The following is a 115,343-nucleotide window of genomic DNA, read 5'->3' on the forward strand; positions in this document are numbered from 1 at the left end:
TCACCTGTCTTGCGCTACTCATACCGGCATTCTCACTTCTATGCGTTCCAGCGCTCCTCACGGTACACCTTCTTCACACATAGAACGCTCTCCTACCATGACACTTTGTGTCATCCACAGCTTCGGTAATATGTTTTAGCCCCGGTACATTTTCGGCGCAGGGTCACTCGACTAGTGAGCTATTACGCACTCTTTGAATGAATAGCTGCTTCTAAGCTAACATCCTAGTTGTCTGTGCAACCCCACATCCTTTTCCACTTAACATATATTTGGGGACCTTAGCTGGTGGTCTGGGCTGTTTCCCTTTCGACTACGGATCTTAGCACTCGCAGTCTGACTGCCGATCATATCTCATTGGCATTCGGAGTTTATCTGAGATTGGTAATCCGGGATGGACCCCTCACCCAAACAGTGCTCTACCTCCAAGAGACTTAATATCGACGCTAGCCCTAAAGCTATTTCGGAGAGAACCAGCTATCTCCAAGTTCGTTTGGAATTTCTCCGCTACCCACAAGTCATCCAAGCACTTTTCAACGTGCCCTGGTTCGGTCCTCCAGTGAGTTTTACCTCACCTTCAACCTGCTCATGGGTAGGTCACATGGTTTCGGGTCTACACCATGATACTATTGCGCCCTATTAAGACTCGGTTTCCCTACGGCTCCGTCTCTTCAACTTAACCTCGCATCATAGCGTAACTCGCCGGTTCATTCTACAAAAGGCACGCTCTCACCCATTAACGGGCTCGAACTTGTTGTAGGCACACGGTTTCAGGTTCTATTTCACTCCCCTCCCGGGGTGCTTTTCACCTTTCCCTCACGGTACTGGTTCACTATCGGTCACTAGAGAGTATTTAGGGTTGGGAGATGGTCCTCCCAGATTCCGACGAGATTTCGCGTGTCTCGCCGTACTCAGGATACTGCTAGGGCTGTGCGTCATTTCAAGTACGAGGCTTTTACTCTCTTTGGCTGACCTTCCCAGGTCATTCCTCTATGACTTACAGTCCCACGTTGCAGTCCTACAACCCCGATGAGTAAACTCATCGGTTTGCCCTTCTGCCGTTTCGCTCGCCGCTACTAAGGCAATCGCGTTTGCTTTCTCTTCCTGCAGCTACTTAGATGTTTCAGTTCACTGCGTCTTCCTTCTCATAACCTTAACAGTTATGGATACTAGCCATCAGCTAGTGGGTTCCCCCATTCGGACATCTCTGGATCAGCGCTTACTTACAGCTCCCCAAAGCATTTCGTCGTTAGTCACGTCCTTCTTCGGCTTCTAGTGCCAAGGCATCCACCGTGCGCCCTTATTAACTTAACCTTATTTTTTTGATCTTCTCGATCTAAACTCATTTAATAATGACAGCGTTTCGGTTTATTTTCTTGTTACTTCTTCTACAATCTTTTCTAAAATTGTGGAATTTGATATAGATATTCAATTGTCAATGGACTATCTTGAATCTTACGATTCAATGGAGCCTAGCGGGATCGAACCGCTGACCTCCTGCGTGCAAAGCAGGCGCTCTCCCAGCTGAGCTAAGGCCCCACAAAGACCTCTCAAAACTAAATAAAGATCCCAAACGTGCTTCCATTTCCTTAGAAAGGAGGTGATCCAGCCGCACCTTCCGATACGGCTACCTTGTTACGACTTCACCCCAATCATCCATCCCACCTTAGGCGGCTGGCTCCTAATAGGTTACCTCACCGACTTCGGGTGTTACAAACTCTCGTGGTGTGACGGGCGGTGTGTACAAGGCCCGGGAACGTATTCACCGCGGCGTGCTGATCCGCGATTACTAGCGATTCCGACTTCATGTAGGCGAGTTGCAGCCTACAATCCGAACTGAGATCGGCTTTAAGAGATTAGCTGACTGTCACCAGTTCGCAACTCGTTGTACCGACCATTGTAGCACGTGTGTAGCCCAGGTCATAAGGGGCATGATGATTTGACGTCATCCCCACCTTCCTCCGGTTTATTACCGGCAGTCTCGCTAGAGTGCCCAACTTAATGATGGCAACTAACAATAGGGGTTGCGCTCGTTGCGGGACTTAACCCAACATCTCACGACACGAGCTGACGACAACCATGCACCACCTGTCTCCAGTGTTCCGAAGAAAAATCCTATCTCTAGGACGGTCACCGGGATGTCAAGACCTGGTAAGGTTCTTCGCGTTGCTTCGAATTAAACCACATGCTCCACCGCTTGTGCGGGCCCCCGTCAATTCCTTTGAGTTTCAACCTTGCGGTCGTACTCCCCAGGCGGAGTGCTTAATGCGTTAGCTGCGGCACTGAGTCCCGGAAAGGACCCAACACCTAGCACTCATCGTTTACGGCGTGGACTACCAGGGTATCTAATCCTGTTCGCTACCCACGCTTTCGAGCCTCAGTGTCAGTTACAGACCAGAGAGCCGCTTTCGCCACCGGTGTTCCTCCATATATCTACGCATTTCACCGCTACACATGGAATTCCACTCTCCCCTTCTGCACTCAAGTTTAACAGTTTCCAAAGCGTACAATGGTTGAGCCACTGCCTTTAACTTCAGACTTATTAAACCACCTGCGCTCGCTTTACGCCCAATAAATCCGGACAACGCTCGGGACCTACGTATTACCGCGGCTGCTGGCACGTAGTTAGCCGTCCCTTTCTGATAAGCTACCGTCACAGAGTAAACTTTCCACTCTTACTCCCGTTCTTCGCTTATAACAGAGCTTTACGATCCGAAAACCTTCTTCACTCACGCGGCGTTGCTCGGTCAGGGTTCCCCCCATTGCCGAAGATTCCCTACTGCTGCCTCCCGTAGGAGTCTGGGCCGTGTCTCAGTCCCAGTGTGGCCGATCACCCTCTCAGGTCGGCTATGTATCGAAGCCTTGGTAAGCCGTTACCTTACCAACTAGCTAATACAACGCAGGTCCATCTTTAAGTGGTGCACTTGCACCTTTTAAGTAGCTGACATGTGTCCGCCACTATTATGCGGTATTAGCTATCGTTTCCAATAGTTATCCCCCGCTTAAAGGTAGGTTACCTACGCGTTACTCACCCGTTCGCGACTCATTGATATCAAGTGTAGCAAGCTACGGTAGTTATCAATGCGTTCCACTTGCATGTATTAGGCACGCCGCCAGCGTTCGTCCTGAGCCAGGATCAAACTCTCATTAACTTGTTCGTTTGAACTGTACTCAGTCAGTTAACTTCTGACTTGTTCGTTTTTTATTGACAGGTTACTTACTGTAACCCGCACGTTTGGTTTCTTTATCCAGTTTTCAAAGGTCTTATCGTCTCCTAAGAGACAACTTCTTTATTCTATCAAACCACCTGAACTTTGTCAATAACTTTTTTTAACTTTTTTGAAAAAGCTTATGACGACTATGGGGCGATTGAGAACTTTTATATATTACTATATTTCAGCGAGGCTTGTCAAGCTATTTTTGTAACTTTTTCCAAATAATAATATTGTTGCTTTTAAGTGATTCTTGAACATCTATAATTCGCTGGTTTGATGAGCCTCTAAATTGTAACATGAGATTTCTTTTATTCCGATCATACCTGCCATCAACAAGAATGTCGATCAGTTTTAACATCTCCATCTTATCATCTGTCTCCAACATCATTTCTTCCCAAGTATAACCTGTCCAAGACCAAATATCTTTATTAGGCAATTCTGTCCTGATACGTTTTAAGAGAGGAATCAAAATACCTGTATTTAGGAAAGGTTCACCACCTAGTAGTGTTAAACCTTGTACATAGGGTTGGGATAGGTCTTCTATAATCCGTTCTTCCAACTCTTGTGTATATGGTATGCCGGCATTAAAAGACCAAGTAGCGACATTATAGCAGCCTTCACAATGAAACATACAGCCGGACACATATAAGGAATTTCTGACACCTTCACCATCAACAAAATTAAAAGCTTTATAATCTATTATTTTCCCTTGACTTAATTCTTCTGACTTCCATTCACCAGGTTTAGGATTGTTCATTGCTTGTTATCCAGTACCTTTCCATTTTATCAATACTATTTTCGAGAACGCCACCGTTAGCTAAAATGACTGCTCGACTAGCTGGATTATCTCGATGACAAGTCACTAAGATCTTTTGAATATTTTTAGTGTTTGCAATAGTGATTGCCTCTTTCAACATCTTTTTGGCAATACCTCGGCCTCTTTCACTTGGTCGAACTGAATAGCCAATATGTCCGCCTGTTGATAGTAACTTTTGATTCAAACGCAATCTAATGTTTAAAAAGCCAAGAGCTTGGTTTTTCTCATTAAAGGCTACAAACTGGATAGCTGGAATATTTTCTCCTAACAATCCAGCTTCTTGTAAGAGATTAGCTTCTAGCCAACCTTCAAAGTTATCCTGCTTGTCAGCAAAATTCCACAGGCCGCTAGTTGAACTGTCGGCTTTATGGTACTCCTCAATCATTTCCAGAATTGTTTTTCTATCAGCAATCGTTGGTCGGCGAATAATAAGATTATTCTGGTAAATCGACATTAAGCACTCCATTCGTTGCATTGGATTGGTTAATTTGGTGGCAAAGCCAATGAGTTAACAAACTGGATTGAGGGTTAACAGGATTTTGTTGGGTTTGAATAGCTTCAAGAAAGCTGTCAATAATGATCTCAAATCCTCTCTTGTATAGGGTCGTGTCCCAAGATCCAAATTGTTTTGTTAACCGATTTGTTTCTTTAAAAATAGTTAATTCATCTAAGTTTTCAAGATGATAGGTTTCTTCGGGTGTCTGAATCTCTATAATTTCTCTGCGACTACCTGATTGAAGATTCATCCCTACAATAGCAACTGATTGTTCTGTCTCGAGTATCACTGAAACCTGACTCAGGAGATTATTGTCTTTAATCACTTTAAAACGAGCTGAATTGATTTTATCATCAAGTAAGTATAAAGCTGTATCTAAAGGATGGATAAAAAAATCAAACAACTTAAATTGAAAATCTCCTACACGATTAATGTCATTTTTTTCAACAATAATACGTCGCTTGTTCTGTAGTTCTGTCATTTCAAAAACTCTCGGTGCAAAACGACGATTAAAACCTGCCATTAAAAAAGTGTTATTTTCTTGAGCTAATTGGTATAGCTTTTGGGAAGATTCATAGTCTTCTGTTAATGGTTTATCCATGTACACAGGAATTCCCAGTGCCAAAAATTGACTAGCGATATCAAAGTGTGCCTTAGTTGCCGCATGAATAAAAACGCCATCAAGCGGTGCTTTTAATAATGCTTCTAATGTTTCGTAAGTGTAAGATTGACCAAATAGAGTTGATGCTTGATGCCTAACATCACTATTTCGCGTAAAAAGATGCCACTCTATATCAGGTAATTGTCTCATATAAGGAAGATAAGCTTTTTTAGAAATCCCTCCAATACCAACAATTCCTATTTTTAACATGCCCTCTTCCTCCTGATCGTTATTTTTGCTTCACTTTAGCTTTTTTCAATAGCTCCTGTACACGCGCTTTTTTATCCGATTTCACTGTTGAATGTTTTTCATGAAAGCGTTGAACAAGTGCCTTTCCTTTATCATCTAACTGATATTTTCCCATGATTTTCCTTTTCTTTTACAATGATGAGCCATTCATATGCTTAACGCGGGCTGAAATTTCTTTATGTCTACCTTTGACCATCGGTCTAGCTTGTGGGTTACCAAGATAACCACATGTTCTTTTGACAACATCTGCTGTTTTAGGATCAGTATTACCGCAATTTGGACACTTAAATCCGCGTTCCGTTGGGTCAAAATCGCCTTCAAACTCGCAGAGATAGCACTTATCAATTGGGGTATTGGTTCCTAAATAGCCGACACGATCATAAGCATAGTCCCAGACAGCTTCAAGTGCTTTGGGATTTTGTTGTAGGACTGGATATTCACAATAATGAATAAATCCACCTGATGCTCCAGCTGCAGGGTAGTCTTTTTCAAAATCTAATTTTTCAAATGGCGTCGGATTTTTACGGATATCGTAATGGAAAGAATTAGTGTAATACTCCTTATCCGTAATATCTTTAACAACACCAAATTTTTCTGTATCTAGTCGGCAAAAACGGTCTGTTAAACTTTCTGACGGTGTTGAATAAACTGAAAAATGATAGTCATATTCATCAGACCAAGCTTCACAAGCTTCTTTCATTTGTCGAATGACATCCAACGTTAAATCTTTAGCAACTAGATTAGTTTCCCAGTTTGGACCATAGAAGACTGTTGCCACTTCATAAAGTCCGATATAGCCAAGTGAAACTGTTGCACGACGCTTATTAAACATTTGATTAACATCTTCAGTCTTGCCTAGTCGTTTTCCAAAAGCACCGTATTGATAGAGAATTGGAGCATTCGCTGGACTAGCTTCTCTAACACGATTAACACGATAAACAAGAGCGTCTTTAGCAATCTGCATTCTCTCCTTGAATAAATCCCAAAATTTATCGATATCTCCATCAGATTCCAAAGCAATACGAGGCAAGTTAAGCGTCACTACCCCAAGATTCATACGTCCCGAAGTCACATCTTGTCCATTTTCATCCTTCCATCCCTGTAAAAATGAGCGACATCCCATTGGTGCTTTGAATGAGCCTGTTAATTCGATGATTTTATCGTAAGAAACAATATCTGGATACATACGCTTGGTAGCACATTTAAGAGCCAGTTGTTTTATATCATAGTTAGGAGAATCAGGTTCCAGATTCAATCCTCGTTTAACGGTGAAAATCAATTTTGGAAAAATAGCCGTACGTTCTTCACTACCCAAACCCTTAATTCTAATGGCTAAAATAGCTTTTTGAATCTCGCGTTCAAACCAAGACGTCCCTAAACCAAAACCTAATGAGGTAAATGGGGTTTGACCATTTGAAGTAAAAAGTGTATTGATTTCATATTCCAAAGACTGCATCGCATCGTAAATATCTTTTTGCGTCTTTGCTTCTGCGTAAGCTTCTTGTTTTCCTTCAAGACCCCATTCCTTAGCTTCTTTTAAATGCTTTTCATAATTTAATTGAGCATAAGGTGCTAAAAATTCATCAATTCGATCTGCTGTACAGCCACCATACTGGCTAGAAGCAACATTGGCAATGATTTGTGCAATCTGAGCAGTCGCCGTTTGAATAGACTTAGGACTTTCAACATCAGCATTACCAATCTTGAAACCATTAGCTAGCATCCCTTTAAAATCAATCAAACAGCAGTTTGTCATTGGTGTATAAGGACTATAATCGAGATCATGAAAATGAATATCCCCTTTTTGATGAGCATTAGCCACGTGCATAGGTAACATTTTCAATCCAATGGCTTTACCAACAATCCCTGCCGTCAGGTCACGTTGGGTATTAAAAACATCACTATCTTTATTGGCATTTTCATTGACAATGGCTTTATCCCTACCAATTAATTTGTCAATAGCAGCATTGATATCCATTTCCTGATGTTTACGTTCCTGCTTTGATTTAGCAAACTCTTGATAAGCTCTCGCTAAATCTTCTTCTTGGTAATCTAATAATGTTTGAAGAGTTACTAATTGAATATCTTTTGTCTTTAGGGTTGGAGCATTATTTTTAGATAGTTTCTCTAAAATAACTTCCAAAATAGCGTGCCACTTTTCCTGACTTAACACAGAATTTGCCGTCATAGCTTTTTCAAGACTAGCAATTAATTTTTGGATATCAAAGGCAACTACTCTACCATCATACTTTTCAACTTGTTTTAAACTTGACATAGTTAAAGTTGTTTCCGCTATCATTTCTTCTTGCATTGTCATTGAAAAAACCTCCTGATAGATGTTATTATGACATAAGGAAACCAAAAAATCAATATATTGTGTCAAAAAAACTTTCAAGACACAATATATTGATTTTATTTTAATTTATAGATAATGAAAGAGTTTACTCCGTTTATCTTAATTCGTTTATAATGTCTCGAAATATTGTTCGCTATAGACTTGTTAATTGTCATCCCTTTTTTAACGATGAAAAACTCAGCATTATCTTGAAGCAAGCTATCTTCTAAACTTTGTTTATTTTTAGACGTTACCGTGTACAAATCTGGAATAGAAAATTTTGATGTGGATTGTCTTTCTGATTGCAAATAAACAGTAGCCTGATTATCCCAAATATAGATTTTTGAAGTCTTATCAGTATTTTTTGATATAAATGAAGTCAGTTCTTGTCGCTCATTGATGTTTTGAGACTCTAGGTAATAATGGTATCCTAGCTGACCTACAACGCCGACAAGCAAAATTAGAGGTAATAAATAAGCTTTTGTAAAATAACTATAGAAAAACTGTTTTGCTAAAGATCCTCGCCTGTTACGACGATGTGTTCTACTAGATAAACTTGATTGATAATCCTTGACTAGACGACGACTTGATAAAATAATACCTTGCACAATCACAAACAAGAGGTAATAACTATTAAAAGTTTGTGACAGAAGTGCGTAAATGCTATAAACCATAATAGAGCTAATTAAAATAATCTTTACTGGTGTAAAATCATTTCGATTATCTCTCATAAATCCAAGATAAAGTCCTGAAGAAAGGACAAGAATGAGTTGAAAAATAGCAGTGATTATAACATTCTCGTGACCAGATTGAAACACCGTTAAGTTAAACAAAATTGGCTGTGCAATATACTCTGCCAATAATTGTTCATTAAAAATAAAATAACCAACAATATATCCAATTAAGATTGATCCAAAAATAAAACATAAAGCTTGATAAAATCCGCGTGCAAAACGTTTTGACTTGAGGTTAAAAATGAGAATAGTAATATTCGAAATTAACCAAAAGACTAAAAGACGCGGTTCAATAAATAGCCCTACTGTACTTACAACACCAAAAATAATAAAGCACTCATCTTTAACTCGATTCTTAAAATAAGATATTAAGAACCAAATCATACTTAGAAGAAATGGAAAAGCCCATTGAATAGGGTGAAGCCCTCCAAATCCCAGAATGAGATTAAAAAGATAAAACAATAAATTCATGGCAACTGCCAATTCATTTGACTGAGTTACATCAATAATAATCTTGTACAGGTAGCGCCCAGAAATATAGTAGGCTAAAAAATGAATGGCTATCAACCATAAGTTAGCCCCTAAAAAGTATGACAATGCTATCACAGCGTAATATAGAAAACCACCTGTTGCATAAATGTCATTGTAAGGCAGAACACCTTTTGACATCATTAGGCCCGTATAAAGATTTTGCGTTTGTTCCACTGTTGAAAAATCTTTGATAACTGGCAATAAGATAGACACGGTACTAACCATAGCACTCAAGAGGATCACATAAAAATGAGCCAATCCACCAATTTTAGTACTTGTTTTTTTATCAAAAGAATCTATATCATCTAAGGGTATCGTGCTATTTTCCTGGTAACTTGTTGCCACTAGTGTTCTCCTTATTTTAACTTCTTAACAAAGTATAACAGAATTTACACGTTAGTCAATTTTTCCAAAAGTAGAGCATATCTTTGAATATCTCTAAAATAATGATAATTTTTTTCTTGATAGTGCTTCATAAATTGCTTTTCTTCTTCCGTTAAATCTAACGGTATCATACAAGTTATTTTCATCTCACTTATTCATTCGGAAAAATATGATGCTTTCGTAGTATTAACTCATAAAAGAAAAGACCCGATTAAAAATCGGATCAATAGCTTAATTTTCATCTATAAAACTATTAAATACTTCTTCAATCATATCCCATTCAACATCTGAGTCTTCTGGAATGGGTTGAAGATCACCTTCTGTACCATCTTCATTTTCAGTAAATGAGTAGGCCTGGATTTCAATTTCACCGTTATCATCTTCTTGTGCTCCAGCTGGAACCAATAGAACATAATTTTTACCAAACTCTTCTTTACCATCAATAGTAAGTAAAATTTCAAATAAACTTTCGTTACCTTGGTCATCAACTAAAGTAATAACTTCTGGTTCGTGTTCATGATTATGATTATCTGCCATCTTTTCTCCTTAAATTTAAAACATACGATCTAAATAGTTTTGCAAAATCAACTGTGCTGCTAATTTATCGATAACTTTTTTACGTTTGCCACGGCTAATATCTGCCTGCTCAACTAGCATTCTCTCAGCCTGTACGGTTGTTAGGCGTTCATCTTGATAGTCAACAGGAAGTTCAAAACGTTCCTTGATTAAGTCCCCATAAAGTTTACTTGCTTCTACACGTGGACCCTCAGAATTATTCATATTCTTCGGAAGACCTACGACAAACTTATCAACTTTGTATTCAGAAACCAATTCAGCTAGGCGCTTTAGACCATATTCTTTATTTTCTTCGTCAATTGCGATAATTTCGATACCCTGAGCTGTAAACCCTAAAGGATCACTTACAGCTACTCCTACCGTCTTCGAACCAACATCAAGTCCCATTATTCTCATTAAAGTTCTACACCATTATTAACAAGATAAGAACGTACCAATTCTTCTACAATCTCATCTCGTTCATATTTTCTAATCTGATTTCGAGCGTCATTGTAACGTGGAATGTAAGCTGGGTCCCCACTGAGAACGTAGCCCACGATTTGGTTGATTGGATTATAGCCTTTTTCAGCTAAGGAATGATAAACATTTGATAGGGTTTCGCTAATCTCTTTACGGTTAGCATCATCTAAATTAAAACGCACAGTTTCATCTGTAAATCCCATACCTACACCTTCTTTCTCACAAGCTTTTGATTGTTAATTATAGCATAATTAACATTTAAAGACAACTAAAACAATACCAACGGACACTTCGTATAAGTTATTGAAGAATATTAGAATTTTATCTGACTTCATGATAAGATAAGAACATGACTAAAAATGAACAACGAAAAAAAATGATTTTGAAAATGAAATGTTTTTCACAAGATGTTCTGCAAAAAAATAAAGCTGATGCCCTGCTTTTAGAAAAATTAATTTCTACTACTTCTTATCAAAATGCCAAGGTTGTTGCCACCTATCTTTCAACAGCCAATGAATTTAATACTAACCTTTTTATTTCACAAGCTATTAAGGATAAAAAGACGGTTGTTATTCCAAAAACTTATCCCAAAGGTAAAATGATTTTTGTAAAATATGATAAAAATCAATTACAAAAAACATCCTTTGGTCTCTTAGAACCAATATCAGATATAGAAGTTAAAAAGTCTGATATTGATTTTATCCATGTCCCTGGAGTTGTTTTTTCCCCTGATGGCTATAGAATTGGTTATGGTGCCGGGTATTTTGATCGCTATTTAGCAGACTATACTGGCGAGACTATCAGTACTATCTATCCATTCCAACTCCAACACTTTCCAAAAGATTCATTCGATATTCCGGTTAAAAAACTACTACAATAATGTCTACATTAAAAAAATCACCTATCACCATTTTATTTACCATCTGCATTTCCCTCGTCTTCTTATGTATGCAACTGTTACATCCTGGAAATGCTGAAAGCGCCTATGTCATCTATCGTTTTGGTGGATTAATTGGGAGCGTGCTAAAAGAAAACATGTCCCATTTTTGGCGTCTTTTGACACCCATTTTCGTTCATATCGGTTGGGAACATTTCCTATTTAATACTGTCACCCTTTTCTTCCTTGGACAATTGTCTGAAAGACTGTACGGGCATGCAAAATTCTTTATTCTATTTCTTCTATCTGGCCTGATGGGAAACGTATTTGTGCTATTATTTACCCCTGATGTCATTGTGGCAGGCGCATCTACTTCAATTTTTGGTCTTTTCGCTGCCATTGTTGTCACGGGTTACTTCAGTAAAAATAACAATCTAAGAAATCTCAGTAATTCTTACAGAACTCTTATTATTGTCAATCTTATTTTCAATCTAATCACTCCCAATGTCAGTGTTGTTGGACATCTAGGAGGTCTAATTGGAGGTCTTTTGTTAGGCATAACATTCAGCCCTAAAAAAGAAACTAACCTATCTTTATTTTCTAAAATCATATCCCTTATTGTCTATTTTTTCATTCTAATTAGTCTAACTATATTTGCCATAACCCATTAATATAAGGAAAAAGCACTTATGCTACGTTTTTTAATACCAACTGCTAAAGAAATGGTCGAGAAAAAACCAGAAAAAATTAAAAAAATATATTCAAATAACACTAGGAAAATTATAGACGAAATGTCACAAAAAGATTTGAACGAATTACTCTCTATTTATCATTTCAAAAAAGAAGAGACTGCTCTAAAAGAACAAAGACGTTGGCGTGATATCACTTCAGACACAAGTTTCTCCTACAAGGCACTTGACCTTTACAATGGTTTAATGTACCGAACACTAAAAACAGACCTATCAAATGATGCCAAAAAATACCTTAATCAGACAACATTTATCACAACAGCATTATATGGCATAATTCCAATCTCTGAATCTATTAAGCCCCATCGGCTGGATTTTAATACATCTCTATCGATCAATAACCAATCTTTAAAAAAACTTTGGAAAAAAGACTACGATAATTTTATAGAATCACACGAACAAGAAACAATCATTTCACTATTATCATCGGAATTTGAGACTGTTTTTTCGACAATAAATCGGCAAAAGTTAATAAAAGTTAGATTCTACGAGCAAGACCATTCAGGAAAATGGAAACAACACTCCACTATCTCCAAAAAAGGACGTGGTTACTTTCTAAAAGCAGCCGCAATGGAGGAGTGTCAAACAATAAAGGATTTAAAAGCGCTCTCCTTTGAAGGCTATCATTTCAAAGAATCTAATAATCAAAACGAATTAATCTATATTCGAAAGGTTTAAATCATCTACTACAGCACACTATCACAACCAAAACTACCAGCTTGAGCAAGATCTCAAACTGGTCTTTTTTCTATCCTTCTGAAAGTTCTCTCAATTGTCTTAAGAGTTCACTACGTCCCTTGAAACGTTCCCCACTTAACAATAACTCAACAAGATGCTTCTTTTGAACCGGTAATTGTTCGCGTAATCTGAGTAACTGATCTTTCAAAATAATCTTCTCATCTATCCCCAAACCTCCTTGAGAGATAGAGTGGCTCAAAGTTGACACTTCTTCATAAGGTAAACGATTAAGTCTTCTTTTATCACTTTCTTGAGATCTTAGAACATCCTTTAAGTAACTTGAAAATTTTGTTTTAAAACACGCAAAGAACAAAGAACGGCAATTCAAGCAAGACGGTTTATCCTGAATCAAACGAAATAAGCAAATCATTCCTTCCTGCTCCCAATCATTAACTTCCCAAAGATGGATATGATACTGTCGCATAAACTTAAAAACAATTGGTCGAATTAACTGGCACAATTCATCGAATGGTAGTTCTCTTAACGATAACTCATCATTAAACATATTATAACCTCATTTCTATTAATAAGGTCATTATACAGGGCTAACAAGAATGACAACATGACATAAATGTCATATTTTGAAAAGACAGCACTGTTCTTTTCAATTTTTATAAAATGCTTTACTAGGATCTGAATGGAAAATCTTGACCTTGGGCAAAGCATGAGCCAAGCACTTACCAATACGGACATAGATTAAGTCCGCATTACAATCGCTTCAAGTGGCTTTTCTTGGTTAAACTGCCTATTCATATTTGGAATAAATGTGGCATTTTTCCCTTTGGAATGAGGTTTGAAGTCAGCATTCTGATAGACCGAAACTAACTTTAGCCACTCCATGATACAACGATACGATAACCGAACTACTGCGGCTATTGATTCTACAGTTTGGCAATAATAGTTAGAACGAGAAATATTCAGCCAATGACACATGGCTGAAATGCTGTATTTGTCCTCACTGCAGTGGGTATAGAAACACATATGATTTTTCAAAGACGTCAACCATTCCACGCCTCGACATCCAAGGCATGCCAACAGTACTGAGACTCAAAAAACGACACTTTTAATACAAATGCTGCCAAAAAGTCATTATTACTCAAACACGTTTGGTCAAAAAGAACCACCAGATCTCACAATGTGTCTGACAGAAAACCACTCAACTTCATACTGAAAAACGAACTAACACAGACATCGCTAACCCCCTCCTTATTGCCCTCTCTGCTGTCCAACGGCAGTTATTAGTACATTCACTATCAAGGAGGATTAGAATTGATCATATGACAGGCACTCCTAGGATAAATGCTCACGAAACAATGGAAAATGTTATCGCTCAGGAGTTTAAAACCAGAAAGATTATCACTATGCTGGAAAATAACCGACAAATAACAATCAAAAACCATTTTTTAAGTCCCTCGAAAGATTCGTGAACAAGTCAAGGTGATGACTGTAAACATATCTGGTAGCTATATCCTTATAATCAAAAAATGATTTCCAAAAGCTCAGGCTCAGATGATCTGAATCGCTTTCACATCGTACAGCACACCTAGGACGGCTTATGTGAGCTACTAGGTTTGCCAGTATGAAATCGTTCAATGATACTCTCTATCCTATATCAAAACGTCTAACCACTTTGAAGCCACAAAACACACTAATATTAGTAGTGAGGAAATCTCCGACGGGAGAGAGTACTCACTACTTTTTCGTTATGTTAAAGTAGAGGTGTCTTGTTAAGTCGCGGGGTGTTTTGACGCTAGACGTCGTAATAAAAACTGGCAAGACACCTGTTTTAGGGAGAATGTTATCAAAGTATGTGGGACGCTAGACGTCGAGTATTGAAAATGACATCACTAAAACAAGGAATCAAACAAGATAAAGAGGTAGTATCATGCGTACAGTATTTGGGATTGATGTGAGTAAAACAAGTTCAGAAGTGGCCATTCTAGTCAACGGTGAGAAGGTTCACGGTTACACCATGCCTAATGATTCTATCGGCTTTAATCAGCTTCTAGGAGACTTGAAAACTGTCCCTAATCCTGAGAGATTGTCTTTGAAGCGACAGGCGTCTATTCTCGTCGTCTTCAGGCTTTTCTTGAGGAAAATGGCTACGCCTATACTCGACTCAATCCGCTGGAAGCTAAGAAGCAACTGGATAGCCTACGTGTCCGTAAAACCGATAAAATGGACGCTGAAAAGTTAGCACAGTCTCAGTTTGTACTGAATCGAAAACCAACCTATGTACAACAAGAAATCTATCAACATCTACGTGATTTAAGTCGCTTTTACCAAAATCTGACAGAAGATATTGTCCGTACAAAAAACCGTCTACACAAGGTCTTGCAGGTCACTTTCCCTGAGTTAGAAAACCTCTTATCGACACCAACTGGTGAACAGTACTGGCATTTGGTCATGGCTTTTCCGTGCAAAGTGTTTGTATTGAGCTTAACTCAAAGTCAGTTAATCGATAGCATTCGTCAATCTACGACCAAACGCATTTCCGAAAAGCGTGTCGAGTATCTGGCTGATAAACTGACAGAACTCGCTAAACAGTCCTACTGTGCTGTCAAGAAAACTTCTCCAATGCTTGAAGAGGTCCGTTACTATGCGCAAGAACTGATTAGATTGTCTGAACGCAGACAGGCTGTTCTGGATGAAATGGTAATTCTAGCCAAACCTTTGCCTGAATATGACATCTTACTATCTATTCCTGGTATCGCTGAAACAACAGCGACAAGCATTATAGGCGAACTCGGTGACATTCGCCGTTTTCAGTCTGCCAATCAAATCAACGCCTTTATTGGGATTGATCTAAGACACTATGAATCTGGGAACTTCTTAGCCAAAGAACACATCACCAAACGCGGGAACCCTTACGCAAGAAAGATTCTATTCAAGTGCATCCACAACATTGCTGCAGCTAGTCACACTAATCCTTGCCATATCGCAGATTTCTATGAGAAACGAAAAAGACAATCGCAGATGACTTCAACTAAGCCACATACGATTGCCTCTATACATCGCCTCATCAGGACAATGTATTACCTCATAACGCATAACAAACGTTACGATTATACTGCGACCCAAAATCGGTAAAGTAGTCTATGCCCTAGTATTGTAACACCTTATCAAAAAATTGCCAACATAAGGTGTTGTTTTGGCATGTTCTTTTTTAACTAAATGAGTGACGGAAATGAGTCAGTAATCTCTATACAGTCACTGTATGATCATATTTTTAAGTTAAACCCTTGATAAACTTGACAAATGGTAGAAAGAGAGAACCAATCTGATTCTCTCTCGGTGTTAACTGTAAGCGCCCAATAACGAGGTATATTGAAAAACATTCCAAAGTCAAGTTGACTCTGGAAACTTTTCTATTTGCAATTGTTCTGAATTCGTTCAGTCCACGGTAAAATAAGCCTTTAGAACGTCCTTATTTGCGAGGTTTTCCTCGTTAGGAAGATGTTCTAGAAGATAAGTCATGTATTTCACAGTGTTGAGGTCAACTGGCTATCGCTTTCTAAGACTCTATAGCTGATTTCATCCGCATGGAGAATGGGCTGTTCCAACAACTTCTCACGAAGAAGGTCATAAAGTGGCTCGAAATAATAATGACTAGATTTGATGTGCCAATTAGCGATTTCTTTGCGTGTGATAGGCAAGCCAAGTTTATTCCAATCCTCTTCTTGGCGGTAGTTCGGTACCTTGAGATTGAATTTCTGATGAATCGTTTGAGCAATGATGGAAGCAGAGCCTAGGCTGTGAGCCAACGGTGCTTTCGGAACAGGAGCTTTGATAAGCTTATCGCTCAGATTCTTCTGACTACACGTCTGACATTTGTAAGCATGTTGGACATGATCAATCCGCTTCAATTGCGCAGGAATAAAGACCAACTCTTGTCTTTGAACGGTTGAACCAATCTCCTTTAACCGACCATGACACTCTGGACAAGTGCAGTCTTCCCCCTGTAATTCGTGATGAACAATCTCTGGAGTGAACTGACTAAAAATAGCCTGACGAACTCCCTTAACTTTCTTACGTTTATAGGTAATGGTTTCTGTTTCACCTGGGTAAGTCAGCGTCTTCTTCAGGCAGCTGTTCTTCGTCAAAGAGACTTAGTTGACCGTTAACTTGAATAGATTTCTCAGATGACTTGCCATAAAGTTTCTGAGTCAAATAGGCAACCTGTTCACGCAGGAGGGTGAGTTCATTAGCCATCATTTCAATGGTTTTTGTTAAATTTTCAACAACTTTATCTTGTGAGCTCATAACTATCCTCCCGTTTTCTTAATTATACCGAAAGAAAAGCCATAATTTCAATAGAAATCACGACTTTTTGTAGGTTTTATTTTAGGGCTTATCGAAAATCCCTTCATGAGCCAGTCAACTTGTTCAGGCGTCAGGGCTTTGACCTCGTTTTCATGACTCGGCCAGGTCAGTTTCCCATTCTCAAAACGCTTATAGAGCAGCCAAAATCCTTGACCATCCCAATAGAGGGCCTTGAAGCGATCTTTGCGTCCACCACAAAACAGAAAGACCTGACCTGAGAAGGGATCTAGGGCAAACTGACGTTTAATCAGATAGGCGAGCGAATCAATCCCCTGCCTCATATCTGTTTTGCCACAGACAAGATAGACCTTTCCTAAATCACCGAGATGAATCGACATAGAGCAATACCTTATCTAAAATAGTTTCCAGTGTTTCTTGACGAAGAGATTGGAACAAGCTTAGTTCAACTTTTCCAATACGCAGTTTCAGTACTATCTCGTTTTTCTTTTTCTTCTCAAAGCGACGAGATTGGGGCGTTTCCAAAGGAACGATAGGTTGTGTCATCACAATAGCCTCCAATTCTGTTTTCTATTAACAGTATACTGGAGAACTGACAATTTCGGTAGATACCTCCTTATGGCGCGGTTACCTATAAGTCAACCCACTACAATATAGCAAAATGAAGTAAAAACAGTACATTTGTGATATCCTATTTTTATGGCATATTCACTAGATTTTCGTAAAAAAGTTCTCGCCTACTGTGACAAAACTGGCAGTATTTCTGAAGCATCTGCTGTTTTCCAAATCTCACGCAACACCATTTATCAATGGCTAAAACTAAAAGAAAAAACAGGCGAGCTTAATCATCAAGTTAAAGGAACTAAGCCAAGAAAAGTTGATAGAGATAAATTAAAGGACTATCTTGAAACTCATCCAGATGCTTATTTGACTGAAATAGCTTCTGTATTCGGCTGTCATCCAACCACTATCCATTACGCTCTCAAAGCCATGGGGTATACTCGAAAAAAAGAGCACTACCTACCACGAACAAGACCCTGAAAAAGTAGCCCTGTTTCTTAAAGAATTGAATAATCTAGGGAACCTGACTCCTGTTTATATTGATGAGACAGGGTTTGAGACCTATTTTTATCGAGAATATGGTCGCTCCTTGAAAGGTCAGGTGATAAAAGGTAAGGTCTGTGGAAGAAGATACCAACGGATATCTTTAGTGGCAGGTCTCATAAATGGTGAGCTTATAGCTCCGATGATACTATGACTAGTGATCTTTTCGAAGCTTGGTTCCAAAAATTCTTACTCCCCATTTTGGAGACGCCATCAGTTATCATTATGGACAATGCAACGTTTCATAGAATGAGCAGATTAAAGGTTTTGTCTAAGGAGCAGGGGCATAGAGTTTTACCTCTTCCTCCGTACTCACCTGAGTACAATCCCATCGAGAAAACATGGGCTTACATTAAAAAACATCTCAGAAAAGTATTGCCAAATAGCCATACTTTCATTGAGGCACTTTTGTCCTGCTCTTGTTTCAGTTGACTATAATGAGCCAAAAATTCGATATTCTTCGTACAAATTTTACACAAATAGAAAAGAAACGCTGATACATCAACGTTTCTAGCTATTTTATACTCCGCCAACAGGGCTCGAACCTGTGACATCATGATTAACAGTCATGCGCTCTACCAACTGAGCTATGGCGGATAAAAGCTAAGCAACTACCTTATCTAACAGGGGGCAACCCCCAACTACTTCCGGCGTACTAGGGCTTAACTACTGTGTTCGGCATGGGTACAGGTGTATCTCCTAGGCTATCGTCACTTAACTAATCTGAGTGGATAATCCATTCAAAATTGAATACCTATATTCTAACAAGTTATCCTTTATCTGTCAATATTGTCTTCGGTTTACTTTGGATAAGTCCTCGAGCGATTAGTATTAGTCCGCTACATGTGTCACCACACTTACACTTCTAACCTATCTACCTGATCTTCTCTCAGGGCTCTTACTAACTTAATGTTATGGGAAATCTCATCTTGAGGGGGGCTTCGCACTTAGATGCTTTCAGCGCTTATCCCTTCCCTACATAGCTACCCAGCGATGCCTCTGGCGAGACAACTGGTACACCAGCGGTAAGTCCACTCTGGTCCTCTCGTACTAGGAGCAGATCCTCTCAAATTTCCTACGCCCGCGACGGATAGGGACCGAACTGTCTCACGACGTTCTGAACCCAGCTCGCGTGCCGCTTTAATGGGCGAACAGCCCAACCCTTGGGACCGACTACAGCCCCAGGATGCGACGAGCCGACATCGAGGTGCCAAACCTCCCCGTCGATGTGAACTCTTGGGGGAGATAAGCCTGTTATCCCCAGGGTAGCTTTTATCCGTTGAGCGATGGCCCTTCCATGCGGAACCACCGGATCACTAAGCCCGACTTTCGTCCCTGCTCGAGTTGTTGCTCTCGCAGTCAAGCTCCCTTATACCTTTACACTCTGCGAATGATTTCCAACCATTCTGAGGGAACCTTTGGGCGCCTCCGTTACCTTTTAGGAGGCGACCGCCCCAGTCAAACTGCCCGTCAGACACTGTCTCCGATAGGGATTACCTATCCGGGTTAGAGTAGCCATAACACAAGGGTAGTATCCCAACAGCGCCTCATTTGAAACTGGCGTCCCAAACTCTTCGGCTCCTACCTATCCTGTACATGTGGTACAGATACTCAATATCAAACTGCAGTAAAGCTCCATGGGGTCTTTCCGTCCTGTCGCGGGTAACCTGCATCTTCACAGGTACTAAAATTTCACCGAGTCTCTCGTTGAGACAGTGCCCAAATCATTACGCCTTTCGTGCGGGTCGGAACTTACCCGACAAGGAATTTCGCTACCTTAGGACCGTTATAGTTACGGCCGCCGTTTACTGGGGCTTCAATTCATACCTTCGAGTCTTACTCTAAGCACTCCTCTTAACCTTCCAGCACCGGGCAGGCGTCACCCCCTATACATCATCTTACGATTTAGCAGAGAGCTGTGTTTTTGATAAACAGTTGCTTGGGCCTATTCACTGCGGCTGTCTCTAGACAGCACCCCTTCTCCCGAAGTTACGGGGTCATTTTGCCGAGTTCCTTAACGAGAGTTCTCTCGATCACCTGAGGCTACTCGCCTCGACTACCTGTGTCGGTTTGCGGTACGGGTAGAGTATAATTATCGCTAGAAGCTTTTCTTGGCAGTGTGACATCACTCACTTCGCTACTTAATTTCGCTCCCCATCACAGCTCAATGTTATAGTTAGAAGCATTTGACTCCTAACACACCTCACTGCTTAGCCGGACTCTTCCAATCGTCCGGTTGAGTTAGCCTACTGCGTCCCTCCATCACTATATACTCTAGTACAGGAATATCAACCTGTTGGCCATCGGATACACCTTTCGGTCTCTCCTTAGGTCCCGACTAACCCAGGGCGGACGAGCCTTCCCCTGGAAACCTTAGTCTTACGGTGGACAGGATTCTCACCTGTCTTGCGCTACTCATACCGGCATTCTCACTTCTATGCGTTCCAGCGCTCCTCACGGTACACCTTCTTCACACATAGAACGCTCTCCTACCATGACACTTTGTGTCATCCACAGCTTCGGTAATATGTTTTAGCCCCGGTACATTTTCGGCGCAGGGTCACTCGACTAGTGAGCTATTACGCACTCTTTGAATGAATAGCTGCTTCTAAGCTAACATCCTAGTTGTCTGTGCAACCCCACATCCTTTTCCACTTAACATATATTTGGGGACCTTAGCTGGTGGTCTGGGCTGTTTCCCTTTCGACTACGGATCTTAGCACTCGCAGTCTGACTGCCGATCATATCTCATTGGCATTCGGAGTTTATCTGAGATTGGTAATCCGGGATGGACCCCTCACCCAAACAGTGCTCTACCTCCAAGAGACTTAATATCGACGCTAGCCCTAAAGCTATTTCGGAGAGAACCAGCTATCTCCAAGTTCGTTTGGAATTTCTCCGCTACCCACAAGTCATCCAAGCACTTTTCAACGTGCCCTGGTTCGGTCCTCCAGTGAGTTTTACCTCACCTTCAACCTGCTCATGGGTAGGTCACATGGTTTCGGGTCTACACCATGATACTATTGCGCCCTATTAAGACTCGGTTTCCCTACGGCTCCGTCTCTTCAACTTAACCTCGCATCATAGCGTAACTCGCCGGTTCATTCTACAAAAGGCACGCTCTCACCCATTAACGGGCTCGAACTTGTTGTAGGCACACGGTTTCAGGTTCTATTTCACTCCCCTCCCGGGGTGCTTTTCACCTTTCCCTCACGGTACTGGTTCACTATCGGTCACTAGAGAGTATTTAGGGTTGGGAGATGGTCCTCCCAGATTCCGACGAGATTTCGCGTGTCTCGCCGTACTCAGGATACTGCTAGGGCTGTGCGTCATTTCAAGTACGAGGCTTTTACTCTCTTTGGCTGACCTTCCCAGGTCATTCCTCTATGACTTACAGTCCCACGTTGCAGTCCTACAACCCCGATGAGTAAACTCATCGGTTTGCCCTTCTGCCGTTTCGCTCGCCGCTACTAAGGCAATCGCGTTTGCTTTCTCTTCCTGCAGCTACTTAGATGTTTCAGTTCACTGCGTCTTCCTTCTCATAACCTTAACAGTTATGGATACTAGCCATCAGCTAGTGGGTTCCCCCATTCGGACATCTCTGGATCAGCGCTTACTTACAGCTCCCCAAAGCATTTCGTCGTTAGTCACGTCCTTCTTCGGCTTCTAGTGCCAAGGCATCCACCGTGCGCCCTTATTAACTTAACCTTATTTTTTTGATCTTCTCGATCTAAACTCATTTAATAATGACAGCGTTTCGGTTTATTTTCTTGTTACTTCTTCTACAATCTTTTCTAAAATTGTGGAATTTGATATAGATATTCAATTGTCAATGGACTATCTTGAATCTTACGATTCAATGGAGCCTAGCGGGATCGAACCGCTGACCTCCTGCGTGCAAAGCAGGCGCTCTCCCAGCTGAGCTAAGGCCCCACAAAGACCTCTCAAAACTAAATAAAGATCCCAAACGTGCTTCCATTTCCTTAGAAAGGAGGTGATCCAGCCGCACCTTCCGATACGGCTACCTTGTTACGACTTCACCCCAATCATCCATCCCACCTTAGGCGGCTGGCTCCTAATAGGTTACCTCACCGACTTCGGGTGTTACAAACTCTCGTGGTGTGACGGGCGGTGTGTACAAGGCCCGGGAACGTATTCACCGCGGCGTGCTGATCCGCGATTACTAGCGATTCCGACTTCATGTAGGCGAGTTGCAGCCTACAATCCGAACTGAGATCGGCTTTAAGAGATTAGCTGACTGTCACCAGTTCGCAACTCGTTGTACCGACCATTGTAGCACGTGTGTAGCCCAGGTCATAAGGGGCATGATGATTTGACGTCATCCCCACCTTCCTCCGGTTTATTACCGGCAGTCTCGCTAGAGTGCCCAACTTAATGATGGCAACTAACAATAGGGGTTGCGCTCGTTGCGGGACTTAACCCAACATCTCACGACACGAGCTGACGACAACCATGCACCACCTGTCTCCAGTGTTCCGAAGAAAAATCCTATCTCTAGGACGGTCACCGGGATGTCAAGACCTGGTAAGGTTCTTCGCGTTGCTTCGAATTAAACCACATGCTCCACCGCTTGTGCGGGCCCCCGTCAATTCCTTTGAGTTTCAACCTTGCGGTCGTACTCCCCAGGCGGAGTGCTTAATGCGTTAGCTGCGGCACTGAGTCCCGGAAAGGACCCAACACCTAGCACTCATCGTTTACGGCGTGGACTACCAGGGTATCTAATCCTGTTCGCTACCCACGCTTTCGAGCCTCAGTGTCAGTTACAGACCAGAGAGCCGCTTTCGCCACCGGTGTTCCTCCATATATCTACGCATTTCACCGCTACACATGGAATTCCACTCTCCCCTTCTGCACTCAAGTTTAACAGTTTCCAAAGCGTACAATGGTTGAGCCACTGCCTTTAACTTCAGACTTATTAAACCACCTGCGCTCGCTTTACGCCCAATAAATCCGGACAACGCTCGGGACCTACGTATTACCGCGGCTGCTGGCACGTAGTTAGCCGTCCCTTTCTGATAAGCTACCGTCACAGAGTAAACTTTCCACTCTTACTCCCGTTCTTCGCTTATAACAGAGCTTTACGATCCGAAAACCTTCTTCACTCACGCGGCGTTGCTCGGTCAGGGTTCCCCCCATTGCCGAAGATTCCCTACTGCTGCCTCCCGTAGGAGTCTGGGCCGTGTCTCAGTCCCAGTGTGGCCGATCACCCTCTCAGGTCGGCTATGTATCGAAGCCTTGGTAAGCCGTTACCTTACCAACTAGCTAATACAACGCAGGTCCATCTTTAAGTGGTGCACTTGCACCTTTTAAGTAGCTGACATGTGTCCGCCACTATTATGCGGTATTAGCTATCGTTTCCAATAGTTATCCCCCGCTTAAAGGTAGGTTACCTACGCGTTACTCACCCGTTCGCGACTCATTGATATCAAGTGTAGCAAGCTACGGTAGTTATCAATGCGTTCCACTTGCATGTATTAGGCACGCCGCCAGCGTTCGTCCTGAGCCAGGATCAAACTCTCATTAACTTGTTCGTTTGAACTGTACTCAGTCAGTTAACTTCTGACTTGTTCGTTTTTTATTGACAGGTTACTTACTGTAACCCGCACGTTTGGTTTCTTTATCCAGTTTTCAAAGGTCTTATCGTCTCCTAAGAGACAACTTCTTTATTTTAACAAACTCCCTAAACTTTGTCAATAACTTTTTTCAACTTTTTTGCAAAAGCTTATGACGACTATGGGGCGATTGAGAACTTTTATATATTACTATATTTCAGCGAGGCTTGTCAATAGGTTTTTTCGGTTTTTTAAACTTCAATAATTTTTCCCTGTTGTCAAGTTAAGTGCAACACAGTGTTCATCAGACTAAGTCAATAATTCTTAAACTGTTTGAGCTAGCTCAAACAGTTTTTTAGAAGACTGATAGTTGTGTATTCTTCTTGGTTTATCATTAATAGCTTGGGTATACATCTCTAAGTCATCTAGAGTAAGTCCTTTAAGTGAGACTCCTTTTGGTATAAACTCTCTAAGCAAACCATTGAAGTTTTCATTTGTTCCACGTTCGTGAGATGAATAAGCATGTGCAAAGTAGATATCAACACCCTCTAGGTCGCTTAGTAAAGCAAATTCACTTCCATTATCAGCTGTTATTGATTTTATTGGATAGCTTTTCATGTAGTCTAAAACAGCCTGATTAACGTACTCAGCTCTCTTTTTAGGAAGTTTAAGGGTGAGTGCAAAACGAGTCTGCCTCTCAACTAGAGTTATAATAGAAGGCTCTCTAGCAGTCTTTAAACCAAGAACAGAATCAATCTCCCAGTGCCCAAAAGTTGAACGATCGTTGATATCATCTGGTCTCTTCTCAATAGAAGTTCCAAGGTATTTCTTAGTTGATGGGCGGCTCTTAGTCTTTTTACGAATGCGGACAACTTTAGGCAGGTCAATTGGTTTGATGTCCAATAAACCTTGGTGGATGTAATTGTAAAGCGTCTTGGTGCTGGGAACAACTTCCTCAGGATGCTCAAGCTTATAAGAATAGGTAAAAGTATCTACACTATGAATTCTGGGTTTAGCTTGCATAGCTTCTGTGAAAGCTAACAAGAAAGCTTCTGATACTTTCTCAAGTTTCAGATAGTAACTTCCTTTTCTACCCTCAGAATAACGAATCTGAGCAGTTTCTGCGACATATTGTTCGTAGTAAACTTTCTTTCCGTTGATCTGTTTAACTTGCCTGACAGTTCCACGCTTGAGTTCACGGTAGATGGTAGAGCGATTTCGGCTCAAACGTTTCGCAATTTCAGCTGGTTTCAATCCTTCTGAAAGATAGGCTTCCATTTTCCCACGTTCTGCTTCAGAAAGATGGTGATAGGCTTGTTTTGTGGTAGAATGATTAGTGGACATGTTCATATTTCCTTTATACTTTGTTTGGCGACTTTAGTATATCAGAGGAACATGTCTTTTCTGTTGCACTTCATTTTACAACGCGGGATCTACTATACAACGCCAAGAATTTATCTTTGACCCTGTACAATTGAAGTGAATTGATCATATCCGACGGGCCTATAAGTATCAGGCTTGTAGCGAGAACAATCTTAGCGATAAACTAGTCCCTAGGCACCTTTAGCCCACCATGACAATCTGGACAAGTACAGTCTTCCCCCTGTAATTCGTGATGAACAATCTCTGGAGTGAACTGACTAAAAATAGCCTGACGAACTCCCTTAACTTTCTTACGTTTATAGGTGATAGTTTCTGTTTCAACTGGGCAAGTCAGAATCTTCTTCAGGAAGTTCTTCTTGACCAAAGAGACTCAGTTGGCCTTCCATTTGAGGACGCTTCTCAGAAGATTTGCCATAAAGCTTTTGTGTCAGATAAGCCACTTGTTCACGAAGGAGAGTGAGTTCATTAGCCATCATTTCAATGGTCTTTGTTAAATTTTCAACAACTTTATCTTGTGAGCTCATAACTATCCTCCCATTTTTCTTTATTATACCGAAAGAAAAGCCATGATTTCAATAGAAATCACGACTTTTTGTAGGTTTTATTTTAGGGCTTATCGAAAATCCCTTCATGAGCCAGTCAACTTGTTCAGGCGTCAGGGCTTTGACCTCGTTTTCATGACTCGGCCAGGTCAGTTTCCCATTCTCAAAACGCTTATAGAGCAGCCAAAATCCTTGACCATCCCAATAGAGGGCCTTGAAACGGTCTTTGCGTCCACCACAAAACAGAAAGACCTGACCTGAGAAGGGATCTAGGGCAAATTGACGTTTAATCAGATAGGCGAGCGAATCAATCCCCTGCCTCATATCTGTTTTGCCACAGACAAGATAGACCTTTCCTAAATCACCGAGATGAATCGCCATAGAGCAATACCTTATCTAAAATAGTTTCCAGTGTTTCTTGATGAAACGATTGGAACAAGCTTAGTTCAACTTTTCCAATACGCATTTTCAGTACTATCTCGTTTTTCTTTTTTTTTCTCAAAGCGACGAGTTTGTGGCGTTTCCAAAGGAACGATAGGTTGTGTCATCACAATAGCCTCCAATTCTATTTTCTACTAACAGTATACTGGAGGAGTAAGAGGATGACTAGATACCTTGTTATGGAGCGCTTACTAAGGCTCTTACTAAGCTTGACAATCATGACCACCCGTCTAACGGGTGGTTTGAACCGGGGCTATAAGCCCACATTACCAGCCAGCGCCTAAAGACGCTGGCTTTCACTTTGTTCAAGCCTCACTGCTCTTGACTCGTCGCTAGCCTCTCAAAGAGACAGTGGTACTACTTGCCACTATCCCTAAAGGGATCTTCATACTCTTTCACACTCAACTTATCTAGTGCTATATCATGCTTCTCTTGCTCTTGAATATATTTCTTTATCGTGGCTTCATTGAGACCAACCGTACTCACGTAATATCCCTCTGCCCAAAAATGGCGGTTCCCAAATTTATATTTTAAATTGGCGTGTTTATCAAACATCATTAAGGCACTTTTACCTTTTAAGTATCCCATGAAACTTGATACACTTATTCGTGGTGGGATGCTCACTAGCATATGAACATGGTCTGGCATCAGATGTCCTTCTATAAGTTCTACCCCCTTATAACTGCATAATCGGCGAAATATCTCGCCCAAACTGCTTCTATATTGATTATAAATGACTTTTCGTCTATACTTAGGGGTAAACACAATGTGATATTTACACATCCATTTTGTGTGTGATAAACTATGTGCCTTTTGTGCCATATCATTATCTCCTTTCGCTTTACAGTAGGCTTGAACACCTTTATTGTATCGCGTTTGGAGATTTTTTTGTATAACAGTCGATGCGCACCCGCTGAAAAGGCAACACTTTTCTGTACAATTTTTATAAAGTGTTTTTGTTAAGCGATCACTCGCCTAGCCATGGGGGTTTGATAGTTGAGACTACCGTGAATGCGATGATGATTCCACCAGTGGACGTAGTCCTTGGTTTTGAGAGTTAGTTCTTCAAGCGAATGAAAGATTTCTTGATTAATAAACTCAATTTTAAAGGAACGATAAGTACTTTCAGCCACGGCATTATCATAAGGACAGCCTGCTTGACTAAGTGAACGGGTAATTCCAAATGCTCCTAACACCTCATCAATCAGCTGATTATCAAACTCCTTACCACGATCAGAATGGAAAAGATTGACCTTGGTTAGGGCATAAGGGATACTCTGAATCGCTTGCTTTACGAGCTCTGCAGTCTTCTGCCAACCGACTGACAGACCAATGATTTCACGACTATAGAGGTCTATTATCAAGCAAACATAAGCCCAGCGCTTACCAACACGGACATAAGTCAAGTCTGTTACAATCGCTTCAAGTGGTCTTTCTTGATTGAATTGTCTGGCTAAGCGATTTGGAATGGGTGCTTCATTTTTCCCTTTAGAATGCGACTTGAAGGTAGTCTGCTGGTAAACAGATACGAGATTCCATCGCTTCATGATCCGACGAATGCGACGACGAGACAAGAGGATTCCTTCTGTTTCCAGACATTTCTTGATCTTTCGAGCACCATATCTAGATTTGCTCTCAAGGAAAATCTGCTTAACTTTTTCTTCAAGCTCAGTTTCCGATACTGGCTCTATGGCTTTGTAGTAATAGCTAGAACGAGGGAGGTTCAACCAACGACACATGGCTGAAATGCTGTATTTATCCTTGTTAGCAGTGATTATTTGCCTTTTTGTGCCATAATCACTGCCGCTTGCTTTAGGATGTCTAGCTGCATTTCGAGTTCTTTATTGCGTTTTCTAAGGGCTATGAGCTCCCGTTGGTCATTTGTTAGATTATCAACCGATTTGAAGGAACCAGTTGTTTTAGCTTGTCTCACCCATTTGTCAAAGGTTGAGGGGGTTAAATCATATTCTTTGATGATTTCGCTACGTTTCATACCTGCATTGTGAAGGTCAACGATTTGTTGTTTAAAGTCATCAGTGAATTGACGACGTACTCTTCTAGACATACATTTCTCCTGTTTTTGATTACTATTAGAACACTTTATAAATTCTGTCTAGTTTAGTGTAACCGATTCAGCGGGTGGTTTATTTGTCTCGCACCTATCGGAGCGAGACTGGGCTTAAAGCCACATAAATGGGCTCTATAATTTCTGTAGTGGGTAAATTCCCCTTGGAGATTATGGAGTCTTTTTGAATATAGCAAAAAAGTCCCATATGACTTATAATGAAGAGCAACCAAACCACTCATTAGAAAGACTCATATGGAACAATTAGATTATATCAAAGATTCACTTGACATTAAAGACCCTAACATCACTTTTGAAAAGACATTTGACAAGTTCTTCACTCACAGAGAATATCATGCCAAGTTAGATTATAATGCCCCGCAATGCCCTGATTGTCAAGGAAAAATGACAAAGTACGACTTCCAAAAGCCATGCAAAATTCCCTATCTGGAAATGGCGGGTTGTAAAGTACTGATTCGTCTCAAAAAGCGTCGCTTCAAATGTCAAGCGTGTGGGAAAATGGCTGTCGCTAAGACCTCTCTCGTCAGAGAAAATCACCAGATTCCCAACATCATTAACCACAAAATCACCGACAAACTCATGAGTCGTGAGGCAATGACAAAAATCGCTGAAGACCTGTCTGTCTCTGTGTCAACCGTCTATCGGCAACTCAACCGCTTTGAATGCAAGACCGATTTAACCTGGTTACCTGAGAACATGTCCTGGGATGAGTATGCTTTCAAGAAGGGAAAGATGAGCTTTATTGCCCAAGATTTCGATGCTAACAAGATTATCGCTATCCTTGATGGGCGGACGCAAGCTGTCATCAGAAATCATTTCATGCGGTATTCTCACAAGGTGCGCAGTCGTGTCAAAGTCATCACCATGGATATGTTTAGTCCCTATTATGACATCGCTAAGCAACTGTTTCCTAAGGCGAAGATTGTTCTCGATAGGTTCCACATTGTTCAACAGTTATCTCGTGCCATGAACCGTTTCCGTATCCAAATCATGAACCAATTTGAGCATCAATCTTACGAATATAAGGCCTTGAAACGTTACTGGAAACTCATCCAACAAGATAGTCGTAACCTAAACGATAAACGATTTTATCGCCCGACTTTTTGCATGCACTTGACCAATCAAGAGATTGTGCAACGTCTTTTGAGCTACTCTGATGAGCTACGTCACCACTATGAACTCTTCCAATGCCTTCTCTTTCATTTCCAAGAAAAGCAGGAGAAACACTTCTTTGAACTCATTTCTGATACCATCAAACAGGTCCATCCCATCTTCAAGACCGTCTTGTCAACCTTTCTAAAAGACAAAGAGAAGATTATTAATGCTCTGAAACTACCTTATTCCAATGCCAAACTAGAGGCGACCAACAACCTTATTAAAGTCATTAAGCGAAATGCTTTTGGCTTTAGGAACTTTGAAAACTTCAAAAAACGGATTTATCTTGCTTTGAACACAACAAAAGAGAAGACCAAACTGGTCCTCTCTCGGTGTTAGCTATAAGTCAACCCACTACAGTTGACAAAGAGCCCATAAATGAACCAAAAAACGACCTGCTTCGGGTCGTTTTTTGATAAATGCAACTAACAGATATCAAGAAATACTTTTTTCCCATAAGATCTAGGGCTAGGTATTACTTCCTATTCTTCTGTCATTTTTTCTTTGATTTCATCGTATGATAAAGCATGTGCTTCTTTATCATCATCTGCTTCTTCAGGCATTTTTCCTGTTTCGTAGATTGATTTAATTTGAGCAGCATCCAATGTTTCATACTTAAGAAGAGCCTCTGCAATCAATTTATGCGTTTCACGATTTTCGTTAATGATATCAGCTGCTTTATTGCGCGCATCATTAAGTAGTTCACGAACTTCATCATCAATCATTTGAGCTGTTTCTGGCGAATATGATTTTTCTGGAGACAATTGTCCTGCCATCATCGAATGGTTGCCTTCATATTGGACAGGGCCAAGTTTATCACTCATTCCATATTCTGTCACCATAGCGCGAGCCATTTGACTTGCTTGCTCAAAGTCATTTGAAGCACCAGTAGTCTGAACGTTGAAAATTATCTCTTCAGCTACGCGCCCACCCATTAAGCCCGCTAATTGCTCTTTCATATCATCTTTAGATAGGAGCATTTGGTCTTCTTTAGGAAGGGCAATCATGTAACCGCCTGCACGTCCACGTGGTACAATGGTTACTTTATGTACTACTCGAGCATTTGAAAGTACTAAACCAACAATCGTATGACCAGCTTCATGGAATGCTACTAATTCACGATCACGTTGCGATACCGACTTATCTTTCTTAGATGGACCGGCAATAACACGGTCCTCAGCTTCATCAATATCAGAAGCATCAATCACTTTTTTATCTCGTCGAGCAGCAACAAGGGCGGCTTCATTAAGAACATTTTCTAAATCTGCACCGACAAATCCTGGTGTTTGCTGAGCAACAACTTTCAAATCAACATCTTCTGCTAATGGTTTATTTTTAGCGTGAACACGTAAAATTGCTTCTCGTCCCTTAACATCTGGTTGTCCCACAAGAACCTTTCGGTCAAAACGTCCCGGACGTAGAAGAGCTGGATCAAGCACATCACTACGGTTGGTTGCAGCGATGACGATGATACTTTCATTGCCTTCAAAACCATCCATCTCAATAAGCAGTTGGTTGAGTGTCTGTTCACGTTCGTCGTTTCCTCCGCCCATTCCAGCTCCACGACGACGACCAACCGCATCAATCTCATCAATAAAGATAATTGCTCGTTCAGCTTTTTTGGCATCTTCGAAAAGCGAACGGACACGGCTTGCACCGACACCAACAAACATTTCAACAAAATCAGATCCTGAAATGCTAAAGAACGGAACACCTGCTTCACCTGCTACGGCTTTTGCAAGAAGAGTTTTACCGGTACCTGGAGGACCCTCTAGTAAGACACCTGAAGGAATACGCGCCCCAAGAGCTTTATATTTTTTAGGATTTTTCAGGAAATCAACAACTTCTACAAGTTCTTGTTTCTCTTCTTCTGCACCGGCAACATCTGAGAAGCGAACTTTTACATTGCCTTCACTCTGAGTCTTGGCTTTATTTTTACCAAAACTCATCGCTCCTCGTGCTCCACCGCCACCTTGATTCATCATCATACTAAAGAAAGCAATCATGACGACCAGCGGTAAAAAGCTCATAATAATAGAAATCCAAGTCCCACTAGAACTTTCTTGTTTTACTTTGATGTTAACGTCTGCATCATCCGCTGCTTTTTGAAGTGTATTTAACGTAGAGTCACTATACAAAATTGTACTTGTAAAACTTTTGACTTCTCGTTTAGAATCGCCTAAAAAAGCTAAGTCTGTGGATGTTTTTGCTTTTTTAGCTTTTTTATATTGTCCAGTTACTTCTAAAACAGTGCCACTAGGCTGGTAGGTAACAGTTTTAATATCGCCTTTTTTTAGTTGTTTAACTAAATTACTGTAGCTAATGCGCTGGCTTTGAGAATTACTTCCACTAAAATAATATTGAAATGCTGTTACCACAGAGACGATGATCAATATATATAGTAGAGAGTTTTTCACAAAACCGTTATTGTTTTTATTATTCATTAAACGGAGTGACCTTCTAATTTTTTATTTTGTGTAGATTTCTTCTTTTAGAACACCTACGTATGGGAGATTACGATAATTTTCATTATAATCTAAACCAAAACCAACGATGAATTCATTTGGAATATTGTAACAAATATAATCCGCATCGATGTCGACAACTCGACCTTCGGGTTTATCAAATAGTGTCGCAATTTTAACAGAGTTAGCTTTACGGTACTTAAACATATCTCGCAAATAAAGAAGCGTACGGCCAGTGTCAATGATATCTTCTATGAAAATAACATCACGCCCTTCAATATTTGTATCCACATCTTTAAGGATTTTAACTTCACCACTAGATGTCGTTCCACCATGGTAGCTAGAAACAACCATAAAATCAACTTCAACATGCGTATCAATATGCTTAATGAGTTCTGCCATAAAAGGAACTGCGCCTTTTAATACACCAACAAGTAAAGGATTTTTTCCTGCGTAATCTTTTGTTAATTGCGCACCAAGTTCTTTTGACTTGGCTATAATTTCTTCTTCTGAGTAAAGAACTTTTTTTATATCTTGTTCTAACATAGTTGTTCACCATTCTACATTTTTTGAATATACAATCTGCCCTTCATTATACCATGATAATAAGGATTACTCAAATATGTTTTTCCCTGACATATCACTGCCACAACGTGCTTATCTTGCTCAACAATGATTGTTCTTTGCCTATCTGCCTCATGTATCTTTTCATCAATAAAGAATCGTCTCAATTTTTTGGATATATTTTTAACCAGAATTCTATCACCTGGTTTTCGATGTCTTAAAAGAACTGGATTTTTAGAGGGTAATGGAATAGACTCCAAATAATCTTTGGGGGTCTCACCATGTGAGAAAGAATACTGCTCTAAAGTGGCTAATGAGCCATATTCTAACAAAACTTCTTGTAACTGACTATCCGTCTCTGGACTGATTTTATAAATGCTATAACGTTCATTACTTTTTTTGAAATAATAGTGATTTTTTAAGGGAAAATCATAACTCTTAGCATTATTCAGATTAGACAGTAATTGTTCAAATTGTGATTGTCCCATTTGTAAATCAGGAAATTCGGACAGATACTCCTCCAGTAAAAAACGCTGAACAGCAGGTGTTTGTTGTCGAAAAACGAAACAATCTTGCTTATCAATAACCTTAGTTAAATCTTGTAAAGCCTCTATTAACAAAGACATATCCTGACCATGTCTTAATATCGCTTGATTGATATTAGGATTTTCTTGCCTTAGTTCCGGTAAATAATGATTTCTAATGCGATTTCTCAAATAATCATTTTCTTGGTTACTCGAATCTTCAAAATGAAAAATATCGGGAAAATCTTTTTTAGAAAAGGGTAGAAGAGGTCTAATTAACTCTCCGTTAGCAAAAGCTTGTTTTTCTCTTATTCCTGCTTGGTATCGGAGCTTACTGCCACGGATTAGTCGCATGAAAATCGTCTCAATTTGATCATCTGCATGATGAGCTGTTACCAATGCTGTGTAACCGTCCCTTTGCATAATGTCTTTAAAAAAGTTATAGCGAAAGTCACGCGCTTTTTTCTCAGTAAATTTTCCTTGGAAATGCCCTAAATAAAAAGGAACATTATGGTTATCAGCCCAATCTTTGAGATAAGTTTCTTCCATTTGAGAGGCTTCTCTTTGATGATGATTCACATGAGCTACGGCAATATCGATGTTAAGTGTTTCACGTGAAACATATAAAAAGTGCAGTAGATTCATTGAATCTACTCCACCTGAAACAGCTATAAGCACCTTTTGATGGGAGGCAAAAAATTGCTTTTTTTGAACATGTTTTAAAAAATCAATTCGTTTAATCATTTTAAAATCTCATAAATATCATCTGCAATATCGGTTATGTCATCGTAATCGGCTTTATTTGTCATAATGGTTATGATAAATGGTGATTGCGTATAAATAATAGCAGCATCATGTTTGTATTCGTAGGCGTCTCCAATTTTATGAGAAACTTTATCTGAAATATTTTTTGAAATCCGCTTATTATCAAAATCTGTTTTTGACAAATCATCAAGAACAAAACCATTTTGATGATAGAGAGCTTCTAACACTGTATTGATGGTTTCTGGTGAAACATCACGTTTTTTCATATCCCAAGTTCTTCCTGAAATTGTCTTTATCTGGTTTTGAAAATCTGGTCCAAATTGATCTGTAACATAGTAAGCTAGCATATTACTTGCAACATTGTCCGATTGTTGGGCTACTTTCTTCATTAAATCAGCAACAGTATATTCTTTATTATCTGCCTTTTTAGGAAGACTGCCACTTCCGCTAGGATCGTAAGCACCATAAAAATCGTTAACTTTAGAAATGTATTTGAACTTGGTATCCTTACTGATTTTTCCTTGATTGATTGCCTCTTGTGTATAGTATAAAACAGGAAGTTTAGCCAAACTTGCTGCATACATTACCTTTTCAGCATTAATGGCAGCGACTTGTCCAGTTTCCAATTGTTTAACACTAATACCATAGTCAGCTTTTTGGTATTTTTTTGTCAAGACATCTTGGACTTTCTCCATTCTGGTATCCTGATTAGAAATCAGATGTCCTTCAATCCAACCATATTGATCCAACTGATAATAAGTTCCACTATGTGTTGTAGCTACTGCAGTTACCTTAACTTGTGTGTAGTCTTTGGGTTTCTGGGAAACTTCTTTACTCCCCTTGACGAAAGGACTATCATAAATGCTGTCAACCTTTCGTGTCCAATAAGTTCCTGACAATGGCATCTGGTCTAATACAACATCCTGATAATAAAGGGTTTCATCAGCTAACATGTAAGTCTGATCTGCCAAATGAAAAACAGGTAAGCCCAATAGATTTACTTCAACAGATTGAATCATTAAAGGGTCATCTGGTGATAATGTTTTTACAGGCGTTTTTAAATCTGCATCTTTATAAACTGGGACAGATGTTTTTAAAACTGGATTTTTTGGAATTTGTAATCCAGTTGTCGGCGAGATAGCTGTTTGTGATAATTGATATCTTTGAGTATCGGTCAAACTAAAATCAACATCAGTGCTAATAACAGGAAGAGTTTTAAAGAAAAAAGGAAGTAGCATAAAAAGGACTATTTTCTTCATCTAGTCTTTCTCTTCCTCACTTTCTCCTTGCCTTAAGGCATTATTTTTTTCTGAGAGTTCTTCTAATTTTTCATCGGAATATTGTAAGAACTTCTCTATCGTTTCAATTAAATTTTCCATTATTTCGGTAATAAATCTGGAACAGGGAAAATCATCTCCCCGTCCTTAGAGTAATAATATTTTGCTCGAGCGTATTTAGCAGCAAAATCCTTATCTTTCAAACTATCTGCTAATTTTTTCTTATCTTTTACTTCCTTAGAAACAGATTGGTAATCTTTTTTTAGCTGGATGACACGAGCTTTCTTTTCTTGCAACTTATGATAACTGCTTATGAGATTATAAGTTGGTAATATGAAAAGGAGCATTACGATCAACAGTAATCCACCCATAAATCGATGACGCTTAGCATGTTCCTCGACTTCATAACGCCGTTTGAGCTTTTCATCTTTGATATAATCATTATTCAACTGAACAACGTTAGGCTTCTTCATTAACTTCTACTCGCTTTTCACTAATGATTTCATACATTTTTTCAGCATCTTCTTTTTTAGTGCTGTCTTTCATCTCTAACACACGAACAGTTAATAGTTTATTCCCAAAACGAACTTCAATCTCATCATCTATTCTGAGATCAGTCGATGATTTTGCTAAAACACCATTAACTTTAATGCGACCTTTATCAGCCACTTCTTTGGCCACTGGACGACGCTTGATGATTCGTGATACTTTTAAATATTTGTCTAAACGCATACCTTGCTCCTTTTGAGACTGTCCCCTTTATTCTAGCATTATTTTGGAAAAATATCAGGGCTTATAGTATACATTATCAAAATAAAAAAGAGAGCCCTGAGCTCTCCTACCAAAATATCAAGGCTGAAACCACTGTACCTGCAAAAAAGATAATATAAACAGCGAAAAGTAAAGTTACTCCAAACCAAAGTTCACTTGAAATACTTGTCTTTGCTTTTTTATCTGGATTTAAGAAATTGAGAATATCCGCATAAGTCTGTAAATCACGATTTTTCAAAATATAAAAGACTTGAAAAGCTGAATAAATCATAAGGCAGGCTAAAAACCCTAAAATCGGAGCGACTACCCCTGTAGAGAAACGATAGCGCGTCGGTACAGCCACTGAAAAAAGAAACCACGACATCCCTCCAACAATAAGCCACTTCTTGAACTGCGATTGACCAACTTGATTTTCCATAATATCAACATCTCCTTTGATTAGATTATCTAAGGAGACATCGAAAAAGGTTGCTATCAGTAACAGTGAGTTGATATCGGGATAGGTGCGTCCACGTTCCCAGTTAGAAATTGTTTGACGTGACACATAGAGTTTCTCTGCCAATTCTTCTTGAGAGAGTTTTTTACTCTTTCTTAAACCAACTAAACGATTGTGTAGCTCCATTTTGTTCTCCTTGATACTTTTAGTCTAACCAAGTGCTACTCAGTTTACCATACAAGCTCTTTGTCGTGAGACCTTTTTGATGTCAAAAGGTTTTGTCAAAGTGCTCTTATGCCTTATTTTTCATTTTTCGTTCTTTGATTTCAGAAAATCCTTGACTAAACTGGATCAATTCTTCTAAAATCTCGTAGTCTTTTTTATTTCGGATATCGAAAATCACTTCGATTTTGCCTTGATTTTCACTGATACGAGCCTTGAGATTGGTTTTCGAAAGGGCTTCAAAGTAATCTTGAGTTAAAAACAAGGTTTGGGTGACTTTTTCAAAGCGAACAATCAACTGATTATCTTTACGGTCAACTAATTGTGTAAAGACACTGTCAAGGTAGTTTTTGACAAGCCCTATTTCAAGGAGATAAGCCACTTGATCAGGATATTCTCCAAATCGGTCAATCAACTCATCTTGAAGTTCCTCATAGGCAGCGCGTGAATCCATTTCACGAATACGTTTATAAATTTCAATTTTTTGACGCTCATCTGAAATGTAATCTGTTGGGAGATACGCATCAATGTGTAAATTAAGCTCGGCATTGCCTTTCTGACGAACTTGTGATTTACCTTGTTTCTTCAAAATGGCATCCTCTAAAAGTTGGGAATACATTTCAAAACCAACGGAATCAATGAAACCACTTTGTGATGCTCCTAGGATATTGCCGGCTCCACGAATCGATAAATCACGCATGGCAATTTTAAAACCTGATCCAAGTTCTGTAAAGCCTTTAATAGCATCTAAACGTTTCTCGGAAACTTCAGTTAAAACTTTATCAGGTCGGTACATAAGGTAGGCATAGGCAATACGATTAGAGCGTCCCACACGTCCACGAAGTTGATACAAGGTTGACAATCCCATGTGGTCTGCATTTTCGATGAAGAGGGTATTAACGTTAGAAATATCAACACCTGTTTCTATAATAGTTGTCGCTACCAAGACATCATAAACGCCAGCAATAAAGTCTAAAAGGGTATTTTCCAGTTGAATTTCACTCATCTGACCATGAACAAATCCAATACTGGCTTCTGGAACTATCTCTTGTAATTCGGATACTTTTTGTTCAACTGTGTCAACTTTATTGTAAACATAGAAAACTTGCCCACCACGGTCTAATTCTCTCAAGATACCATCTCGAACCATTCCAAAATTTGTTTCCAGCACATACGTTTGAACGGGATAACGATTTGTTGGAGGGGTTTCAATAACTGATAAATCTCGAATACCAAGCATTGACATATGAAGTGTTCGAGGAATTGGGGTCGCAGTCAACGTCAAGACATCAACCTTAGTCTTTAATTCTTTCAACGTTTCCTTATGCTTGACACCGAACCGTTGTTCTTCATCAATCACTATCAAACCTAAATCTGAAAATGTAACATCTTTGGAAAGAAGACGATGTGTCCCAATAATAATATCCACTTGTCCTTTAGATAATTCTTCTAAAATAAGGGTCTGCTCTTTCTTACTTCTAAACCGACTGAGCTCTTCAATCTTGACAGCTTGATTGTCAAAACGCTCTTTAAAGTTGACATAATGTTGATGAGCCAAGACTGTTGTTGGGACTAAAATAGCCACTTGCTTACCATCATTGACTGCTTTGAAGGCTGCTCGCATAGCGACCTCTGTTTTGCCAAAACCAACATCGCCAACTAGAAGACGATCCATAGGCTTTTCAGCTTCCATGTCTTTTTTAATTTCAGCAATTGATCTAAGTTGATCTTCTGTCTCAACATAGGCAAAATCGTCATCAAATTCTTTTTGATTATCATCATCTGGAGAAAAGGCAAAACCTTTGAGCTGACTACGTTCAGCATAAAGTTTTAACAAATCATCAGCAATATCCTCAACTTGTCTGGCAACCTTTTGCTTTGTTTTTTGAAAACGACCGTCATTGAGTTTGTTAATTTTAGGCTCTTTACCATCTGCTGAAACATATTTTGATAAACTTTCAATTTGCTCAATTGGGAGCGAAATACGATCTGAATTTTGGTATTGAATGGTTAGATAGTCACGGTGAATTCCCTTAATTTCTAGGGTTTCAATACCAAGAAATTTACCAATACCATGTACCTGATGAACGACATAATCTCCTTTTGTCAATTCGTTATAATCTTTAAGACGTTCTGCATTAGAGATATTAGAACGACGGGCCCGACGTTTGATTTTCTTATGGAAAATTTCGCGTTCAGTAATCAACACTAATTTTTCATCAGCCAGGTAAAATCCGGTTGATAAATGACCAATGATAAACTGGGCTTGATGAGGGATAATCTGTTGATTATCTGAAATGAGTAGTTCTAACTCATATTCTTTTAGGGTTTCTTGTAAACTGTTCAAAGACTTTTGTGAATCGGCTTGAACTAAGATTGTTGCTTTCTGCTTCTGATAACGATGAATTTCATCGACTAAAAGAGGAAACTGATTAAAGAATTCCTGCATTGGATATTGAGTCATGTTATGCAGGGCATCAAATTTAATATTTCCTAATCCTTTATGGAAATTGGAAAAGAAAGTCGCTGGTTGATATTGTCTAAGCACCTGATAGGGATCAGCGAAGTAAACTTGGTTTGACACTGCTTTACTATGCTGTAAATCATCTGTTATAAGATTAGCAACTTCCAATTCAAAACGAGCATGGCGATCCATCAATTTCTGAAAATCATCAATAAAAAGGATCGTATCTTTAGTAAAGTAGTCAAAGAGACTATAAGGTTTATCATAAAAGAAGCTTAAAAAGCGACGAATATCCTTATGACGGTAATTTTCTTTTGTAACGGATAAAATCTCCGTTAAATAGGCAGTCAAATCTTCATTGATACTTTTATCAATCTCTTTTTCCAATTTGAGTATTGCTCTATCAAAGTCACTTTTGTCCAAAATAAGGTCTATCGCTGGCGAGATTCTTATCTTTTCCAGACTATCTAAAGATTTCTGAGTCTCGCTGTCAAAGGTACGAATACCGTCAATGTCATCCCCAAAGAACTCAATTCTAAAGGGATACTTCTCAGTCACCTCATAAATATCTAAAATGTCTCCCCTGCGACTATATTCTCCTGGATTAAGTACTTGACTAACCCGTTCATAGCCTATTTGAGAAAGTTTCTTGACAACATTGTCAACCTCTTTGTCAAGTCCAATTGACAGGTTAAGCTGAGCTTTTTGATACACTTCGGGATTTGGTAATAGTATTTTAGTACCAATAATAGATGTCACCAAAATACCTGTGGCATTTTGATCTTGTAAAAAATTTAAACTCTCTAAACGAGACAGGGTGCGATCAAATGACGAAAAAATAAATTCAGCAGCTGGTACATCGTCTGCAAAGAAGCTGTAAAGATACTCCCCATCCAGTAAAGCTGATAGGTCACTGATTAGATTTTCTGCTTCATTTTGTGTTGACGTGACAATGACAAACTTACCTTGATTTTTTTGGAAGGCTGTCGCAATGGCCAAGGCTTTACTAGAAGCAGACAAGCCCATAATCAATTGCCGTCCTGAATCAACTTGTCCAAGCCAATTTTGAATGATGTTATTTTTTGATAATAAATCCGTTAATCCTAGTTTATCCATTATACCGTCTCATCGTTGCTTCAAAATCATCATTTTCCAAATAATAATTGACAGCATTGTCAACTTTATCCAAAGTATTGTCAATAGTTATCATTTCGTCTGTTGAGAATTTTCCTAAAACGTGATTGATGACCGTCATACCATTCTGAGGACGACCAATCCCAATTTTGATGCGGTCAAATTCTTGTGTGCCTATATGAGCGATAATAGACTTAATACCATTGTGACCACCCGCAGACCCTTTTTGTCGGAAACGAATTTTCCCAACTTCCATGTCCAAATCATCATAGATAACGATCAAGTCTTCAATAGCAATATTATAATAGGTCAATAGTGCTTTAACAGCGATTCCGCTATTGTTCATGAAAGTGGTTGGCTTGATGAAATAGATTTTTTCACCATTGATAAAACCACTCGTTACATAGGTCTTAAAGGTTTTATCTTCTGTAAAGGTTAAGTTAAGATTCTTTACAATAGTGTCAACTGACATAAAACCAACATTATGCCTAGTATTGTCATACTTTGAGCCTGGATTTCCCAATCCTACAATTAATTTTGTCATTCTATTCTCCAATACAAATGCAAAAGGACTGGAAGTAACTTCCAGCCGATGAGTGTTTTAGAAATGTTAAACGTTGAAACGGAACTCCATTACATCGCCATCTTGAACAATGTATTCTTTTCCTTCCTCACGTAATCGTCCTGCTTCTTTGACCGCTTTTTCAGAACCGTAGTGAACCAAGTCATCATAAGACATCGTCACTGCACGAATAAAGCCTTTTTCGAAGTCTGAGTGGATGATACCAGCTGCCTGAGGAGCTTTAATCCCGCGTTTAAAGGTCCAAGCGCGTACCTCTTTTTCACCAGCAGTAAAGTAAGTTCCGAGACCCAGTAAATGATAGGCTGCACGCGTTAATTTATCGACACCTGACTCCGTCAGTCCGATAGCTTCTAAGAACTCTTGCTTGTCTTCATCATCAAGTTCAGAGATTTCTTCTTCTGCACGCGCTGAAATGACAACAACTTCTGCATTTTCGGTAGCTGCAAAATCACTAATAGATTGGACGTAGGCAATATCACCTGGCTCTGCGACCTTATCTTCGTCAACGTTTGCTACATAAAGAACAGGTTTTGTTGTCAAAAGAAAGAGTCCTTTGACGACTTTTTGTTCTTCTTCAGTGAACTCAATGGTGCGAGCTGATTTGCCATCTTCTAAGACAGGTTTGATTTTTTCAAGAACCTTAAATTCAGCAACAGAATCTTTGTCTTTTTGTGTACGAGCCATTTTTTCAACACGCGCATAGCGTTTATTGATAGATTCCAAATCAGCCAGAATCAACTCCAAATTGATGGTTTCAATGTCTGCGATTGGATCAACAAATTCTGATTCACGGCCTTGCTCACGCATCACATTTTCATCATCAAAAGCGCGAACAACGTGTACAATAGCATCTACTTCACGGATATTAGCCAAGAATTTATTTCCCAAACCTTCGCCACGTGAGGCACCTTTAACAATACCAGCAATATCGGTAAATTCGAAGGTTGTTGGAACAGTCTTTTTAGGTTTGACTAATTCTGTCAATTTGTTTAGGCGTTCATCTGGGACTTCGACCATGCCGACATTGGGGTCGATAGTTGCAAAGGGATAGTTGGCTGCTTCTGCACCAGCCTTTGTAATTGCATTAAATAGTGTTGACTTACCGACATTTGGTAGACCAACAATACCTGCTGTTAAAGCCATAACTTAGTAACTTCCTTATCTTTTTTCAATCATGACCATTATAGCATAAAATCAAGTAAAAAAAGCCTATCAAACGACAGACTTTTTTAGGAACTAATTAAGAGAAGTAGTTCCCCAAACTCCTATAAGATTTAGAAAACAATAAATCAAAAAAATAATCAATAGAGTAGCAAGGACATTAGCAACTATAATCCAGTAAAGTCTAATCAACTCCTTTATATTGACCTTCTTTTTTTCAAAAACTCTTTCAATTCTCACTTCTGGAGTTTTTCTTAGTATTAATTCATCTAGACTAACTTCTAAAATAGTGGCTAATTGGATCAGGTTATCCATATCTGGAGTTGCATCGCCATTTTCCCACTTTGAAATCGCTTGTCTAGAAATATACAGTTGTTCAGCTAGGGCATCTTGAGATAAATTTTTGGCTGCTCGTAAGCTTTTGAGTTGTTCTGCAAAGATTGTCATGATAATAACTGTCCTTTCTCTCTATGTCATCATCAGTATAAGCCAATACCACTGAGCTTACCAGCACTTTTGACAGCAACTCCTAGTTGCTAAAGTCTCAAAAAGGTTGATTTAACAACACTATTGCGGTTGCGATAAAATTTTCCTGAGTTTACGGTCAAAATCATAACGACTCATCATGACCAGATGTTGACAATTCGTACACTTGATTTTAATATCGGCTCCTAAACGCATAATTTCCCAACAATTGGCTTTTTTTCCTGTTGATTTAATAACACAAGCATGGGGCTTCTTCATTTCGACTTTAGTACCCAATTGATACATAATATGTTCTCCTCATTTTAGTTATTATAACAAATGTAAGGGCTAAAAAACCACTTAGACATTGCTAAATGGTCTCAAGAGAATTAATTGGTACGAACAGGTGTAATGAGTTGAATAAAGTTCTCACTATCATCCCCTGGCATTAAGGTAAATGGTCGTACTGATGATAGAAAACGAACGCGTACGGTTTCACTCTTTAAAGCTTTGAGGGCTTCAATCAAGTAGGTTGGATTAAAGCTAATGGTCAAATCATTACCAGATAATTCCTCAGTATCTAATTCTTCGTTTACTTTTCCGACTTCTGGTGAGTTGACATGGGCACTGACTGCATTATCGACAATTTCAAGTTTTACGGTTCCGTTTTGTGTCGCATTTGACACCAAGAAGGCACGTTCCATAGCTTGACGAAGATTAGTGGTTCTAAAAACAACTTCTGTTTCAAAATGAGTTGTTAGGAGACGATCAGTATCTGGGTAGACTCCTTCAAGAAGACGGGTGTAGAAGCTTATATTTTCACTTCTAAAGAGAATTTGGCTAGCAGAGAAGAAAATCTCTACTGTTTCGATATCATCCGTAAAAACGGCTGAAAACTCACGTAAAGAGCGACTAGGAATAACAACATCAAAATCAGCTGACTTCTTCTCTAAGTTTAATTGACGTTGACTCATGCGATGAGAATCTGTAGCAACAGCTTTAAAGACTTGATTATCTTTAAGCATAACGTGAACACCTGTCAAGATAGGACGACTTTCTTGAGTACTTGCTGCAAATGATGTTTCCGTAATCACTTGTTTAAGCATTTTGGTTTCCATGATTAAAGGATTATTGGTATCAACTTCTTGGAGACGAGGGTACTGCTCAACGTCCTTTCCTTTAAGAGTGATTTCTGATTTACCGCTCGTGATTTGAACTTGATAATTGTCCATTTCTTTAAAATCAAGGGTTACATCAGGTAAACTCGATACAATGTTGATAAAGAAACCAGCTTCTAAGAGGATATCTCCTGGAGAAGTTATTAACAAGCCTGCATTGTCATTTTCAGTTGAAATAAAATGTTCAATTGAAATTTGACCATTGGAGCCTGTTAACGTAATGCCAGAAGTAGCTACTTCAATTTTAATTGTGGATAAAATGGGAATGGCATTTTTAGTAGAAATAGCTCGCTTAGTAGCATTAAGAGCGTGTAGAAAAAAAGCTTTATTAATTGCAAATGAAATCATGGATACTCCTTTATATCTAAAGTATTATATATAGTATTAGTAATAGGCGCTGTTGACATTGTGGATAAACGCCAAAAAGCAAAGAGTGTCAGTGAACGAGACTTGTTCACAAGTTGTGGAAAAATCTAACTCAAAACAAGAACTTATCCACAACTACTTAATTTTGTTTTTGATACTATCAAGCTCAATTCGAAGCCCTTCGTCTTGAGCGAGCATATTTTTGATTTTATTATAGGCGTGGAGAACGGTTGAGTGATCACGGCCACCAAATTCTTTGCCAATCTTAGGAAGAGAATTGTCAGTCATCTCACGCGCAAGGTACATAGCTACCTGTCGAGCTAAGACAATATTTTGTGTTCGCTTGGTTGCTTTAATTTCTTTGACAGTAACCCCATAGAATTTTCCAACGGTAGTCTGGATATCTTCGATTGGGATGACAGTCACTTGAGGCCCATCTTTTTTACGAGCTCGGATAGCTTCAGCAGCAACTTCAACTGTTATTACTCGTACCTTCTTGAAATTGGCCACAAGGCTGATATCTTTCAAGGCTCCTTCTAATTCACGAACATTTGAATCAAATTGGCCAGCTAGGTATTCAATGGTTTCTGTGGGAAAATCAAAGTCATATTCTTGAATCTTATTAGTTAGGATAGCCACTCGCGTTTCAAAATCAGGTGGTGTAATGTCGACAGTTAGCCCCCACTTAAAGCGCGTGACCAAGCGGTCTTCCAAATCATTGAGATGATCAGGGTTGCGGTCGCTAGTTAAGACAATTTGTTTATTATTGGCATGGAGTGCGTTAAAGGTATTAAAAAATTCTTCCTGAATCCCAGCATTGGTTGTTTTCTTTGGCAAGGATTGAATATCATCAATGAGGAGAACATCGAGTGTCCTAAAATTATCTTTTAGTTCATCCATGGTATTGAGTCTAAGGTGTTTGGTAAACTCATTCATAAAATTTTCAGCTGTAATGTAGCGAATCCGAGCATTTGGATTATCTTGTAAGACGGTATTGCCAATAGCATTGAGTAAGTGTGTTTTACCTAGACCTGGACCACCATAAATAAAGAGAGGATTGTAGGAGATACCTAGCTTTTCAGTGACTGCAATAGATGCTGCTACTGCCCAGCGGTTTTCATCGCCTTGAACGAAATTTTGGAAGCTATACCTTTCATTGAGATTTGATTCAACATAGGGTAAAGTAGCTGCATTTTGAGCAGTGGTAGCGGTATAATCGACAGCCTCATTAGTTGTTGAGGGCTGTAACTCGTCTTCTGAAAAGATGTAGCGATTTGAAATTTCGGTATTAAAAATTTCAAAACCAGCTGTTAAGGTAAACGGTTGAAGATTTTTCTGCCAAAACAGTTCTTTCATCTCGCTATCTAAAAGGATAGTTGCCGTATTATTATCAATCCTGATTAATTTCGCGTCTGTTACAAAAAAATCAAAAGTAGCTTGTTTTAGTTGGCTATGAGCCAATTCTAAAACCCTATTCCAAAAGATGCGTTCATTTTCGGTCATAGCTATCTCCTTTTTAGTCATGTCTTGCTAACATTCTAACATAATGTAAGGGAGTTATCCACAATTTGAGGAAAGAAAATCCACAGTGTTAAAAGAAGTTTTCCACAGGTTGTGGAAAGTAAAAAGAAGCTCTTGATATAACGGGCTTCTTTCGTTTTTTGTTGTGGATAAGTAGTGTTTGTAAAATTAACAATGAACAAGTTATTTTAGCTTGTTGATAATTCTGTTGAATTCTTCTTCGTTGGAGAAGGTAATGGAAAGGTGACCTTTCTTTTGTTGAAAACCTGAGATGCTGACTGACAAGCCAAGTGATTTTTGAAGTTCTTCTTCCAAATGGTTTTGGAAAATCGTTTTTTCTTTTGAAGTTGGCTGCTTGTCTTCTTTTTTGAGACTTTTTTCCAACTGATGAACGCTTATTTGATGACCAGTGATTTCTGTTAGCCAAAAGTTCTGTTCTTCTTTAGAGAGGGGAAGAATCAGCCTAGCATGGCCTGGCGTAGCTAGACCTTCTTCAATGGCTGTCTGCCAAGAAGAAGAGAGCTGTAATAGGCGTAATTGGTTTGAAATATAGGGCCTAGATTTCCCAATGGATTTGGCTAGTTCTTGATGAGTCATTCCGAGTTTATCGATGATATTTTGATAAGCTTTGGCTTCTTCAATGGGATTTAAATCGGCTCTTTGAAGATTCTCAATAAGAGCTTGTTTCATACTCTCTTGATAGCTTTTTTGAGTAATGATTGCCTGAATATGGCTCTTACCAAGAAATTGATGAGCCCTTAGTCGTCTTTCACCAGCTATTAACTCATAACCGATAATATCTGATGGCCTAACGATAATGGGCTGGATTAAGCCATTATTTGCAATGGATTCAGCAAGTGCTTTGATGTCTTCTTCTTTGAAAATTTGTCTTGGCTGATTGGGGTTAGTCGTGATATCACTGATCAAAATGTCTTTTAAAATATCTGTCATTGCTTAAATCCTATGGTTATAAAAACGTTGAAAAAGCCCCGAAGGGCCTCTTCTTAGTTATTTTCTAAGTCTTTGGTTGACTTGCTTAATTTAATAGCGGCTGTTTGTTTATCTTTACCACGGTAGTAAGTCACTTTGATAGTATCTCCAATATCATGTCCATAAAGAATGCTTTGGAGATCACTTGTTGATGTGACGTCTTTGTTATTGATTTTAGTAATAACATCGTAGCGTTTGAGTTTACCTGAAGCGGGCATATTATCTTGAACTGAAGCGACAACAATACCAGCTGTGACACTTTCAGGGATTTTTAGTTCTGAGATTACACTGGTTGAGAGATCGCTCAAATTAGCCATAGAAATACCAAGAGCAGGTCGTGTTACTTGGCCATTCTTTTCTAACTGATTGATAATTTTTAGTACATCATTAGCTGGAATAGCAAATCCCATTCCTTCTACGGCTTCGCCAGCTGTTGAAGTTGAAGAAATTTTACTTGAATTGATTCCAATAACTTGGCCTTCAATGTTAATGAGCGCTCCTCCAGAGTTACCAGGGTTGATAGCAGCATCTGTTTGAATGGCATTGGTTGAAATGGTCTCACCTTCATCATTTTTAAGGGTCACCGTACGACTTAGACTGGAAACAATCCCTTGAGTAACAGTGTTAGCATACTCGGTACCGAGTGGGCTTCCCATAGCGATGGCTGTTTCGCCGACATTAAGTTTATCTGAATTAGCAAATTCGGCAACAGTTGATACCTTTTTACCTGAAATTTTGACAACAGCTAGGTCAGAGTAAGTATCGGAACCAACTAACTTTCCGACAACTTTAGTACCATCAGAAAGCATGATTTCGATACTTTCAGCTCCATCAATAACGTGGTTATTAGTAACAACATAAGCTGAACCATCTTGTTTTTTATAGATAACCCCAGACCCCTCACTGTACACGCTAAGTTCATCACTGGAATTTTTTTCTTGGTCATTGCCAAAGACTTGTGAATAGAGGTCATTTAAAGAGGAATTGGATTTTTTTCGATAGTTGATAACGGAAACGACAGCGTCTTGTACTTTTTTAGCTGCTTTGGTTGTGTCGGTTGTATTATTGTAGACAACATTGCTAGTTCTAGTTTTTTGGTGGGAATTACTTGAAGATGGTATTAAGTTTTCTGAGAAATAAAAAAACATAAAGGCTCCTAGTAAACCAGAAATCAGAGCAACTATAATGGTTGTCAGTGTTCGTTTAAAGCTATTGGTTGATTTGTTTGTCAAATGAATCGCCCCTATCTATTATTTTAGAAATACTTTTACTGTTGTTTAAAAGCATAATTGAAGTGTCTTAATTATAGCTTAAAGATGTCAAAAAAGAAAGTATCCACAGGCTGTGGATAAGTCTTGTTGATCTGTGGGAATCCTTTAAACTAGCGAGAGAAGACACCGCTATTTAATCATTAACATGTGGATAAGGTGTTAAAATACTGTGTATATGCTATAATCAAGTCATGAAAATCAAAATTATTTGTGTTGGAAAATTAAAAGAAAAATACTTAAAGGATGGTATTGCTGAGTACGTTAAACGAATGGGACGTTTTACCAAATGTGATATCATTGAATTGCCTGATGAAAGAACACCTGATCAAGCCAGTCCAGCAGAGAATCTTAAGATCTTAGCAAAAGAAGGTGATAAAATTTTAGCTAAAATTGGAGAGAGAGACTATGTTGTGGCCCTTGCCATTGAGGGAAAACAATATTCATCCGAAGATTTTGCTAAACAAATGGCAAAAATTACTCTAGCTGGGACTTCTACGATTACTTTCATCATCGGTGGTAGTCTTGGGCTAGATGCGCGTGTTAAAAAAAGGGCTAATCAACTGATGAGCTTTGGTTTATTGACTTTGCCGCATCAGCTGATGCGTTTGGTGTTAGCTGAGCAAATTTATCGTAGTTTTATGATTCAACAGGGGAGTCCGTATCACAAATAGAGAGTTAGGTAAAAAAAAAAGCAACTGGAATAATTTGTTCCAATTGCTTTTGTTTGATCCCAGCAGGATTCGAACCTGCGACCGTTCGCTTAGAAGGCGAATGCTCTATCCAACTGAGCTATGGGACCACTATTACTCCATTAGTTTATCAAAAAATAATCCAATCTGCAATAGTAAAAAAAGTTTAAAAAAGAGCTAGACAAAAAAAAATTATCTGCTATAATAGTAAGAGTGTTAAAGATAACATCTATGGTCCGTTGGTCAAGGGGTTAAGACACCGCCTTTTCACGGCGGTAACACGGGTTCGAATCCCGTACGGACTATTGTAACTTTTTGTCAATTGTAGTGGGTTGACTTATAGCTAACACCGAGAGAGAATCAGGTTGGTTCTCTCTTTTTTTTTGGATTTAAGATGATTAATATCTTGATTCTAAAGTTTTTGAAGTTTCAAAAACCAACAGCGTTGGCTTAGTGGCTTTAATAAGATGATTAGTGGCTTCAAGTTTAGCATTTGAATAAGGTACAGCTGAAACACTTTTAATCTCGTTTCCAAATTTTAAAAATCCCTTGAAAACAGTCTGAAAAGGTGGATTGATACTATCTAGCTGATCCTCAATCACGTCGAAAGATTGATCTGACTGCTTTTCTTAAAAGTGAAAGAGCAGAAGCTGATAAAATTGGCAGTGTTTCCCAAGTTCAGCGGAGTCGCTTAGAAGGCGTTTGACAATCCCCTGGATGGTTAACGCATGCGGAAATTTGGACGATAAAAGCACTTATCATTTAGTCCATGCTTGTCTCGTTGCATCAGCTTCACATAACGTTTTAAAGCCTTGTATTTATGAGAATAGTGGTCGAAGATATTCATAATTTGGGTGTCGAGCCCCGGCTGTTGTGACATACGAAAAACAGTCAAGGACAATCTGAACATTGGTACACATTAGTTTAGCCAGGTCATAATAAGGGCTAAGCCCATCTATGATGATAATTTCGATGCGGTTTCTGACCTTGTCTAGAACAGCATATCAGATGGTTATGACTGATCTCCTGCGTTCGCCCATCAAGGATAGCAAGATGCTATTAGTGTCAACATCTTGAGCAATAAGGTTCTCTTCTTTTTTTGAAGACATACTCGTCTCAGCGCGTTACTTCTGACAAACAAGTCAAATCAGTCTTGTCATCAAAGCGATTGAGTTGTCGATAGACGGATGATACTGATAGTATTATTAGACATGGTGTAGCCGTGTCTCTTATCACCCTTGGCAAGGATAGCCACTTCTGAATTTGCTTCTCAGATCAATTCAACTATTTATTCACATCATATGACTTTTTTGTCTTGTAATGATACCTTGTTTTAGTGGTGTCATTTTCAATACTTGACGCCAAGCGTCCACCTATTTTGATAACATACAGACTAAAATTGATGGTTCGAAAGGACGTCTTGTTTGCGAAAATTTCTGTAGAAAAATAGGAAAACAGTCGCAGCTACTTGCCTCTAGAAAATTTTATCTTAGTGAATCCTACGTTCTAAAATAGGTTCCTTGCCAGTTTTTAAGACGCTATCTAGCGACAAAAGCCCCAACGACTTGACAAAATCCTTCTACTTTCACACAACAAAAAAGTAGTGTTCACTCCCTCCTGTCAGAGGTTTCCTCACTACTAAGTATGCTTTGTGTGCGATTAAAAAGCTCCATAATCTCCACAGTGGCGTTACCACTACAGAAATTATAGAGCCAAAAAGTTTTAGACTATACCTTTTACAATTGGAGACTGGTATCATTATTGTGTCTTTTTCGATTTGCTTAAAGGGTTACCTTGCTTGAAGCACTTGGGAAATGAATGATAACAAACAAATAATACCAGCCCCAGAAGCGATAGTAAACTTCCTTCTTTTAGCCCTTGAGGAATGAAGGTAAGCTTAACAGATCCTCTTCCTTTAGGGACATCAACGATCATAAACCCCTTTTGAGCTCGTCGGATTGCGGTTTTCTTACCATTAACTCTTGCCTGCCAACCTTTATCAAATGGGAGGGTATAGATTATTGAGGAATCCTGCTTAGCGTGATAGGTCGTTAAAACCTTATTGCCCTCTGTCTTTGTTTGAGCACTTTGATTTTTAATCGTTTTTATAGCTTTTTGATAAGAAAGTGTGTTTAATCCATAAAAATTTGGTGAGTCAAAACTGACAGTAGCATTGTTGGGAAAAGCTAGGGTTACGATAATCGTTTGTGGCTTTTCAAAATAGCCAACATTAAAGAAGGTATAGGCATTGTCTGTGGTATATGTTTGAGAGACTTTGCCGTGGGAAATAGTAACTTCTTTCTGATTGTCATTAGCAAAACTAAGATTAGGAACACTGATATAAACTTGTTGATGGGCGGGTAGAGATAATTGGTAGCTGATTGTTGTCCTACCAAATTGATCAGCTTTTAGGTTGACACGATTGGACAAGTGGTTATTATTACTAATAGGATTGCTCATTAGGCGTTGGAAGTAAGTCTCTGATAGTCCAGAAAGTTGATTAAGGAAATTAGCTTGATTGTCAAGCGTGTTGACAGTGAACTTGACATCTTTGTAAACGTTCGTTGAAAGAATACCAAGAGGTAAAGCGTAGTTATTTTTATAGAGTTCCATGGCATGGGAAGACTTTTCTTTTGTAAAGCCAAATTTTTTGGGATCAGATTGGGTTAAATTATATTTGACAGCAAATAAACTATCTGCAAGGATTGTATTGTTTTGATAGCGTAAGTTGAGATTTGTACCATGGGACTGGAATCCTAGTCTATCTAGGCTGCTACTTGAGGCTGTATTGCGGATTGATGAAAATTGAGAAATCCCATTGTAATTGAATTTCATACTGTCATTTCCAGTTTGAGGAAGAAGACGTTCTGTTCGATAAAAATTAATCTCTTTAGATTTGGAGTAGTTGACAAGTTTTTCGATATCAGCCATATTTCTTTCATAGCCTTCTCTAGTAGGAAAGACCCACTCCTCGCCTAAGCTACGCACGACAAAAAAGGTATTCATAAATATTTCAAGAAGTGTAAAGAAGAGTGTAAAGCTAAGTAAAAATCCTTTAGGAAGTAACCGATTATTATTGTTCAAGAGAATAACAGTATAGGAAATCAAGAAAATAATGGTCACCATAAATTGAGAAATCGTCAAAAAGTCATATTCTTTTTGAAAGCTAGTTGTAGCTAAGAAACCTAAAACTAGGAATGTAAATGGTATTATAATGTTTCTTAGTTTAAAGGCTTGCCAGTGTTCAAGGGTTTCTGCAGCCATAAATACTAGAAGTAGGGATAAAAGCCAAGAATAGCGGTGTAGAAACATGTTTGGAGCATGCATTCCTTGCCAAAGAAGATCCAGTGGTTCAAGATAAAAGGAAGCGATTATGAAGCTAATGAGTAATAAATAAGCTAATCGAATTTGCCATTTAATAGTTTTAAGAGTAAAGAATATAAGACTTAAAACAAGTGGAAATAAACCAACATATATCATCGGGATAGAGCCAAATTTTGTGGTATCATAAGCTCCGATAATATTTTTGGCAAAGAAATCTAAATACCAGGCATCTTTGGACAACCATTGATCAAATGTTGAAAATTGTTCACCATGGGTTGACAGGTCCAGATAGCTCGGTAATAACATGATTGAGCTAGATAGAGCTGAAAAGATTGAGACAAAAGTAAAATCTAAAACTTGTCTAAGGGAGCTTTTCCAAGAAATTGCTCTACTTTGTTGAACCAAAAAATAGAGTGTTAAAAAGATAGCCATCATAAATCCAAAATAATAATTTTGAATAAATAAAACAGTGAGACTAATATAGTAAAGCCAACATTGACGTTTTTCAAGGAGCAGGTGTAATCCTAATACAATTAAAGGTGCAGTGATAAAAACATCTAGCCAAGTATTGATCTCTAATTGGCTGATTGCAAAGCTCATTAGAGCGTAAGAAGTGGATAAGGATAAGAGAAACACTTTGTTGACATTGCTGTAAAGTTGTCGTAAAGCAGTAAACATAGTTAGTCCAGCAAATCCAAATTTTAGTAAGGTAAAAAGATAGATAGCTTCAGGAATTGATCGAAGAGAGAAAAAATAGAGAAAGGGAGATAATAAAGATCCCAAATAATAACTAATAAGAGCGTAGAAGTTTAATCCTAAACCACTAGTGAAAGTGTAAAAAATACTATCTGATCCGTGTAAGATATTTCTAAGATTCTGAGCAAAGATAGCATATTGATGGAAGCCATCACTGGCTAAAATGGTCCGTTCACTTTTCCACCAGATTTCATTAGTGAATAAGACAATAGCCATTATTAGGAAAGGAAACAAGAATCCTAGAAGATAAGGAAGTCCTTTTTTGATTGTAAATTTAGAAATCATAGTTTAACCTTGTCAACAGTGTGTAAAGTATAGTAGAAAACTCAGTTGATCATCAACTGAGTTTTCTGTTTTTTAGTCTTTCCAAAGTTCTTGAACTTTTGCTTGAACTTCTTTATTGTCAAGAAACTCATCGTAAGTTTCATCGATCCGGTCAATGACTCCATTCTTAGACAAAACGATGATATGATTAGCAAGTGTTTGAATGAATTCGTGGTCATGACTGGCAAAGATAATGGATTCTTTGAAGGCTTTTAGGCCATCGTTAAGGCTTGAGATAGATTCCAAATCCAAGTGATTAGTTGGATCATCAAGCACCAACACATTTGATTTAAGGAGCATGAGTTTCGATAGCATGACACGCACTTTTTCGCCCCCTGACAAGACGTTGACAGACTTGTTAACCTCGTCACCAGAGAAGAGCATACGACCAAGGAAACCACGTAGGAAAGTGTTGTCATCTTCTTCTTTAGCAGCAAACTGACGTAACCATTCAAGAATAGATTCTCCATTTTCAAAATCTTTAGTGTTATCTTTAGGAAGATAGGACTGACTCGTTGTCACTCCCCACTTGACAGTACCTTCATAAGGAATATCTCCCATGATGGCACGAATGAGAGCTGTTGTTTGAAGGTCATTTTGACCAATTAAGGCGGTCTTGTCGCCTGGTCGAAGGATAAAACTAATGTTGTCCAGTACTTTTTCACCTTCAATGGTGACAGAAAGATTTTCAACGGTTAAGAGGTCATTTCCAATCTCCCGTTCTGCTTTAAAGTTAATGAATGGGTATTTGCGACTTGAAGGAACAATTTCCTCTAGTTCAATTTTATCAAGCATTTTCTTACGAGAAGTGGCTTGTTTTGATTTTGAAGCATTGGCCGAAAAGCGAGCAACGAATTCTTGAAGTTGTTTAATTTTTTCTTCGGCTTTGGCATTACGGTCTGCTTGTAGACGTGCGGCTAATTCAGAGGATTCTTTCCAGAAATCATAGTTACCAACAAAGAGTTTGATTTTACCAAAATCAAGGTCAGCCATGTGGGTACAGACCTTGTTCAAGAAGTGACGGTCGTGAGAGACAACGATGACTGTGTTTTCAAAATCAATTAAAAAGTCTTCCAACCATGAAATTGATTGAATATCAAGACCGTTGGTAGGCTCGTCAAGAAGAAGAACATCAGGTTTACCAAAGAGAGCTTTAGCAAGGAGTACTTTCACCTTGTCCCCATTAGCTAGTTCACTCATGTTTTGGTAATGGAGGTCTTCTGGGATATTTAAGTTTTGGAGTAATTGAGAAGCTTCTGATTCAGCTTCCCAGCCACCAAGTTCTGCGAATTGACCTTCTAACTCGGCTGCGCGGACGCCATCCTCATCAGAAAAGTCCTCTTTCATATAGATAGCATCTTTTTCTTTCATGATGTTGTAAAGGTCCTGGTTACCCATAATTACAACATCGATAGCACGTTCTTCTTCGTAGTCAAAGTGATTCTGACGAAGGACTGAGAGACGCTCATCTGGGCCCAGTGAAACGTGTCCAGTCGATGGCTCAATATCACCTGCTAAAATTTTTAAGAAGGTTGATTTCCCGGCACCATTAGCGCCAATAAGGCCGTAGGTGTTTCCTTCTGTAAATTTGATATTAACATCATCAAAAAGTTTGCGATCGCTAAAGCGTAGTGAAACGTCTGAAACTGTAAGCAATATGTTTACCTCATGTCTATATTCTAATTGTATTCTACTAGAAAACCCCTTATTTATCAATCAATTACATTGGCATCATGATATCGTCATCTAGTCTAGCATGATTTTTTTGAAGGCTAAATCCGCGTCCAGATGCCTGAGAAGTAGGTGTTACTGTTAAGAATGCTGTTTCATCAATGGCAGTAATAGCTTCTTGTAGTTTGATAAATTCGTAACCAGAAACCGTAGTCATTAGCATGATATGATTAGAACCAGAGTAGCCCCCTTTAACAGGGATTTCTGTTACCCCTCTATCGGCAACAGTATTAATGTAGGTTTTGATTTCTTTATGTTTTTGAGAAACAATTAGCACAGTGTTTAAGGTTGTAAAGCCAGTTTGAACAGCATTTATGATATAGCTAATGGTAACGAGTCCTATAATAGAATACATGACAGTATCACCATCGAAAACAAAAAATCCGACAGCAGTAATGATCCCATCTACTAGAATAACCCCTTGGCCTAGGGTAATAGGAGTATACTTTCCTAGTAATTGAATAATAATACCGGTTCCTCCAGTAGAGGAATCACTCCAAAAAACCAATCCTAATCCAGCACCGACAATAATCCCACCGAATAAGGCAGCTAAAAAAGGATTTTCAGTAATGACAGGAGCTCCTTGTGTTAATTTAATAAAGATAGGGTAAACAAGAGATCCATAAATTGTTTTTAGAAAAATGGGTTTCCCTAAATAAAAATAGCACAAGAGGAGCAGTGGAATATTAGATACCATCATAAAAAGAGCAGCATCCCAAGAAAATAATTCATGGAAACTAATCGCTAGCCCTCCAATACCACCTGTAACAATATTATTAGGCAGAAAGAAAGCGTTAAAGCCAAACGCTGCTACAATAGAACCGATATTTAAAAGAATGAAGCTTTTCACTTTTTTAGACATGTTACACTCCTTTTATGTTAGATATTGAAAAGACTTAATGAAATAAATTTACTAAGCGATTGACCATATTGATAAATTAATGGTTTCTCTATTATCCATCAGCTTAGGCAACTAGTCAAGCCTTTGAAATGTTATAATGATGATATTATGAGTGAAATAGTGGCTAGTCCTATCAAAAAACAGCCTTCGCATACCACCTTTAGGAAGGTAAAATCAATAATCTGCTATGAGGAGTCTGTTGTATTTCTTAAATTAGTGGATACTAGCTGTCGGATAATATCTTTTGATTATAATGATTGTAGTGATACTAGGATTAGGTACCATTTGCTAGAGAAAACGGTGAAGCTGTCAACTGTAATAGGAGAGAAAAAGGTCGTTTAAATAAGTGGTCAGTAGCTCTATTTTGATAGAATGACTAAGTATGCTATAAACGATGATAAACTTGACTTTGTTTGTATTTTGGCTTAGAATGAAATCATCAGGTGAGTCATTAGGAACTGTCTTTTAGAGAGCAGTTATTTACTGTAAACGAGTAAAGTAGTTCGATGATGCGAGTCGGTGTTTCACATGAAACTTTAGGCCATTAAGCAACTATTAGTATAATCATAAAAAGATAGCAGGTCTTTTCTTTTTGTTAGTTGAGCTGATGCTGCGTCTTAAAAGGAACGCCCTCACGTAGTTGAACTGTGTGGGTTTTTTCATTGGTTTACTAAAAATATGGATGACAGTTTCTGTCAATAATCAACCACTGATGACCTTACATTGTTTGTTTAAACTTGAAAATTGTTATTTAATTAAGATTCTGACGTTAAAGGAGAAGTGAATGAGTAGACCAATTATTTTAACCGGAGATCGTCCTACAGGCAAGTTACATCTAGGACATTATGTAGGATCACTTAAAAATCGGGTGATTTTACAAGATGAGGATCGCTATGATATGTTTGTTTTTTTAGCAGATCAACAAGCCTTAACAGATCATGCTAAAGAATCAGCCATTATCAAAGAGTCTATTGGTAATGTGGCTCTTGATTATCTGTCTGCTGGTTTAAATCCAGAAAAATCGACTATTTTTATCCAAAGTCAGATACCTGAATTAGCTGAATTAACGATGTATTACATGAATTTAGTTTCTTTGGCACGCTTAGAACGCAACCCAACGGTTAAAACAGAGATTGCCCAAAAGGGTTTTGGGGAGTCTATTCCATCAGGTTTTTTGGTATACCCTATCTCTCAAGCAGCAGATATTACTGCCTTTAAAGCTAATTTGGTTCCTGTTGGAAATGATCAAAAACCTATGATTGAACAGACACGTGAGATTGTTCGTAGTTTTAATCATACTTATCAGACAAATGTTTTAGTAGAACCTGAAGGGATGTATCCAGCTAATGAAGCAGCAGGTCGTTTGCCAGGTCTTGATGGTAATGCTAAGATGTCTAAATCGTTAGGTAATGGTATTTACCTGTCTGATGATATGGATACTGTGCGTAAAAAAGTCATGAGTATGTACACGGATCCAAATCACATTCGTGTGGAAGATCCAGGTCAAATCGAAGGAAATATGGTTTTCCATTATTTGGATATTTTTGGACGTGAAGAAGATCAGGCTGAGATTGCAGCTATGAAAGAGCATTATCAACGCGGTGGACTTGGAGATGTAAAAACCAAACGTTACCTGCTTGAGATTTTAGAGCGTGAATTAGCACCGATACGAAGTCGTCGCTTAGAATATGCCAAAGATATGGGTGAAGTTTTTAGAATGCTTAAAGATGGCAGCGATAAAGCACGAAAAGTTGCTAGTCAGACACTAGCTGAAGTGAAAGATGCAATGGGTATTACTTATTTTTAAAGTTTAGTGTATTGCTGCATGATAAAAGACGAGTTTTCAGATGAAACTCGTCTTTATTTTTGGGGTGGATTATTGTAGTCCTTTAGTGACTAGTTTTGTTAATTTTTTTCAAGAATCCCCGTTTGCCTACCATGATTGAAGCAGGCATGGTTAAATCTCTCGAAACGACTTCTAGGAATCAAACGAAGGTCCTTTAAAGTGGCTAAGGATCATTTTTAAAATGAGTCGAGGACTAAGTTCTCCTAACGCCTGAAATGTCTCTGAATGGCGCTATTAGCTGTTTACAATAATTGTTCCACTCTCACTATCAATAAGCTCACCTAGATTTTCTAAAGAAGTGATCGCAGCTTTAGAGTCTGGTTTGTTGTTAACAAAAGCCATAGCAGCTTCGACTTTTGGTAACATAGATCCTGCTGCAAATTGTTCTTCTTTGATATAGTTTTCTAATTCTGCAACAGAAACTTTTTCCAATTTTTCTTGATTGGGTTTGTTAAAGTTGATAAAGACATGATCAACCCCAGTCAAAACGATAAATAAGTCAGCATCAACGAGTTCAGCTAATGTTTGTGAGGCAAAATCTTTATCAATAACAGCTTCAACCCCTTTTAAAAAGCCATTTTCTTCTTGAATAACTGGAATACCACCTCCGCCAGCTGCAATAACAATTTGTCCTGCTTCAAGCAGAGTTTGAATTGTTTTGATTTCCTTGATGGCAACTGGTTTTGGTGAAGGAACTACTTTACGCCAACCACGACCAGCATCTTCTTTAAATTTAGCGCCACTTTCTTCAGCTTGCTTATCAGCTTCTTCTTTCGTTAAAAATGGACCAATTGGCTTAGTTGGATTAGTAAAGGCTTTGTCTTTAGGATCAACGACAACCTGCGTAATAACTGTGGCCACTTCTTTGTCTAAGCCTTGCTCTTTAAGTTCATTATCAAGGGCATTTTGGAGCCAAAAGCCAATACTTCCTTCTGTCATGGCAACGCAGGTATCAAGTGGCATGGCAGGGTTCTTTTCGGAATCAATGGCAGCTTGTTGAAGTAATAAATTACCAACTTGAGGACCATTACCATGGGTAACGATAACATCATGTCCTTCTTTTACTAATTTGATTAGAGATTTGGAAGTACTAATCAGTGCTTCTTGTTGCGCTTTTGCCGAAGCATCTGTTGATAAGATAGCATTTCCTCCCAGTGCCACAACAATTTTTTGTTTCTTCATCTTAGGTTCTCCTTGTTTACCATTATCTTGTTAAACGGTAGATTGCTTCAGCGTAGATGTCCATGGCTTTAAAAGCATCCTCTAGTACGATACACTCATTTTCTTGATGTTCTGTTTGTTCAGCATGAGGGAACAGGGCACCAAAAGCAACACAATTTTCCATTGTTCTAGCAAATGTAGCGCCGCCAGATGATTTCGCTTCCTGCATGTCACCGGTTTTGTCGCGATAGACCGTGAGTAAAGTATCTACGACTTCACTTTCTAAAGGAACGTATAATGGTGCTAAATAATCAAATTCTTCATAGGTAAGTTGATAGTCACTAGCAACATCTTTTAATTTTTTAACAATCTCGTCTTTATCGGCTAAGACTGGAATACGAATATCTAGACGAATTTCTGATGATTCTGGGGTAATGGTTAATCCAGCAGCATTGAATGACAAGATTCCTGAAGGGCGATCTTGAACGTCTCCGAAAATATGAAGACCTCGTCCATCTTCATCGACCATTTTTGCTAAGAAGTCTAAAGTTGGATGGTCAGTAAGATTCGTCAGTGCCTTAGCCAGTCTGACAATAGCATTTATTCCTTTAGGGGCATCTTTAGCATGTTGAGCAAGTCCATAAACGGTTAGTTGCTGATCGTCTAGTTGATATTCAAAGTTAAGGCTATCTAATTCACGAGCAAGATCAGTTAGATCTTTACCCGCATAGCTAGCTTTAGCAGGAACTACATTATAGGCTTGTCCAGCATCTAGGGTGATTTGCTGACTGCCTAGACCGTGTAATTTAGCTTGTAATAACCCTTTTTCAGCATAGGTTAACGGGAAACTAGAATCTGGTGCAAAGCCAAAAGTTGCTTTTTCTTCTATTTCGTTGTAACGGTTCATGCAACGCCATAAGGTTTCTTCATCGGTTCCAAAAATGAACCTAATTTTTTTGTTAAAGTCAACCTTAGCATCTAGTAGTGCTTTGGTGGCATAAAGTGCCATCATCGATGGGCCCTTATCATCTTGAGTACCACGGCCATAAAGCTTACCGTCTTTTTCAACGCATTCAAAAGGATGAGTGTCCCACAACTGAATGTCTCCTTCAGGGACCACGTCTAAGTGACAGAGGATGGCCAGCGTTTCATTTCCCTGTCCAATCTCAGCGTAACCATAGTAGCCTTCTGGATCAAGATATGTTTTAAAGCCTATATGTTGACAAATGTCCAAGGTCTTTTCTAACACGTCTTGGATAGCTTGACCGAAAGGTGTCCCATTTTCACCTTCTTTTAAGACAGAGGGATAACCAACAATTGTTTTAGTGGCTTCTAGAAATTCGTCATGATGTTTTTGAGTGATGAAAGTTTTCATCTTAACCTACCTTCCTACTAAACAAAGAATGTTGCTACAACAAGCAATAATACACTTGTTACCATAACGGCAACAATAAATTTAGCGATAAATTTCCACCAAGTTGTTAAGTCAACACGCCCTAGGGCAAGTGCACCCATAACAATAGCTGAAGTTGGAGAAATCATATTTAGAACGCCTGATGCAGATTGGAAGGCAGTGATTACCAAGTGTGAAGGTACATTTGAAAATTGTCCAAGAGGTGCCATAATTCCCATAGTAGCTCCAGCTAAGCCTGAGGTTGAAGGGATTAAAAATGACATTGGAAGGTAGAAAATATAAGCTAAAACAATAAATATTTGTGAAGAGAGACCAGAAAGCCCGTTCTCACCCCAGTGAAGAATGGTAGCTGTAATCATACCACTGTTCATAATAACTTGGATACCACGCGCAACAGCACAAATAATAGCAACACCTAAAAATTCACCAGCACCTGACAAAAATGATGAGAAAAAGTCGTCTTCTGTCATTTTAAAGACAAACGCTACAAGCACAGCCATCATGATGAAGAGCATTGTAATTTCTGGGAAGTACCAAGTACCAAATGCTCCCATTGTTTTACCTAAAACTGTACCAATACCAGGAAGTCCAGTTAAGAAGGTATTGATATCTGAAAATAGTTTGATATTAAAATCTTCCCAAGGAATGAGACTTAGAATCATAATAATGAATGTTAAAGCAAAGATAACAAGCACGTGACTTTGACGTTTTGTTAACTCTTCACCATTATGTTGTAGTTTAAAGAATTCCTTGTGTTCAGCTGCTTTGTCAGCAACAAGTGATTTTTTAGGATCCTTTTCGATTTTAGTAGCGTAGTTGTAAACAAACCAAGTGGACATGCCAACTAAAACAATCCATTGAATAACACGCCAAATAATACCATCAGCAATACTAATCCCTGCTGCATCCGCAGCTACTCCAGTAGCAAATGGGTTAATCGTAGAAGCCAGACAGCCAATTTGTGATCCAATGAGAATAATAGCTACCGCTACAATACTGTCAAAACCAACAGCCATCATGACTGGAATGAGGAGAGGATAGAAAGCCATGGTTTCTTCACCCATACCATAAGTTGATCCTCCTAGGGCAAATAGAGGCATCAAGATGAAAATTAATAATTTTTCACGACCTTTATTTTTCTTGACAACAGATGCAATCCCTGTGTCAAGAGCGCCTGTTTTATTAACAACTCCCAGGAATCCCCCCACCATAAGGATGAAAAATGAAACCTGAATAGCTCCGTCTGTTCCCTCAATACCTAGCATCCCACGTACAGGAGCCATTAGGATATCAAAGATACCTTGAGGATTGGATTGTACCGTTTTATATGTTCCTGAAATAACACTGCCACTTTCAGTAGTGTCGTAAGAACCTGCTGGAATAAACCAGGTTAAAACGGCCATAATAGCAATGATGATAAAGAGAACAGTGTAGGAAGAAGGAATTTTAAATTTCCGTTTAGCTTGTTCTGTCATAATAGTTTCCTCTAAGATAAATCTAAAAAGTCGTCCCAGTTCTGGTTATTTTCGCCAGAGCCAGAACGACTAGTTGCTAAGTTAATAATGTGACCAGTTTAGCTTAGACCTTTGGAATGAATAGATTTCCAAGTGTTGCAGCCATCACAGCTTTAATTGTGTGCATACGGTTTTCAGCTTGGTCAAAATGACGCGCATATTTACTGCGGAAGACTTCATCTGTTACTTCCATTTCCTCAACACCAAATTTCTCAGCGACATCTTTACCATACACAGTATTAGTATCGTGGAAGGCTGGTAGGCAGTGCAAGAAGATCAAGTCTTCATTGTCAGCTTTCTTAATGAGTTCCATATTCACTTGATATGGTTGCAAGAGTTCAACACGTTCTTTGAACTTGTCTTCTTCTCCCATTGACACCCAAACGTCAGTATAGAACACGTCAGCGCCCTTAACAGCTTCGTCCGCATTATCTGTCACCAGAACATGTGCTCCAGATTCTTTAGCGTAGCCTTCAGCCAATTGGACAATATCTTCAGCTGGGAAGAGTTCTTTTGGAGAGAAGATGTGAACGTTAACGCCCATCAAGGTTCCCGCTACTAATAGAGAGTTTGCGACGTTATTACGGCCATCTCCACAGTATACCAAGGTTAGCCCTTCTAGTTTACCGAAGTTTTCTTTGACCGTTAAGTAGTCAGCTAGCATTTGAGTAGGGTGCCAAGCATCTGTCAACCCATTCCATACTGGAACGCCAGAGAATTCAGCTAATTCTTCTACCATTTCTTGGCTAAAGCCACGGAATTCAATCCCATCAAACATACGACCTAATACTTTAGCAGTGTCTTCAGTGGATTCTTTTTTCCCTAATTGGATGTCATTAGCACCAAGGTATTCAGGATGTGCGCCGAGATCAATAGCAGCTGTTGTGAAAGCAGCACGTGTCCGTGTTGATGTTTTTTCAAATAAGAGGGCGATGTTTTTACCATCAAGATAACGGTGCGGTACCCCACGTTTTTTGAGGTCTTTCAAATGAGCCGCAAAATCAATTAAATATTCAAATTCTTGACGTGTAAAATCTTTTTCTGCTAAAAAGCTACGTCCTTGAAATACTTGAGTCATAATTATAATTCTCCTTTAGGTTAACTGTTTTTCGAGTGATTGACAGGGTTCCCCATCTTCGATGTAGCAGTCCCCGAAAGCTTGATACCCTAGCTTTTGGTAAAACGGTTTGGCTGTTAATTCCGCGTGAATGACGAGGTGGTGATAGCCTTGTTCTTTGGCATACTGTTCGAGGGCTGTGATAATGGTTGTTCCGTGTCCCTTACCACGATATTCTTTTAAGGTTGCTATTCGTGTTAAGCGCGCTTTGGTCTGCGTTTCTGGAAGAAAACGTCCTGTTGCAACAGGTTGCTTGCCATCATAAAGGACAGCGTAAACTGTTCCTTGTTCATCATTGTCGTCAAATTCTTCTTCCATACTGATCTGTCGTTCCAGAACAAATACGCAGAATCGAATGTATAAACTGGCAGCCCTTTGGTAAGGGAGTTGATTGACGATTACTGACATCGTTTTAGAGGTCTTCACGTTCAAATGGCATTGACATACAACGTGGTCCACCACGACCGCGAACTAATTCACTGCCATGAATTTTAATCAAGCGTAAGCCTTTTGATTCTAAGATGGCATTGGTGATGGTGTTTCGGTTGTAAACCACGACAACACCTGGGGCAATGGTCAATGTGTTTGACCCATCGTTCCATTGTTCACGTCCTGCAGCAACTAGGTTGTCACCACCACAACGAATCAACTCAACGCTGTCAACTCCAAGGTTTTCTGCTAAGAGTTCTGCTAAGTCGCCTTTTTCTTCAACGATCTTGAGCGCTTCATTTTCGTAAGTCACAGAATAAACGCGAAGGTCACCTTCAATTTCAGGGTGGATAGTGAATTTATCGTAGTCAACCATTGTAAAGACAGTGTCAAGGTGCATGAATTTACGGTTATTGGCAAATTCAAAGGCTAAGACTTTCTTGAAACCAAGGTTTTCTTTAAAGATATTGACCAATAATTTTTCAATTGAAGCCGCATCAGTACGTTGAGAAATCCCCACTGCCAAGACATCTTTAGAAAGAACTAGCTCATCTCCCCCTTCGATACGAGTGGTTTCATCACGATCGTAAACCATAGGAACCTTGCCAGCATAAGTTGGGTGATAAGTAAAGATATATTTACCATAAATCGTTTCACGGTTACGTGTTTCAGAGAACATATGGTTAAGAGAAACGCCATTACCGATGGTTGCGAATGGGTCACGTGTGAAGTAAAGGTTAGGCATTGGATCGATCGCGAATGGGTAATCAGATTCCACCAAGTCTGTCAATCCTTTGGCTTCTGCAGGGATTTCAGGCAGTTCTGATTTTTGAACCCCAGCCATTGTTTTTTCGATCAGTTCTTTATTATCTTCGATGCCATTTAACAAGTCGTAGATCGCTTTTTTCGTTTCACGACCACGGATATTAGCTTCTTCAAGGTATTCTTTGATAAATTGTTCCCGGATGTCTGGGCTAGTCAATGCTTCAGCAGCCAATTCTTCAAGGTAGAGGACTTCAACGCCTTCATTTCGAAGAGCGTCAGCGAAAGCATCGTGTTCTTTTTGAGCATCTTCCAAGAAAGGAATGTCATCGAAAAGTAGTCTTTCCAAGTAGTCTGGCATCAAGTTTTCAATTTCTTTACCAGGTCGATGTAACATTACTTTTTTCAGTTTTCCAATTTCAGAGAAAACATGAATAGGATTAGATTGAGTCATAAAAAATCTCCTTTCAAAATATCGAGATAGCCAATGATTCATCTCTTTTGATTGCGCTTACATACTTTATTCTACTCCTTTTAGGAGAATAAAGCAACAGTCAGAGGAAAGGGCTATTAGCAGATAGGATAAAGACAGACTGTGAATGCTTTGAGCTAGTCTCAGTCCAATGTCAAGATTAGACGCGACCAGTAATCTCATTAAAGTTATCAAGTATAATGAGAGCAGCTTGAAACCTTCACAAAGCACATTCTCATTGCTTTAAACACAAAATGAGAGGACAAATGTAGTCCTCTCCAGAATCTAGCTGTTCATTGAGCTATTATAGCAATAGCATCAAATCTTAGCTATAACATTCATTAGATTGTCATTAACTAATCGAACTCTCTTAGAAACTCAGACAGTTTTTCAAGTCCTTTTGTTAACGTTTCGGTGTGGGTACAATAACCTAGTCTAGCATAGCCAGGCATATCAAATCGATTTCCTGGGACAAGAAGCACTCCTTTTTCTTTAAGCAATCGAATACAAAAGGCTTCTGTTTCTTCTGGAATATCTAGTTTAATAAAGGAAGTTGACACATGATGTGGAAAAGTTAGAGAAACTCTAGGTTCGGTAGCAATCCACTCTTTAACAATATCTAAATTACGCGATACAATCTCTTTATTTCTTTTGAGAACAATTTCTTTATGTTTTAGCACATGAGTAGTGATAAAGTCATCAAAAACACCGGCACAAATCATAGTATAATCGCGGTACTTGCGGAATTCATCAGCTAATTCATCATTGGAAACAATCCATCCCACCCTAACACCGGGAACAGAATAGGTTTTTGATAAACTGTTCGTTGAAATGCCTTTATCATAGAGGTCAACAATTGCTGGAACATCTACCCCATCTTCTAGAGGTTTGTAAATTTCATCGGATACGATGTAAGCACCAACTTCATTGGCAATAGTGACTAATTCCTCTAAGAATGTTCTATCCATGATAGCACCAGTAGGATTATTAGCATTATTAATACAAATCATTTTGGTATTTGGTCGGACTAACTGACGTAAATCGTCTAAAGAAGGCAACCAATCATTGTCTTCTTTGATTTTCCAGAGAGAGACTTCGGCTCCAAAAGATCGAGGGATATCATAGAGTTGCTGGTAAGTTGGGTAAAGAGAAATAACATGGTCACCAGGTTCTATTAGACTATAAAGAGCTAAGAAGTTAGCACCAGTAGCCCCATTTGTTTGTAAAATCTGACTAGGTTTTACCGTTTGATAGAGTTTGGCAACTTCTTCTTTAAATTCTGGTGAACCTTCAATCCAGCCATAATTCATTTTTTTATTGAGCAGTTCCTCTAATAATTTGTCTTTACCTTCGGGATGAAGGTTTAAAATCTCATCAAGAGTCATGGAAGCGATGGAACTACCTGCAATATCATAAATAGCATCATTTTCCCAAACATTGAGCCATTCTTCGACACCAAAAGCATTAATTTTCATATTGTATCCTTTCTATGATTATCATATCATGTTTTTTCATGTTAAGATAAGGGGAAAAAGAGATAAGTTCTCATTATCTCTTTTTGCCAGATATCTATGACTCTTAAAGTGTAATTTGTCCTGTTACTAATCGGAAGATAGCTAAGAGTGCTCCTGCAACTAAGAGAATCAGCAAAATCAATTCCGTTTGTGAGAAAATTTTAGTGACACCTTTTTCCCTACGAGCTTGCATATAGAAGAAAATACCAACTAAATAAGCAATTAGACAAAGTAAGAAGTAATCAATACCAGAAGCCCAGATAACCCAGATAAAGAAGATGGATCCAACAAGTCCTAAAATCATTTGTTTGGTATCTTTTAGGTTTTTAGAGAGCTTAGTCTGATAAAGGACAACATATAGCCAAGAGATAAACATAGCAGCTGTACAAAGAGCATAAGCAAATTGATAAGCAGATTCAGTAAATAATAAGGTAAACATGAAGGCTTGTGTTAAAGCAGTCATGAAGAAGAGTGAGTAAGTAGGGACACCTTTATTATTTAATTCACCAAATTTAGCTGGTAAGAGGTCTCTCTGAGCCATAATCAAGGTCGTTTCTGCAGGTAGCATTGTCCAAGATAGCCAAGCTCCGAAGATAGAAACGATTAGGGCAACGTTAACAACGATTGGGAACCAAGCGCCAACATTTTCTGCTAATACATACCCCATAGCAGGACTAGGGAGTCCAACAATTTGTTCACGTGTCAAGATACCATAAGGCAAAATAGAAGCAGCTATGTAGACCACTAGAAGTCCAATAAGTCCAAAAACAGTTGATTTTCCGACAATGGCTTTACTGCTTGCACGGTCAGACATCATGGCAGCTCCTTCGATACCGACAAAGACCCACATGATAACCATCATTGAACTTTGAATTTGGTTAATGATTGGTGATAATTCGAAACTTCCAGAAGTTGTTCCCCAGAAATTATCCATAAAAGTATTCATATCGAAGAAGAGAATCGCTAAAATGATATAAAATGCAAGGGGAAGCAGTTTACAAAGGGTAATAATAGTATTTAATGCTGCCGCAGATTCTACTCCACGATTGACTAAAAAGTATAATCCCCAAAGCACCACAGAGGCAGCTAGGATAGATAAAAGGTTACTACCGTCACCAAAAGCAGGGATGAAGCGACCAATCGTTTTCATCATCATAGTTGCAAAGGCAACGTTACCTAACCAAGCAGATAACCAGTATCCCCAACCACTGATAAAACCGTTAAAAGGTCCAAAGCCATCTTCAGCATAGCTTACAATTCCTGATAGTTCAGGTTTTTTATTAATAATATTAACAATAGATAGGCAGAGTGTTAGCACTCCAAGACCAGCAATAAGCCAAGCAATTAAAGCACCACCAGGTGAAGCGGCAGCAGCCATATCTGTAGGGATAGCAAAAATACCAGAACCAATGGATGAACTAATAATCAGTGCCGTTAGTGCAAGAATCCCTAACTTTTTTGGTTTTTTTGACATAAAAATACCTTTTCTTTCTTTATTGTTTCATTAATCTTTTACGATAATGGTACCACTGTCAGAAGCAATTAGTTCACCCAGATTTTCTAGAGAAGTAATAACAGCTTTGGATTCTGGTTTATTATTGACAAAAGCCATAGCAGCTTCCACTTTAGGTAACATAGAACCTGGTGCAAATTGGTCTTGCTTGATGTACTCTTCCAACTCTGAAACAGATACACGTTCTAATTTAGCTTGGTCAGGTTTGTTGAAGTTAACAAAGACATAATCAACGCCTGTTAATACAATAAAGAGATCAGCGTCTACTAATTCGGCAAGGGTTTGAGAAGCAAAGTCTTTGTCAATAACAGCTTCGACACCAGTTAAATAGCCATTTTCTTCTTGAATAACTGGGATACCGCCGCCACCAGCTGCAATAACAACAGATCCAGCATTTAATAGAGTGCGGATAGTGCCAATTTCTTTGATACCTGTAGGTTTTGGTGAAGCAACAACCTTACGCCAACCACGGCCAGCATCCTCTTTAAAACTAGCCCCTGTGCGTTCAGCTTCTGCTTTAGCTTCATCTTCTGTATAGAAAGGACCGATTGGCTTAGAAAGATTTTCAAAAGCAGGATCATTTTTATCAACGACAACTTGTGTGATAACAGAAGCGACTTCTTTTTCAATGCCTTCATCCAATAAAGCATCTTGTAAAGCATTTTGAAGCCAGAAACCAATAGATCCTTCTGTCATAGCAACTAGAGTATCCAATGGGAAAGCAGGGTTCTTTTCAGAGTCAGCTGCTAAGTTTTGGAGCAAGAGATTTCCAACTTGTGGGCCATTACCATGAGTGATAATTAAGTCATCACCATTTTTAATGAGTTTTACCAGGTGTTTAGCAGTTTCTTTTAAAGCTTGTTGTTGAGCGTGTGCACTTGGATCGCTAGAGAGAATAGCATTTCCACCTAAAGCAACTACAATTTTACGATTTACCATATGTTTCTCCTTTGTGTATATCAATTTTGTCTATTATAAAAGGGCTGGGCTTTGGCTAGTCCAGCCCTTCTATAGCATGGGTTAAATGAACATTGTTAATCTATTAAACTTTTGGAATGAATAGATTTCCAAGTGTTGCAGCCATCACAGCTTTAATTGTGTGCATACGGTTTTCAGCTTGGTCAAAATGACGCGCATATTTACTGCGGAAGACTTCATCGGTTACTTCCATTTCCTCAACACCAAATTTCTCAGCGACATCTTTACCATACACAGTATTAGTATCGTGGAAGGCTGGTAGGCAGTGCAAGAAGATCAAGTCTTCATTGTCAGCTTTCTTAATGAGTTCCATATTCACTTGATATGGTTGCAAGAGTTCAACACGTTCTTTGAACTTGTCTTCTTCTCCCATTGACACCCAAACGTCAGTATAGAACACGTCAGCGCCCTTAACAGCTTCGTCCGCATTATCTGTCACCAGAACATGTGCTCCAGATTCTTTAGCGTAGCCTTCAGCCAATTGGACAATATCTTCAGCTGGGAAGAGTTCTTTTGGAGAGAAGATGTGAACGTTAACGCCCATCAAGGTTCCCGCTACTAATAGAGAGTTTGCGACGTTATTACGGCCATCTCCACAGTATACCAAGGTTAGCCCTTCTAGTTTACCGAAGTTTTCTTTGACCGTTAAGTAGTCAGCTAGCATTTGAGTAGGGTGCCAAGCATCTGTCAACCCATTCCATACTGGAACGCCAGAGAATTCAGCTAATTCTTCTACCATTTCTTGGCTAAAGCCACGGAATTCAATCCCATCAAACATACGACCTAATACTTTAGCAGTGTCTTCAGTGGATTCTTTTTTCCCTAATTGGATGTCATTAGCACCGAGGTATTCAGGATGTGCGCCGAGATCAATAGCAGCTGTTGTGAAAGCAGCACGTGTCCGTGTTGATGTTTTTTCAAATAAGAGGGCGATGTTTTTACCATCAAGATAGCGGTGAGGCACCCCACGTTTTTTGAGGTCTTTCAAATGAGCCGCAAAATCAATTAAATATTCAAATTCTTGACGTGTAAAATCTTTTTCTGCTAAAAAGCTACGTCCTTGAAATACTTGAGTCATAATTATAATTCTCCTTTAGGTTAACTGTTTTTCGAGTGATTGACGATTACGAAATCTTTTTTTAGAGATCTTCGCGTTCGAATGGCATTGACATACAACGTGGTCCACCACGACCGCGAACTAATTCACTGCCATGAATTTTAATCAATCGTAGGCCTTTTGATTCTAAGATGGCATTGGTGATGGTGTTTCGGTTGTAAACCACCACAACACCTGGGGCAATGGTCAACGTGTTTGACCCATCGTTCCATTGTTCACGTCCTGCAGCAACTAGGTTGTCACCACCACAACGAATCAACTCAACGCTGTCAACTCCAAGGTTTTCTGCTAAGAGTTCTGCCAAATCACCTTCTTCTTCAACGATTTTGAGCGCTTCATTTTCGTAAGTCACAGAATAAACGCGAAGGTCTCCTTCAATTTCAGGGTGGATAGTGAATTTATCGTAGTCAACCATTGTAAAGACGGTGTCAAGGTGCATGAATTTACGGTTATTGGCAAATTCAAAGGCTAAGACTTTCTTGAAACCAAGGTTTTCTTTAAAGATATTGACCAATAATTTTTCAATCGAAGCCGCATCAGTACGTTGAGAGATTCCCACTGCCAAGACATCTTTAGAAAGAACTAACTCATCTCCCCCTTCGATACGAGTAGTCTCGTCTCGGTCGTAAACCATAGGAACCTTGCCAGCATAAGTTGGGTGATAAGTAAAGATGTATTTGCCATAAATCGTTTCACGATTACGTGTTTCAGAGAACATATGGTTAAGAGAAACGCCATTACCGATGGTTGCGAATGGGTCGCGTGTAAAATAAAGGTTAGGCATTGGATCGATCGCGAATGGGTAATCGGATTCCACCAAGTCTGTCAATCCTTTGGCTTCTGCAGGGATTTCAGGAAGTTCTGATTTTTGAACCCCAGCCATTGTTTTTTCGATCAGTTCTTTATTATCTTCGATGCCATTTAACAAGTCGTAGATCGCTTTTTTCGTTTCACGACCACGGATATTAGCTTCTTCAAGGTATTCTTTGATAAATTGTTCCCGGATGTCTGGGCTAGTCAATGCTTCAGCAGCCAATTCTTCAAGGTAGAGGACTTCAACGCCTTCATTTCGAAGAGCGTCAGCGAAAGCATCGTGTTCTTTTTGAGCATCTTCCAAGAAAGGAATGTCATCGAAAAGTAGTCTTTCCAAGTAGTCTGGCATCAAGTTTTCAATTTCTTTACCAGGTCGATGTAACATTACTTTTTTCAGTTTTCCAATTTCAGAGAAAACATGAATAGGATTAGATTGAGTCATAAAAAATCTCCTTTCAAAATATCGAGATAGTCAATATTTTATCTCTTTTGTTTGCGCTTACGAGTTATATTTTATCTTTTTTAAAAGAAAAAAGTTAGAATAATTCACAGGTAGAATGCCAAAAACTTCACGCTTTCGAAGGAAAAAATGAAACATTATCAAAATGAAAGCGATTTCTATACATTTTTTTGCTTTTTTAAATGAAAAACGATAAATTATTAGTCTAAAAAAAATGAAGAATCACAGGATTGTGATTCTTCATGTTAAACAAAGTCATTATCAAACAAGTAGCTGTTAATCTAAATCTAGCTGCGTAGAATCCTTATCTAGGATAGTCTGATGTGTTTTGGCAGACAAGAAGTAGTTAGCTTTCTCTTCTATGAAATTAAGAGCTTCTTTGAGGCTATCCTCTTTAGTGGCATCCACTAGTTCAATCACTAAAAAGGCATTTTTAGTGTTGTCAGTAATCATGGTTCTTTCGCCGTCACGCCAGTTGAAACAACGGCAGACTGCTCCAGCGTCATCGATATAGGCCAGTTCACCAGCTAAAGTAGGTCTATTTTCCTCGTCACCAATCAAGTAAAATTCATCCCCACCTTCGGTAATAGTGAGTTTCAAATCTCCTTGGAAAGTGTCGATATCTTCAGCCCCAACTGGTAAGGCATAAGTCAGACTAGCTGAATTATAGATATCCACTAATGGGCTGATAGTTGACACAGGCTTGTCAGAATCAACACGTTTCAATAAGGCTTCAATACTAGATCTGGCACCTTTTTTTGTTTTAAATTTTTGGTAAGCTTTACGGTAAGTTTGAACAACATCGTTTTGGCTAAATTGGTCTTCTTGTAAATGACTCTTAGCTTTCTGGTTACTAAGCTTTAAAAGCTCTTCTAGTTCACCAGCTAATTCTTCTTTCATCTGATAATCTTTAATCAGTACAACACCAATTTTAGAATCAGGGAAGAGTTCCCAGTATGATGAATCAACGATAAAAGTTCCCATAATTAACGTCCTCCTACTTGCTTAATTGAAAAGTTTTTAGAATAATACCACTTTTTAGAACAGAAGTCAAAAGGCATGACAAGTATATGAAAAATTTTTGGTGAAAAATAATGGTTTCTGTAGTTCAATGTTCAGGTGTTTTTTTAAATAGATATTATTTTTTGTCAATTTTACTACGGGAAAGCTCTCAAATGATGGATTTTTAACGGTGCTATTATTTGAAAACAAATGTTTCTTGTGCGCGATGTGGTCAAAAGGAGCAAAATCTTTTCGTTAAGTATTTTCTTTGGTATAATGAAAGCGTTGTATTATTTTTCTTGAAAATTTAATTTAGAGACTGGCTTAGACACTATGTGTTTATGCCTAATTAGAGAGGCAGGACTACACATAAGATGATTACAAAGGAACAGTATTTTTACCTGAGACAGTTAGATGACTTTAAATATTTGACAATTGAGCAGTTCGATAATATTGTTAACAAGATTCAATATCGCACAGCACTTAAAAACCATACCCTTTTTTTTGAAGGTGATCATAGAGAAAAATTATTTTTAATTCAATCAGGTTATGCTAAAATCGAGCAAACGGATGCGTCAGGGTCATTTATCTATACCGATTATGTTAGACAGGATACAATCTTTCCCTATGGTGGTTTATTTTTTGATGATGTTTATCACTTCTCTGCTGTGGCGATTACTGATGTTGGTTATTTTAGTCTACCAATGGAAGTTTATGAGACGCACGCTCTTCAAAATATCAATCAAATGAAACATCTCTGTCGAAAATATTCTAAGTTACTAAACGTTCATGAAATCAAATTACGTAATATGGTAACATCAAGTGCAAGGATGCGCGTCGTTCAGACCTTAGCAACGCTACTTTTAGAAGTCACGACTGAAGAAGGACGCCTTCCTTTTCCAATCACGACGATTGAAATCGCCAATATGAGCGCGACGACACGTGAAACAGTTAGTCATGTGTTAAAAGAATTGCGTCAGAAAGATATTGTTGAATTGAAATACAAAACACTTTTTTACAATGATAAACAATATTTTAAAAAATTCATTGAATAAGGATTTTATATGAATAAAAAAGAAATGAGACACCAATTAATCCGCTCTTTACTTACTGAAACCAAAATTCATACACAACATGAATTAGGACAGTTACTTGAAAAAAATGGCATATCAGTCACGCAAGCGACCCTTTCTCGTGATGTGAAAGAGTTGAATCTTGTTAAGATAAGCGACGGTAATACTGATGATGCGGAAACTTATTATGAGATCCATAGCATTTCACAAGATCGATGGGAAAAACGGTTACGATTTTACATGGAAGATGCTTTAGTGATGCTTTTTCCAGTACAGAATCAAGTTGTTTTAAAGACTTTGCCTGGTTTGGCTCAATCTTTTGGCTCCATTTTAGATTCTATTTTACTATCGGAGATTTTGGCAACCGTTTGTGGAGATGATACTTGTTTGATTATTTGTGAAAACAACGAAGAAGCACAAAAATGCTTTGAGAAATTAAGTCATTACACCCCGCCTTTCTTTTTTTCAAAAAGGTAATTTATCACAATCATTGGTTAACTGAAAAGAGATTAGAACACTAATTCTGTCTAACATATAAAAAACGAAGATGGTTATGTTTCTGAGTCACAGAAAAACAATCCATGTTCGCTTTTTTCTTCTAGTTTCCTTTCATGGTTGACAAAAAAATTTAGCGTGATATGATAATAAAAAAATAAAAGCACATAGGCGTAGATAAAGGAGAATTCTTCATGTCAAATTGGGAATCTAAATTTTTGAAAAAGGGCTTTACATTTGATGATGTCCTACTTATTCCAGCAGAGAGTCATGTTCTACCAAATGAGGTAAACATGCAAACCAAATTAGCTGATAATTTGACTTTGAATATTCCTATTATTACTGCAGCTATGGACACTGTCACAGACAGTAAGATGGCTATTGCTATTGCACGCGCAGGTGGTCTTGGCGTTGTTCATAAAAATATGTCTGTTCATGAGCAGGCCGAAGAAATTCGTAAAGTTAAACGTTCTGAAAATGGCGTTATTATTGATCCTTTCTTTCTAACTCCAAATCAAAAAGTTCATGAGGCCGAAGATCTCATGCAACGCTACCGCATTAGTGGTGTTCCCATTGTAGATTCAATGGATAACCGTAAACTGGTTGGTATTATTACTAACCGTGATATGCGTTTTATCTCAGATTATGATGCGTTTATTTCAGAACATATGACCAGCGAGAATCTTATTACCGCAGAAGTAGGTACCGATTTGGGTACAGCTGAGCGCATCCTTCACGAGCATCGTATTGAAAAATTACCACTTGTTGATGAGCAAGGCCGTCTGTCAGGACTTATTACGATCAAAGATATTGAAAAAGTTATTGAATTTCCTAATGCTGCCAAAGATGAATTCGGTCGTCTTTTGGTTGCAGGTGCCGTAGGCGTTACTTCAGATACTTTTGAACGTGCAGAGGCTCTCTTTGAAGCTGGTGCTGATGCTATTGTTATTGATACGGCTCATGGTCACTCTGCAGGTGTTCTTCGTAAAATTGCTGAAATTCGCGCTCAATTCCCGAATAAAACGTTAATTGCTGGAAATATTGCGACAGCAGAAGGAGCTCGCGCTCTTTATGATGCAGGTGTTGATGTGGTTAAAGTTGGTATTGGACCAGGTTCAATCTGTACAACCCGTGTGGTTGCAGGTGTTGGTGTTCCTCAAATCACGGCTATCTATGATGCTGCTGATGTCGCACGTGAGTACGGAAAAACAATCATTGCCGATGGAGGGATCAAGTATTCAGGTGATATCGTTAAAGCTCTTGCAGCTGGTGGTAATGCTGTTATGCTTGGTTCGATGTTTGCTGGTACAGATGAAGCACCAGGAGAAACAGAGATTTTCCAAGGTCGTAAATACAAGTCATACCGTGGTATGGGCTCAATTGCAGCAATGAAGAAAGGTTCTAGCGATCGTTACTTCCAAGGGGCTGTTAATGAAGCTAATAAACTTGTCCCAGAAGGTATTGAAGGACGTGTTGCCTATAAAGGTTCTGCAGCTGACATAGTCTTCCAAATGCTAGGTGGTATTCGTTCAGGCATGGGGTATGTTGGTGCCGCAACTCTTCAAGAGCTTCGTGATAATGCTCAATTTATCGAAATGTCAGGTGCTGGCCTCAAAGAAAGTCATCCACATGATGTCCAAATTACAAACGAAGCCCCGAACTACTCAGTTCATTAATCCTATCTCAAGACGATTTATGGGTTCTTTCAGGTTGAAGAAAAGTCTATTTTGGAACTTTTCTTCAACTTTTTTAATGTTATTTGGGAAAGGAAAATTGCCAGTAAGCCTACTAAAATAATTTTTTAAAGATTGTCTTTATTGACAGTTAAGTTTTACACTCTCTTTTTCTCAGTCGTCTAAGGGCTTTGTTTGTATTTTGAAGAGAATCTTCGGATGCATTTTTATGCTGATTTTAAAAAAATAAGAAATATTTTACTATTAGAAATGAATCAAACCGTTGACAATGAGAACAAACTTTATTAAAGTATTCTAGTTATGATTTTTAAATCGTGACAGCTAGTCATTATCGATTAGTGATGCTATGAACACAAATTAAATGACATTATTTAAATGAAAGGTATCTATCGTGGAAGGTATTATTTATGCACTAGTTCCTATGTTCGCATGGGGATTGATCGGATTTACATCAAATAAGATTGGTGGAACAGCCAATCAACAGACATTGGGGTTAACAATCGGAGCTCTTTTATTTGCGCTCGTTTCTTGGATTATCGTTAGACCAGAAATGACATGGACACTCTGGATTGTTGGCATTATCGGAGGATTGCTCTGGTCAGCCGGACAAAATGGTCAGTTCCATGCTATGAAATATATGGGGGTTTCAGTTGCTCAACCTCTATCAAGCGGTTCACAGTTGTTACTAGGAAGTTTGGTTGGCGCACTTGTCTTTCATGAATGGACTAAACCCATTCAATTTTTGCTTGGTTTGTCAGCGCTTCTTATTCTTTTGGTTGGATTCTATTTTTCCAGTCGTCAGGATAAGACAGAATCTATTGCAGGTGTTGCCGAGAGAGACTTTCCGAAAGGGTTCAGAGCCCTCTCTTATTCAACACTTGGCTATGTTTCTTATGCTGTTTTATTTAATAACATCATGAAATTTGATGCCCTTTCAGTGCTATTACCAATGGCGGTTGGAATGTTTCTAGGAGCTATCTTCTTTATGAAGGGTAACATCGCTTTTGAACCGGTCGTTTTGAAAAATGCTGCTGTTGGATTACTTTGGGGAACAGGGAATATTTTTATGCTTCTGGCGGCTGCCAAGGCAGGACTTGCGATTGCTTTTAGTTTTTCTCAACTTGGAGCGGTTATTTCGATTGTCGCTGGCATTCTTTTCTTGGGAGAAAAGAAAACTAAAAAAGAGCTCCAATGGATTCTTATTGGAACCATTTTATTTGTTATCGGGGCTATCCTTCTAGGAATTGTCAAATCATATTAAAAAAATCAGGTTCTGTTTAGGAGCCTGATTTTATAGTACCTTGATCAATGGTAAAAACAGTCATGTTTTCTGGCACCTGTTGCAGGTGTTCCAAACTTGTTGTTGTGATGAATGTTTGAACATTTTCCTTCAAAACAGCTTCTAGTAATTTAGCTTGACGGTGATTGTCAAGTTCACTCATGACATCGTCAAGTAGAAGAATAGGGTAGTCTCCAGTAGATTGCTTGATCAGTTCAATTTCAGCCATTTTTAGTGATAAAATCAGGCTTCGGTGTTGCCCTTGACTACCAAAGCTAGCATTCATGTCATTGATGAAAAAGGACATGTCATCTCGATGTGGACCAAGACTAGTATTTTTTTTGAAAATATCACGCCGATGTTGGTTTGTCAGTTGTTGTAAATAATCTTGACGCAAAGTTGACACATCTGTAAATCTTATGGAAGAGTTATAAGCAATCTTAAGTCTTTCAGTTTCTTCTGAAATAGTTGCATGATGTTTATTAGCTTCTACTTCTAGGTCTTTAATAAAGTGATGCCTATGAATCATGACACGACTACCAAAATCGGCTAATTGTTCATCTAATACAGAGAGAAACGTGGTATCAACGGTCTCTGTATTTTTTAAATAAGCATTACGTTGCTTTAAGACATGATTGTACTGACTTAGATCTGACAAATAAATGGTTTTTATCTGTCCTAAATCAATATCTAAAAATTTTCGCCTTAAACTAGGTGATCCCTTAATCAGTTGTAAATCTTCAGGAGCGAACAAGACAACTGTTAAGTTTCCAATGTAGTCTGACAAGCGATTTTGTTTTAAATGATTAACTTTTGTAATGCGTCCTTTATCCGAAAGATGAATTTCTAATGGAACTTTACCATTTTGCTTATGAACGATACCTGAAAGGTGAAGTTTGTCATGGTTAAAAGCAATTAATTCTTTATCGGATCGCGTACGATGACTGCGTGTCAAGGATAAAAAATAAATGGCTTCTAAGAAATTTGTCTTACCTTGAGCATTTCGGCCAATAAAGACGTTTAGATTTTTAGAAAAGTTGGCTGAGATATCTTGATAATTTCGATAATGGTTGAGAGTAATGCTTTCAATCCACATGGTTTACATCCCAGGAAAGCGTACAGGTTTTTTAGGTTGTTTTCCAGTCTGCGTCTTTGTGTTATCTTGTCTCGTTGGTTTTTGCTTGTCCTTATTCATTTTTTTTACTAAGTCAGCTACTCTTTTTTTCTCTGCTAAATCAAGTTGGTGTTGCTCAAGCTCTTTTTCATTGGGCTGGATCAGTGTGATAGTAATCCCTTCCTTAGGAAGTTCAACCTTATCACCAAGACGTAATTTTTTACCACGGCGTTTCTCATCTTCGCCATTAAATAAAACAGTATTATTAGCTAAATAGCCTTTGATAGCACCTCCGCTTTGGATAATGCCAGTTTCTTTTAAAAGGGCTTGCAAGGTAATATAATCATCGAATAGTTTATAATCCATCGGTCTCTCCATATCTTATTTGAAGCCATTATACCATAAAAAATGGTATAATTTATGGAACTACTCTTTCTTAAAGGAGCTTACATGGAAATTGTCAAAGGTGTCAACCTACATCTCATAAAAAATGAATCTTTAAAAACAGTCCAAGTAAAATGTCGCTTTAGTGGTTATTTGGATAAGAAAAATGTGGCTAGGAGAGTTTTAGTTGCTCAAATGCTAGAGACTGCCAGTAAAGCTTATCCAACTAATCGTGACCTTAGAAAAAAACTGGCTAGCCTTTACGGAGCTAGTCTGTCAACTAATGTTGTCACAAAAGGGTATACACACTGTGTTGATATTGATGCTTCTGTCATTAGCGATGCCTATAGTTTTGAGTCCCAGTCTTTGCTAGAAGAGTTATTAGAAGTATTTAAGGAAATTTTGTTTAATCCTTTGATAACAACGGAGCAGTACCAACCAGCTAGTTTTGAATTGGAAAAACAAAATATTATGGCAGCTATTGATACCGAAAAAGAAGATTTGTTTCACCTAGCTGATCAAGAACTTAAAAGACAATTTTTCGATGATTCCTGTCAAGCTTTGTCAACTTTGACAACCAAAGAGCTCTTGAATAAAGAAAATTCCTTTACAGCTTATCAAGAGTTCCAGCGTATGTTGCAACATGATCAAATTGACATTTTTATAGTTGGTGATTTTGATGATTATAATGTGATTAAAGCACTACATCAATTTCCATTCAAAGAGCGCCAGTTAGATTTATCTCTAATCTATAAGCAAGACTATACCAATGTCATTTCGGAGTATTTGGAAATCAAAGATAGTAAGCAGAGTGTTTTAACCATTGGTTATCATATGCCTTTCACTTATGGGGATAAAGGGCTGGCTTCCGTTGCCGTTTATAATGCATTATTGGGTGAGTTACCCACTTCTAAATTATTTGTTAATGTTAGGGAGAAGAAGGGATTAGCTTACGCCATAGGCAGTCATTATGATTCATTTTCGCAATTGTTTACTATCTATGCTGGTATTCAGAAAGTTAATAAGTCTTTAGCTTTAAGGCTTATTTTAAAACAGACGAAAGAATTACGTTTAGGCAAGTTTACAAACACTGAAATCGAGCAGGCTAAAGTTGTTTTAAAAAATCAACTATTAGCTGCACAAGATTATCCGAAGCAGGCCATTGAGTTAGCCTATCATGGGCATTATTTCAATAGAGATAATTCAATTGACAACCTGTTGACAGAGATTGACAATGTTAGTAAAGAATCCATTGTTGATGTTGCTAAAAGATTGAAACTACAAGCAGTGTATACTCTAGAAGGGAGTGCTTAGGATTGCAGAAAGAGAGTCACGAATATCCTGATTTAAAAGTGTTTGTCCATAAAGTGAAACTTGATTGTGGATTGAAGTTAGTTTTGATACCTCGTCCTAATTTCAACGAAAAGCAAGTTATGATAACAACCAATTTTGGTTCTACTGGCAGTTCCATTGAAACGACTAATGGTCAAGTTGATTATCCCTTTGGTGTAGCCCATTTTTTAGAGCATAAAATTTTTGAGATGGGCGATGGTAAGGATGCTTTGGAGGATTTTACAACACTTGGAGCAGAGGCCAATGCCTTTACAACCTATCAGCAAACAGTCTATTACTTTTCAACCGTCAACGATATTGATGAGGGAATCAAAAAACTCATTACTTTGGTTAGAGAATGGCATATGACAGAGGAGAGCGTTGACGAAGAACGTCCTATTATCCAGAATGAAATAGTGATGTATGAAGATGATAGTGACTATCAAATGAATAAGGCACTTTTAGCTAATCTCTATCCCAATACCCCCTTGAGTGAGGATATTGCAGGAAATAGCCAGACAGTTGAACAGATTAGTTTAGCCAATTTGACATCAGCACATGATTATTTTTATCAATTAGACCAGTTAACCATGGTTGTCGTGGGTGATTTTGATGTTGACGGAATCGTCAATGAGGTTGACAATTTTGTCAACGCAGATACAAGCAAAAAAGAAGTCATGATATCGCCTCTTCAAATCAGTCCCATTATTAAATCAAGTCGTTTTTCTATGGATGTCACGCAGCCTAAATTAGGATTAGGTTTTAGGGTCGTAGATGACTTATCAGGGATGTCTTTGAGTTACTACAAGTTAGGATTGAGACTGTTTTTAGCGATGTTGTTTGGCTGGACATCTGAAACTTATCAGAATTGGTATGACAATGGTTTAATTGACTATTCTTTTGACTTTCATCTTGAAGTCACTTCACAATTCAAATTCGTAACCATTACCTTTGATACAGATCAGCCGATTGCTATGACTGGAAAAGTCAAGAAACTGTTTAAAACCTTTGCTCATCATACTGATTTTTCAGAAGAACACTTGACACTGTTGAAAAAAGAAATGTACGGTGATTTTATTAATTCCCTAGATTCGATTGATCAATTGGCAAATCAAGTGAGCCTATTCTTGGCAGATGGTGCAGATTATCTCGATACTGGAGAGCTCATTCGTCAGATTTCTTTATCAGATGTGCAACTGATAGCCGAGCACTTTGTATCACATATGGAAGTAACCACAGTCACTATTTTTCCAAAATAAGTCATGGGAAAATACTAGATTTTTTGATATACTAAAGATTAACTAGATGGATTAGAAATGAGGGGATGTCAAATGATAAGAAAATCAGTTGGAATGCAGTTAAGAGATGGTCGCGAATCAAAGCATTATAGCCTTGATGATCTTGAATCTCTAACTGGTATTAAATCCTCTTATCTCCTATCCATGGAGATGGATCAATTTTCACTTTTACCAAGTAAATCTTATGAGATTTCCTACATCAAAAAGTATGCTGAAGTGGTAGATTTAGACCATGAGAGTCTTCTTCGCGATTACCATATTGCAGTGGCTGAAAAACAAGAGCGAGCGGCGTCTCGTCAAGAAGAAGTGATTGAATTGGATAAGGATTCGGAGTCTTATAGTCGAGCTCAAGCTGGACAGCATGGTACCAGTCATCGTCAGACAGCAAAAACGGATAAAAAGAACCTGCTTTTTCTAATCCTCTCTCTTTTAGTTCTATTAGTTTTGTTAGCTGGTTTATTCTTTGTTTTTTGGAATCGTCGTTTGAAAGATTCCAACCTTGAAACGGCTAGGTCTTCTCAGATAAGTTCAGCAAGTTCTTCAAGTAGTAGCAGTGAATCTTCAACAAGTTCTTCAAGTGAGTCGCCGAGCCTAGCTGTGACGCCGTCGGTTGATGGTGTTAATCTAGCTGCTCATCTATCTCAGGCAAGCAAACCTGTTGATCTCGTCTTTTCATTGACTGAAGGGGCTGCTGATCATTGGTTCGCTGTATCGAATTCAAACTATGAGTCAGGGGCAACGCTCAGTCAAGAAACGCCTACAATTCGTGTAGCATTGTCTGAAGATACTAGTGAAACACTGATAACGCTTGGAAATACTTCTGGTATTAAGGTCACTGTGAATGGGCAGGAACTTGATTTATCGTCCTTATTAGCTGACACAACTGGCTATATTACATTAACGATTGAGTAAGGTATAATGACAAAAAAAGAAAATATCCCTAATTTATTAACTGTAGTTCGCATTTTTATGATTCCCCTCTTTTTGCTATTAACGTCAGTTTCTAGTAGTCTTTTTGGTCATATTGTTGCTGCTATCATTTTTGCAGTGGCAAGTTTCACGGACTATCTAGATGGTTACTTGGCTCGTAAGTGGCAGGTTGTTACCAACTTTGGTAAATTCGCTGATCCCTTGGCTGATAAGATGCTTGTTATGAGTGCCTTTATCATGCTTGTTGGTTTGGAAATGGCGCCAGCCTGGGTTACAGCAGTGATTATCTGTCGTGAACTGGCTGTCACAGGACTTCGTTTGCTCTTGGTTGAAACTGGTGGTAAAGTGTTGGCAGCAGCTATGCCAGGTAAGATTAAAACAGTAACACAGATGCTAGCGGTTATCTTGCTGCTCTGTCATTTGCATGTCTTAGGAACAGTAATGCTTTATGTAGCCTTGTTCTTCACTATTTATTCAGGATATGATTACTTCAAAGGTGCTAGTTTCTTGTTTAAAGACACCTTCAAATAATGGGCAGATTTATGATTGAGGTTTCAAATTTATTTTTTAAATACCAGGAAGAACAGGAAACTTATACTTTAAAAGATGTATCGTTTCACGTGAAACCTGGAGAGTGGTTATCTATTGTCGGACATAACGGTTCAGGAAAATCGACAACAGCTCGGTTGCTTGATGGTCTTTTATTGGCAGAATCAGGTCACATTACGATTAATGGCAGAGTATTAACCGAAGAAAATGTCTGGGAAATTCGTCAAGATATTGGCATGGTTTTTCAAAATCCTGATAACCAATTTGTTGGTGCCACCGTTGAGGATGATGTTGCCTTTGGTCTCGAGAACAAGGGAGTTAGCCATTCAGAAATGACTGATAGGGTTTCAGAGGCTTTGGCTTTAGTTGGAATGACGTCATTTAAAACACGCGAACCGGCCAGACTATCAGGTGGACAGAAACAGCGCGTGGCTATTGCAGGTGCCCTTGCAACAAGACCTAAAATTTTAATTTTTGATGAATCAACTAGTATGCTAGATCCAGATGGTCGCCAAGAACTACTAGGTACGATTCAAAAGATTCGCCAACAGTTTGACATGACTATCATCTCAATTACTCATGATTTGGATGAAGTAGCGCTTAGCGACCGTGTTATTGTCATGAAATCAGGTGAGATTGAGTCTATCTCAACCCCCAGAGAGCTTTTTTCTAGGGGAAAAGATTTGGTAGCGCTTGGTTTGGATTTACCATTTACTGTTCGTCTGCAGGAATCTCTGCGGGAATTAGGATGGCAGCCAAAAGAATATAGAACAGAAACAGAATTGGAAGATGACTTATGGGAATTTCTCTCAAAAATGTAAGTTATACCTATCAAGCTGGGACACCCTTTGAAGGGCGTGCCCTTTTTGATATTGATGTGACGATTGAAAAAGGTTCTTATACGGCATTTATTGGGCATACTGGCTCAGGAAAATCAACGATTATGCAGCTTTTAAATGGCTTAAATATTCCGACTGAAGGAACGGTTTATGTTGATGATTTTGAGATCGCTTCATCTGCTAAACCCAAGGACATCAAATCAATCAGACAAAAGGTTGGTCTTGTTTTTCAATTTCCTGAAAGTCAGTTGTTTGATGAGACAGTACTAAAAGATGTGGCTTTTGGACCACAAAATTTTGGAATTTCTGCGGAAGAAGCAGAAGAGCGCGCTCGTCAAACCTTGAAGCAAGTAGGTATTTCTGAGGATTTATTTCATCAAAATCCTTTTGACTTATCAGGTGGACAGATGCGTCGTGTTGCCATTGCAGGAATTTTGGCTATGGACCCAGAAATCCTTGTTTTAGATGAGCCGACAGCAGGTCTTGATCCTAGAGGTCGAAAAGAGTTAATGACCTTGTTTAAGGAGTTACATGACTCAGGTATGACGATTGTTTTGGTGACACATTTGATGGATGATGTTGCTAATTATGCTAATTATGTTTATCTGTTGGAAAAAGGGCAGATTGCAGCACATGGAAAACCTGTTGATCTTTTCCAAGACGTTGCTTTTTTAGAAAAGAAACAAGTTGGCGTGCCTAAAATTACAAAGTTTGCTTATCAGTTGCAGCAAAGAGGTTTAGCATTATCAGAATTACCGATTACGATAGAACAATTTAAGGAGGCATTTAAGCGTGGATAAGTTGATATTAGGACGTTACATCCCTGGTGATTCTCTTGTTCATCGTTTGGATCCTCGTAGCAAGCTAATGGCAATGATGTTGTTTATTATTGTCGTTTTTTGGGCCAATAATGTGGTGACTAATGTGATTATGTTGGTATTTACCTTAGTTGCGATTGTTCTGTCTAAAATTCCTATAAAGTTTTTCATCAACGGTGTTAAGCCGATGATTGGTATCATTTTATTTACAACCTTGTTTCAAGTTTTCTTTACGACACAAGGAAATCCTTTATTTGCTTTTTGGATTTTTAAAATTACTGATTTTGGGTTGGCTCAGGCATTGCTAATTTTTATGAGATTTGTTTTAATCATTCTGATGTCAACGATACTTACATTGACGACAATGCCTTTGAGCTTGGCAGATGCTGTGGAATCACTTTTGAAACCTTTGCGCATTTTCAAAGTACCGGCTCATGAAATTGGGCTAATGCTATCGCTTAGTTTACGTTTTGTTCCTACTTTGATGGATGATACGACAAGAATCATGAATGCACAAAGAGCACGTGGAGTCGACTTTGGAGAAGGTAATTTGATGCAGAAAGTTAAGACGATTATTCCTATACTCATACCTTTGTTTGCTTCCAGTTTTAAACGGGCTGATGCTTTGGCTACAGCCATGGAATCTCGTGGTTATCAAGGAGGAGAAGGCCGGACAAAATACCGTCAACTCAAGTGGCAATTGTCCGATAGTTTAACCATGCTGGCCTTCGTACTTCTTGGGATTACGCTATTTATTCTCAAAACAAATAGTTAAGCATAGAAAATCTATTGAGTCTTCAAGGCTCAATTTTTTTGTGTTTAAAACTTTCTTGTTATCTAGTTAACCTCTTTTTAAAGTAATCGTAATCTTTAGGGTGTATTCTGGTAGAGATCCTGTAAAGGGTTAAGCAAGTCATACGTTTACAGGACATTTACGCGACAAGGGGAGTCAAATATGCCAAATCAGAGAAAAGTCGATGCATCAGCTTTACCAGGATTGGAACGTTTGGGAACACTTTCAGATTCTTAGTTTGTCAATGAAGTTTTAGAGATTGTCAAGTTAAGTGACGTTTTATCAGGTATTCTTGGCAACCATCAAAAAGGTAGTCATACTTTGACTAAAGTCAATCGTATCAATGAGATCAAACGTATTAAAGTCAGACAGGTTTTGAAATTATTTCAGATTAATTCGAAAAAAGAAACTAGCGTGTCAACCATTTTTTCTTTTTAACTCAAAAAAAGCAAGCTGCTAAGAAAGAAATTGCCCAAAAGAGTCAAGGGAAAGTTAATGGCCAATGCGATGATTGTTCCTAATTAGCACTTTCTTATCTAAATGGTGATTGGTTACCATAACATTACGAGAGAGTTGTTGACAATCAGGTTAAAGAATTTCACGGGTCTTGGGCGGCAGCGATCGAGTTCAGGAAGACTAATGGCTAGTATTAAGATAAAAAGCTTATTTTTGCTCAATTTTTCGCCTTTCTTTATCAATTTAAAAACTGACTGACACATTTGTCATATAACTATTACTATTAAGTAATAAAAGAAGAGTATGATAAATAAGGATTATTTTAAGAAAGAGATAGATTGTTATGACAAGAAAAACATTATGGAAAGAGAATAGAATGAAGAAATCAGGTTTATTATTTATGTTGGCTATCTTAGCTTGTGGAGCTATTTTAGTGGCAACAGGTATGTTTAGTTCAAACAGTTATTTTTCGAAAGCTGAGTCTGAAGAGGTAAAAGCTAGTTCAACTGATCAATCTAAGGCGCCAAGTTCATCTTCTAGTGACGTCAAAGACTCGTCGTCACAACCCTCAAGTACTTCGGACAAACCAAGTACATCAAGTACAGAAGAGAGTGCCACTCAGCCCGATGCTTCAATTACAGAAGTTGCTGAAGTAGCGACTCCAGAAGAAACAACGGTTGCTGCCGCTAGTCAAGAGTCAGTGGCGACGAAAGCAACTTATAATACTCAAGTAGCAACAGGCGTTCCGGCTCAGACCCAAATGACACAGCAACATGTTGCACCGTCAGGACGTGTCTTATCAAATGGAAATACTGCCGGTAGAGATGGGGCTTATGCAGCAGCTCAGATGGCAGCAGCAACAGGTGTTGACCAAGCCACTTGGGAACACATCATTGCTCGTGAATCAAATGGCCAAGTTGGCGCTCGCAATGCCTCAGGTGCCTCTGGTCTTTTCCAAACCATGCCAGGATGGGGTTCAACAGCAACCGTACAAGATCAAATCAATTCTGCGATTAATGCTTATAATGCCCAAGGCCTATCAGCTTGGGGTTACTAAATTAAAAAGAAGTTGACACCCTCGTCAACTTCTTTTTAAATATTCTGCTTGCTTAGTAAAAAGGTTTGTAATAGAAATGTCTTCTATCTTGCCATCCTTGAATATTAAAGTTGCAACGAATGGCATTAATTTTTTAATGTCTTGAAAGTTGTCAAAGCTAAACTGCTTATCATAATAGTTGATGATTGTTGAGATGGCTGTCCCGTGGGATGAAATGAGCAGAGTCTTTTCTTTCTTATCAAGAATTTTCTGTAGTTCTTGGATTGTCCTATCTTGTACCTGTTGTAGACTTTCGCCACTGGCTAATTGATAACTAAAATCTTGCCATTGACGTTTAGCAAAATCATTAAAGTCATCGATCCAAATATTATCAATTTTACGCTCTTTAAAGTTTTCTGTTATTTGGATAAGTAACTTTTTTTCTTCAGCTAGTTCAGTTATGGTTTGAATGGCACGTTTAAAGGGACTGGAATAGATGCTATCTATGGTAATGGAGTTAAAGTAATCCAGCAAAAGTTGACAATCTTGTAAACCTTTTGGTGTTAACTCTCTGTCTTCATCGTTATGATTGTTGTAGTTAGGTTCAGCATGTCGAACAAGATAAACCGTTTGCTTCATCTAGATACCTCCAAAAATTTCTTGGGCATAACGTTTGCCAGTTGGTGTAGCAGCTAGCCCACCTTCGGCAGTTTCTTTGAAGGCTGTCGGCATGGTCTTACCGACTTGATACATAGCATCAACAACTTCATCAACAGGAATTTTTGACTCAATACCAGCTAGAGCCATATCGGCTGCTACTAGGGCGAAACTAGCTCCCATAGCATTACGCTTGACACATGGAACTTCAACCAAACCTGCAACGGGATCACAAACTAGTCCTAGAAGATTTTTTATGACAAAGGCGATGGCCTGACTGGCTTGGTAAGCACTACCGCCAGCAGCCATTGTGATAGCCGCAGCTCCCATGGCCGCAGCTGATCCAACCTCTGCTTGACAACCACCTTCTGCTCCGGAGATGGAAGCATTATTGGCAATAACTAATCCAAAGGCACCTGCTGTAAAAAGGAAGTCAAGTTGCTCTTCTCGAGTCAACTTTAATTTTTCAATTGCTGTTGAAATGATTGCTGGAATACAACCAGCGCTACCAGCTGTCGGAGTAGCACAGACTAGTCCCATTTTGGCATTTTGTTCATTGACTGCAATAGCATTTCGGGCAGCGGTCAGGATAGTAGATTCAGATAAAGTATTGCCAGCTTGGATGTAGTGGTGCAGTTTCAGAGCATCACCACCTGTCAATCCACTAACAGACTTATCATCATTCAGCCCATCTTTTACAGAAGCTAGCATGACGTCTAAATTACGGGACATGATGAAGCGAATTTCATCTGCTTGACGACCTGTCAAGCTAGTTTCAGTGGCAACCATTAAATCTGCTACTGACCCCTTGTAGTTTTCTTCTGCCTGTTGAACTAATTCTTCGATCGAGTAGAACATATATGGCCTCCTTACCCAAAGTAATTGACATTATAGAGATGTGGAATGTTCTCAATAGCCTTGACAGCTTCTTGACAGTCTCTTGAGTCTACTTCAATGATCATAATGGCTTTTTGACCTGCATTCTCACGTGTCACATTCATTTGAGCGATGTTGATATTGTAATCTGATAAGATATCTGTTACTCTCGCAATCATGCCAGGGATATCTTGATGGACAACGATAATCGTTGGTGTGTTCATCTGCAAGGTTACCGCAAAACCATTTAATTCGGTGACTTCAATATTACCACCACCAATTGAAATACCAGTTAGGCTCATACTACTGCCGTCAGCATCTTTAACTTCGATTTTAACGGTATTTGGATGCGGCGCATCGCCTTCTTTCAAGATTTCCCAGTAGATACGAATGCCTTTTTCATGAGCTATTTCCAGAGAATTTTTAATATCAGGATTGTCTGTATCCATTCCCATTATCCCAGCAACAAGAGCACGGTCTGTACCATGGCCCCGATAAGTTTTGGCAAATGAATTGTAGAGGTGAAAAGTGACTTCCGTAGGTTCTTTCCCAAAAATGGAGTGGATGAGTCGTCCAATTCGTACAGCGCCTGCGGTATGACTACTCGATGGACCAATCATAACAGGGCCAATAATATCAAAAACAGATTGAAATTTTAAGGGTTTCATGCCATTCTCCTAAGATTAAACGTTGTGTCTATTATAACAAATAAAGCGTTTTAAAAATAGAGGATTTTCAGCAAGTTGTCAGCTTTTGGAAATCTATCAAAATCGTGTTATAATGTAGTCTGCCTTTGGGCTTCAAAATCGACCTTCAAATCGACTTTTGAAAACGACGACCTTCAAATCGTGCGTTAAAAAACGAAAAGATGGGAGACTTATCATATGATTGATAATTCAAAGACTCGTGTCGTTGTCGGCATGAGTGGAGGAGTTGACTCCTCAGTCACAGCTCTTATGCTTAAAGAGCAAGGTTATGACGTTGTTGGTGTCTTCATGAAAAACTGGGATGATACTGACGAATTTGGTGTCTGTACAGCGACAGAAGACTACAAGGATGTTGCAGCGGTGGCTGATCAGATTGGGATACCTTACTACTCAGTTAATTTTGAAAAAGAGTATTGGGATCGTGTGTTTGAGTATTTCTTGGCAGAATATCGTGCAGGACGCACTCCTAATCCAGACGTCATGTGTAATAAAGAGATTAAATTCAAGGCTTTCTTAGATTATGCTATGAGCCTTGGGGCTGATTACGTCGCAACTGGGCATTATGCACAGGTTTCCCGTGACGAAGATGGGACTGTCCACATGCTTCGTGGGGCAGATAACGGTAAGGATCAAACCTATTTCCTAAGTCAATTATCACAAGAACAATTGCAAAAAACCATGTTTCCACTTGGTCATTTGCAAAAGTCTGAAGTACGTGAAATTGCTGAGCGAGCAGGACTTGCAACAGCTAAGAAAAAAGACTCAACGGGAATTTGTTTTATTGGTGAGAAGAATTTCAAAGAATTTCTCAGCCAATACCTTCCAGCTCAAAAAGGTCGCATGATGACAGTTGATGGTCGTGATATGGGAGAACACGCTGGCTTGATGTATTATACCATCGGTCAACGTGGCGGACTTGGTATCGGTGGCCAACAAGGTGGCGACAATGAGCCTTGGTTTGTTGTTGGAAAAGATTTGTCAAAAAATATTCTCTATGTTGGACAAGGCTTTTACCATGAGTCACTTATGTCAACCTCACTTGACGCTTCAACCATACACTTTACACGTGAGATGCCAGAAGAGTTCACGTTAGAATGCACAGCCAAGTTCCGTTACCGTCAACCAGATAGTAAAGTAACTGTCAAGGTTAAGGGCGACAAGGCAGAAGTTATCTTTGCTGAACCTCAGCGTGCTATCACACCAGGACAAGCTGTTGTTTTCTATGACGGTGATGAGTGTCTTGGTGGTGGCATTATCGATCAAGCTTACAAAGATGGTGTCGCTTGTCAGTATATCTAAGGTAGTATGAGGAAAGTTTTCTTATGCCTTGAATCCTTAGGAGTTATTTGATAAACTAAATTCAGTAATATCATGAAAGTCAAAGCTCATGGTCTTGCAGGTCTTTTTGGCTTGCAATGATACGGGTTTTGGCTATTTTTGTGTCTAAGTTGGAGGAAGAGGATGGATTTTCGGACAGAGGTTGATCATCACAGTTTTGGAGTCCGTGCGACAGCCTTGATCATTAGAGATAGTCACATATTTTTAAGCAAGCATGAAGACGGCTACCATACTATCGGTGGTGCGATTGAAGTTGGAGAAGCGAGTTCACAAGCGGTTCTTCGTGAAATGCAAGAAGAAGTCGGCATTACTGGTGAGATAGTAGATTTGGCCTTTGTGGTGGAAAATCAGTTTACAGTTAATGGGGGTAATTTCCATAATATTGAATTCCATTATTTAATCAAACCATTTGAAGAACTACCGACTGAGATGGTTGAAGGTGAAAAAAGTTACCCCTGTGAATGGCTGCCTTTGAATAAACTGGATGATTTTGAAATCAAACCCGCTTTCCTCAAAAAAGCTTTAAAAAACTGGAATGGACAGTTAAGACATGTTATAAATAAAGATGGAGAAGATTAAAGTGGAACATCATTTTGTAGAAGAATTTGACGTTATCGTTGTTGGTGCCGGTCATGCGGGAGTGGAAGCTGCCTTGGCAGCAAGCCGTATGGGTTGCAAAACCTTACTAGCTACGATTAACTTAGAAATGTTGGCTTTTATGCCATGTAACCCCTCTATTGGGGGATCGGCTAAAGGGATTGTCGTACGTGAAATCGATGCCCTTGGCGGCGAGATGGGTAAAAACATTGATAAGACCTATATCCAGATGAAAATGCTCAACACGGGTAAAGGTCCCGCGGTGCGTGCTCTTCGTGCTCAAGCTGATAAGCATCTTTATGCTGTAGAAATGAAAAAAACAGTTGAGCAGCAAGAAAACTTGACTCTTCGTCAAAGCATGATTGATGATATCTTGGTTGAAGATGGTAAGGTTGTTGGTGTTTTAACAGCGACTGGTCAAAAATATGGTGCGCGTGCAGTTATCATCACAACTGGTACAGCTTTACGCGGTGAAATCATTTTAGGTGATCTTAAGTATTCGTCTGGTCCAAACAATAGCTTAGCCTCTATTACACTGGCTGATAATCTTGCTAAACATGGTCTGGAAATTGATCGTTTTAAAACAGGAACACCGCCGCGTGTCAAGGGCTCAACCATTAATTATTCCGTGACAGAGGTGCAACCTGGCGATATCAAACCGAATCATTTTTCATTCCTGTCTAAGGATGAAGATTATATTACAGATCAAGTTGACTGTTGGTTGACATACACCAATGAGACAAGTCATGACTTAATCAAAGAAAATCTTCACCGTGCGCCAATGTTTTCAGGTGTTGTTAAAGGAGTTGGACCTCGCTATTGTCCATCAATTGAAGACAAGATTGTGCGTTTTGCTGATAAAGAACGTCACCAGCTTTTCCTTGAACCAGAAGGGCGTCAGACAGATGAAGTTTACGTTCAAGGACTGTCAACCTCATTGCCAGAAGATGTGCAACGCGATCTGATTCATTCAGTAAAAGGCTTGGAAAATGCTGAAATGATGCGTACCGGTTATGCTATCGAATATGACATTGTCTTACCACATCAATTGCGTGCTACGCTAGAGACTAAGGTTATTTCGGGTCTCTTTACAGCCGGACAGACTAATGGTACATCTGGTTATGAGGAAGCTGCAGGACAAGGGATTATTGCGGGTATCAATGCTGCTCTTAAAGTTCAAGGCAAGCCTGAATTTATTTTAAAACGCTCGGATGCTTACATCGGTGTCATGATTGATGACCTTGTTACAAAAGGGACTCTGGAGCCTTATCGTTTGTTGACCTCTCGTGCTGAATACCGACTTATTCTTCGTCATGATAATGCTGATATGCGGTTGACACCACTTGGTCGACAAGTTGGTTTAGTTGACGATGAACGTTGGAATATCTTTGAAATCAAAAAAAATCAATTTGACAATGAGTTGACAAGACTTGACACGGTTAAGCTAAAACCTGTCAAGCAAACCAATGAACGTATTCAGGCACTAGGTTTTAAACCATTGACAGATGCTATGACAGCTAAGGCTTTTATGCGTCGTCCAGAAATTGACTACAAGCTAGCAACCGAGTTTGTTGGTCCAGCCGTAGAAGAGCTGGATAGTAAGGTCATTGAACTATTGGAAACAGAAATCAAATACGAAGGCTACATTAATAAGGCTCTTGACCAAGTTGACAAGATGAAACGGATGGAAGAAAAACGTATTCCTGCTAATATTGATTGGGATGCCATTGATTCTATTGCGACAGAAGCTCGTCAGAAATTCAAGAAAATCAATCCAGAAACTATCGGTCAAGCTAGCCGTATTTCAGGTGTCAACCCAGCCGATATTTCCATTTTGATGGTTTACTTAGAAGGGAATAATAAAGCCCGTAGAAACCTTCAATAAGTAATCAAACTGTAATCTTAGATAGGTGCAAAGAGTCCTGATATTCAGGGCTTTTTGTGGTATAATATGACCCTAAGAGGTTATTAAATGAAAAGATTTCGTTTTGAAACCATTCATCTTGTGATGATTGGCATGATTGTATTTGGTTTATTGGCCATCAGTGTGCGTCTAACGCAGTCAGAAACCAGCTTATTGATTGCTATTTTTTTGGCATGCTTATCTTTGACAACCTTGCTTTATTTTCAGAAAAAAAGTTATCAGTTATCCGAAGATGAGCAAATTGAACTATTAAATGACCAAACTGAGGTAAGTTTGAAGGCTTTACTTGATAAGATGCCAGTCGGGGTCATTAAATTTAATCCAGAAGCCAGTGAAATTGATTGGTATAATCCCTATGCTCAGTTGATTTTTAGCGATCAAGAGACTGGGCAATTTGATACCCAAGTGGTTCTTGATTTACTGGAAGCTCATAAGCAGGGGGCACTCACTCGTAGCATTACGATCGGTGAAGCTAGGTATAATTCCTATATGGACTTGGAATCTGGTGTCTTTTACTTCTTCGATGCTAGCCAAGAAATTGAAGGTAGTCAAAAGACGATCAAAAAACGTCCTGTTATCGGGATTATGTCTGTCGATAATTATGATGATTTCACCGATAATATGGCCGATGCCGACATTTCAAGTATCAACAGCTTTATTGCTAATTTTATTGCCAATTTTGCTGAAGAACATGCGATTTTTTACCGTCGTGTAGCTATGGACCGTTTTTATTTCTTCACGGATTATGGCACCCTTGAAACGTTAATGAATGATAAGTTTGATATTTTAGACCGTTTCCGTCAGGAAGCTCAAGAATATGACTTATCATTGACCCTAAGTATGGGGATTGCTTACGGTAGAGGACATCACGATCAAATTGGGGTCATTGCCCAAGAAAATCTTAATATAGCCTTAGTTCGTGGCGGTGACCAAGTTGTTCTCAAGGAAAACGAGGAACATGCAGACTTGATGTATTTTGGTGGAGGAACCGTTTCAACCGTGAAACGTTCACGTACCAGAACTCGCGCTATGATGTCAGCCATTTCAGATAAAATCAAGTCAGTTGATAAGGTATTTGTTGTTGGGCACCGTCGCTTAGACATGGATGCTTTGGGATCTTCTGTCGGGATGCAATTTTTTGCGAGTCAGTTGGTTTCAGAATCTTATGTTGTCTATGATCCCAATGATATGGGAATGGATATTGAAAGAGCCATCGAGCGCCTTAAACAAGATGAAACAGTGAACCTTGTGACAGTTTCGGAAGCCCTACAGATGGTTGATTACAGGTCTTTATTGATTATGGTTGATCATTCTAAAACAAGTCTGACGCTTTCAAAAGAGCTGTTTGATGAATGTCGAGAGACGATTGTTGTTGACCATCACCGACGTGATGACGACTTTCCTGACAATGCTGTGTTAAGTTTTATTGAAAGTGGTGCCAGTTCTGCAGCAGAATTGGTGACAGAATTGATTACTTTCCAAAATGCCAAAACAAGTAAACTAAACAAGCTTCAAGCTAGCCTCTTGATGGCTGGTATTATGCTTGATACTAAGAATTTTTCAACTCGAGTCACTAGCCGTACTTTTGATGTGGCCAGCTATCTTAGGACTTTGGGTAGTGATAGTGTTGAGATTCAATCTATCGCGGCAACCGATTTCGAAGAATACCGTCAGGTTAATGAGTTGATTTTAAAGGCAAAACCTTATAAAAAACGTCTCATGATCGCTAGTGGTCCAGAGGATGTTCCTTATAATAATGTTATTGCAAGTAAAGCGGCTGATAGTCTGTTAATGATGGCAGATGTTGAGGCAAGTTTTGTGATTTCTAAGAATCCTAAAGGTCAAACAACTATTTCCGCAAGGAGTCGTAATGATGTCAATGTTCAGCGTATTATGGAACAGCTGGGCGGCGGAGGTCATTTCAACCTTGCTGCGTGTCAATGCGATGATATTGCTGTTATTGATTTAGAAGCGCAATTACTAGATATTATTGATCAAGAAGTAGAAGAGGAGTAGGTAATGAAAGTTATTTTTTTACAAGATGTCAAAGGAAAAGGTAAAAAAGGAGAAGTTAAAGAAGTACCAACAGGATACGCTCAAAACTTCTTATTAAAGAAAAATTTGGCTAAGGAAGCAACCAATCAAGCTATTGGTGAACTTAAAGGAAAACAAAAGTCGGAAGAAAAGCACCAAGCTGAGATTTTAGCAGAAGCAAAAGCAACCAAAGTTGAGCTTGAAAAAGAAGAAACGCGTGTGCAATTTACGGAAAAAGTTGGCCCAGACGGTCGTACTTTTGGCTCTATTACTGCTAAAAAAATTGCTGAAGAATTGCAAAAGCAATTTGATATTAAAGTGGATAAACGTCATATTGAATTAGCCCACCCTATTCGGGCTATTGGTTTGATTGAAGTACCCGTTAAACTACACAAAGAAGTAACTGCTGACATCAAGTTAGCAGTTAAAGAAGCTTAATCAGTCATAAAGAGTTACATAAAATCGACAAGGAGGTGAGGAGATGGCGGAGACACAAGAATTACGTCTACAGCCACAAGATTTGGTAGCCGAGCAGTCTGTTTTAGGATCAATCTTTATCTCACCAGACAAGTTGATAACGGTTCGCGAATTTATCGAAGCAGATGACTTTTATAAGTATGCTCATAAGGTTATTTTTAGAGCTATGGTTACGTTAAGTGATCGTCATGATGCTATCGATGCGACAACTGTCAGAAATATTCTTGATAGTCAAGGAGACCTTCAAAATATCGGAGGCCTCTCTTATATTGTTGAGTTAGTCAATAGTGTACCGACTAGTGCTAATGCTGATTATTACGCTAAAATTGTGGCTGAAAAAGCGATGCTGCGCAATATTATAAAGCATTTGACAGACACTATCAATGAGGCCTATGAGGGATCACTCGAGTCAGAGGAAATTATTGCTGGTGCAGAGAAAGCCCTGATTACTATTAATGAGCACAGTAATCGCAGCGGTTTTAGAACGATTGCAAGTGTGCTGGATCAAAACTTTGAAAGTCTCGAGATTAGAGCACAACAAACTTCTGATGTGACGGGGCTCCCAACGGGTTTCAGAGATTTGGATCGTATTACAACAGGTTTACACCCAGACCAGCTAATAATCTTGGCAGCCCGCCCTGCGGTTGGTAAGACAGCATTTGTTCTTAATATTGCCCAAAATGTTGGGACAAAACAAAATAAAGCTGTGGCCATTTTCTCTCTTGAAATGGGAGCAGAAAGCTTAGTCGACCGGATGTTAGCCGCAGAAGGCATGATTGATTCTCACGCTTTGAGGACGGGACAATTAACGGATCAGGATTGGAATAATGTCATGATTGCTCAAGGAGCTTTAGCGGAAGCCCCTATTTATATCGATGATACCCCTGGGATCAAGATTACAGAAATTCGAGCGCGTTCACGAAAATTAGCGCAGGAGGTTGAAGGTGGACTGGGGCTGATTGTCATTGATTATTTGCAGCTGATTACAGGGACAAGACCTGAAAATCGGCAACAAGAAGTTTCGGAAATTTCTCGTCAGTTGAAAATTTTAGCAAAAGAATTACGTGTCCCAGTTATTGCCCTTAGTCAGCTCTCGCGTGGTGTTGAGCAACGTCAAGATAAACGCCCTGTTTTATCTGATATCCGTGAGTCAGGGTCTATTGAGCAAGATGCCGATATTGTTGCCTTTCTTTACCGTGATGATTATTATCGTAAAGAAGGTGAGGAAGCTGAGGAAGCCATTGAAGATAACACGGTGGAAGTTATCCTGGAGAAGAACCGTGCTGGTGCGCGTGGAACAGTTAAGTTAATGTTCCAAAAAGAATATAATAAGTTTTCAAGTATAGCTCAGTTTGAAGAGTTTTAAACTTGATAGGTAAGTTGACAAGAGTGTAAAGTAGCTTGTTTAAGAAATAGGAGAAATCGTATGAGTGATGCATTTGCTGATGTAGCAAAAATGAAAAAAATTAAAGATGATATCAAGAACCACGAAGGACAGTTAGTGGAATTAACATTAGAGAATGGTCGTAAACGTGAAAAAACCAAAACAGGTCGTTTGATTGAAGTCTATCAATCATTGTTTATTGTAGAATATAACGAACAATCAGATGAGCCGGGAGCCATTAATAACTCTTACGTTGAATCTTATACTTACTCTGATATCTTGACAGAGAAAACGCTAATCCGCTACTTTGATGAGGAATTAGCTGACTAACTAAAGACCTCCTAAGGGGTTTTTTATTTACATAAAAGTTGATATTTGAGTAAAGGTAGTTGACAAACATTTGTCTCTTTCTAGTGAATGATTGACTCTCATTTTCTCTCTTTTTAGCCTTATCCTGTAAAAGAGAGCATATTTTTAGTAAGCTTTAAGGTAAGGAGGTGATGATATTGGAAAAAGAAACGATGTTAGCCATCAAGTTAAAAGAGTATCGCCAAGTACATGGATTGACACAAGCAGAACTGGCAGAGCAATTAGATGTTTCTGATAAGACAATTTCAAAATGGGAAAATGGAGAAACCTATCCTAGTAAGCGCAATATGATAAGGATTAGTAATCAACTAGGAGTGAGCATTGAGTCCTTACTTATTGAAAGTTCACAAAAAGAAAGTCAAGGGTTACGTATAGGGAATTATCGCATTGACTATATATTTATGGTTTTTATGATTCCTTTCATTATAATGGGTATACAGACTAAAAATTATGTATTTTTCGCAAGTGTTATCGTGTTATTTATTATTGGCGCAAAACGACAATAGCCTCTGCCGAATAATTAAAGAGCTCTTAAGAGGATTTTAGTTTACAAAAAAATTGACAAAAATGTAAAGCAAGTTGACAATGATTTAAATGTTTCTGGTAACTCATCGACCCTCGTTTTCTCCCTTTTTAGCCTTTTCCTGTCAAATAGAGATTGTTTTTAGTAAGATTGAAGCTAAGGAAGCGATGATATTGGAAAAAGAAACGGTGTTAGCCATCAAGTTAAAGGAGTATCGTCAAGTACATGCTTTAACATAGGCGGATGTGGCAGAAAAAATAAACGTACCAGATAAGACTATGTCAACATAGGAAAATGGGGGTACTTATCCGAACAAAAGAAATATGGTTGAATTATCACAAATAATAGAACTTCCCTTAGAAGTCCTAGTTGTTGAGGACTCATATCAGACATGACAAGAAGCTAGCTTTCCGCTATGGAGTAGTTACCTATGTTTTGATTTTTGCTTTGTCAATGTTTATCTTGAGTGGCCGTTTGGATTCTTCTGATTTGTTTGATCAGCTAGCTGCCATTATCAAGGCCATCATTGAAGTATCTAGCCAAAGCAACCTCTGTGCTATTCCACCAGCTGTTATTATCGGGTTGATTTTTTATTATTACATTTTTCCAAAAAAAGACTAGAGAAATTTTCTTTACAAAAGAGTAAGGGAATGCTATAATATTCTTTGTGTGAAATAATGGCAGTTCAATATGAAGCTCGTCAACAGATACCTTGAAATACAAGTAACCTTGGCTGTTTAGGCGAAGGGCATCTGCACGAATCAGGATTGGACAATCATATTTCCTCAAAAAAGAAGCTAGTTAGCTAGTTTCAAAAAATAAAGAGGAGGACATTTTTAATGTCACGTTATACAGGACCATCATGGAAACAAGCCCGTCGTCTTGGCTTGTCACTTACAGGAACAGGTAAAGAGCTTGCCCGCCGTAACTATGTTCCAGGACAACACGGACCAAACAACCGTTCAAAACTTTCTGAATACGGTTTGCAATTAGCTGAGAAGCAAAAATTGCGTTTCACTTATGGAATGGGTGAAAAACAATTCCGTAACTTGTTCGTACAAGCAAGCAAAATCAAAGGTGGAATCCTTGGTTACAACTTCATGCTTCTTCTTGAACGTCGCCTTGACAACGTTGTTTACCGTTTAGGTCTTGCAACTACTCGTCGTCAAGCTCGTCAGTTTGTAAACCACGGTCACATCCTTGTTGATGGAAAACGCGTTGATATCCCATCATACCGTGTTGAAGTTGGTCAAGTCATCTCAGTTCGTGAAAAATCAGCTAAAGTTCCAGCTATCCTTGAAGCAGTTGAAGCTACAGTTGGACGTCCAGCGTTTGTATCATTCGATGCTGAAAAACTTGAAGGATCACTTTCACGTCTTCCAGAGCGTGATGAAATCCACCCAGAAATTAACGAAGCCCTTATCGTTGAATTCTACAACAAAATGCTTTAATTTTAAGATTAAGCACTTTGAAAGCCCGTGGTTGCGGGCTTTTTGCTTTGTCAAAATTAGCTATTTACAAATTTGTTCAGGAATTTGTTCAGTTACAGGGCATTTATTGCTATTTCAAAAAATGAGACAGCTTTTTTTGCGTTCTCTTTAGAAAGGTGGCTATAGGTATCCATCGTCATTGATAAGGTAGAATGGCCTAACCTATTTTGTAGTTCCTCGTAACGTATGCCAGCATTTAATAATAAACTTGCGTGAGTATGACGGAAGCCGTGGAAGCCGACAGTGTAAAATGAAATAAAAACGATACAACAATATTATCCTATTGCTATGGCGCATATTCACTGATTTTTGGTGAAGCAACTTAGAAACATACTAAACTTAATGGTGAGGAGATCTCCGACGGGAGAGGGCATTCACTACTTTTTCGCTGTGTTAAAGTGGACGTGTCTTGTTAAGTTGGTTGGGACTTTTGACGCTAGAAGGTGTCACAAAACTAACAAGGCAGGCATTTTAGAACGCAGCACTACCTTCTTGTGAAAACAGACAACCCTTTCTAGCAGTAAGTGTTCGCAACTGTTCATCTATTTTCTATGAAAATTTTTGCAAGCGAAGCATTCTTTCGTTTCTTTTGTTTTAGATGAAATCTTATCAAAGTATGTGGGACACTTGGTGTTGAGTATTGGCAGTGCCATCGCTAAAGCAATAAATCATTTAAGACAAAGAGTCATAAGAAAACACCAGCCATTTGCTGGTGCTAACTTATTTACGGCCATCATTGGTTTTTAAACCACCTTGGAAGTCTGCCTCAACATTATCAACATAGTCACGATAGTAATTGAGTAGGTCAGTTTTTAATTGTTGATACTCTTCTTCCGTATAGTCTTTTTCTTCAAAGAAAGCATTAAATTTTGGCATTTTTAGTTCTTCACGTAGGCGTTTAATAACAGTATTTTTATCCATAAGTAACTTCTTTCATTTTCTTTTATTGTATCACATTATTGTGAATTGCTTAACCTATTTTTGAAACGAGATACATTGTAAGCAGGAATGACCAGCGTGTAACCATTTTCTAGATACACATTGTTTCCAAATACTTTCATAAAATTAGCACAAGGGCATGAACGATTCCTTATTTTTAGGGGCATTATAACATATCTTCTACCTAAAAAATGGTTTTTTAAACGAAAAAATATTTTTTGAAAAAGACATGTTCGCCAGACATTTGACCTGATTGCGAGAGACAAAATCAGTGCGATTTAGCGTTTTTTGTAATATGATAATAAAATACAGTTAGTCTCAGCAGAGACTCGTTTAGAAAAAGAGGAAAACATGTCAGTTATTACGCTTATTTTAGCTACTTTAGTAGCTTTGGAACATTTTTATATCATGTATTTAGAGACGTTTGCAACCCAGTCGAAAGCCACAGGTCGTGTTTTTAAGATGTCTCAGGAGGAGCGTTCGCGTGATTCGGTCAGCAAACTCTTTAAGAATCAGGGGATTTACAATGGTTTGATTGCTATTTTTTTGTTATTTGGGATTTTGACAAGCAATCAGACGTTGGTCGTAGTCTTTTTGCTTAATGTGGTTTTTGCCGCAGCTTACGGAGCATTGACTGCTGATAAGAAAATCATCTTGACCCAAGGTGGTCTGGCGATTTTGGCTCTCATTACCTTACTGTTTTAAGAAAAAGCTTTCCGTTTTGAAGCGCCCTCAACACTAGAGTTTTCGGTCTCATTGTTGAGGTATGGATCAATTGGAGAGCTTTTTCTCATTGTCAAATTAGTCGATTGAGACAGGACCTTCCTTACTGTTAATAGTCAATGTTGCTTTGTTATCCTTAACTTGTTTATGAAAACTAAGATTTTCTTGGTCCTCGTCAGTGGTCATCTGATCTGAACTAGCAATGGCATCAGAAAGGCTAAGTTCCTCATCGGTTACTTTGAGATTGAAGTTTGTTGTAGAACGTGTCTTCTCTTCTAAATGAATAGTGATGTCACTATAACGGCTGGTGATTTCAGTGAGATTCTTGAGAGATAGTTGTTTAGCAGTGATGGTATTGCTGTCACCAGACAGGTTGACATTATCTAGCTCGGTATCTGTTAAAGTGAGCGTTCCATCTTCGAGTTTAATAGCTGTATTTTGGAGATGACTGTTATCCACGTCTATGGTCGTCGAGTTTCCCTTAAACTGTCCTTTATTAATAGTAGAATTTGTTAAAGAAAGGTAATCAGATGCCTCTAGTTTCAATCCACTGATGTTACTATTATCCAAGTAGAGAGAAGTAGCTGAAAAATTAGCTTTTGAAATGACTGTGTCATCAGTGTAGATGGACTCAGATGTTAGATCGACTTCTTTGATTGGGAAATGATAGAGATGGGTTGAGCCTGAAACATAGCCTTTGATGCTATCAAAGTTAGCATTTTTAGGAACGGATAAGACAACATCATGGCTATCCTGATCTTGATTGTTGAGGTAATACCCCAAAGCGGATATTAGTCCTGTGACAGTGGTAGTTTCATGAGATTGTTTGAGAGATAGGTTATCACCATCTTGTTTAACTGCTAATTTGCCTAAGACTTTACTACCAGTATAGTATGTCAAATGCCATTTATCATCTTTGGACGGTTCAATAATAAGGTCACGAGTGTTTAGTTTGAGGTCTAAGTGTTTAAAACTGGATAACTCTTGCTCAACTTTTTTAGTTGCTGTTGCCTCTTTGATGTCTTGTAGACCACCATGGCTATGTCCCCATAAAACAGCTACTGTTCCACAACTAATCAAGATGAGAGAAAGAATGAAAAGGACTTTATTTGTTTTTTTCATGCTGCACTTCCTTTCTTAGTGAAACGACTAATAACAGCGAGGAGGATACGAGTCATTGCTTTGGCTAGTGCCATAAACAGGAGCCAAAGAAGTAAGCCTATTCCTAAAACTAATAGCCCTGTTCCAATTCCTAAAGCCATAGCTGCTAAAGAATTTGACACCAGTGTGAAGCTTTCCCAAATGAGAACGCCTAAAACAGCAATACCAGCTACTAAGAGTGAAAGGGCTGTGACAAAAAAGGCAAAAATAATGGCGATGAAAGCAAATATGAGTCCTGCGATTAAAATGATAGCAGGGAGTGCCAAAGGTGCAGCAAAAAGGGCTAGGAGGGCAACCCAAAGGGTTTTAGCGCGTGATTTTTGGCTATGGTCTGCCTCGCCTTCTTTTTTATCCCAAAGGGCATTGAGGATATCTTGTGCAGCCTCCTTAGGTGTTCCCAGCTCTTCGATAACACGGTCCTCGTTTTCAGGTCCAGCTTCGTCAAAATATTCGGTAAAGTATTCCATAGCTTCTTGGTAATCTTCCTCTGGTAAACGGTGCAAGTAATGATCTAACTGCTTTAGGTACTCAGTCCTTGTCATGTCTCAAACTCCCTTCCACAATCCCATCTAGGGTCTCCTTGTAACTTCTCCATTGTAATTTTAAATAAGTGAGGTGCTCTATTCCCTCAGCTGTTAGAGCATAATATTTGCGTTTACGCCCTTGATGTTCCTGACTGTAATTAGAGACATAGCCGGCCTGTCCTAATTTTTTTAAAATGGGGTAGAGAGTGGATTCCTTGATAGCTGCGACCAATTTGATGGTTTGGCTAATCTCATAACCGTAGGAATCCTCCTTTTCTAGAATGGCTAAGATCAAAAATTCAATCAGGGTTGATGATACTGGAAAATACATGTCATCAGCTCCTTTTTTATATAAAAGTTTTATATATAATTATTCTATACATCAATTATAAACTAATATTAGGGATATATCAATATTTTATATATAAAAAAATAATATATTTAAAATAGGCAATTTTCACAAATTCTTTTTAATTAAACTAGCATTTATGTTAAACTATAATTATTGAAAACGTTTTGCTGGTTTTATACGAGCAACAGATGCTAGTTACGATTAGAAAGAGGTAAAGATGATTAGGATTTCAAGACTCTCCAAGAGTTATGGAAAGAACGAAGTGCTTAGAGAGATGTCATTTGAAGTGCCATCTGGAAGTATTTGTGGCTTGGTTGGAAAAAATGGTTCTGGTAAGACGACACTCTTTCATTCCATTTTAAATTTTGTAAACTATGATGGAAAAATTGAGTTAAATGGGCATCCTTTAACTACAAAAACCAATACGCAAATCGGTTATTTACCAGAGGAACGTAGCCTAATGCCTAAGTTAACTGTTTTTGAACAGGTCCGCTACCTGGCGAATCTCAAAGGCATGTCTCGTAAAGAAGTTAGCCAAAAGCTTCCTCTTTGGATGGAAAAGTTGGAAGTTAAGGGTAAGCTAACAGATAAGATCAAAAGCCTTTCAAAGGGAAATCAACAAAAAATCCAGTTGATCATTACCTTAATTCATGAACCTAGTTTGATTATTTTGGATGAACCCTTTTCTGGGCTTGATCCTGTTAATACAGCTCTTTTGAAAAAGGTTATTTTAGCCGAAAAAGAGCGCGGAGCGACGATCATCTTTTCAGACCATGTCATGACTAACGTTGAAGAATTATGTGATTCTCTAGTCATGATTAGCGATGGTGAAGTTGTTCTTAATGGTAGTATTCAAGAGATTCGTGAGTCATTTGGTCGGACCCGTCTCTTTGTTTCAAATGATGTGCCAAGAGAACGTCTGGAAAATCTGGCTCATGTGACTTCTGTTAGTAAGACTAAGCAAGGTTACTGGCGCTTGGTTCTGGATGATGAAGCTGCAGGCCCGATGTTATTCAGGGCTATTAGCGGAGGGCATTATATCGCTACATTTGACCAACAGGCACCAACTATTGATGAAATTTTCAAGATGAAATCGGGGGTAGAATTATGAAACAGCTACTATTAGTTGCTAAAGAAACCTATCTAAGACAGGTCAAGACTTGGGCTTTCCTCCTCATGGTTCTATCTCCCTTTATTTTTATTGGTTTTACAATGGGGATAGGCTATTTAACAGGCTCAGCAGCAGGTCATTCATCAGACAAAGTGGCTGTCGTTTTGTCGGATAATGCCTTGAAAACAGCCTTCAAAGGGATTGATGATGTGACGCTGAAGTATCAGACGGAGAAAGCTGCTAAAAAAGCGCAAAAGGCTGAGGATATTTCAGGATACGTTCTAGTTGATACAGTTGATAAACAGGTACAAGCCACTTATCATAGCCACACGAGTCTAGCTGGAAATACCAAAGGGCAGTTGCTCCAAGTATTAGGAGGCTTGCAGAATCAATTGAACATAGCTGAGGCTAATTTGAGTCCAAAACAAATTGAAACGTTGGCGCAAGAACCGACTTTCAAAGAAGAAATCAAGGAAAAGGATGACCTGAAAAAAGCAGGTAAATATATTACCTTCTTCGGGCTAACCTTTATCATGTACTTCATTATTTTGACCTATGCTGGCTCAACGGCTCAAGAGATTGCCAGTGAAAAAGGTACCAAAATTATGGAAGTGATTTTCTCAAGTGTGCCGGCCAATCTCTATTTCTATGGTCGTATTTTAGGGATTTTCGGTGTCATTACTACCCATATTGGTGTCTATGCTCTTGGGGGAATTCTAGCCTACAGGCTTTTACCTCACTTTGCATTTAGTAAGGACATCATCGATGTTGCTAAACCTATGGTCGATACTATTATTGATAATCTAGACTGGAGCATGCTTTTCTTTGCTATCTTCGGTATTCTACTTTATGTGGTTTTAGCGGCGCTTTGTGGCTCCTTGGTCGTTCGTGTGGAAGATGTCAACAAGGCGGTACAGCCGGTTATGTACCTGGTTATTGTAGGTTTTATTGGTGCCATTACGCTGGGACAACAAGGGCATGATAACGTGATGTTAGAGATTGGTTCTTACATTCCCTTTATATCATCCTTCTTCATGCCTATTCGTTTGATTAATGGTTATGCTAGTACAAATGAGGCTCTGATTTCCTTGGGTATTTTAGCAGTGACAGCTATTCTTTGTACCCTATACATCGGTAAATCCTATGCCGGTTTGATTTTGCAGACAGATGATATCGGTCTTTTCAAGAGTCTTAAACGTGGATTAAGTAATAAGTAAAGCTGAAGTGAGCTGGTTATCCAGTTCACTTTTTTTATAGATAGTATGATAACAAAAGCATAATAGGCGATAGTATATCGTGTGCGGGCAGTCGTTAGTTGAGAATCTGACACTTCTGATGAGTTGGTTGAGGAAGTATTAGCAACCCATCAAGTCACATCTTATGAACGAGTTAAACGAGTTGAGGTTTTGGTTGGTGATCATATGGGGATATGTATTCAAGGGTTTATCTCATCGAAAGTTCAACCCTTTTTAGCTTTGGTGAGATGTGATTGGTCAGGTTAGCTAGATTGGCGATCATGTTTGCATCAATAGCATAGGCGAAGGTGTCATATGGGAAATGATTAGTGAAGTGATTTTGACCTTTAAAGAAAGGAAAAATCCTTATTTCTTAATTGGTATGGTTATGTTGCAAAAATAGTAATCACCATTCCTGGAACTTTCTAGACTATTGCTGTTTGATTGAGGATATTGCCAGAAATGGTGGTCAGCAATCAGTGGCTTTGACACAAACTAAGTGCGACTATGAGAGGCTAACCTTTCGGAGTGGCTATTTTGAACGGTTAAGCGTTTTTAAAGACAATGTGCCTTTGAATCATGCTAAGAAAAAACAGTTAATCAACTAAAAAAATGCCTGTTTGGAAGGTATGTGCTATGAGTACTTCGAAGCAATGGCTCTGCCAAATGGTCTGGATTTATGGAAATAGTATGGCTTAGTAACACTTGCGACCGAGTCGACGGATAATCCGCTTAAGGTGTCGGTTTTTCATAGGAAATTACCGTCTGTCTATCAAGAACGTCGTAACTCGTCATATCACTTTGAGCAGATGACACAAAGCAAGAGGAACTGCTACAAAGAAAACCTCGTGTCTGCCCCATGTCTGCGTGAAAAGAGTGGGACATATGAATTGCTAGAGAGTCGAATGTCAAAGACAAAGCATGGTTTTAGGAGCATAAGAAAAAGCCACATCCTAGGATGTGCTTTTCAATCGATATCACAATCTTTGATGATTTCAGTAAAACGGTGGGTAAACATGGCAGTTAATCCCCAGAGGGTTTCAGGACCTTGTTCATAAAAGGGGATTTTATCAGCGCGTGATTTGAAGCGATAATCTTTACCGTTTTTAAGCAGACGATCGACAGGAAAATCTTCTTCAGGTTTCATTTTAGAACGAAGATTGTAGTAGGTAGGAGGGGTATTTAAAAGTGATTTGAGAGGGATAGTGTAGATGCTGGCAACTTCATCCTTGTTAGGACAGATTGATGATAGACAGTCGATGTGAATTTCTCCAACAAAGCAATGAATGGTTCGATGATGTTGGACGAGGTAATCAATCTCACCGAAAATATTAATGGCTTCTTTAGGAATGTTCAACTCCTCATGCGTTTCTCGGACGGCGGCTGCCTCTGGACACTCTCCTTCCTCGATACGTCCGCCGGGAAATGAAACTTCACCAGGTTGGGAAATGTTTTCGCTACGAACTTCGTAAAGAACATGCCACTCGTCATCAATACGCATCAAAGGTAGGAGCACAGCATAGGCTCTATCTTGCCCAAGCGGTCTTGGATGATAGGATTTTATCGTTTTTTCGATAGATGATAGCATTGTAGTTCCTCCATATTTTATTTTAGCTTAGTCTTAAGGAAAAATCAATTTATACTAATTAGTAACATAAAGAATAGAGAATCGATTGACAAAAGAATGTGACCTTGTTATAATGTGTCTACAAATGTAAACAAAAAAGGAGATTACAGTGGTAAATAGTCTTGTAATGATACTTAGTTTAGCTTTGATAGCCTTCATCATCTGGTGGTTTTTTGGTAAACATGAGGTCTCTCAACAGGAGGCTGTTGTTCGTGGAGATCATCAGGAAATTCGTGTTTCCGTTGATGGTGGCTATATCCCACAAACGATTGTTTTGAAAAAGGGACTGCCAGCGACTTTGATTTTCAACCGCAAGGATCCATCATCTTGCTTGGATCAGGTTGTTTTTTCAGATTTTGGGGTACATGAAGATCTTCCTATGAAGAAGGATTTTCCTATTCAGTTTACACCAGAAGAGGCGGGAGAATTTGGCTTTGCCTGCGGCATGAACATGATTCATGGGAAAGTGATTGTTAAATAGAAAAGAGGATAGGGAATGTTTTTTAAAAAGACAATGGAAGTAAAAGCCGAGCAAAAAGGAGATTTTCAGGAAGTGCGTGTGCTTGTCGATGGTGGTTACAAACCCGAACGAATCGTTTTGAAAAAAGGTATTCCTGCACGTATCATTTTTGACCGTCAGACAGAGTCAGCTTGTTTTGATCAAGTGGTGTTTCCTGATTTCGATATCAAGGTGGATCTACCGATAAAAGAGGATTTTCTTGTAGAGCTTACCCCGAACGAAAAAGGTGAGTTTGACTTTGCTTGTGGCATGGACATGTATCACGGCACCCTGCTTGTTAAATAGAAAGGAGCGTTTTGATGACGATTAAAAGTCGTTTCTGGGTTGCATTTGCTTGTTCAGTACCCATGGTTTTTTTCATGATTGCCATGTTTACGCATACCCTAGACCATAAGATAATTGAGTGGGGAACCTTTTTCTTTACGACTATTATCATGATGTTTTCAGGGTTTCCATTTCTTAAAAGTGCTTGGGCTTCTTTTAAAAACCACAATGCTAATATGGATACTCTAGTAGCCTTGGGAACTTCTGTTGCCTACATTTATAGCGTTTATGCTATTTTTAATGGTTTACCTGTTTATTTTGAGAGTGCCGGTTTTATTATCATGTTTGTTCTTCTAGGGCAAGTTTTTGAAGAGCGCATGCGGAAAAATGCGTCTCAGGCAGTGGAGAAATTGCTTGATTTGCAGGTCAAGTCAGCTAGTGTCTTCAGAAATGGTGATTTTATGGAGGTTGCTCTGGAAGATATTGTCATTGATGATCTTATTAAGGTCAAACCCGGAGAGAAAATTGCGGTAGATGGCACGATCACAGAGGGAAAAACTAGTATTGATGAGTCCATGGTTACTGGGGAGAGCATGCCAGTCAGCAAGACTGTCGGTGATACGGTGATCGGTTCAACTATAAATGCTAACGGCATGATTACCTTTAAAGCTACCAAGGTTGGTAAGGACACGATGCTATCTCAGATTGTTGATTTTGTCAAAAAAGCACAATCAAGCCATGCCCCAATCCAAGACTTGACGGATAAGATTTCAGGAATTTTTGTCCCTGTGGTGGTCATTCTGGCCATTTTGACCTTTGTTGTTTGGTATTCATTTTTAGGAGCAGGTAGCACTCAGGCCATGATTTATGCGGTCTCTGTTTTGATTATCGCTTGCCCTTGTGCACTTGGTTTGGCGACTCCAACGGCTCTGATGGTTGGGACTGGACGAAGCGCTAAGATGGGGGTGTTGATTAAAAACGGAACGGTTTTACAGGCGTTACAACATATTGATACCGTGGTTTTGGATAAAACAGGAACCATTACTCTCGGTAAGCCTAGGGTGACAGATGTGGCCGGTGATCAAGAAGAGGTTTTGGCAATTGCTGCAGCGCTTGAAGCTTCATCAGAACACCCCTTAGCCACAGCTATCATGGCTTATGCGGAAACTAAGGGCATTGAATACGACGCCATAGAAGACTTTCAAGCTGTTGAAGGACAAGGGGTGACGGGAACTTATCAAGGTCAGTTGGTTTTCTTGGGAAATCGTCGTTTGCAAGAAGGCAAGCATTTTCCAGCCGATTTAGAGCATCAGATGCAAGAGTGGCAGCATCAAGCTAAGACAGTGGTTATTCTATCGAAAGGCTCAGATGTGATTGGGTTAATTGCCATCCAAGATGCGCCTAAAGAAACGTCTAAACAGGCTATCCAAGCCTTGGAGAATAGAGGACTGAAAACGGTTATGTTGACAGGGGATAATGAAGGTGTCGCCCAAGCTATTGCTAAAGAAGTTGGTATCAACCAAGTGATTTCTGATGTCTTACCACAGGATAAGGCAGACCAGATTAAAGCTCTTCAAAAAGAAGGAAAAGTGGCCTTCGTTGGTGATGGCATCAATGATGCACCAGCCCTAAGTCTAGCTGATGTTGGTATTGCTATGGGGGCAGGAACTGATATCGCAATTGAATCAGGAGGCGTGGTCCTGATTCAAAATGACTTATTAGGTGTCGTTAAGGCTTATGATATGAGTAAGAAAACTTTTAATCGTATTCTACTCAACCTTTTCTGGGCATCTATTTACAATGTAATTGGTATTCCCATCGCAGCAGGTCTTTTTGTGGCTTTTGGATTGACACTTAATCCAGAATTAGCAGGATTGGCTATGGCAATGAGTTCCTTGTCTGTATTAACAAGTTCGTTATTATTAAATCAATCTAAATTACCGAATATCTAGCAAAAACCACCTCATTCTAGCAGATGAGGTGGTTTTGTGTTGGGTATGATCATTTTCTTCTTTGAGTGTAGCTTTTTCAAGACGTTAACGGACTTAGTGATCTAACTGAGAGGACTCCTTAGGCACTTTGGTTGCTTTGACAGTTTAGATTGATTTTTTTGTGAAACGCTAGGTCATCCACGGCAAATAGATGAAATATTTTTAGAGTGAAACTGAAGCTTTCTGTGTTTCAAAATTCGGGTATTTCTCAAAAATACCCATTATAGTTTAACTATTTTAATTTAGAAAAAGCAATAAAAGTATCTGTTTTAAACTGAATAATTATTCGGAAATAACTATGTCATGTGTCTATACTTTTCTTACGACAAAACGAAAAGGGTATACATCTAGATAAAGAGTGTAATGTTGGTCCTGGTTTTAACAGTTATTTGAGCGTTTTTATAGGATTTTTTGTGACAAAAGACATTGGTTATGAAGCTGCATCAGAGAAAAAATTCTTATGGCACTTGGTGACAACTTTCTAGCTATGCCATCAGCCTAAATAGCAGGATGTTATCATTAGTTTAGCGTTTAATGGTCTGCAATCAAAAGTTTTAATAGTTGAGCCAGTGTCTCTTGTTGATCTGGATCTAACGACTTTGTAAAATCTTGGTTAATGTTATGAGCGGCAGCATGGAGATGAGGTTTTAAATCCTTCGTTTTTTGGGTCAATCCTAGCACCTTGCTACGTCCATCATTTGGATTTTGTTGGCGATAGATCAAGTCTTTCTTTTCTAAGTTTTGAATGATACCTGTAACTGTTGGATTGGTCATGGAAAAACGATCTTCGATCATCTTTTGAGTGACGGATAATTCATCATGATGAGCGACATATTCGAGAATTTTAAATTGCGCATAGGTCAATCCGTAAGGATTCAGGAAGGCATTGGCTTTTTTGTCTAAGGCTAAACTAGCACGTTTGATTAATACTGAAATGACATCTTGTGGCATAATGACTCCTTCACTGTTTTATTAAAATACTATCATAGGAAGCTGTTCCAAACAAGGAGAATGTTCAATGTTTCACATTGAAAGGAAGAGACCATGATCATAACACGCTAAGACTCTCGAAGGAGCTGGACGGAGGTTAACAAGTAGTTTGTCTGCTGCTTTAAAGATAAAAGCTCAGTGTTTGTCATTTCCTGTGGAGCAGAGGAGCTCTCTGTAAGGACATCACGTGTCATTCTTACTGTTGTGAATAAAAAAGAGATAGCTTTTTATCGCAATTGCATTATGAAGGGGATCGAATCAGACATAGTGACTTGTTCAATGTCCAACTGCCTCTCGCCTGGCTATCCTGTTAGGTTGAAGCGTTTAATAACTATAAACTATAAAGGGAAGAGGGTTGAGTGAAAGGTATCAGACATTCCATTACTATGATAAATCACCCTGCTATCATTCTTAAAAAACTTTCTTCAGTTGCATGTATCAAAGGGTGCAGCCTAAAATATGTCGGTTAAGTGGGAGGTTTCTATATGTTATTTGCAATAAGGCTGAATAGCTACTCAATAAGCAGCATGATCACCATCTAGTTCTTTAGCTTATTTTTAGTTGTTATCTTCTTACAAAAGCACGGTGTGTTCACAGCTAACCCTCATCAATCCATCATTAATGTTAATAGTCTTTTAAAATATCAAAAAAATGAAAACCTTTTCTAAAAATATTGTATAATAAAAGAAAAACGGAAAAGGGGACTTTTTATGAAGACTATTGTTAAACTAGGGTTGAGTTTATCATGTTTGCTGTTATTGACCGCCTGTCAGACAAATACAACACCACCTACCTCTGAATCATCTGTTAGTCCATCAACGAAAAAGTCTAATAAGAGTGAAGCTGTCAAACAGTCTTCTGAAAACAGCCAGTCATCAAAAAAATCGACGAAAGAAGCTCAGTCTGGTAAAGCACAGGCTTCTGAGTCACCAACTTCTCCATCAGAAAAGCATGATCAAAAAGATTATGAAGCATTATATGCTGACACCTTGTCAAAAGTGGCTGCGGACGATAATAATGTCAGTCATTATGCCTTCTACGATATTGATCATAACGGTAGTAAAGAGCTGTTTACTGGAACAGACGTCGGAAGTACGATTCACCCAATTGCCCTTTATTACCTAAAGAACCATGTTTCGACCTATTTGGCACATTCTGAAGTTGCTTCAGGTGGTGGCTATCGCTCTGGCTTTGAGGTTAATGCGGATGGGACGGTCACCCATGTTGAGTGGACGTCGCATCAGGGTAAAGGAAGTTTGAAAAAAATGCGACTAAATCCTGATAATAGTGGTGTGACAACAATTGAAGAAAAAGCCATTGTCATAAGTTCAGCTGAAGAAAAAGCTAGCATGGATGATAATCCTTTAGACCTATCAAGCTTGGATTGGAAGAAGCTTGATAAAGCGGCAACAACCGCATCTGAAACAAAAACTCCTGAACCTAACTCTAAAAGATACACCTTTGATAATCTAGTCGGCACATGGAAAAATGCTAAAGGTGATAAGGTGACGATTTCATCCGACAAAAGGGTAGATTTGAATGGCTCTCAAGGACAAGCGGGTGATTTGTCCAATACTAACAACCAATGGGGAACTGGTGTTCAACCTTCTGGAAGCCGTATAGGAGGGTATGGCATCCGCTATGTCCCAGCAAAAGAAGCTGCCTCAGACCAAGACCAGTCAGACAAAAATAAAGAACGTCTTTTGATTGGACAATACGATAATAGTGCCAATAAAGATGATTATTTTTATCGAGTGGAGTAAATGATAGCATAAAAGCCAATGAAAACAGTGTTTCTAGGAATTCTTTTTTGTGAGGTCTATGTCCTTTTGTAACTACTTACTTCAGTGTCTTAAGGTCTATCTGAGAAGTTTTGTAATTGTTTAACACTTTCTTTTATTAGAAATATTTTACACTATAGGAATAGGAGTTATAAGACTGATGAAAATATATAGCAATCTAATTTATTCGATGATGTTCACGCTTGCACCTTTTTTATCGTACTTTATTTGCAACCAGTTTTATATCTGGCAAAATACTCTATTTTTATTGATGATTATTTTAATTACAATGGGGATGTGGCTTAGCATCTGGACGTTGTCGAAAACATTTTCCGAACACACGGAATAATAAACATAGGTAATCTCATTGGAGATATATGTAGAAATAGTACTCAATCCTTGATAGACAACAAGTAGCCGAGAAAAATAGTTTGGGATAAACTATCATGAAGCTATCACGCTCATGATGGTTTGTTCCACACTTTTTTACCCACTGCAGTTGACAAAGAGCCCAAATTGTTGTCGAAAACAAAAATCAATGGCTTTAACCACTGATTTTATACTATTTTCACTAATTAAAAAATTATTTCACCTCAGTAAACACAACATGTTTACGCAATTTTGGTGAGTATTTTTTCAATTGAAGACGGTCTGGAGTGTTACGTTTGTTTTTTGAAGTAAGGTACAAGCGTTCACCAGATTCTTTGTGTTCAAGTGTAATATTTACGCGCATGGTATCTCCCTTCTATTATTTAGCTTCGTTAGCTTTAGCGATTTTACGTCCTTTGTAGTATCCTTTAAGTGATACGCGGTGAGAACGTGAGTAATCTCCAGTAGTTTCGTCAAATTTTACAGTTGGAGCTGTCAATTTGTAGTGCGTACGACGTTTGTTTTTCTTCGCTTTTGAGGTGCGACGTGCAGGTACTGCCATGTTTATTTCTTCCTTTCGATATTAAATACTTCAAGGGCTTATGGATCCATCAAAATGTTACCATTCTTGGTGATAAATCTGCCCAATAAAATAGAGATGAATTTTCATCAACTATAGCATGATAACATATCTTTTTTGTAAAGTAAAGTTACTTGACACTTTTTTTAAAAAAGACGTGTATAGTTTGCCATTATAAGCAAAAATATTATAAACGTTGATATACAAGCATTCTAGCGCGTGTCATCTTTTCATTACCAAGTTTTTACCAAGTTTAGAGAGAGTTTAGCGCATTTTGGAAGATGGTCGCTGACTCTTTTTCTTTCTCTTTTGATAAATGGCTATATATATCTAGGGTAGTTGCTATATTACTATGACCTAATCTGTATTGTAATTCCTTCGGTTGCATATCCGCATTCATCATCAAACTTGCATGAGTATGACGAAAAGCGTGAAAGCCTAGAACAGGTAAACCACAATCGGCGAGATATTTCTTTAGGTAATGCCCAAAAGATGATGACGTTTTATAGCCTCTTCGACTTGAAAAAACAATGCCCGTCATAATACCGTTCAATCTTTGGTGCTTTTGGTAGTTATTTAAAAGCCTCATAGTATCGTTATCTAGCGTAATGATACGGGTACCCGCTTTTGTTTTTGTAGGAGCAGTTTTTAAATTATGCTGTAATGTTTTTGATATGCTAATAGTTTTATTATCAAAGTCAACGTCAGACCATTCTAAGGCTAAAGCTTCACCGATACGGCAACCGCTAGCTAGTAATAGGGAAAACAGTACCTTATTAGTTAGCGTTCTGAAATCAGTGTCGTCTAATTGATCCAAGTAAACTATAAAAGTCTTTACTTCGTTAGGTTCAAAATGTTTGCGCTTTGGCTTATCTTTCTTCCGTTTAGGTACAATAATATCATTGGCAGGATTATTCTCTAAAAAGCCTACAGATACCCCATAGCCCAAAATAGTATGTATTAGGTTGAATAGAGAGTCATAAAGTTTATAAGGTTTCCCTTTATTATTGTTATAATTATCTGCCCAAGTATTTACTGTTTCTTGAATAGAAAACCGCGTGAGTTTTTCAAGTTTAATATCCCCATACGCTGGAAGAATATAGTATTTTAGTTGATTATCAAACGTCACCTTGGTATGATATTTATAGCTTGGATATACTGAAAGCTTCCAACTTTCAACAAGCTCATTGAACGTTTTTACACTATTTTTTTTCTTTTTAGTGCAACCAGATTCAAGCCATTCTTTTAGTTTGGCTTTTTCTTTTGCCTTTATTTCCCGTTTAGTCCTAGCACTGATAGAGGTCGTTACAGTTTTACCAGTTAAGACATCAATACCCAAGTAAACAGTAGCACGGTAGGCAGTTGCCCCACTCTTTGTTTTATACTCTCTTATTTTCATATTTCAATCCTTTCCATCAGCAAGCAAGCCATTAAAGGGTTCTAGGATTGATTCTCACGCGCATAGACGCATGATTTTATAATGTTGGTAGAAATATACCAGAATAGAGAAAAACCGTTGAGAAGGGCTTCTAGGTAGTATCTGGAGTTCATAGCGATGGGTGGTATTTGCAATTTTTGCAATAACCACTTTTTCTTCAGGTTCGCCCTCGTCAAAGATATTTTTTTAGGTGTTTACTAATAGCGGGAACGGCCACATCAACAAATTGCTTTGCATTTAATATGTACGTGGTATAATATAATTAGCAAAGATAACTTGTGAAGGATAAACGCTGGGTCCCAGAATGGGGTAAGCCTTTAGGGTGAGCATTCCTATGTGCCTAGGGTTATCTTTTTGTTTTTATTTAGATTTTCTTAGGCTCTCAACAAAGTGTTGAGGGTCTTTTTCTATTTCAGTGATAATAAAATCGACGAATTGTTGTGAGCAGGTATAATGTTCTGACTTACCTATTTTGTGACAATAAGCATATTTTTCGTCAGATTTTATTGAATAGAGATCAATTATTAATGTTAAAACATATTGATTAAAACCAGATTTATAATTAAGCTTGATATTCTTTTTATTTAACCTGTCAGCCACAACAGAAATGATATTTCCACAAGTACTAACAAGTTCTTACATTTTGGGTATAGACAATTATAGACATATTCCACCAGTTACTGGAAAATACTGGAATAAAAGCCCTAAGAAAACCAAAGGTATATCTGTAATAAACGTTCCGACTTTTTTTTACTATTGACAAGAACGGACTTTTTTCAGGCTTAGTTAGGTCCTAAAAAGTTCCTACATTCTGGGGTGCGGACATCCGACAAAGTCCGACTTTTTTCAACTCTTGACTAAACTTGACTTTTTTTCACGTCATGAAACCTGAAATAGATTTTGTTGGCAAATGTAGGCGCGTGGGTTAGTGATCTATGACCTTATCAGATCCTATGACAGCATAGATTTTGATGTGAGTATCTTCCGATGGTGGGAAGTCAACGATAATATCATCGTAATTTGGATTGATAGAAACCAATCGCAAGCAGTCGTCTTCTGTATAGACTTTTTTCAAGTATGTTTTATCATTTACCACAACAGCGCATACTTGACCTGAATAACTAGAAAAGCCAGTATCTTTCAGATAGACAACATCACCGTTTTCATAATCAGGTAGCATGCTATCACCATTGACGAGACTAGCAAGATCATGGCGAGGTGGTTCTTTTTCAACTTGTATTGTTTTTATATCGTTATCATCGTAAGAATAGCCAATACCCGCAGCTAGTTGGGTTCTTGCTCTTACATCATAGGGGGTGAACGGTTCGTCTAGCGTGTTTTCTTCGGCTATTTGTTCTTTTAGCTGGTGCTTGGCTATATCCAGAACGGTAAGCTGTCTATCATTATTAAGCTTAATAACAGTATCTGTTATTTTTTGAGTAGTAGAAAAGTGGGTACTTTTTAGATAGTCGGCTTGAGTATCGGAAAATCTTGGATCAAGTTCTGATTTTTTTATATTTAAATAATCCGCAATCTTTTGGATATTTCCAAATGTTGGCATTGAGCGACCTTTAACATAACCGGTAAGGGTACTTTTAGGAATATTTAAAGCATTGTGTAAATCAATTTGCCTGATACCTTTTTCTCTCATAATCCTATTAAGATTGTTCGAGAAATATTCCCTATTTTTAAGATCCTGAGGGCTATCTTTTGCCATTTGTCTCACCTCTTTTTTCGTTTTATTTGCAAATTGATTATAGCACAAAAAAAGACAAAGTACGAAAAAAATAAAATTTTTAAAGCTTGGTGTTGACATGGTACGAAAATAATAGTACTATCTAGTTATCACTTTCGAAAGGAGACAACGGAAATATGACACAATGGACACTGAAGGC

Annotated in this window: 104 protein-coding genes, 5 tRNA genes, 5 rRNA genes and 8 pseudogenes (2 of these 122 running past the window's edge); 40 read left to right on the forward strand and 82 right to left on the reverse strand. The window is 38.7% G+C overall.

What is annotated here, in order from left to right; genetic code table 11:
• The 13 genes from A2G56_RS07005 to A2G56_RS07055 all read right to left on the reverse strand — a co-directional run.
• Positions 1–1,311, reverse strand: a 23S ribosomal RNA gene (locus A2G56_RS07005) (it extends 1,592 nt beyond the left edge of the window).
• Positions 1,312–1,463: 152 nt separating this feature from the next.
• Positions 1,464–1,536 (reverse strand) — tRNA-Ala (locus tag A2G56_RS07010).
• 54 nt (positions 1,537–1,590) lie between these two features.
• Positions 1,591–3,149 (reverse strand): 16S ribosomal RNA (locus A2G56_RS07015).
• The 16S and 23S rRNA genes sit together here with 1 tRNA gene alongside, the layout of an rRNA operon.
• 262 nt (positions 3,150–3,411) lie before the next feature.
• Positions 3,412–3,969, reverse strand: a complete 558-nt coding sequence (nrdG, locus tag A2G56_RS07020) for an anaerobic ribonucleoside-triphosphate reductase activating protein (RefSeq protein ID WP_062710731.1) — start codon at positions 3,967–3,969, stop codon at positions 3,412–3,414.
• Positions 3,956–4,483 carry a GNAT family N-acetyltransferase gene (locus tag A2G56_RS07025; RefSeq protein ID WP_062710733.1) on the reverse strand — a complete coding sequence of 176 codons (528 nt, stop codon included), beginning with the start codon at positions 4,481–4,483 and terminating at the stop codon, positions 3,956–3,958. The genes nrdG and A2G56_RS07025 overlap by 14 nt, the downstream gene beginning before the upstream one ends.
• On the reverse strand, positions 4,464–5,396 hold the full coding sequence (locus A2G56_RS07030) for a Gfo/Idh/MocA family protein (protein ID WP_062710736.1): 933 nt from the start codon (positions 5,394–5,396) through the stop codon (positions 4,464–4,466). Before A2G56_RS07030 ends, A2G56_RS07025 begins: the two co-directional genes overlap by 20 nt.
• A gap of 19 nt (positions 5,397–5,415) precedes the next feature.
• Positions 5,416–5,550: a hypothetical protein gene (locus tag A2G56_RS11075; RefSeq protein WP_099091477.1), complete on the reverse strand. Its 135-nt coding sequence runs from the start codon at positions 5,548–5,550 to the stop codon at positions 5,416–5,418.
• 15 nt (positions 5,551–5,565) lie between these two features.
• Positions 5,566–7,752: an anaerobic ribonucleoside-triphosphate reductase gene (nrdD, locus tag A2G56_RS07035; protein WP_062710739.1), complete on the reverse strand. Its 2,187-nt coding sequence runs from the start codon at positions 7,750–7,752 to the stop codon at positions 5,566–5,568.
• A gap of 95 nt (positions 7,753–7,847) precedes the next feature.
• Entirely contained in the window at positions 7,848–9,380 is a 1,533-nt protein-coding gene (locus tag A2G56_RS07040; protein WP_062710742.1) for a glycosyltransferase family protein, read from the reverse strand.
• A gap of 44 nt (positions 9,381–9,424) precedes the next feature.
• On the reverse strand, positions 9,425–9,550 hold the full coding sequence (locus A2G56_RS11080; protein WP_257721916.1) for a hypothetical protein: 126 nt from the start codon (positions 9,548–9,550) through the stop codon (positions 9,425–9,427).
• Positions 9,551–9,650: 100 nt separating this feature from the next.
• Positions 9,651–9,956, reverse strand: a complete 306-nt coding sequence (locus A2G56_RS07045; protein ID WP_062710745.1) for a DUF1292 domain-containing protein — start codon at positions 9,954–9,956, stop codon at positions 9,651–9,653.
• A gap of 15 nt (positions 9,957–9,971) precedes the next feature.
• On the reverse strand, positions 9,972–10,391 hold the full coding sequence (gene ruvX / locus A2G56_RS07050) for a Holliday junction resolvase RuvX (RefSeq protein WP_062710748.1): 420 nt from the start codon (positions 10,389–10,391) through the stop codon (positions 9,972–9,974).
• Entirely contained in the window at positions 10,391–10,657 is a 267-nt protein-coding gene (locus A2G56_RS07055) for an IreB family regulatory phosphoprotein (RefSeq protein WP_062710759.1), read from the reverse strand. The genes ruvX and A2G56_RS07055 overlap by 1 nt, the downstream gene beginning before the upstream one ends.
• 146 nt (positions 10,658–10,803) lie before the next feature.
• On the opposite strand from A2G56_RS07055, the gene A2G56_RS07060 reads away from it, so the two are divergent.
• Genes A2G56_RS07060 through yaaA (A2G56_RS07070) form a run of 3 tightly spaced genes read left to right on the forward strand, consistent with a single transcriptional unit; the run spans position 10,804 to position 12,758 of the window.
• Complete coding sequence (locus tag A2G56_RS07060; protein ID WP_062710764.1) at positions 10,804–11,334, forward strand: 5-formyltetrahydrofolate cyclo-ligase; 531 nt, start codon at positions 10,804–10,806, stop codon at positions 11,332–11,334.
• Positions 11,334–12,002: a rhomboid family intramembrane serine protease gene (locus tag A2G56_RS07065; protein WP_062710767.1), complete on the forward strand. Its 669-nt coding sequence runs from the start codon at positions 11,334–11,336 to the stop codon at positions 12,000–12,002. The genes A2G56_RS07060 and A2G56_RS07065 overlap by 1 nt, the downstream gene beginning before the upstream one ends.
• 18 nt (positions 12,003–12,020) lie before the next feature.
• Complete coding sequence (yaaA, locus tag A2G56_RS07070) at positions 12,021–12,758, forward strand: peroxide stress protein YaaA (protein ID WP_062710770.1); 738 nt, start codon at positions 12,021–12,023, stop codon at positions 12,756–12,758.
• A gap of 70 nt (positions 12,759–12,828) precedes the next feature.
• Here yaaA (A2G56_RS07070) and A2G56_RS07075 read toward each other — a convergent pair whose 3' ends face one another.
• Positions 12,829–13,323 (reverse strand): hypothetical protein, encoded by a 495-nt coding sequence (locus A2G56_RS07075; RefSeq protein ID WP_062710777.1) that lies wholly within the window; start codon positions 13,321–13,323, stop codon positions 12,829–12,831.
• 111 nt (positions 13,324–13,434) lie between these two features.
• Positions 13,435–13,778 (reverse strand): annotated as a pseudogene (locus tag A2G56_RS10970) (hypothetical protein); the annotation flags it as partial.
• On the opposite strand from A2G56_RS10970, the gene A2G56_RS11190 reads away from it, so the two are divergent.
• Together A2G56_RS11190 and A2G56_RS07080 are read left to right on the forward strand one after the other, a co-directional pair.
• Positions 13,766–13,885 (forward strand): transposase family protein, encoded by a 120-nt coding sequence (locus tag A2G56_RS11190; protein WP_418080415.1) that lies wholly within the window; start codon positions 13,766–13,768, stop codon positions 13,883–13,885. The pseudogene A2G56_RS10970 and the gene A2G56_RS11190 overlap by 13 nt on opposite strands.
• Positions 13,886–14,703: 818 nt before the next feature.
• Positions 14,704–15,908, forward strand: a pseudogene (locus A2G56_RS07080) (IS110 family RNA-guided transposase).
• A 404-nt stretch (positions 15,909–16,312) separates the two neighbouring features.
• Here A2G56_RS07080 and A2G56_RS07085 read toward each other — a convergent pair.
• The 4 genes and pseudogenes from A2G56_RS07085 to A2G56_RS07100 form a co-directional block, all read right to left on the reverse strand.
• Positions 16,313–16,921 (reverse strand): annotated as a pseudogene (locus tag A2G56_RS07085) (transposase); the annotation flags it as partial.
• Positions 16,875–17,081 (reverse strand): IS66 family transposase, encoded by a 207-nt coding sequence (locus A2G56_RS07090; protein ID WP_062710780.1) that lies wholly within the window; start codon positions 17,079–17,081, stop codon positions 16,875–16,877. The gene A2G56_RS07090 and the pseudogene A2G56_RS07085, both read right to left, overlap by 47 nt.
• A 47-nt stretch (positions 17,082–17,128) precedes the next feature.
• On the reverse strand, positions 17,129–17,479 hold the full coding sequence (tnpB, locus tag A2G56_RS07095; protein WP_062710782.1) for an IS66 family insertion sequence element accessory protein TnpB: 351 nt from the start codon (positions 17,477–17,479) through the stop codon (positions 17,129–17,131).
• A complete protein-coding gene (locus tag A2G56_RS07100; RefSeq protein ID WP_062710785.1) occupies positions 17,460–17,645 on the reverse strand; it encodes a hypothetical protein in 186 nt (61 codons plus the stop codon). Before A2G56_RS07100 ends, tnpB (A2G56_RS07095) begins: the two co-directional genes overlap by 20 nt.
• A gap of 153 nt (positions 17,646–17,798) precedes the next feature.
• Between A2G56_RS07100 and A2G56_RS10285 the strand changes: the two are divergent.
• Positions 17,799–18,635: pseudogene (locus A2G56_RS10285) on the forward strand (IS630 family transposase).
• Positions 18,636–18,727: 92 nt separating this feature from the next.
• Here the strand turns inward: A2G56_RS10285 and A2G56_RS07110 are convergent.
• The 12 genes and pseudogenes from A2G56_RS07110 to A2G56_RS07155 all read right to left on the reverse strand — a co-directional run bounded on the left by A2G56_RS07110 (position 18,728) and on the right by A2G56_RS07155 (position 28,207).
• A tRNA-Asn gene (locus A2G56_RS07110) sits at positions 18,728–18,800 on the reverse strand.
• A gap of 5 nt (positions 18,801–18,805) precedes the next feature.
• A 5S ribosomal RNA gene (rrf, locus tag A2G56_RS07115) occupies positions 18,806–18,921 on the reverse strand.
• Between the two features lie 87 nt (positions 18,922–19,008).
• Positions 19,009–21,911, reverse strand: a 23S ribosomal RNA gene (locus A2G56_RS07120).
• A gap of 152 nt (positions 21,912–22,063) precedes the next feature.
• A tRNA-Ala gene (locus tag A2G56_RS07125) sits at positions 22,064–22,136 on the reverse strand.
• Positions 22,137–22,190: 54 nt separating this feature from the next.
• Positions 22,191–23,749: ribosomal RNA gene (locus A2G56_RS07130) — 16S ribosomal RNA — on the reverse strand.
• A gap of 351 nt (positions 23,750–24,100) precedes the next feature.
• Positions 24,101–25,120, reverse strand: a complete 1,020-nt coding sequence (locus tag A2G56_RS07135) for an IS30 family transposase (protein WP_172793792.1) — start codon at positions 25,118–25,120, stop codon at positions 24,101–24,103.
• A 217-nt stretch (positions 25,121–25,337) separates the two neighbouring features.
• A pseudogene (locus A2G56_RS10980) lies at positions 25,338–25,523 on the reverse strand (IS66 family transposase); the annotation flags it as partial.
• On the reverse strand, positions 25,477–25,683 hold the full coding sequence (locus A2G56_RS07140; RefSeq protein WP_062710793.1) for an IS66 family transposase: 207 nt from the start codon (positions 25,681–25,683) through the stop codon (positions 25,477–25,479). The pseudogene A2G56_RS10980 and the gene A2G56_RS07140, both read right to left, overlap by 47 nt.
• A 48-nt stretch (positions 25,684–25,731) precedes the next feature.
• Positions 25,732–26,082, reverse strand: a complete 351-nt coding sequence (tnpB, locus tag A2G56_RS07145; RefSeq protein ID WP_062710796.1) for an IS66 family insertion sequence element accessory protein TnpB — start codon at positions 26,080–26,082, stop codon at positions 25,732–25,734.
• Positions 26,063–26,249, reverse strand: a pseudogene (locus tag A2G56_RS10295) (hypothetical protein). The gene tnpB (A2G56_RS07145) and the pseudogene A2G56_RS10295 overlap by 20 nt, the downstream one beginning before the upstream one ends.
• 250 nt (positions 26,250–26,499) lie before the next feature.
• Positions 26,500–26,964, reverse strand: coding sequence for an IS200/IS605 family transposase (tnpA, locus tag A2G56_RS07150; RefSeq protein WP_062710799.1), 465 nt, complete (start codon positions 26,962–26,964; stop codon positions 26,500–26,502).
• 137 nt (positions 26,965–27,101) lie between these two features.
• A protein-coding gene (locus A2G56_RS07155) for an IS3 family transposase (protein ID WP_099091478.1) occupies positions 27,102–28,207 on the reverse strand; the annotation gives its coding sequence in 2 pieces (ribosomal slippage) (positions 27,102–27,931 and positions 27,931–28,207; 1,107 coding nt in all).
• A 255-nt stretch (positions 28,208–28,462) separates the two neighbouring features.
• Here A2G56_RS07155 and A2G56_RS07165 point away from each other — a divergent pair.
• Entirely contained in the window at positions 28,463–29,722 is a 1,260-nt protein-coding gene (locus A2G56_RS07165; RefSeq protein ID WP_062710806.1) for an ISL3 family transposase, read from the forward strand.
• 143 nt (positions 29,723–29,865) lie between these two features.
• Here the strand turns inward: A2G56_RS07165 and ftsH are convergent, their stop codons facing one another.
• From ftsH to A2G56_RS07250, 17 genes are all read right to left on the reverse strand, one after another.
• A complete protein-coding gene (gene ftsH, locus A2G56_RS07170) occupies positions 29,866–31,827 on the reverse strand; it encodes an ATP-dependent zinc metalloprotease FtsH (protein WP_062710809.1) in 1,962 nt (653 codons plus the stop codon).
• 24 nt (positions 31,828–31,851) lie between these two features.
• Positions 31,852–32,394, reverse strand: coding sequence for a hypoxanthine phosphoribosyltransferase (gene hpt / locus A2G56_RS07175; protein ID WP_062710812.1), 543 nt, complete (start codon positions 32,392–32,394; stop codon positions 31,852–31,854).
• A 14-nt stretch (positions 32,395–32,408) separates the two neighbouring features.
• The gene (gene tilS / locus A2G56_RS07180; protein WP_062710815.1) at positions 32,409–33,680 is read right to left on the reverse strand and encodes a tRNA lysidine(34) synthetase TilS; all 1,272 of its coding nucleotides are present in this window, start codon (positions 33,678–33,680) and stop codon (positions 32,409–32,411) included.
• Positions 33,677–34,960: a serine hydrolase gene (locus A2G56_RS07185; RefSeq protein WP_062710818.1), complete on the reverse strand. Its 1,284-nt coding sequence runs from the start codon at positions 34,958–34,960 to the stop codon at positions 33,677–33,679. Before A2G56_RS07185 ends, tilS begins: the two co-directional genes overlap by 4 nt.
• Positions 34,961–35,080 (reverse strand): SP_0009 family protein, encoded by a 120-nt coding sequence (locus A2G56_RS07190; protein ID WP_062710824.1) that lies wholly within the window; start codon positions 35,078–35,080, stop codon positions 34,961–34,963. It abuts the gene before it with no gap.
• Positions 35,080–35,451 carry an FtsB family cell division protein gene (locus A2G56_RS07195; protein WP_062710827.1) on the reverse strand — a complete coding sequence of 124 codons (372 nt, stop codon included), beginning with the start codon at positions 35,449–35,451 and terminating at the stop codon, positions 35,080–35,082. The genes A2G56_RS07190 and A2G56_RS07195 overlap by 1 nt, the downstream gene beginning before the upstream one ends.
• A complete protein-coding gene (locus A2G56_RS07200; protein WP_062710829.1) occupies positions 35,438–35,710 on the reverse strand; it encodes an RNA-binding S4 domain-containing protein in 273 nt (90 codons plus the stop codon). Before A2G56_RS07200 ends, A2G56_RS07195 begins: the two co-directional genes overlap by 14 nt.
• Before the next feature lie 106 nt (positions 35,711–35,816).
• Positions 35,817–36,371: a helix-turn-helix domain-containing protein gene (locus tag A2G56_RS07205; protein ID WP_082785126.1), complete on the reverse strand. Its 555-nt coding sequence runs from the start codon at positions 36,369–36,371 to the stop codon at positions 35,817–35,819.
• Positions 36,372–36,477: 106 nt separating this feature from the next.
• Positions 36,478–39,987: a transcription-repair coupling factor gene (gene mfd / locus A2G56_RS07210; RefSeq protein ID WP_062710832.1), complete on the reverse strand. Its 3,510-nt coding sequence runs from the start codon at positions 39,985–39,987 to the stop codon at positions 36,478–36,480.
• Positions 39,980–40,549, reverse strand: a complete 570-nt coding sequence (gene pth / locus A2G56_RS07215; RefSeq protein ID WP_062710834.1) for an aminoacyl-tRNA hydrolase — start codon at positions 40,547–40,549, stop codon at positions 39,980–39,982. The genes mfd and pth overlap by 8 nt, the downstream gene beginning before the upstream one ends.
• 66 nt (positions 40,550–40,615) lie before the next feature.
• Positions 40,616–41,731 (reverse strand): redox-regulated ATPase YchF, encoded by a 1,116-nt coding sequence (gene ychF / locus A2G56_RS07220; RefSeq protein WP_062710836.1) that lies wholly within the window; start codon positions 41,729–41,731, stop codon positions 40,616–40,618.
• A gap of 93 nt (positions 41,732–41,824) precedes the next feature.
• Positions 41,825–42,196, reverse strand: coding sequence for a helix-turn-helix domain-containing protein (locus tag A2G56_RS07225; protein WP_082785127.1), 372 nt, complete (start codon positions 42,194–42,196; stop codon positions 41,825–41,827).
• Positions 42,197–42,316: 120 nt separating this feature from the next.
• Positions 42,317–42,520: a DUF951 domain-containing protein gene (locus tag A2G56_RS07230; protein ID WP_062710843.1), complete on the reverse strand. Its 204-nt coding sequence runs from the start codon at positions 42,518–42,520 to the stop codon at positions 42,317–42,319.
• 83 nt (positions 42,521–42,603) lie between these two features.
• Positions 42,604–43,740 (reverse strand): DNA polymerase III subunit beta, encoded by a 1,137-nt coding sequence (gene dnaN, locus A2G56_RS07235; protein WP_062710850.1) that lies wholly within the window; start codon positions 43,738–43,740, stop codon positions 42,604–42,606.
• Between the two features lie 153 nt (positions 43,741–43,893).
• Complete coding sequence (dnaA, locus tag A2G56_RS07240) at positions 43,894–45,261, reverse strand: chromosomal replication initiator protein DnaA (RefSeq protein WP_062710851.1); 1,368 nt, start codon at positions 45,259–45,261, stop codon at positions 43,894–43,896.
• Between the two features lie 201 nt (positions 45,262–45,462).
• Positions 45,463–46,230, reverse strand: a complete 768-nt coding sequence (locus tag A2G56_RS07245) for a ParB/RepB/Spo0J family partition protein (protein ID WP_062710852.1) — start codon at positions 46,228–46,230, stop codon at positions 45,463–45,465.
• Positions 46,231–46,283: 53 nt separating this feature from the next.
• Complete coding sequence (locus tag A2G56_RS07250; protein ID WP_062710855.1) at positions 46,284–47,501, reverse strand: S1C family serine protease; 1,218 nt, start codon at positions 47,499–47,501, stop codon at positions 46,284–46,286.
• Between the two features lie 230 nt (positions 47,502–47,731).
• Here A2G56_RS07250 and rlmH point away from each other — a divergent pair, with 230 nt between their 5' ends.
• Positions 47,732–48,211, forward strand: coding sequence for a 23S rRNA (pseudouridine(1915)-N(3))-methyltransferase RlmH (gene rlmH / locus A2G56_RS07255; protein WP_062710858.1), 480 nt, complete (start codon positions 47,732–47,734; stop codon positions 48,209–48,211).
• A 54-nt stretch (positions 48,212–48,265) separates the two neighbouring features.
• Here the strand turns inward: rlmH and A2G56_RS07260 are convergent.
• Positions 48,266–48,339 (reverse strand) — tRNA-Arg (locus A2G56_RS07260).
• 123 nt (positions 48,340–48,462) lie between these two features.
• Between A2G56_RS07260 and A2G56_RS07265 the strand changes: the two genes are divergently transcribed.
• A tRNA-Glu gene (locus A2G56_RS07265) sits at positions 48,463–48,534 on the forward strand.
• Between the two features lie 93 nt (positions 48,535–48,627).
• Here the strand turns inward: A2G56_RS07265 and A2G56_RS07270 are convergent.
• The 4 genes from A2G56_RS07270 to A2G56_RS07285 all read right to left on the reverse strand — a co-directional run bounded on the left by A2G56_RS07270 (position 48,628) and on the right by A2G56_RS07285 (position 55,226).
• Entirely contained in the window at positions 48,628–48,831 is a 204-nt protein-coding gene (locus A2G56_RS07270) for an ISL3 family transposase (RefSeq protein WP_062710861.1), read from the reverse strand.
• 1,156 nt (positions 48,832–49,987) lie between these two features.
• A complete protein-coding gene (locus A2G56_RS07275) occupies positions 49,988–52,594 on the reverse strand; it encodes a YfhO family protein (RefSeq protein ID WP_062710864.1) in 2,607 nt (868 codons plus the stop codon).
• Positions 52,595–52,666: 72 nt separating this feature from the next.
• A complete protein-coding gene (locus tag A2G56_RS07280; protein ID WP_062710866.1) occupies positions 52,667–54,289 on the reverse strand; it encodes an ATP-binding cassette domain-containing protein in 1,623 nt (540 codons plus the stop codon).
• 64 nt (positions 54,290–54,353) lie between these two features.
• Entirely contained in the window at positions 54,354–55,226 is an 873-nt protein-coding gene (locus A2G56_RS07285; protein ID WP_062710868.1) for a YitT family protein, read from the reverse strand.
• A gap of 823 nt (positions 55,227–56,049) precedes the next feature.
• On the opposite strand from A2G56_RS07285, the gene trpS reads away from it, so the two are divergent.
• A complete protein-coding gene (gene trpS / locus A2G56_RS07290; protein WP_062710873.1) occupies positions 56,050–57,072 on the forward strand; it encodes a tryptophan--tRNA ligase in 1,023 nt (340 codons plus the stop codon).
• 273 nt (positions 57,073–57,345) lie between these two features.
• On the opposite strand, the gene arcC (A2G56_RS07295) is transcribed toward trpS, so the two are convergent.
• The 12 genes from arcC (A2G56_RS07295) to A2G56_RS07350 all read right to left on the reverse strand — a co-directional run bounded on the left by arcC (A2G56_RS07295) (position 57,346) and on the right by A2G56_RS07350 (position 71,359).
• The gene (gene arcC, locus A2G56_RS07295; RefSeq protein WP_062710878.1) at positions 57,346–58,293 is read right to left on the reverse strand and encodes a carbamate kinase; all 948 of its coding nucleotides are present in this window, start codon (positions 58,291–58,293) and stop codon (positions 57,346–57,348) included.
• Between the two features lie 22 nt (positions 58,294–58,315).
• Positions 58,316–59,647 carry a dipeptidase gene (locus A2G56_RS07300; RefSeq protein WP_062710879.1) on the reverse strand — a complete coding sequence of 444 codons (1,332 nt, stop codon included), beginning with the start codon at positions 59,645–59,647 and terminating at the stop codon, positions 58,316–58,318.
• A 17-nt stretch (positions 59,648–59,664) separates the two neighbouring features.
• On the reverse strand, positions 59,665–61,161 hold the full coding sequence (locus A2G56_RS07305; RefSeq protein WP_062710881.1) for a YfcC family protein: 1,497 nt from the start codon (positions 61,159–61,161) through the stop codon (positions 59,665–59,667).
• Positions 61,162–61,264: 103 nt separating this feature from the next.
• A complete protein-coding gene (argF, locus tag A2G56_RS07310; RefSeq protein ID WP_062710884.1) occupies positions 61,265–62,278 on the reverse strand; it encodes an ornithine carbamoyltransferase in 1,014 nt (337 codons plus the stop codon).
• Between the two features lie 15 nt (positions 62,279–62,293).
• Entirely contained in the window at positions 62,294–62,725 is a 432-nt protein-coding gene (locus tag A2G56_RS07315) for a GNAT family N-acetyltransferase (RefSeq protein ID WP_062710887.1), read from the reverse strand.
• Between the two features lie 4 nt (positions 62,726–62,729).
• On the reverse strand, positions 62,730–63,962 hold the full coding sequence (gene arcA / locus A2G56_RS07320) for an arginine deiminase (RefSeq protein WP_062710889.1): 1,233 nt from the start codon (positions 63,960–63,962) through the stop codon (positions 62,730–62,732).
• Positions 63,963–64,336: 374 nt separating this feature from the next.
• Complete coding sequence (locus A2G56_RS07325; protein ID WP_062710892.1) at positions 64,337–65,455, reverse strand: aminotransferase; 1,119 nt, start codon at positions 65,453–65,455, stop codon at positions 64,337–64,339.
• A 103-nt stretch (positions 65,456–65,558) separates the two neighbouring features.
• On the reverse strand, positions 65,559–66,968 hold the full coding sequence (arcD, locus tag A2G56_RS07330) for an arginine-ornithine antiporter (protein WP_062710896.1): 1,410 nt from the start codon (positions 66,966–66,968) through the stop codon (positions 65,559–65,561).
• 30 nt (positions 66,969–66,998) lie between these two features.
• Positions 66,999–67,946, reverse strand: a complete 948-nt coding sequence (gene arcC, locus A2G56_RS07335; protein ID WP_062710899.1) for a carbamate kinase — start codon at positions 67,944–67,946, stop codon at positions 66,999–67,001.
• A gap of 103 nt (positions 67,947–68,049) precedes the next feature.
• Positions 68,050–69,063: an ornithine carbamoyltransferase gene (gene argF / locus A2G56_RS07340; protein ID WP_062710884.1), complete on the reverse strand. Its 1,014-nt coding sequence runs from the start codon at positions 69,061–69,063 to the stop codon at positions 68,050–68,052.
• Between the two features lie 61 nt (positions 69,064–69,124).
• On the reverse strand, positions 69,125–70,357 hold the full coding sequence (gene arcA, locus A2G56_RS07345; protein ID WP_062710902.1) for an arginine deiminase: 1,233 nt from the start codon (positions 70,355–70,357) through the stop codon (positions 69,125–69,127).
• Between the two features lie 294 nt (positions 70,358–70,651).
• Positions 70,652–71,359 carry a B3/B4 domain-containing protein gene (locus A2G56_RS07350; RefSeq protein WP_062710906.1) on the reverse strand — a complete coding sequence of 236 codons (708 nt, stop codon included), beginning with the start codon at positions 71,357–71,359 and terminating at the stop codon, positions 70,652–70,654.
• 392 nt (positions 71,360–71,751) lie between these two features.
• Between A2G56_RS07350 and A2G56_RS07355 the strand changes: the two genes are divergently transcribed.
• The 4 genes from A2G56_RS07355 to A2G56_RS07370 all read left to right on the forward strand — a co-directional run bounded on the left by A2G56_RS07355 (position 71,752) and on the right by A2G56_RS07370 (position 75,900).
• Positions 71,752–72,432: a Crp/Fnr family transcriptional regulator gene (locus tag A2G56_RS07355; protein WP_062710908.1), complete on the forward strand. Its 681-nt coding sequence runs from the start codon at positions 71,752–71,754 to the stop codon at positions 72,430–72,432.
• 9 nt (positions 72,433–72,441) lie between these two features.
• The gene (locus A2G56_RS07360) at positions 72,442–72,927 is read left to right on the forward strand and encodes an arginine repressor (RefSeq protein ID WP_062710911.1); all 486 of its coding nucleotides are present in this window, start codon (positions 72,442–72,444) and stop codon (positions 72,925–72,927) included.
• Between the two features lie 212 nt (positions 72,928–73,139).
• The gene (gene guaB / locus A2G56_RS07365; RefSeq protein ID WP_062710914.1) at positions 73,140–74,621 is read left to right on the forward strand and encodes an IMP dehydrogenase; all 1,482 of its coding nucleotides are present in this window, start codon (positions 73,140–73,142) and stop codon (positions 74,619–74,621) included.
• A gap of 409 nt (positions 74,622–75,030) precedes the next feature.
• Positions 75,031–75,900, forward strand: coding sequence for a GRP family sugar transporter (locus tag A2G56_RS07370; RefSeq protein ID WP_062710917.1), 870 nt, complete (start codon positions 75,031–75,033; stop codon positions 75,898–75,900).
• 16 nt (positions 75,901–75,916) lie between these two features.
• On the opposite strand, the gene recF is transcribed toward A2G56_RS07370, so the two are convergent.
• Positions 75,917–77,014: a DNA replication/repair protein RecF gene (gene recF, locus A2G56_RS07375; RefSeq protein WP_062710922.1), complete on the reverse strand. Its 1,098-nt coding sequence runs from the start codon at positions 77,012–77,014 to the stop codon at positions 75,917–75,919.
• Positions 77,015–77,017: 3 nt separating this feature from the next.
• Positions 77,018–77,398, reverse strand: a complete 381-nt coding sequence (gene yaaA, locus A2G56_RS07380; protein WP_062710925.1) for a S4 domain-containing protein YaaA — start codon at positions 77,396–77,398, stop codon at positions 77,018–77,020.
• Between the two features lie 84 nt (positions 77,399–77,482).
• Between yaaA (A2G56_RS07380) and yfmF the strand changes: the two genes are divergently transcribed.
• The 8 genes from yfmF (at position 77,483) to A2G56_RS07420 (ending at position 85,488) form a co-directional block, all read left to right on the forward strand.
• Complete coding sequence (gene yfmF / locus A2G56_RS07385; protein ID WP_062710928.1) at positions 77,483–78,730, forward strand: EF-P 5-aminopentanol modification-associated protein YfmF; 1,248 nt, start codon at positions 77,483–77,485, stop codon at positions 78,728–78,730.
• A 53-nt stretch (positions 78,731–78,783) separates the two neighbouring features.
• A complete protein-coding gene (yfmH, locus tag A2G56_RS07390; RefSeq protein WP_418080416.1) occupies positions 78,784–80,007 on the forward strand; it encodes an EF-P 5-aminopentanol modification-associated protein YfmH in 1,224 nt (407 codons plus the stop codon).
• A gap of 72 nt (positions 80,008–80,079) precedes the next feature.
• The gene (locus A2G56_RS07395) at positions 80,080–80,958 is read left to right on the forward strand and encodes a helix-turn-helix domain-containing protein (RefSeq protein WP_062710935.1); all 879 of its coding nucleotides are present in this window, start codon (positions 80,080–80,082) and stop codon (positions 80,956–80,958) included.
• A 6-nt stretch (positions 80,959–80,964) separates the two neighbouring features.
• Positions 80,965–81,507: a CDP-diacylglycerol--glycerol-3-phosphate 3-phosphatidyltransferase gene (pgsA, locus tag A2G56_RS07400; protein ID WP_062710939.1), complete on the forward strand. Its 543-nt coding sequence runs from the start codon at positions 80,965–80,967 to the stop codon at positions 81,505–81,507.
• A gap of 11 nt (positions 81,508–81,518) precedes the next feature.
• Positions 81,519–82,346 carry an energy-coupling factor ABC transporter ATP-binding protein gene (locus tag A2G56_RS07405; protein ID WP_062712523.1) on the forward strand — a complete coding sequence of 276 codons (828 nt, stop codon included), beginning with the start codon at positions 81,519–81,521 and terminating at the stop codon, positions 82,344–82,346.
• A complete protein-coding gene (locus A2G56_RS07410; RefSeq protein WP_062710942.1) occupies positions 82,322–83,164 on the forward strand; it encodes an energy-coupling factor transporter ATPase in 843 nt (280 codons plus the stop codon). Before A2G56_RS07405 ends, A2G56_RS07410 begins: the two co-directional genes overlap by 25 nt.
• Positions 83,157–83,957 carry an energy-coupling factor transporter transmembrane component T family protein gene (locus A2G56_RS07415; RefSeq protein WP_062710945.1) on the forward strand — a complete coding sequence of 267 codons (801 nt, stop codon included), beginning with the start codon at positions 83,157–83,159 and terminating at the stop codon, positions 83,955–83,957. The genes A2G56_RS07410 and A2G56_RS07415 overlap by 8 nt, the downstream gene beginning before the upstream one ends.
• An 817-nt stretch (positions 83,958–84,774) precedes the next feature.
• Positions 84,775–85,488 (forward strand): lysozyme family protein, encoded by a 714-nt coding sequence (locus A2G56_RS07420; RefSeq protein ID WP_062710948.1) that lies wholly within the window; start codon positions 84,775–84,777, stop codon positions 85,486–85,488.
• Positions 85,489–85,512: 24 nt separating this feature from the next.
• Here A2G56_RS07420 and A2G56_RS07425 read toward each other — a convergent pair whose 3' ends face one another.
• The 3 genes from A2G56_RS07425 to sdaAB are packed head-to-tail and all read right to left on the reverse strand — an operon-like array spanning position 85,513 to position 87,668.
• Positions 85,513–86,106 (reverse strand): histidine phosphatase family protein, encoded by a 594-nt coding sequence (locus A2G56_RS07425; RefSeq protein ID WP_062710951.1) that lies wholly within the window; start codon positions 86,104–86,106, stop codon positions 85,513–85,515.
• The gene (gene sdaAA, locus A2G56_RS07430) at positions 86,107–86,982 is read right to left on the reverse strand and encodes an L-serine ammonia-lyase, iron-sulfur-dependent, subunit alpha (RefSeq protein ID WP_062710953.1); all 876 of its coding nucleotides are present in this window, start codon (positions 86,980–86,982) and stop codon (positions 86,107–86,109) included.
• Positions 86,983–86,993: 11 nt separating this feature from the next.
• Complete coding sequence (sdaAB, locus tag A2G56_RS07435) at positions 86,994–87,668, reverse strand: L-serine ammonia-lyase, iron-sulfur-dependent subunit beta (RefSeq protein ID WP_062710956.1); 675 nt, start codon at positions 87,666–87,668, stop codon at positions 86,994–86,996.
• Between the two features lie 216 nt (positions 87,669–87,884).
• On the opposite strand from sdaAB, the gene mnmA reads away from it, so the two are divergent.
• The 10 genes from mnmA to rpsD all read left to right on the forward strand — a co-directional run bounded on the left by mnmA (position 87,885) and on the right by rpsD (position 97,804).
• Positions 87,885–89,006, forward strand: coding sequence for a tRNA 2-thiouridine(34) synthase MnmA (gene mnmA, locus A2G56_RS07440; RefSeq protein ID WP_062710961.1), 1,122 nt, complete (start codon positions 87,885–87,887; stop codon positions 89,004–89,006).
• A gap of 162 nt (positions 89,007–89,168) precedes the next feature.
• The gene (locus A2G56_RS07445; RefSeq protein ID WP_062710963.1) at positions 89,169–89,624 is read left to right on the forward strand and encodes an NUDIX hydrolase; all 456 of its coding nucleotides are present in this window, start codon (positions 89,169–89,171) and stop codon (positions 89,622–89,624) included.
• Position 89,625: 1 nt separating this feature from the next.
• Entirely contained in the window at positions 89,626–91,527 is a 1,902-nt protein-coding gene (gene mnmG, locus A2G56_RS07450) for a tRNA uridine-5-carboxymethylaminomethyl(34) synthesis enzyme MnmG (protein WP_062710966.1), read from the forward strand.
• A gap of 87 nt (positions 91,528–91,614) precedes the next feature.
• The gene (locus A2G56_RS07455; protein ID WP_062710969.1) at positions 91,615–93,582 is read left to right on the forward strand and encodes a DHH family phosphoesterase; all 1,968 of its coding nucleotides are present in this window, start codon (positions 91,615–91,617) and stop codon (positions 93,580–93,582) included.
• Between the two features lie 3 nt (positions 93,583–93,585).
• Positions 93,586–94,038 (forward strand): 50S ribosomal protein L9, encoded by a 453-nt coding sequence (gene rplI / locus A2G56_RS07460; RefSeq protein ID WP_062710972.1) that lies wholly within the window; start codon positions 93,586–93,588, stop codon positions 94,036–94,038.
• A gap of 43 nt (positions 94,039–94,081) precedes the next feature.
• A complete protein-coding gene (dnaB, locus tag A2G56_RS07465; RefSeq protein WP_062710975.1) occupies positions 94,082–95,443 on the forward strand; it encodes a replicative DNA helicase in 1,362 nt (453 codons plus the stop codon).
• A 60-nt stretch (positions 95,444–95,503) separates the two neighbouring features.
• Positions 95,504–95,791 carry a Veg family protein gene (locus tag A2G56_RS07470; protein ID WP_062710977.1) on the forward strand — a complete coding sequence of 96 codons (288 nt, stop codon included), beginning with the start codon at positions 95,504–95,506 and terminating at the stop codon, positions 95,789–95,791.
• A 176-nt stretch (positions 95,792–95,967) separates the two neighbouring features.
• Positions 95,968–96,336 carry a helix-turn-helix domain-containing protein gene (locus A2G56_RS07475; protein ID WP_099091500.1) on the forward strand — a complete coding sequence of 123 codons (369 nt, stop codon included), beginning with the start codon at positions 95,968–95,970 and terminating at the stop codon, positions 96,334–96,336.
• A 389-nt stretch (positions 96,337–96,725) separates the two neighbouring features.
• Positions 96,726–96,974 (forward strand): hypothetical protein, encoded by a 249-nt coding sequence (locus A2G56_RS10690; protein ID WP_157761209.1) that lies wholly within the window; start codon positions 96,726–96,728, stop codon positions 96,972–96,974.
• Between the two features lie 218 nt (positions 96,975–97,192).
• Positions 97,193–97,804 (forward strand): 30S ribosomal protein S4, encoded by a 612-nt coding sequence (rpsD, locus tag A2G56_RS07480; protein WP_062710983.1) that lies wholly within the window; start codon positions 97,193–97,195, stop codon positions 97,802–97,804.
• A 92-nt stretch (positions 97,805–97,896) separates the two neighbouring features.
• On the opposite strand, the pseudogene A2G56_RS10300 reads toward rpsD, so the two are convergent.
• Both A2G56_RS10300 and A2G56_RS07485 read right to left on the reverse strand, forming a co-directional pair.
• Positions 97,897–98,085 (reverse strand): annotated as a pseudogene (locus A2G56_RS10300) (tyrosine-type recombinase/integrase); the annotation flags it as partial.
• Between the two features lie 478 nt (positions 98,086–98,563).
• A complete protein-coding gene (locus A2G56_RS07485; protein ID WP_062710986.1) occupies positions 98,564–98,764 on the reverse strand; it encodes a hypothetical protein in 201 nt (66 codons plus the stop codon).
• A gap of 369 nt (positions 98,765–99,133) precedes the next feature.
• Here A2G56_RS07485 and A2G56_RS07490 point away from each other — a divergent pair, with 369 nt between their 5' ends.
• Positions 99,134–99,487 (forward strand): DUF1304 domain-containing protein, encoded by a 354-nt coding sequence (locus A2G56_RS07490; RefSeq protein ID WP_062710989.1) that lies wholly within the window; start codon positions 99,134–99,136, stop codon positions 99,485–99,487.
• A 96-nt stretch (positions 99,488–99,583) separates the two neighbouring features.
• On the opposite strand, the gene A2G56_RS07495 is transcribed toward A2G56_RS07490, so the two are convergent.
• From A2G56_RS07495 to A2G56_RS07505, 3 genes are read right to left on the reverse strand one after another with little or no spacing between them, the layout of a single operon-like run.
• Positions 99,584–100,627 (reverse strand): DUF4097 family beta strand repeat-containing protein, encoded by a 1,044-nt coding sequence (locus tag A2G56_RS07495; protein ID WP_062710991.1) that lies wholly within the window; start codon positions 100,625–100,627, stop codon positions 99,584–99,586.
• On the reverse strand, positions 100,624–101,208 hold the full coding sequence (locus A2G56_RS07500) for a DUF1700 domain-containing protein (protein WP_062710993.1): 585 nt from the start codon (positions 101,206–101,208) through the stop codon (positions 100,624–100,626). The genes A2G56_RS07495 and A2G56_RS07500 overlap by 4 nt, the downstream gene beginning before the upstream one ends.
• Positions 101,195–101,521, reverse strand: a complete 327-nt coding sequence (locus tag A2G56_RS07505) for a PadR family transcriptional regulator (protein ID WP_062710996.1) — start codon at positions 101,519–101,521, stop codon at positions 101,195–101,197. Before A2G56_RS07505 ends, A2G56_RS07500 begins: the two co-directional genes overlap by 14 nt.
• A 238-nt stretch (positions 101,522–101,759) precedes the next feature.
• Here A2G56_RS07505 and A2G56_RS07510 point away from each other — a divergent pair, with 238 nt between their 5' ends.
• Together A2G56_RS07510 and A2G56_RS07515 are read left to right on the forward strand one after the other, a co-directional pair.
• A complete protein-coding gene (locus A2G56_RS07510) occupies positions 101,760–102,653 on the forward strand; it encodes an ABC transporter ATP-binding protein (RefSeq protein ID WP_062710999.1) in 894 nt (297 codons plus the stop codon).
• Positions 102,650–103,870: an ABC transporter permease gene (locus A2G56_RS07515; RefSeq protein WP_062711002.1), complete on the forward strand. Its 1,221-nt coding sequence runs from the start codon at positions 102,650–102,652 to the stop codon at positions 103,868–103,870. The genes A2G56_RS07510 and A2G56_RS07515 overlap by 4 nt, the downstream gene beginning before the upstream one ends.
• 985 nt (positions 103,871–104,855) lie before the next feature.
• Here A2G56_RS07515 and A2G56_RS07520 read toward each other — a convergent pair.
• Entirely contained in the window at positions 104,856–105,476 is a 621-nt protein-coding gene (locus tag A2G56_RS07520) for an NUDIX hydrolase (protein WP_062711006.1), read from the reverse strand.
• 148 nt (positions 105,477–105,624) lie between these two features.
• Here A2G56_RS07520 and A2G56_RS07525 point away from each other — a divergent pair, with 148 nt between their 5' ends.
• The 3 genes from A2G56_RS07525 to A2G56_RS07535 are packed head-to-tail and all read left to right on the forward strand — an operon-like array spanning position 105,625 to position 108,251.
• Positions 105,625–105,996, forward strand: a complete 372-nt coding sequence (locus A2G56_RS07525) for a cupredoxin domain-containing protein (RefSeq protein WP_172793793.1) — start codon at positions 105,625–105,627, stop codon at positions 105,994–105,996.
• Between the two features lie 15 nt (positions 105,997–106,011).
• Entirely contained in the window at positions 106,012–106,320 is a 309-nt protein-coding gene (locus tag A2G56_RS07530) for a cupredoxin domain-containing protein (protein ID WP_062711009.1), read from the forward strand.
• A gap of 14 nt (positions 106,321–106,334) precedes the next feature.
• A complete protein-coding gene (locus tag A2G56_RS07535; RefSeq protein WP_062711012.1) occupies positions 106,335–108,251 on the forward strand; it encodes a copper-translocating P-type ATPase in 1,917 nt (638 codons plus the stop codon).
• 570 nt (positions 108,252–108,821) lie between these two features.
• Here A2G56_RS07535 and A2G56_RS07540 read toward each other — a convergent pair.
• Positions 108,822–109,241, reverse strand: coding sequence for a MarR family winged helix-turn-helix transcriptional regulator (locus A2G56_RS07540; protein ID WP_062711014.1), 420 nt, complete (start codon positions 109,239–109,241; stop codon positions 108,822–108,824).
• Between the two features lie 749 nt (positions 109,242–109,990).
• Here A2G56_RS07540 and A2G56_RS07545 point away from each other — a divergent pair.
• Positions 109,991–111,043, forward strand: coding sequence for a hypothetical protein (locus A2G56_RS07545; protein WP_062711016.1), 1,053 nt, complete (start codon positions 109,991–109,993; stop codon positions 111,041–111,043).
• A gap of 601 nt (positions 111,044–111,644) precedes the next feature.
• Here the strand turns inward: A2G56_RS07545 and rpmG are convergent.
• From rpmG to A2G56_RS07565, 5 genes and pseudogenes are all read right to left on the reverse strand, one after another.
• Entirely contained in the window at positions 111,645–111,794 is a 150-nt protein-coding gene (rpmG, locus tag A2G56_RS07550) for a 50S ribosomal protein L33 (RefSeq protein ID WP_001265622.1), read from the reverse strand.
• Positions 111,795–111,809: 15 nt separating this feature from the next.
• A complete protein-coding gene (rpmF, locus tag A2G56_RS07555) occupies positions 111,810–111,992 on the reverse strand; it encodes a 50S ribosomal protein L32 (protein ID WP_018380522.1) in 183 nt (60 codons plus the stop codon).
• Between the two features lie 271 nt (positions 111,993–112,263).
• On the reverse strand, positions 112,264–113,409 hold the full coding sequence (locus A2G56_RS07560) for a tyrosine-type recombinase/integrase (RefSeq protein WP_062711017.1): 1,146 nt from the start codon (positions 113,407–113,409) through the stop codon (positions 112,264–112,266).
• A 399-nt stretch (positions 113,410–113,808) separates the two neighbouring features.
• A pseudogene (locus A2G56_RS10785) lies at positions 113,809–114,063 on the reverse strand (DUF3644 domain-containing protein); the annotation flags it as partial.
• 310 nt (positions 114,064–114,373) lie between these two features.
• Positions 114,374–115,264: a LexA family transcriptional regulator gene (locus tag A2G56_RS07565; RefSeq protein WP_237334397.1), complete on the reverse strand. Its 891-nt coding sequence runs from the start codon at positions 115,262–115,264 to the stop codon at positions 114,374–114,376.
• Positions 115,265–115,320: 56 nt separating this feature from the next.
• Between A2G56_RS07565 and A2G56_RS07570 the strand changes: the two genes are divergently transcribed.
• Positions 115,321–115,343 carry the beginning of a helix-turn-helix domain-containing protein gene (locus tag A2G56_RS07570; protein ID WP_062711022.1) on the forward strand. The gene runs 208 nt beyond the window's last position, so the window shows 23 of its 231 coding nt (coding positions 1–23); the start codon lies at positions 115,321–115,323; its stop codon lies beyond the right edge, outside the window.

The organism is Streptococcus halotolerans (assembly GCF_001598035.1).
GTDB classification, from domain to species: domain Bacteria; phylum Bacillota; class Bacilli; order Lactobacillales; family Streptococcaceae; genus Streptococcus; species Streptococcus halotolerans.

Coding starts and splice junctions, on each gene's coding strand:
- trpS (WP_062710873.1), top strand. CDS start 56,050: ATGAGTAGACCAATTATTTTAACCGGAGATCGTCCTACAGGCAAGTTA.
- sdaAA (WP_062710953.1), bottom strand. CDS start 86,982: ATGTTCTACTCGATCGAAGAATTAGTTCAACAGGCAGAAGAAAACTAC.
- ruvX (WP_062710748.1), bottom strand. CDS start 10,391: ATGAGAATAATGGGACTTGATGTTGGTTCGAAGACGGTAGGAGTAGCT.
- A2G56_RS07045 (WP_062710745.1), bottom strand. CDS start 9,956: ATGGCAGATAATCATAATCATGAACACGAACCAGAAGTTATTACTTTA.
- A2G56_RS07425 (WP_062710951.1), bottom strand. CDS start 86,106: ATGAAGCAAACGGTTTATCTTGTTCGACATGCTGAACCTAACTACAAC.
- A2G56_RS07445 (WP_062710963.1), top strand. CDS start 89,169: ATGGATTTTCGGACAGAGGTTGATCATCACAGTTTTGGAGTCCGTGCG.
- A2G56_RS07090 (WP_062710780.1), bottom strand. CDS start 17,081: ATGAGCTCACAAGATAAAGTTGTTGAAAATTTAACAAAAACCATTGAA.
- A2G56_RS07185 (WP_062710818.1), bottom strand. CDS start 34,960: ATGAAGAAAATAGTCCTTTTTATGCTACTTCCTTTTTTCTTTAAAACT.
- pth (WP_062710834.1), bottom strand. CDS start 40,549: ATGACAAAATTAATTGTAGGATTGGGAAATCCAGGCTCAAAGTATGAC.
- A2G56_RS07135 (WP_172793792.1), bottom strand. CDS start 25,120: ATGTCCACTAATCATTCTACCACAAAACAAGCCTATCACCATCTTTCT.
- dnaB (WP_062710975.1), top strand. CDS start 94,082: ATGGCGGAGACACAAGAATTACGTCTACAGCCACAAGATTTGGTAGCC.
- tnpA (WP_062710799.1), bottom strand. CDS start 26,964: ATGGCACAAAAGGCACATAGTTTATCACACACAAAATGGATGTGTAAA.
- A2G56_RS11075 (WP_099091477.1), bottom strand. CDS start 5,550: ATGGGAAAATATCAGTTAGATGATAAAGGAAAGGCACTTGTTCAACGC.
- A2G56_RS07405 (WP_062712523.1), top strand. CDS start 81,519: ATGATTGAGGTTTCAAATTTATTTTTTAAATACCAGGAAGAACAGGAA.
- A2G56_RS07195 (WP_062710827.1), bottom strand. CDS start 35,451: ATGAAGAAGCCTAACGTTGTTCAGTTGAATAATGATTATATCAAAGAT.
- A2G56_RS07495 (WP_062710991.1), bottom strand. CDS start 100,627: ATGAAAAAAACAAATAAAGTCCTTTTCATTCTTTCTCTCATCTTGATT.
- A2G56_RS07560 (WP_062711017.1), bottom strand. CDS start 113,409: ATGAAAATAAGAGAGTATAAAACAAAGAGTGGGGCAACTGCCTACCGT.
- arcA (WP_062710889.1), bottom strand. CDS start 63,962: ATGACTCAATCTAATCCTATTCATGTTTTCTCTGAAATTGGAAAACTG.
- A2G56_RS07075 (WP_062710777.1), bottom strand. CDS start 13,323: ATGTTTAATGATGAGTTATCGTTAAGAGAACTACCATTCGATGAATTG.
- tilS (WP_062710815.1), bottom strand. CDS start 33,680: ATGATTAAACGAATTGATTTTTTAAAACATGTTCAAAAAAAGCAATTT.
- rpmG (WP_001265622.1), bottom strand. CDS start 111,794: ATGCGCGTAAATATTACACTTGAACACAAAGAATCTGGTGAACGCTTG.
- A2G56_RS07535 (WP_062711012.1), top strand. CDS start 106,335: ATGACGATTAAAAGTCGTTTCTGGGTTGCATTTGCTTGTTCAGTACCC.
- A2G56_RS07285 (WP_062710868.1), bottom strand. CDS start 55,226: ATGTCTAAAAAAGTGAAAAGCTTCATTCTTTTAAATATCGGTTCTATT.
- A2G56_RS07545 (WP_062711016.1), top strand. CDS start 109,991: ATGAAGACTATTGTTAAACTAGGGTTGAGTTTATCATGTTTGCTGTTA.
- A2G56_RS07350 (WP_062710906.1), bottom strand. CDS start 71,359: ATGGGAACTTTTATCGTTGATTCATCATACTGGGAACTCTTCCCTGAT.
- A2G56_RS07500 (WP_062710993.1), bottom strand. CDS start 101,208: ATGACAAGGACTGAGTACCTAAAGCAGTTAGATCATTACTTGCACCGT.
- ychF (WP_062710836.1), bottom strand. CDS start 41,731: ATGGCTTTAACAGCAGGTATTGTTGGTCTACCAAATGTCGGTAAGTCA.
- hpt (WP_062710812.1), bottom strand. CDS start 32,394: ATGTTAGAACAAGATATAAAAAAAGTTCTTTACTCAGAAGAAGAAATT.
- arcD (WP_062710896.1), bottom strand. CDS start 66,968: ATGTCAAAAAAACCAAAAAAGTTAGGGATTCTTGCACTAACGGCACTG.
- A2G56_RS11080 (WP_257721916.1), bottom strand. CDS start 9,550: ATGATACCGTTAGATTTAACGGAAGAAGAAAAGCAATTTATGAAGCAC.
- A2G56_RS07190 (WP_062710824.1), bottom strand. CDS start 35,080: ATGGAAAATTTAATTGAAACGATAGAGAAGTTCTTACAATATTCCGAT.
- A2G56_RS07300 (WP_062710879.1), bottom strand. CDS start 59,647: ATGAAAACTTTCATCACTCAAAAACATCATGACGAATTTCTAGAAGCC.
- A2G56_RS07510 (WP_062710999.1), top strand. CDS start 101,760: ATGATTAGGATTTCAAGACTCTCCAAGAGTTATGGAAAGAACGAAGTG.
- mfd (WP_062710832.1), bottom strand. CDS start 39,987: ATGGATAAACTAGGATTAACGGATTTATTATCAAAAAATAACATCATT.
- A2G56_RS07530 (WP_062711009.1), top strand. CDS start 106,012: ATGTTTTTTAAAAAGACAATGGAAGTAAAAGCCGAGCAAAAAGGAGAT.
- arcC (WP_062710899.1), bottom strand. CDS start 67,946: ATGGTAAATCGTAAAATTGTAGTTGCTTTAGGTGGAAATGCTATTCTC.
- tnpB (WP_062710782.1), bottom strand. CDS start 17,479: ATGTCGATTCATCTCGGTGATTTAGGAAAGGTCTATCTTGTCTGTGGC.
- dnaN (WP_062710850.1), bottom strand. CDS start 43,740: ATGATTTCATTTGCAATTAATAAAGCTTTTTTTCTACACGCTCTTAAT.
- rplI (WP_062710972.1), top strand. CDS start 93,586: ATGAAAGTTATTTTTTTACAAGATGTCAAAGGAAAAGGTAAAAAAGGA.
- A2G56_RS07245 (WP_062710852.1), bottom strand. CDS start 46,230: ATGACAGATATTTTAAAAGACATTTTGATCAGTGATATCACGACTAAC.
- A2G56_RS07355 (WP_062710908.1), top strand. CDS start 71,752: ATGATTACAAAGGAACAGTATTTTTACCTGAGACAGTTAGATGACTTT.
- A2G56_RS07225 (WP_082785127.1), bottom strand. CDS start 42,196: ATGACAATCTTTGCAGAACAACTCAAAAGCTTACGAGCAGCCAAAAAT.
- yfmF (WP_062710928.1), top strand. CDS start 77,483: ATGGAAATTGTCAAAGGTGTCAACCTACATCTCATAAAAAATGAATCT.
- A2G56_RS07395 (WP_062710935.1), top strand. CDS start 80,080: ATGATAAGAAAATCAGTTGGAATGCAGTTAAGAGATGGTCGCGAATCA.
- argF (WP_062710884.1), bottom strand. CDS start 69,063: ATGACTCAAGTATTTCAAGGACGTAGCTTTTTAGCAGAAAAAGATTTT.
- A2G56_RS07490 (WP_062710989.1), top strand. CDS start 99,134: ATGTCAGTTATTACGCTTATTTTAGCTACTTTAGTAGCTTTGGAACAT.
- A2G56_RS07275 (WP_062710864.1), bottom strand. CDS start 52,594: ATGATTTCTAAATTTACAATCAAAAAAGGACTTCCTTATCTTCTAGGA.
- A2G56_RS07520 (WP_062711006.1), bottom strand. CDS start 105,476: ATGCTATCATCTATCGAAAAAACGATAAAATCCTATCATCCAAGACCG.
- A2G56_RS07100 (WP_062710785.1), bottom strand. CDS start 17,645: ATGACACAACCTATCGTTCCTTTGGAAACGCCCCAATCTCGTCGCTTT.
- A2G56_RS07540 (WP_062711014.1), bottom strand. CDS start 109,241: ATGCCACAAGATGTCATTTCAGTATTAATCAAACGTGCTAGTTTAGCC.
- A2G56_RS07360 (WP_062710911.1), top strand. CDS start 72,442: ATGAATAAAAAAGAAATGAGACACCAATTAATCCGCTCTTTACTTACT.
- A2G56_RS07485 (WP_062710986.1), bottom strand. CDS start 98,764: ATGGATAAAAATACTGTTATTAAACGCCTACGTGAAGAACTAAAAATG.
- rpsD (WP_062710983.1), top strand. CDS start 97,193: ATGTCACGTTATACAGGACCATCATGGAAACAAGCCCGTCGTCTTGGC.
- dnaA (WP_062710851.1), bottom strand. CDS start 45,261: ATGACCGAAAATGAACGCATCTTTTGGAATAGGGTTTTAGAATTGGCT.
- A2G56_RS07140 (WP_062710793.1), bottom strand. CDS start 25,683: ATGAGCTCACAAGATAAAGTTGTTGAAAATTTAACAAAGACCATTGAA.
- A2G56_RS07025 (WP_062710733.1), bottom strand. CDS start 4,483: ATGTCGATTTACCAGAATAATCTTATTATTCGCCGACCAACGATTGCT.
- A2G56_RS07305 (WP_062710881.1), bottom strand. CDS start 61,161: ATGACAGAACAAGCTAAACGGAAATTTAAAATTCCTTCTTCCTACACT.
- mnmA (WP_062710961.1), top strand. CDS start 87,885: ATGATTGATAATTCAAAGACTCGTGTCGTTGTCGGCATGAGTGGAGGA.
- recF (WP_062710922.1), bottom strand. CDS start 77,014: ATGTGGATTGAAAGCATTACTCTCAACCATTATCGAAATTATCAAGAT.
- argF (WP_062710884.1), bottom strand. CDS start 62,278: ATGACTCAAGTATTTCAAGGACGTAGCTTTTTAGCAGAAAAAGATTTT.
- A2G56_RS07470 (WP_062710977.1), top strand. CDS start 95,504: ATGAGTGATGCATTTGCTGATGTAGCAAAAATGAAAAAAATTAAAGAT.
- guaB (WP_062710914.1), top strand. CDS start 73,140: ATGTCAAATTGGGAATCTAAATTTTTGAAAAAGGGCTTTACATTTGAT.
- arcC (WP_062710878.1), bottom strand. CDS start 58,293: ATGAAGAAACAAAAAATTGTTGTGGCACTGGGAGGAAATGCTATCTTA.
- A2G56_RS07065 (WP_062710767.1), top strand. CDS start 11,334: ATGTCTACATTAAAAAAATCACCTATCACCATTTTATTTACCATCTGC.
- A2G56_RS07410 (WP_062710942.1), top strand. CDS start 82,322: ATGGGAATTTCTCTCAAAAATGTAAGTTATACCTATCAAGCTGGGACA.
- A2G56_RS07565 (WP_237334397.1), bottom strand. CDS start 115,264: ATGTCAACACCAAGCTTTAAAAATTTTATTTTTTTCGTACTTTGTCTT.
- rpmF (WP_018380522.1), bottom strand. CDS start 111,992: ATGGCAGTACCTGCACGTCGCACCTCAAAAGCGAAGAAAAACAAACGT.
- A2G56_RS07205 (WP_082785126.1), bottom strand. CDS start 36,371: ATGGAGCTACACAATCGTTTAGTTGGTTTAAGAAAGAGTAAAAAACTC.
- ftsH (WP_062710809.1), bottom strand. CDS start 31,827: ATGAATAATAAAAACAATAACGGTTTTGTGAAAAACTCTCTACTATAT.
- A2G56_RS07325 (WP_062710892.1), bottom strand. CDS start 65,455: ATGAAAATTAATGCTTTTGGTGTCGAAGAATGGCTCAATGTTTGGGAA.
- A2G56_RS07455 (WP_062710969.1), top strand. CDS start 91,615: ATGAAAAGATTTCGTTTTGAAACCATTCATCTTGTGATGATTGGCATG.
- A2G56_RS07515 (WP_062711002.1), top strand. CDS start 102,650: ATGAAACAGCTACTATTAGTTGCTAAAGAAACCTATCTAAGACAGGTC.
- arcA (WP_062710902.1), bottom strand. CDS start 70,357: ATGACTCAATCTAATCCTATTCATGTTTTCTCTGAAATTGGAAAACTG.
- A2G56_RS07200 (WP_062710829.1), bottom strand. CDS start 35,710: ATGCGTTTAGACAAATATTTAAAAGTATCACGAATCATCAAGCGTCGT.
- yaaA (WP_062710770.1), top strand. CDS start 12,021: ATGCTACGTTTTTTAATACCAACTGCTAAAGAAATGGTCGAGAAAAAA.
- A2G56_RS07165 (WP_062710806.1), top strand. CDS start 28,463: ATGGAACAATTAGATTATATCAAAGATTCACTTGACATTAAAGACCCT.
- nrdD (WP_062710739.1), bottom strand. CDS start 7,752: ATGACAATGCAAGAAGAAATGATAGCGGAAACAACTTTAACTATGTCA.
- A2G56_RS07315 (WP_062710887.1), bottom strand. CDS start 62,725: ATGTCAGTAATCGTCAATCAACTCCCTTACCAAAGGGCTGCCAGTTTA.
- yaaA (WP_062710925.1), bottom strand. CDS start 77,398: ATGGATTATAAACTATTCGATGATTATATTACCTTGCAAGCCCTTTTA.
- A2G56_RS07030 (WP_062710736.1), bottom strand. CDS start 5,396: ATGTTAAAAATAGGAATTGTTGGTATTGGAGGGATTTCTAAAAAAGCT.
- pgsA (WP_062710939.1), top strand. CDS start 80,965: ATGACAAAAAAAGAAAATATCCCTAATTTATTAACTGTAGTTCGCATT.
- A2G56_RS07230 (WP_062710843.1), bottom strand. CDS start 42,520: ATGTATCAATTGGGTACTAAAGTCGAAATGAAGAAGCCCCATGCTTGT.
- A2G56_RS07055 (WP_062710759.1), bottom strand. CDS start 10,657: ATGGGATTTACAGATGAAACTGTGCGTTTTAATTTAGATGATGCTAAC.
- A2G56_RS07060 (WP_062710764.1), top strand. CDS start 10,804: ATGACTAAAAATGAACAACGAAAAAAAATGATTTTGAAAATGAAATGT.
- tnpB (WP_062710796.1), bottom strand. CDS start 26,082: ATGGCGATTCATCTCGGTGATTTAGGAAAGGTCTATCTTGTCTGTGGC.
- nrdG (WP_062710731.1), bottom strand. CDS start 3,969: ATGAACAATCCTAAACCTGGTGAATGGAAGTCAGAAGAATTAAGTCAA.
- A2G56_RS07420 (WP_062710948.1), top strand. CDS start 84,775: ATGACAAGAAAAACATTATGGAAAGAGAATAGAATGAAGAAATCAGGT.
- rlmH (WP_062710858.1), top strand. CDS start 47,732: ATGAAAATCAAAATTATTTGTGTTGGAAAATTAAAAGAAAAATACTTA.
- sdaAB (WP_062710956.1), bottom strand. CDS start 87,668: ATGAAACCCTTAAAATTTCAATCTGTTTTTGATATTATTGGCCCTGTT.
- A2G56_RS07505 (WP_062710996.1), bottom strand. CDS start 101,521: ATGTATTTTCCAGTATCATCAACCCTGATTGAATTTTTGATCTTAGCC.